The organism is Lysinibacillus sphaericus (genome assembly GCF_015844675.1).
Taxonomy (GTDB): Bacteria; Bacillota; Bacilli; order Bacillales_A; family Planococcaceae; genus Lysinibacillus; species Lysinibacillus sphaericus_E.
In genome coordinates this window covers 1-115,343 of the sequence record NZ_LDGC01000092.1, presented here as the reverse complement: position 1 = coordinate 115,343, position 115,343 = coordinate 1, and the positions used below count along the sequence as shown (strand labels likewise).

The 115,343-nt window shown below is 37.5% G+C and carries 93 protein-coding genes, 1 riboswitch and 2 other annotated features (1 of these 96 running past the window's edge); of the genes, 25 read left to right on the top strand and 68 right to left on the bottom strand.

The genetic code is table 11. From position 1 onward, the window contains the following. The 3 genes in view from pnpS to ABE34_RS22675 are tightly spaced (at most 52 nt apart) and all read right to left on the bottom strand, a layout consistent with a single transcriptional unit that may run on beyond the window. Positions 1-1,080: the 5' portion of a two-component system histidine kinase PnpS gene (pnpS, locus tag ABE34_RS22685; protein WP_197144701.1), read on the bottom strand. The gene continues 456 nt to the left of window position 1, outside the view; the window shows 1,080 of its 1,536 coding nt (coding positions 1-1,080); the start codon lies at positions 1,078-1,080; its stop codon lies off the left edge, out of view. Next, positions 1,077-1,793 (bottom strand): response regulator transcription factor, encoded by a 717-nt coding sequence (locus ABE34_RS22680; protein WP_079561585.1) that lies wholly within the window; start codon positions 1,791-1,793, stop codon positions 1,077-1,079. Before ABE34_RS22680 ends, pnpS begins: the two co-directional genes overlap by 4 nt. A gap of 52 nt (positions 1,794-1,845) precedes the next feature. After that, positions 1,846-2,286: a MaoC/PaaZ C-terminal domain-containing protein gene (locus tag ABE34_RS22675; protein ID WP_197144860.1), complete on the bottom strand. Its 441-nt coding sequence runs from the start codon at positions 2,284-2,286 to the stop codon at positions 1,846-1,848. A 444-nt stretch (positions 2,287-2,730) separates the two neighbouring features. Between ABE34_RS22675 and ABE34_RS22670 the strand changes: the two genes are divergently transcribed. After that, a complete protein-coding gene (locus ABE34_RS22670) occupies positions 2,731-3,555 on the top strand; it encodes an MBL fold metallo-hydrolase (RefSeq protein WP_197144700.1) in 825 nt (274 codons plus the stop codon). Positions 3,556-3,839: 284 nt separating this feature from the next. Here ABE34_RS22670 and ABE34_RS22665 read toward each other — a convergent pair whose 3' ends face one another. From ABE34_RS22665 to citZ, 5 genes are all read right to left on the bottom strand, one after another. Then, entirely contained in the window at positions 3,840-4,841 is a 1,002-nt protein-coding gene (locus ABE34_RS22665; protein WP_197144699.1) for an anti sigma factor C-terminal domain-containing protein, read from the bottom strand. Continuing rightward, entirely contained in the window at positions 4,834-5,337 is a 504-nt protein-coding gene (locus ABE34_RS22660) for an RNA polymerase sigma factor (RefSeq protein WP_197144698.1), read from the bottom strand. The genes ABE34_RS22665 and ABE34_RS22660 overlap by 8 nt, the downstream gene beginning before the upstream one ends. 256 nt (positions 5,338-5,593) lie before the next feature. Beyond that, positions 5,594-6,532: a malate dehydrogenase gene (mdh, locus tag ABE34_RS22655; RefSeq protein WP_197144697.1), complete on the bottom strand. Its 939-nt coding sequence runs from the start codon at positions 6,530-6,532 to the stop codon at positions 5,594-5,596. Between the two features lie 190 nt (positions 6,533-6,722). Further along, positions 6,723-7,985, bottom strand: coding sequence for an NADP-dependent isocitrate dehydrogenase (icd, locus tag ABE34_RS22650; RefSeq protein ID WP_197144696.1), 1,263 nt, complete (start codon positions 7,983-7,985; stop codon positions 6,723-6,725). A 78-nt stretch (positions 7,986-8,063) separates the two neighbouring features. After that, on the bottom strand, positions 8,064-9,179 hold the full coding sequence (gene citZ / locus ABE34_RS22645; protein ID WP_079561591.1) for a citrate synthase: 1,116 nt from the start codon (positions 9,177-9,179) through the stop codon (positions 8,064-8,066). Between the two features lie 253 nt (positions 9,180-9,432). Here citZ and ABE34_RS22640 point away from each other — a divergent pair, with 253 nt between their 5' ends. Further along, a complete protein-coding gene (locus tag ABE34_RS22640) occupies positions 9,433-10,398 on the top strand; it encodes an AI-2E family transporter (protein WP_197144695.1) in 966 nt (321 codons plus the stop codon). Here the strand turns inward: ABE34_RS22640 and ABE34_RS22635 are convergent. The 8 genes from ABE34_RS22635 to ABE34_RS22600 all read right to left on the bottom strand — a co-directional run bounded on the left by ABE34_RS22635 (position 10,382) and on the right by ABE34_RS22600 (position 21,400). Continuing rightward, positions 10,382-10,771, bottom strand: a complete 390-nt coding sequence (locus tag ABE34_RS22635) for an FxsA family protein (RefSeq protein WP_197144694.1) — start codon at positions 10,769-10,771, stop codon at positions 10,382-10,384. The two genes, ABE34_RS22640 and ABE34_RS22635, sit on opposite strands and share 17 nt — an antisense overlap. A 530-nt stretch (positions 10,772-11,301) precedes the next feature. Further along, the gene (gene pyk / locus ABE34_RS22630; protein WP_197144693.1) at positions 11,302-13,062 is read right to left on the bottom strand and encodes a pyruvate kinase; all 1,761 of its coding nucleotides are present in this window, start codon (positions 13,060-13,062) and stop codon (positions 11,302-11,304) included. Between the two features lie 28 nt (positions 13,063-13,090). Then, the gene (pfkA, locus tag ABE34_RS22625; protein WP_197144692.1) at positions 13,091-14,050 is read right to left on the bottom strand and encodes a 6-phosphofructokinase; all 960 of its coding nucleotides are present in this window, start codon (positions 14,048-14,050) and stop codon (positions 13,091-13,093) included. Positions 14,051-14,337: 287 nt separating this feature from the next. Beyond that, complete coding sequence (locus ABE34_RS22620) at positions 14,338-15,294, bottom strand: acetyl-CoA carboxylase carboxyltransferase subunit alpha (RefSeq protein WP_197144691.1); 957 nt, start codon at positions 15,292-15,294, stop codon at positions 14,338-14,340. After that, positions 15,287-16,135: an acetyl-CoA carboxylase, carboxyltransferase subunit beta gene (accD, locus tag ABE34_RS22615; protein WP_079561597.1), complete on the bottom strand. Its 849-nt coding sequence runs from the start codon at positions 16,133-16,135 to the stop codon at positions 15,287-15,289. The genes ABE34_RS22620 and accD overlap by 8 nt, the downstream gene beginning before the upstream one ends. Before the next feature lie 21 nt (positions 16,136-16,156). Next, positions 16,157-16,798, bottom strand: a complete 642-nt coding sequence (locus tag ABE34_RS22610; RefSeq protein ID WP_197144690.1) for a FadR/GntR family transcriptional regulator — start codon at positions 16,796-16,798, stop codon at positions 16,157-16,159. A 176-nt stretch (positions 16,799-16,974) separates the two neighbouring features. Continuing rightward, a complete protein-coding gene (gene dnaE, locus ABE34_RS22605) occupies positions 16,975-20,058 on the bottom strand; it encodes a DNA polymerase III subunit alpha (RefSeq protein ID WP_197144689.1) in 3,084 nt (1,027 codons plus the stop codon). 400 nt (positions 20,059-20,458) lie between these two features. Next, positions 20,459-21,400 carry a DHH family phosphoesterase gene (locus ABE34_RS22600; protein WP_206700779.1) on the bottom strand — a complete coding sequence of 314 codons (942 nt, stop codon included), beginning with the start codon at positions 21,398-21,400 and terminating at the stop codon, positions 20,459-20,461. Positions 21,401-21,490: 90 nt separating this feature from the next. Here ABE34_RS22600 and ABE34_RS22595 point away from each other — a divergent pair, with 90 nt between their 5' ends. Continuing rightward, positions 21,491-21,796 (top strand): YtpI family protein, encoded by a 306-nt coding sequence (locus ABE34_RS22595; protein ID WP_197144687.1) that lies wholly within the window; start codon positions 21,491-21,493, stop codon positions 21,794-21,796. Between the two features lie 53 nt (positions 21,797-21,849). On the opposite strand, the gene ABE34_RS22590 is transcribed toward ABE34_RS22595, so the two are convergent. Both ABE34_RS22590 and ABE34_RS22585 read right to left on the bottom strand, forming a co-directional pair. After that, the gene (locus ABE34_RS22590; protein ID WP_197144686.1) at positions 21,850-23,157 is read right to left on the bottom strand and encodes a DRTGG domain-containing protein; all 1,308 of its coding nucleotides are present in this window, start codon (positions 23,155-23,157) and stop codon (positions 21,850-21,852) included. 152 nt (positions 23,158-23,309) lie between these two features. Then, positions 23,310-23,993, bottom strand: coding sequence for a metal-dependent hydrolase (locus ABE34_RS22585; RefSeq protein WP_197144685.1), 684 nt, complete (start codon positions 23,991-23,993; stop codon positions 23,310-23,312). Positions 23,994-24,267: 274 nt separating this feature from the next. On the opposite strand from ABE34_RS22585, the gene ABE34_RS22580 reads away from it, so the two are divergent. Further along, positions 24,268-25,356, top strand: a complete 1,089-nt coding sequence (locus tag ABE34_RS22580; protein WP_197144684.1) for a M24 family metallopeptidase — start codon at positions 24,268-24,270, stop codon at positions 25,354-25,356. 417 nt (positions 25,357-25,773) lie between these two features. Here the strand turns inward: ABE34_RS22580 and ald are convergent, their stop codons facing one another. Next, positions 25,774-26,889: an alanine dehydrogenase gene (gene ald, locus ABE34_RS22575; protein ID WP_197144683.1), complete on the bottom strand. Its 1,116-nt coding sequence runs from the start codon at positions 26,887-26,889 to the stop codon at positions 25,774-25,776. 437 nt (positions 26,890-27,326) lie between these two features. Between ald and ABE34_RS22570 the strand changes: the two genes are divergently transcribed. Next, positions 27,327-27,776 carry a universal stress protein gene (locus ABE34_RS22570; protein WP_079561606.1) on the top strand — a complete coding sequence of 150 codons (450 nt, stop codon included), beginning with the start codon at positions 27,327-27,329 and terminating at the stop codon, positions 27,774-27,776. A gap of 163 nt (positions 27,777-27,939) precedes the next feature. Here ABE34_RS22570 and ABE34_RS22565 read toward each other — a convergent pair whose 3' ends face one another. The 5 genes from ABE34_RS22565 to mbcS form a co-directional block, all read right to left on the bottom strand. Further along, a complete protein-coding gene (locus ABE34_RS22565; protein ID WP_197144682.1) occupies positions 27,940-28,869 on the bottom strand; it encodes a class I SAM-dependent methyltransferase in 930 nt (309 codons plus the stop codon). Between the two features lie 89 nt (positions 28,870-28,958). Then, entirely contained in the window at positions 28,959-29,462 is a 504-nt protein-coding gene (gene tpx, locus ABE34_RS22560) for a thiol peroxidase (RefSeq protein ID WP_197144681.1), read from the bottom strand. A gap of 238 nt (positions 29,463-29,700) precedes the next feature. Further along, positions 29,701-30,318, bottom strand: a complete 618-nt coding sequence (locus ABE34_RS22555; RefSeq protein WP_197144680.1) for an RDD family protein — start codon at positions 30,316-30,318, stop codon at positions 29,701-29,703. Positions 30,319-30,330: 12 nt separating this feature from the next. Beyond that, positions 30,331-31,344 (bottom strand): signal peptide peptidase SppA, encoded by a 1,014-nt coding sequence (sppA, locus tag ABE34_RS22550; protein WP_197144679.1) that lies wholly within the window; start codon positions 31,342-31,344, stop codon positions 30,331-30,333. Between the two features lie 204 nt (positions 31,345-31,548). Further along, positions 31,549-33,138: an acyl-CoA synthetase MbcS gene (mbcS, locus tag ABE34_RS22545; protein ID WP_197144678.1), complete on the bottom strand. Its 1,590-nt coding sequence runs from the start codon at positions 33,136-33,138 to the stop codon at positions 31,549-31,551. A 244-nt stretch (positions 33,139-33,382) separates the two neighbouring features. After that, a riboswitch (TPP riboswitch) is annotated at positions 33,383-33,481 on the top strand. Positions 33,482-33,567: 86 nt separating this feature from the next. On the opposite strand from mbcS, the gene thiM reads away from it, so the two are divergent. The 3 genes from thiM to thiE are packed head-to-tail and all read left to right on the top strand — an operon-like array spanning position 33,568 to position 35,769. Further along, a complete protein-coding gene (gene thiM / locus ABE34_RS22540; protein WP_197144677.1) occupies positions 33,568-34,323 on the top strand; it encodes a hydroxyethylthiazole kinase in 756 nt (251 codons plus the stop codon). Further along, entirely contained in the window at positions 34,323-35,147 is an 825-nt protein-coding gene (gene thiD / locus ABE34_RS22535; protein WP_197144676.1) for a bifunctional hydroxymethylpyrimidine kinase/phosphomethylpyrimidine kinase, read from the top strand. Before thiM ends, thiD begins: the two co-directional genes overlap by 1 nt. Continuing rightward, on the top strand, positions 35,137-35,769 hold the full coding sequence (gene thiE, locus ABE34_RS22530) for a thiamine phosphate synthase (RefSeq protein ID WP_197144675.1): 633 nt from the start codon (positions 35,137-35,139) through the stop codon (positions 35,767-35,769). The genes thiD and thiE overlap by 11 nt, the downstream gene beginning before the upstream one ends. A 136-nt stretch (positions 35,770-35,905) precedes the next feature. On the opposite strand, the gene ABE34_RS22525 is transcribed toward thiE, so the two are convergent. The 5 genes from ABE34_RS22525 to ezrA form a co-directional block, all read right to left on the bottom strand. After that, complete coding sequence (locus ABE34_RS22525) at positions 35,906-36,121, bottom strand: alpha/beta-type small acid-soluble spore protein (RefSeq protein WP_079561613.1); 216 nt, start codon at positions 36,119-36,121, stop codon at positions 35,906-35,908. Positions 36,122-36,273: 152 nt separating this feature from the next. Next, positions 36,274-37,482 (bottom strand): tRNA uracil 4-sulfurtransferase ThiI, encoded by a 1,209-nt coding sequence (gene thiI / locus ABE34_RS22520; protein WP_197144674.1) that lies wholly within the window; start codon positions 37,480-37,482, stop codon positions 36,274-36,276. A gap of 2 nt (positions 37,483-37,484) precedes the next feature. Next, positions 37,485-38,639 carry a cysteine desulfurase family protein gene (locus ABE34_RS22515; protein WP_197144673.1) on the bottom strand — a complete coding sequence of 385 codons (1,155 nt, stop codon included), beginning with the start codon at positions 38,637-38,639 and terminating at the stop codon, positions 37,485-37,487. 622 nt (positions 38,640-39,261) lie between these two features. Continuing rightward, positions 39,262-39,735: a GNAT family N-acetyltransferase gene (locus tag ABE34_RS22510; RefSeq protein WP_197144672.1), complete on the bottom strand. Its 474-nt coding sequence runs from the start codon at positions 39,733-39,735 to the stop codon at positions 39,262-39,264. A gap of 164 nt (positions 39,736-39,899) precedes the next feature. Further along, positions 39,900-41,600 (bottom strand): septation ring formation regulator EzrA, encoded by a 1,701-nt coding sequence (gene ezrA, locus ABE34_RS22505; protein WP_197144671.1) that lies wholly within the window; start codon positions 41,598-41,600, stop codon positions 39,900-39,902. Positions 41,601-41,788: 188 nt separating this feature from the next. Between ezrA and hisJ the strand changes: the two genes are divergently transcribed. Beyond that, positions 41,789-42,586, top strand: coding sequence for a histidinol-phosphatase HisJ (hisJ, locus tag ABE34_RS22500; protein ID WP_197144670.1), 798 nt, complete (start codon positions 41,789-41,791; stop codon positions 42,584-42,586). Positions 42,587-42,606: 20 nt separating this feature from the next. Next, positions 42,607-43,086 carry a GAF domain-containing protein gene (locus tag ABE34_RS22495; RefSeq protein ID WP_197144669.1) on the top strand — a complete coding sequence of 160 codons (480 nt, stop codon included), beginning with the start codon at positions 42,607-42,609 and terminating at the stop codon, positions 43,084-43,086. Positions 43,087-43,274: 188 nt separating this feature from the next. Here ABE34_RS22495 and ABE34_RS22490 read toward each other — a convergent pair whose 3' ends face one another. After that, complete coding sequence (locus ABE34_RS22490; protein ID WP_197144668.1) at positions 43,275-45,152, bottom strand: sensor domain-containing diguanylate cyclase; 1,878 nt, start codon at positions 45,150-45,152, stop codon at positions 43,275-43,277. A gap of 441 nt (positions 45,153-45,593) precedes the next feature. On the opposite strand from ABE34_RS22490, the gene rpsD reads away from it, so the two are divergent. After that, positions 45,594-46,196 carry a 30S ribosomal protein S4 gene (rpsD, locus tag ABE34_RS22485; RefSeq protein ID WP_197144667.1) on the top strand — a complete coding sequence of 201 codons (603 nt, stop codon included), beginning with the start codon at positions 45,594-45,596 and terminating at the stop codon, positions 46,194-46,196. A gap of 239 nt (positions 46,197-46,435) precedes the next feature. Here rpsD and arr read toward each other — a convergent pair whose 3' ends face one another. The 3 genes from arr to ABE34_RS22470 form a co-directional block, all read right to left on the bottom strand. Beyond that, on the bottom strand, positions 46,436-46,852 hold the full coding sequence (gene arr / locus ABE34_RS22480; protein WP_197144666.1) for an NAD(+)--rifampin ADP-ribosyltransferase: 417 nt from the start codon (positions 46,850-46,852) through the stop codon (positions 46,436-46,438). A gap of 168 nt (positions 46,853-47,020) precedes the next feature. Beyond that, positions 47,021-47,851 carry a CPBP family intramembrane glutamic endopeptidase gene (locus ABE34_RS22475; RefSeq protein ID WP_197144665.1) on the bottom strand — a complete coding sequence of 277 codons (831 nt, stop codon included), beginning with the start codon at positions 47,849-47,851 and terminating at the stop codon, positions 47,021-47,023. 3 nt (positions 47,852-47,854) lie between these two features. Further along, on the bottom strand, positions 47,855-48,442 hold the full coding sequence (locus ABE34_RS22470) for a TetR/AcrR family transcriptional regulator (protein ID WP_197144664.1): 588 nt from the start codon (positions 48,440-48,442) through the stop codon (positions 47,855-47,857). Between the two features lie 208 nt (positions 48,443-48,650). Here ABE34_RS22470 and ABE34_RS22465 point away from each other — a divergent pair, with 208 nt between their 5' ends. The 3 genes from ABE34_RS22465 (at position 48,651) to ABE34_RS22455 (ending at position 51,550) form a co-directional block, all read left to right on the top strand. Further along, complete coding sequence (locus ABE34_RS22465; protein WP_197144663.1) at positions 48,651-49,022, top strand: hypothetical protein; 372 nt, start codon at positions 48,651-48,653, stop codon at positions 49,020-49,022. Between the two features lie 397 nt (positions 49,023-49,419). After that, a complete protein-coding gene (locus tag ABE34_RS22460; RefSeq protein WP_197144662.1) occupies positions 49,420-50,625 on the top strand; it encodes an iron-containing alcohol dehydrogenase in 1,206 nt (401 codons plus the stop codon). 118 nt (positions 50,626-50,743) lie between these two features. After that, positions 50,744-51,550, top strand: coding sequence for a cobalamin-binding protein (locus ABE34_RS22455; RefSeq protein WP_197144661.1), 807 nt, complete (start codon positions 50,744-50,746; stop codon positions 51,548-51,550). A gap of 572 nt (positions 51,551-52,122) precedes the next feature. On the opposite strand, the gene tyrS is transcribed toward ABE34_RS22455, so the two are convergent. Next, positions 52,123-53,391 carry a tyrosine--tRNA ligase gene (tyrS, locus tag ABE34_RS22450; protein ID WP_197144660.1) on the bottom strand — a complete coding sequence of 423 codons (1,269 nt, stop codon included), beginning with the start codon at positions 53,389-53,391 and terminating at the stop codon, positions 52,123-52,125. 73 nt (positions 53,392-53,464) lie between these two features. After that, positions 53,465-53,668 (bottom strand) — a binding site (T-box leader). A 102-nt stretch (positions 53,669-53,770) separates the two neighbouring features. Here tyrS and ABE34_RS22445 point away from each other — a divergent pair. The 3 genes from ABE34_RS22445 (at position 53,771) to ABE34_RS22435 (ending at position 58,970) form a co-directional block, all read left to right on the top strand. Then, a complete protein-coding gene (locus tag ABE34_RS22445; protein ID WP_197144659.1) occupies positions 53,771-56,908 on the top strand; it encodes a transglycosylase domain-containing protein in 3,138 nt (1,045 codons plus the stop codon). Between the two features lie 92 nt (positions 56,909-57,000). Beyond that, on the top strand, positions 57,001-57,882 hold the full coding sequence (locus ABE34_RS22440; RefSeq protein WP_197144658.1) for an NAD-dependent epimerase/dehydratase family protein: 882 nt from the start codon (positions 57,001-57,003) through the stop codon (positions 57,880-57,882). 554 nt (positions 57,883-58,436) lie between these two features. Then, the gene (locus tag ABE34_RS22435; protein WP_132358150.1) at positions 58,437-58,970 is read left to right on the top strand and encodes a hypothetical protein; all 534 of its coding nucleotides are present in this window, start codon (positions 58,437-58,439) and stop codon (positions 58,968-58,970) included. Between the two features lie 260 nt (positions 58,971-59,230). On the opposite strand, the gene ABE34_RS22430 is transcribed toward ABE34_RS22435, so the two are convergent. The 5 genes from ABE34_RS22430 to acsA form a co-directional block, all read right to left on the bottom strand. After that, the gene (locus tag ABE34_RS22430) at positions 59,231-60,361 is read right to left on the bottom strand and encodes an acetylornithine transaminase (protein WP_197144657.1); all 1,131 of its coding nucleotides are present in this window, start codon (positions 60,359-60,361) and stop codon (positions 59,231-59,233) included. Between the two features lie 128 nt (positions 60,362-60,489). Next, positions 60,490-61,263 (bottom strand): acetylglutamate kinase, encoded by a 774-nt coding sequence (gene argB / locus ABE34_RS22425; RefSeq protein WP_197144656.1) that lies wholly within the window; start codon positions 61,261-61,263, stop codon positions 60,490-60,492. Continuing rightward, positions 61,226-62,458: a bifunctional glutamate N-acetyltransferase/amino-acid acetyltransferase ArgJ gene (argJ, locus tag ABE34_RS22420; protein ID WP_197144655.1), complete on the bottom strand. Its 1,233-nt coding sequence runs from the start codon at positions 62,456-62,458 to the stop codon at positions 61,226-61,228. Before argJ ends, argB begins: the two co-directional genes overlap by 38 nt. A gap of 105 nt (positions 62,459-62,563) precedes the next feature. Next, on the bottom strand, positions 62,564-63,598 hold the full coding sequence (gene argC / locus ABE34_RS22415) for an N-acetyl-gamma-glutamyl-phosphate reductase (RefSeq protein ID WP_197144654.1): 1,035 nt from the start codon (positions 63,596-63,598) through the stop codon (positions 62,564-62,566). Between the two features lie 431 nt (positions 63,599-64,029). Further along, entirely contained in the window at positions 64,030-65,757 is a 1,728-nt protein-coding gene (gene acsA, locus ABE34_RS22410) for an acetate--CoA ligase (protein WP_430982179.1), read from the bottom strand. Between the two features lie 532 nt (positions 65,758-66,289). On the opposite strand from acsA, the gene ABE34_RS22405 reads away from it, so the two are divergent. The 3 genes from ABE34_RS22405 to ABE34_RS22395 are packed head-to-tail and all read left to right on the top strand — an operon-like array spanning position 66,290 to position 68,753. After that, entirely contained in the window at positions 66,290-66,922 is a 633-nt protein-coding gene (locus ABE34_RS22405) for a GNAT family N-acetyltransferase (protein ID WP_197144858.1), read from the top strand. Positions 66,923-66,945: 23 nt separating this feature from the next. Continuing rightward, a complete protein-coding gene (locus tag ABE34_RS22400; protein WP_197144653.1) occupies positions 66,946-67,596 on the top strand; it encodes an acetoin utilization AcuB family protein in 651 nt (216 codons plus the stop codon). Then, complete coding sequence (locus ABE34_RS22395; RefSeq protein WP_197144652.1) at positions 67,593-68,753, top strand: acetoin utilization protein AcuC; 1,161 nt, start codon at positions 67,593-67,595, stop codon at positions 68,751-68,753. The genes ABE34_RS22400 and ABE34_RS22395 overlap by 4 nt, the downstream gene beginning before the upstream one ends. Before the next feature lie 97 nt (positions 68,754-68,850). Here ABE34_RS22395 and ccpA read toward each other — a convergent pair whose 3' ends face one another. Together ccpA and ABE34_RS22385 are read right to left on the bottom strand one after the other, a co-directional pair. Further along, a complete protein-coding gene (gene ccpA, locus ABE34_RS22390) occupies positions 68,851-69,855 on the bottom strand; it encodes a catabolite control protein A (RefSeq protein WP_197144651.1) in 1,005 nt (334 codons plus the stop codon). Between the two features lie 377 nt (positions 69,856-70,232). Further along, a complete protein-coding gene (locus ABE34_RS22385; protein ID WP_197144650.1) occupies positions 70,233-71,318 on the bottom strand; it encodes a bifunctional 3-deoxy-7-phosphoheptulonate synthase/chorismate mutase in 1,086 nt (361 codons plus the stop codon). Between the two features lie 181 nt (positions 71,319-71,499). Here ABE34_RS22385 and ABE34_RS22380 point away from each other — a divergent pair, with 181 nt between their 5' ends. Continuing rightward, positions 71,500-73,653, top strand: coding sequence for a cell division FtsA domain-containing protein (locus tag ABE34_RS22380; protein ID WP_197144649.1), 2,154 nt, complete (start codon positions 71,500-71,502; stop codon positions 73,651-73,653). A 52-nt stretch (positions 73,654-73,705) separates the two neighbouring features. Here the strand turns inward: ABE34_RS22380 and ABE34_RS22375 are convergent, their stop codons facing one another. The 9 genes from ABE34_RS22375 to ABE34_RS22335 all read right to left on the bottom strand — a co-directional run bounded on the left by ABE34_RS22375 (position 73,706) and on the right by ABE34_RS22335 (position 84,115). After that, positions 73,706-74,206, bottom strand: a complete 501-nt coding sequence (locus ABE34_RS22375) for a YtxH domain-containing protein (protein ID WP_197144648.1) — start codon at positions 74,204-74,206, stop codon at positions 73,706-73,708. A gap of 133 nt (positions 74,207-74,339) precedes the next feature. Next, positions 74,340-74,846, bottom strand: coding sequence for a DUF948 domain-containing protein (locus ABE34_RS22370; protein ID WP_079561642.1), 507 nt, complete (start codon positions 74,844-74,846; stop codon positions 74,340-74,342). Positions 74,847-74,957: 111 nt separating this feature from the next. Continuing rightward, positions 74,958-76,271 carry a UDP-N-acetylmuramate--L-alanine ligase gene (murC, locus tag ABE34_RS22365; protein WP_197144647.1) on the bottom strand — a complete coding sequence of 438 codons (1,314 nt, stop codon included), beginning with the start codon at positions 76,269-76,271 and terminating at the stop codon, positions 74,958-74,960. Between the two features lie 228 nt (positions 76,272-76,499). Next, positions 76,500-79,679 (bottom strand): DNA translocase FtsK, encoded by a 3,180-nt coding sequence (locus ABE34_RS22360; protein WP_197144646.1) that lies wholly within the window; start codon positions 79,677-79,679, stop codon positions 76,500-76,502. Between the two features lie 542 nt (positions 79,680-80,221). After that, positions 80,222-80,836 carry a YtpR family tRNA-binding protein gene (gene ytpR / locus ABE34_RS22355; protein ID WP_197144645.1) on the bottom strand — a complete coding sequence of 205 codons (615 nt, stop codon included), beginning with the start codon at positions 80,834-80,836 and terminating at the stop codon, positions 80,222-80,224. Then, positions 80,833-81,657, bottom strand: a complete 825-nt coding sequence (locus tag ABE34_RS22350) for a DUF1444 family protein (RefSeq protein WP_197144644.1) — start codon at positions 81,655-81,657, stop codon at positions 80,833-80,835. The genes ytpR and ABE34_RS22350 overlap by 4 nt, the downstream gene beginning before the upstream one ends. A 169-nt stretch (positions 81,658-81,826) precedes the next feature. Continuing rightward, on the bottom strand, positions 81,827-82,345 hold the full coding sequence (locus ABE34_RS22345) for a hypothetical protein (RefSeq protein ID WP_197144643.1): 519 nt from the start codon (positions 82,343-82,345) through the stop codon (positions 81,827-81,829). Positions 82,346-82,439: 94 nt separating this feature from the next. Further along, positions 82,440-82,961: a DUF84 family protein gene (locus ABE34_RS22340; protein WP_197144642.1), complete on the bottom strand. Its 522-nt coding sequence runs from the start codon at positions 82,959-82,961 to the stop codon at positions 82,440-82,442. 77 nt (positions 82,962-83,038) lie between these two features. After that, positions 83,039-84,115, bottom strand: a complete 1,077-nt coding sequence (locus ABE34_RS22335) for a M42 family metallopeptidase (protein ID WP_197144641.1) — start codon at positions 84,113-84,115, stop codon at positions 83,039-83,041. A gap of 314 nt (positions 84,116-84,429) precedes the next feature. On the opposite strand from ABE34_RS22335, the gene ABE34_RS22330 reads away from it, so the two are divergent. Then, positions 84,430-84,744: a hypothetical protein gene (locus ABE34_RS22330; protein WP_197144640.1), complete on the top strand. Its 315-nt coding sequence runs from the start codon at positions 84,430-84,432 to the stop codon at positions 84,742-84,744. A gap of 63 nt (positions 84,745-84,807) precedes the next feature. On the opposite strand, the gene ABE34_RS22325 is transcribed toward ABE34_RS22330, so the two are convergent. The 7 genes from ABE34_RS22325 to pepV form a co-directional block, all read right to left on the bottom strand. Next, positions 84,808-86,034 carry an ATP-grasp domain-containing protein gene (locus tag ABE34_RS22325; RefSeq protein ID WP_197144639.1) on the bottom strand — a complete coding sequence of 409 codons (1,227 nt, stop codon included), beginning with the start codon at positions 86,032-86,034 and terminating at the stop codon, positions 84,808-84,810. Positions 86,035-86,500: 466 nt separating this feature from the next. Further along, a complete protein-coding gene (locus ABE34_RS22320; protein ID WP_197144638.1) occupies positions 86,501-87,364 on the bottom strand; it encodes a YtnP family quorum-quenching lactonase in 864 nt (287 codons plus the stop codon). 11 nt (positions 87,365-87,375) lie between these two features. Further along, complete coding sequence (gene trmB, locus ABE34_RS22315) at positions 87,376-88,023, bottom strand: tRNA (guanosine(46)-N7)-methyltransferase TrmB (protein ID WP_197144637.1); 648 nt, start codon at positions 88,021-88,023, stop codon at positions 87,376-87,378. Positions 88,024-88,320: 297 nt separating this feature from the next. Beyond that, positions 88,321-89,253, bottom strand: a complete 933-nt coding sequence (locus ABE34_RS22310; RefSeq protein ID WP_197144636.1) for a diacylglycerol/lipid kinase family protein — start codon at positions 89,251-89,253, stop codon at positions 88,321-88,323. Between the two features lie 3 nt (positions 89,254-89,256). Continuing rightward, complete coding sequence (locus tag ABE34_RS22305) at positions 89,257-90,261, bottom strand: nuclease-related domain-containing protein (RefSeq protein ID WP_197144635.1); 1,005 nt, start codon at positions 90,259-90,261, stop codon at positions 89,257-89,259. A 332-nt stretch (positions 90,262-90,593) separates the two neighbouring features. Continuing rightward, complete coding sequence (dat, locus tag ABE34_RS22300; RefSeq protein WP_197144634.1) at positions 90,594-91,439, bottom strand: D-amino-acid transaminase; 846 nt, start codon at positions 91,437-91,439, stop codon at positions 90,594-90,596. Between the two features lie 27 nt (positions 91,440-91,466). Continuing rightward, on the bottom strand, positions 91,467-92,873 hold the full coding sequence (gene pepV / locus ABE34_RS22295) for a dipeptidase PepV (protein ID WP_197144633.1): 1,407 nt from the start codon (positions 92,871-92,873) through the stop codon (positions 91,467-91,469). 355 nt (positions 92,874-93,228) lie between these two features. On the opposite strand from pepV, the gene ABE34_RS22290 reads away from it, so the two are divergent. Together ABE34_RS22290 and ABE34_RS22285 are read left to right on the top strand one after the other, a co-directional pair. Beyond that, positions 93,229-93,450 carry a DeoR family transcriptional regulator gene (locus tag ABE34_RS22290; RefSeq protein WP_049667439.1) on the top strand — a complete coding sequence of 74 codons (222 nt, stop codon included), beginning with the start codon at positions 93,229-93,231 and terminating at the stop codon, positions 93,448-93,450. Between the two features lie 872 nt (positions 93,451-94,322). After that, positions 94,323-95,498, top strand: a complete 1,176-nt coding sequence (locus tag ABE34_RS22285; RefSeq protein WP_197144632.1) for an MDR family MFS transporter — start codon at positions 94,323-94,325, stop codon at positions 95,496-95,498. Positions 95,499-95,697: 199 nt separating this feature from the next. On the opposite strand, the gene ABE34_RS22280 is transcribed toward ABE34_RS22285, so the two are convergent. From ABE34_RS22280 to asnB, 4 genes are all read right to left on the bottom strand, one after another. Next, positions 95,698-97,215 carry a GGDEF domain-containing protein gene (locus ABE34_RS22280; protein ID WP_197144631.1) on the bottom strand — a complete coding sequence of 506 codons (1,518 nt, stop codon included), beginning with the start codon at positions 97,213-97,215 and terminating at the stop codon, positions 95,698-95,700. Between the two features lie 170 nt (positions 97,216-97,385). Then, positions 97,386-98,099: a pseudouridine synthase gene (locus ABE34_RS22275; RefSeq protein ID WP_197144630.1), complete on the bottom strand. Its 714-nt coding sequence runs from the start codon at positions 98,097-98,099 to the stop codon at positions 97,386-97,388. 9 nt (positions 98,100-98,108) lie between these two features. Next, complete coding sequence (locus tag ABE34_RS22270) at positions 98,109-99,722, bottom strand: putative polysaccharide biosynthesis protein (RefSeq protein WP_197144629.1); 1,614 nt, start codon at positions 99,720-99,722, stop codon at positions 98,109-98,111. Positions 99,723-100,161: 439 nt separating this feature from the next. Beyond that, positions 100,162-102,009: an asparagine synthase (glutamine-hydrolyzing) gene (gene asnB / locus ABE34_RS22265; RefSeq protein ID WP_197144857.1), complete on the bottom strand. Its 1,848-nt coding sequence runs from the start codon at positions 102,007-102,009 to the stop codon at positions 100,162-100,164. A 677-nt stretch (positions 102,010-102,686) separates the two neighbouring features. On the opposite strand from asnB, the gene ABE34_RS22260 reads away from it, so the two are divergent. After that, entirely contained in the window at positions 102,687-103,937 is a 1,251-nt protein-coding gene (locus ABE34_RS22260) for an NAD(P)/FAD-dependent oxidoreductase (protein WP_197144628.1), read from the top strand. A 245-nt stretch (positions 103,938-104,182) separates the two neighbouring features. Here ABE34_RS22260 and ABE34_RS22255 read toward each other — a convergent pair whose 3' ends face one another. From ABE34_RS22255 to ABE34_RS22225, 7 genes are all read right to left on the bottom strand, one after another. Further along, a complete protein-coding gene (locus ABE34_RS22255) occupies positions 104,183-104,875 on the bottom strand; it encodes an AIM24 family protein (protein ID WP_197144627.1) in 693 nt (230 codons plus the stop codon). Positions 104,876-105,355: 480 nt separating this feature from the next. Next, positions 105,356-106,627 (bottom strand): L-lactate MFS transporter, encoded by a 1,272-nt coding sequence (locus tag ABE34_RS22250; RefSeq protein WP_197144626.1) that lies wholly within the window; start codon positions 106,625-106,627, stop codon positions 105,356-105,358. Between the two features lie 908 nt (positions 106,628-107,535). Beyond that, the gene (locus ABE34_RS22245; protein WP_197144625.1) at positions 107,536-108,471 is read right to left on the bottom strand and encodes a hypothetical protein; all 936 of its coding nucleotides are present in this window, start codon (positions 108,469-108,471) and stop codon (positions 107,536-107,538) included. Then, positions 108,458-108,979, bottom strand: coding sequence for a sigma-70 family RNA polymerase sigma factor (locus ABE34_RS22240; RefSeq protein ID WP_197144624.1), 522 nt, complete (start codon positions 108,977-108,979; stop codon positions 108,458-108,460). The genes ABE34_RS22245 and ABE34_RS22240 overlap by 14 nt, the downstream gene beginning before the upstream one ends. A 95-nt stretch (positions 108,980-109,074) precedes the next feature. Next, entirely contained in the window at positions 109,075-111,492 is a 2,418-nt protein-coding gene (gene leuS / locus ABE34_RS22235; RefSeq protein WP_197144623.1) for a leucine--tRNA ligase, read from the bottom strand. Positions 111,493-111,582: 90 nt separating this feature from the next. After that, positions 111,583-111,794 (bottom strand) — a binding site (T-box leader). 131 nt (positions 111,795-111,925) lie between these two features. Then, complete coding sequence (gene dhaK / locus ABE34_RS22230; protein WP_197144622.1) at positions 111,926-113,677, bottom strand: dihydroxyacetone kinase subunit DhaK; 1,752 nt, start codon at positions 113,675-113,677, stop codon at positions 111,926-111,928. Between the two features lie 457 nt (positions 113,678-114,134). Further along, positions 114,135-115,264, bottom strand: a protein-coding gene (locus tag ABE34_RS22225) for an IS3 family transposase (RefSeq protein ID WP_197139965.1) whose coding sequence is annotated in 2 segments (ribosomal slippage) — positions 114,135-115,018 and positions 115,018-115,264 — 1,131 coding nt in all. Because the reading frame shifts where the segments join, the coding sequence is not laid out codon by codon here. Positions 115,265-115,343 lie beyond the last annotated feature (79 nt).

Genomic DNA, 115,343 nt, shown 5'->3' with positions numbered 1-115,343 from the left:
ATTAACGGTAAAACCATGCTGTTCAATTTTCGATAATTCTAGTAAATCCTGGATAAGCATCTGCAGACGGTTACTTTCTTTATAAATGATCTCTAAAAAAGATAAGAGCATTTTTTCATCTTTATATGCACCATCCAATAATGTTTCAGAAAAGCCTTTAATAGATGTAATAGGTGTACGCAATTCATGGGATACGTTTGCTACAAAGTCCTTACGAATTTGCTCTAAACGCACAAGCTCCGTAATATCATGCATAACGATAACGACACCAAGCCAACGACCATGATCCCCTATAACAGGTGCTCCGTACACTTCCTTATTATACAGATCCTGTTGGACCTCCATTTTAATTTGTTGTCGATAAGGCATTTCCGTTAGAAACACATGGTCAATGAATTGCTCTAGTGATTTTGGTAAACCAATTGTACGAAAAACTTTCCCTTGTACATCGTCAATTTGCATACCGAAACGCTCTAAAAATACACGGTTCACAATAGATATATTGCCCTCACGTCCTATCATCATGAGGGAGCTTCCCATGTTTTCAATTAACGTTTTAAGCCTTTCCTCTTCTACCTCACGAATCGTCGTAATATCCTGTAAATTACGCGCTAAAATATTGATGGAGTGACTAAGCGGCATCATGCGTTCATGCTCATTTTCATGTGCGCGAGCACGGTAATTTCCTTTCGCCAGCTCAAGTGCCGTATCTGTCACGTTATCAATAGGAGCAGTGAAATTTCGAATCATATAGCGACTTACAATCGCCATTAACACCAGTGCTATTATAAAAAGAATCGCTAGCACTGCATAAAGTCTTGCATGAACAGTCGATAATAGATAATCTTTTACCTCAATGTTTTGCGCAGTATATAGTGCCTCTTTATCTTCCTTAGATAGTTCAATCTTTCGTTCATCTAATACTCGGTTAATAGATTCTTGCATATCTACACTAGCCTGTTCGTTGTACTGTTCTATATAAACAGGAAAAAGCTGACCTATTACAACCATTAGGACAGCTAATATCGTTCCAAGCAATAGCATGAATGTCAAGAATAAGCGGTTGCTCATTGATTTCATGTCGTTTTCGGCTCCTCGAATTTATAGCCAAGGCCGCGAATTGTTTTGATGAATATCGGCTTACGGCTATTTTCCTCGATTTTATCGCGAAGGTGGCTTATATGCACATCCACAATTCGAGTATCGCCAGCAAAGTCATACTTCCATACAGCACTTAATAGCTGATCACGCGTTAACACACGGTTTTTATTTTCAAGTAAATAAATGAGTAGTTCAAATTCTTTTGGTGTAAATTCCAGTGCTTCATCCTGTAAAAACACTTCAAAACGCTCTGGAAAAACACGTAATTGTCCAAATTCATACATTTTCTCTTGTGACCCATTCTTATCTTCAGCCACTACATTTTGTGTAAAACGTCTTAAAACAGCCTTTACCCGCGCTAATACTTCGCGTGGACTAAAAGGCTTCGTCATATAATCATCTGCCCCTAGCTCTAGACCAAGTACTTTATCGAACTCGTCATCCTTTGCTGTTAGCATAATAATAGGTGTATTCATACGTTGTTGACGAATTTGCTTACAAACCTCCATACCATCCAGTCTTGGAAGCATCAAATCTAATAAAATTAAATCTGGCTGTAAGTCAATTGCCTTATCAAGACCCTCTTGACCATCTGCAGCTGTTTCGACAACATATCCTGCCTGCTCTAAATTATATTTCAATAATGTCGCAATAGAAAATTCATCTTCTACAACTAAAATCGTTTTTGTCATGTGTAATGCCTCCGTTAGTGATTTGAAACCCCCATTTCAAATCTCAAGACGTTTATAAAGTAAGTGGTGGTGTTACCAGTAAAGTACCTTCAATCACAAGCTCCTTTTGCTCATTATATGAGTGTACAGATACTGTAATCGTATTTTGTAATTTATTTACTTCTGTTACCTCTAAAAGAGTATCAAATAATTCATAATGATAGAGCGGTCCTAAATATTTTATATGTTGCTCAATAATTCGTGCACCTGGTCCAGGAATATACTTTGACACAGCTGAAGTAATAATGCCATTTAACATGATTGTTGGTACGATTGGCTTTTGAAAAGGTGTCATTGCAGCATAATCATGTTGAATATAAAGTGGATTATTATCATTCGTAAGTCCTAAATAAAGCAATAAATCCTTATCTTCTATCTTTTCGGTTATATGAATCTTCTCGCCAACTGTAATTTCATCAATAGTGAGACCAAGCTTACTGTTTTTTTGAAGCAAAAATACGCCAACCCCTTTTCTATCATATATCTTCATAGTATCAATTTTATTCCAAAAGTACAACGAAAAGCAGAGTAACCATTTATTCTTCATTCAGCAATGTTTTCTGTGGCGAAAGCGTAGCGTCAACAACATTGTTTATCAGTCCCTTTATCTTTAATCAAGAATTGTGTTGCCATTCTTTTTAATATTAAGCTGATGAATGTTGAAGGATCAGATTCTCCAAAGCGTAGTTAAAAAAATACAAAGGACATCTCCCCTTCATATTTGCGGATTTCATCAATTCCTTACTTAGAGAATCGCAAAATGAACTAAAAATTAATGAACTACACTTTTAACATAATTATGAAGTTCAGACTAAAGTTGTGAATACTTTTCCGGACAGAATTGGTAATATACGGTGTGTAATGATTTGAGGCCAAGGATTTTAAAGGAGGAGTAATTTTGAATTACTATATTTGTGAAACATGTGGGGCGCAGTATGAAAAATCAATGGAAGAGCCAAAGCAATGTACTATTTGTTCAGAAGAAAGACAATATGTCAGTGTAAATGGGCAAACTTGGACAACTTTGGACAAAATGATTTCTTCTGAAATTTATAAAAATAACTTCAATCTTGAAGAAGATGGATTATTCAGCATAACAACTAGTCCAACATTTGGAATTGGACAAACGACTTATTTAATTCAAGAACAGGGGTTTAATTTGTTATGGGATTGTATTTCATATATTGATCAAGAAACTATTGATAAAATAGAGAGCTTAGGGGGAATTGATGCCATCGCATTATCTCATCCTCATTATTATTCAAGTCAAGTGGAGTGGGCAGAAACTTTTAACGCACCTATTTATATTCATGAGGATGATAAAAAATGGGTTACAAGAACTAGTGACAAGATTATTTTTTGGTCTGGTGAATCTCTTACTTTACAGAATGGGTTAACTCTTTATCGTATGGGTGGTCATTTTAAAGGAGCCACTGTACTAGAATGGAAAAATGGTTATCATCAAAAAGGCATATTACTAGTTGGAGATATCATTCGTGTAGTGGCTGACCGCAATTGGGTAACATTTATGTATAGTTTCCCTAATTTCATTCCACTTCCTGTTAAAACTGTGGAAAGAATCTTAAGTCAAATAGAGGATCTACATTTTGAACGGATATATGATGCTTTTCTACGTATTGTGAAAAAAGATGCAAAACAATCTGTTCATAATTCAGCTGTAAGGTATATAGATGCTATAGAGGGTAAGCTATTCACTACTTAAGTTAATTCTACTTCATCGGTAAGATTTTATTATGTTTTCAAAGATGTTGCCTCCAATTTTTGCGGAAACAAAAAGCGTCCTGCTATCGTATTTCATTACAATGCAAGACGCTCTAGCTACTATTTACGATATTTCGTTTTTCAAGCTAGAAATCATTCATAAATTCTTAAACGATCAATTAATTTTCATTAAAACTAATTATTTTGCCTGTTGAACTATTATGTTAGACAATATATTTTTGGGTAAAATAAGTGTATGAGATGATTTATTGCCTTTCAATTCCCCTATTTTCGATTAGATATTACACCAAATGTAGATGCTTTAATGTATGTTTTCCCTTGTAATGATTCCAATTGCTTTGGTGTGCCAGTTACTACGGCCCCAATAATTTTCACATCACTTCTTTCTAGGGTTCCATTTTCCCCTATTAAAGATTGATAAACTTGGTTTGTTTCCCATTCAAAGTTCTTGCTCTCTCGAAGAAGCTCAAGGTTTTGAATAAAGGTGTCAACCTCGTCACTTTGAGACTGTAGGGGTACTGGTTTTGATTGCTCCGATTGAAATCCGAAAATTAACGGGTAATTAGCTGCAATAGTACTCTGTCCTTGCTTCATGAAATTCATCCATTCCTCTGTAAAGGCATCCACCCACCACCAATCTACTTGCACACTAGAAGGCAACTTGCTTTTAATATCGTCAAAGTTATATGCATTATCAAAAGATATCGCTAGTTCTACTAAAGTATTTTCTTCCAATTGATTGAGTTCACTAATACTATCTTTATAAACATCGTATGAAATCTCAGGGTGATAAAAAAACATTTCTCTATCGCCAGTGTGTTCATTAAATCGTTCAAATTGATTTGTTTCTGCTAGTGATTCTGAACCTTCTATTTGGATCGAGTCCGAAATGTAATTACGTGTAAGAGTTCCGAATAGGTTGTAATCACTTTCGAGAGGCTCCCAAATATAAGGTCTATGATTATCTCCAAGTACCTTAAATGTTTTTGTTTTTATTTTCCCCCCGAACAAATTATCGTCAAATACCTGTTTGCTAATTTGAACATTCGGGGAACTAATCTTGTTATACAGCCAAATATCATCCATTACTTTCTGGGCACTATTTAATGATAAACTCCTAAGACCGTACCATACTGCTACTAGAACAATTGGCGTAACGATGATCGTTATGCCAATAATTTTTATTGTTGACCAAAACTTTGCTTTTCTCATTATTTTTTTCGTCTGTTTTTCATCAAATAAGAAATCATTTTGTCCTTTATTCATAATCAGTGTCCTCCTTAAAGCTTTCAGTAAATTCTTCCCTAGCACGTTTGACGTGAGTTTTTAGCGTGTTTTCATTCTTATTCATTAAAGCTGAAATTTCTTTATACGATAATCCCATCTCATATTTCAGAACTAATAATTCCTGATGCAAGTTGGACAGCGTTTCAAGAGTGCCTCTTATGTCCTCTAATTTTTCTTTTTTTAGAACCTGAATTTCAGGAATATTAGTCAATGCTGTCAAATGGACTTCATCATATTCGGTTGTGGGATGACGCTTTTCTTTTCTCTTGAGATCATAAAACTGATTGGTAGCCACACGGTATAACCAACTCATTACTTTGTCGGATTGAATTCCATTTTTATGTAATAAAAATTTATAACATGTATCTTGAACGATATCTTCTGCATCCTCATGGGCTAATCCACGTTTTCTTAAATATCGGTATAATATGGTGCCTACTTGCTGCAGAAAATCATTCATTGATTGATTTGCCATATCTATCTCCCTTCTGCCTATACAACGCAGAACTCAAAGAAAAGTTTACATATTATAAAAATTCCTTCATAAATTATTCTATTTTCCAGAAAAACACAAAAAAGAGGAGGGTTTTGTGCAACCCATCTCTATTTTTGAGTATCCTGTATTTTGTAAGAACATCTTATTTTGCCACATTACTCGCCCTTCTCTTTGATAGTAAAATACTTAAAAAAATCGAGTAGGAATGAATCCTACTCGATTTCATAAACTTTTATTAAACTAAAACTTTCATAACGTCGCGGACAGCTTCTGCCGATTTATCTAAAGCTGCTTTTTCATTGTCTGTTAATTCAAGTTCAAAGATTTTTTCTATACCATTTGCACCTAATAATGTCGGAACACCTAGGTATAAATCGTTGTAGCCATATTCGCCTTCTAAGTATGCAATAGATGGAAGTATACGTTTTTGGTCTTTAATGATAGCTTCCGCCATTTCAATAAGCGCCGCTGAAGGAGCATAATATGCAGAACCGTTCCCAAGAAGGTTAACGATTTCAGCGCCACCTTTTCGTGTACGGTCAACAATCTCTTCAAGACGATCTGCTGGGATTAATGATTCTAATGGAATACCACCAGCGAATGAGTAGCGAGTTAGTGGCACCATTGTATCACCATGCCCACCTAAAACAAAACCTGTGATGTCTTTTACGGAGATATTAAGTTCTTCAGCTACAAACGCACAGAAACGAGCCGTATCGAGTACACCTGATTGACCTATTACACGATTTTTAGGGAAACCAGTTTCTTTGAATACTGTGTAAGTCATTGCATCAACTGGGTTTGTAAGAACGAGGATTGTTGCATTTGGTGAGTACTTAGCAATTTCTTTGGAAACAGCTTTCATTACATCTTGGTTAATTTGAACAAGATCGTCACGGCTCATACCTGGTTTACGAGCAACACCAGCAGTGATAATTACTACATCAGAATCTGCAGTATCCGCATAATTAGAAGTACCTTTAACATAAGAATCATAGCCTTGCACTGGTGCAGCTTCCCACATATCTAGAGCTTTACCTTTTGTTGGGTTTTCAGCTTGAGGGATATCCACTAACACTACATCACCAAGTTCTTTTTGAGCTGCTAAAAATGCTGCAGTAGCGCCAGTAAAGCCGCTACCGATTACTGAGATTTTTTTTCGTTTCAGAGACATTCGAATACGCTCCTTTTAAAATTAGGTTATATTTTAAAAAAGGGAGGAGAATAAATTCTCCTCCCTCGATTAAACAAGTTCATCGTAAATATTTTATTAAGCTAAGTTCAATAGAAATTTACATTTCACCCTAATTATATCGGCAGAATACACATCCGCTTTAACTATAATTTCTATTTAAAATAGAAAATTAAAGGTTTTTGATTAATTCAGTAGCGAATTCTGAACATTTCACTTCTGTAGCGCCGTCCATTAAACGAGCGAAGTCGTAAGTTACAACTTTAGAAGAGATTGTTTTCTCTACAGATTTAGTAACCATGTCAGCTGCTTCTTGCCATCCTAAGTGCTCAAGCATTAATACGCCTGAAAGTAATACTGAAGATGGGTTTACTTTATCTTGACCAGCATATTTTGGTGCTGTACCGTGAGTAGCTTCGAAGATCGCGTGTCCAGTTACATAGTTAATGTTTGCGCCTGGAGCGATACCGATACCACCAACTTGAGCAGCTAATGCGTCAGAAATATAGTCACCGTTTAAGTTCATTGTAGCAACTACGTCGAACTCATTTGGACGAGTTAAAATTTGTTGTAAGAAGATATCAGCGATAGAATCTTTAACTAAGATTTTACCAGCTGCTAAAGCGTCAGCTTGTGCTTTGTTTGCTGCTTCTTCACCTTGTTCAGCTTTAATAGCATCATATTGGTTCCAAGTGAATGTTTGATCAGCAAATTCTTTTTCAGCTAATTCATAACCCCATTTTTTGAATCCACCTTCAGTGAATTTCATGATGTTACCTTTGTGTACTAAAGTAACAGATGGGCGTTTATGGTTAATAGCATATTCGATAGCAGAACGTACTAAACGCTCAGTACCTTCTTTAGATACAGGTTTTACACCGATACCAGAAGTTTCTGGGAAGCGGATTTTGTTAACACCAAATTCAGATTGTAGGAAGTTGATGATTTTTTGAGCTTGTTCAGAGCCAGATTCGAATTCAATACCAGCATAGATGTCTTCTGTGTTTTCGCGGAAGATAACCATATCAACATCTTCTGGACGTTTAACTGGAGAAGGTACTCCATCAAAGTGACGTACTGGACGTAAGCATACATATAGGTCAAGTTGTTGACGTAATGCTACGTTTAGAGAGCGGATACCACCACCGATTGGAGTAGTAAGAGGACCTTTGATTGCGATTAGGTATTCGTTAATTTTGTCTAAAGTTTCTTGTGGTAACCATTCACCAGTTTGGTTGAATGCTTTTTCACCAGCTAAAACTTCTAACCATTCGATTTTCTTTTCACCGTTGTAAGCTTTTTCTACTGCTGCGTCGATTACGCGAGATGCTGCAGCCCAAATATCAGGACCGATTCCGTCACCTTCGATGAAAGGAATCACTGGATTGTTTGGTACATTAAGTACGCCATTTTCAACTACAATTTTGTTTGACATTGATGTTGCCTCCTAAATTCATAATCATAGGACTGTGTTATGTAACACAGTCCCAAATATTCTAGCATATTTTCCGAATTAGCGCTCGCTGATTGGAACATATTTTTGCATGCCTGGTCCAACATACTCTGCACGTGGACGGATTAGGCGGTTGTTAGCATATTGCTCAAGAATATGAGCTACCCAACCAGAAGTACGTGATACTGCGAAAATTGGTGTGAATAGGTCATGATCAATACCTAAAGAATCATACACTGACGCAGAGAAGAAGTCTACGTTTGCAGGTAATTTCTTTTGTTCTACGATCATGTCATGGATTTTAACTGACATTTCATAAAGCTCTGGTTTACCAGTTAGCTCAGTTAATTTTTGTGACATTACACGTAAGTGTGGTGCACGTGGGTCGCCTTTGCGGTATACGCGGTGACCGAAGCCCATGATTTTTTCTTTGTTATCTAATTTATTTTGAATATAAGATTCAACGTTTTCAAGTGAGCCGATTTCAGTTAACATTTTCATAACTTGCTCGTTTGCACCACCGTGAAGTGGTCCTTTTAATGCTCCGATAGCTGAAGTTACACCAGAATAAACATCTGATAATGTAGCTACACATACACGTGCAGTGAATGTAGATGCATTTAATTCGTGGTCAGCATGTAATACTAACGCTTTGTCGAATGCTTCAACTTCGATTGCTGCTGGTTCTTCACCTTTAAGCATGTATAAGAAGTTTGCAGCATATCCTAATTCTGGTTTTGGAGCAACTGGCTCTAAACCTTTACGAACACGCGCAAATGCAGTAACTACTGTTGCAATTTTAGCTTGTAAACGGATAGCTTTACGATAGTTAGCTTCTGTATCCATAACATCCGCTTCTTCATCGAATACACCAAGTAAAGATACTGCAGTACGTAGTGCAGCCATTGGATGTACAGTTGAAAGTGGGTATGTTTTGAATTGGTCTACAATTGCTTGCGGAATAGACATGTTGTCTGCCAATTGTTGTTTTAATTCAGCTAGCTCGTCTGCTTTTGGTAAACGAGTATGCCATAATAAATAAATTACCTCTTCGAATGACGCGTTCACTGCTAAATCATCAATGTTGTAACCAACATATGTAAGTGTGTCATCGATAATTGAACTGATTTTAGATTCCGCTGCTACGATACCTTCTAAACCTTTAGTTGCTGACATAAATTATCGCTCCCTCATATTTATATTTTTTAGTTGTAAATGCAGTTATTAGGTAGCATTTACGTTTTTTGCTCATATGAACCATTAAGTAAATCGCTTACAATTGCTATTATAATCATTTTTGACAGCTTTGTGAATGAAAAACCTCCGAATAAAGAAAAAGGTGCATGAGCGATTATTTATACGCCTGAAAGAGATTCTTTTTCGTATTTTGACATTAATTTATCAATTGAAACGGGGTGAATTTGTAAAAATGAGGAATATTAAATATTTTTCATACGAAAGAACTATAAGTGTTTTATTTTTTATATTCTACTTAACAATATTATGGTTCGTATTACCTGTATCTCTCGCGATTTTTTTGTCTTTTTCTACGTATCCTATCATAAAATTCCTTCATTCTTATTGTAGGATTGCCTATTGGCTTGCAGCAATTATTGTGGAAGCACTTATTCTAACTTGCATTTTCCTTCTCGTTATCATTTCTATAAACAGTATTATTCTTATCTTCCCTGAAATCCGAGATACACTTCAAAATTTCCCACTTTTCAACGAATATGAATCAATGTTTATCCAAGTGTTAAAGGAAAAATCGCTTTCTATTTTCGATTCAATCTTTTTATATATGGCAAATATTTTCCAACTATTAATGAAACATGTAATTGAAGTATTTATATTCCTTGTCGCTTACTATTTTGCCCTATTGGAAACTCGCAAATCTCGGTATTGGTTTTTTCAATATGTGCCAAAAAAATATCGCAATGAGTGGCAGTCGCATTTTTCTAAAATTATGCAGCTATTTCATTACTTTTTGTATGTGGAGTTTCAGCTGTTTACAATTACACTGCTTATCCTTTGTGCGGGATTCATGATTCTTCAATTTGAACAAGCCATCATCAAAGCTTTTATAGTTGCATTTGCAGATGTACTTCCATTCTTTGGGATTGGTGTATTTCTTGTACCTATGAGCATTTATTTTTACTTAAAAGGCAATACCTTTTTATGTGTAGCTATTTTACTGTTATATCTCTTCGTTCAATTAACAAGGCAGCTAGCTGATTCCATGCTTTGGTCAAACACATTACAATTACGGACTTTCCACACCTTTTTCATCAGTGCTGCCTCTATTTTATTATTTGGTTTTTACGGCATTTTACTTAGCCCAATATTTTTATTTTTGGCCGTTAAACTAAAGGAAAATGCTATTTTTGAACGATGATAAATTGACCTTTTTTCATTTTTTTCCGCATCCAATAATAAAAGATTGGTTGGAACATTTTGCGAGAAAAAGGCAATAACAATAATAAACCAATAAGATCTGTTATAAAGCCTGGGAATACTAGAAGTACACCACCGCTGAAATTTAAAACCGTGTTAACTAACGCTGGCCCTGGAGCCTCTCCTCGTGCTATCGTATTTTTAACCTTTTGCACAGAATTCATACCTTTATTTTTCACTACATAAATACCTATAATACTCGTAGCGACTATAAGCAGTAATGTATTTAAAATACCAATATTTTGACCAACTACTATTAATAACGCCAACTCGGCTAATGCATAGACAATGAAACCAAGAAAAATTTTTCTCATATTTTTCTCCTTTCTAGCTAAAAACGCTATACCTTATATACGTTATTATAGCCCATTAAGTTTCATTAAAAAATTAATGAACCCTATTAAAGAGAAAACGACGTTATTCTTTTTATAGTAAATTCTCATTCCATGAGGTAACGATTAACTAGGCAAAATTAGCTCATCACCATAACGTGTGGTTGATTTCCGTTCCGGCTGGGTGCTTTCCTGGGGGCGTCCGATGAGCCGCTTCGCTTCGCTGCAGGGTCTCGGGCCAACACGATGTTGGTCACGGAGGCGTTATCACAGGATGTGATGCTTTTAGCCTCCGTTCCTCTAATTCGCTGATCCCCGAGGAGTCACCCAGCCTCCACTCCAATCAACTTATACACATGACATATGTTTTAACAAAATGTCATCTCCAATGTCATCTCTATATTTCGATGATAAGCGAAAAATGCTATTTCCTTCATCTTTATAAGAAAAGCTCTAGTACAATTATTTGCACTAGAGCTTTTTGTTATAGATAAAAACATTTACTAAAGAAGTTAAAGAACACTTGCATGCCCTTTGTAAATTACTCCCGTTTCAGCATCCATTGTAATTTCTTGACCGTGGCGAATCAGTGTAGTAGCTTCTTTTACTCCAACGATAACAGGGATGCCAAGGCTTAGTCCTACAACCGCTGCATGACTTGTAAGCCCGCCCTCTTCCGTAATCAGACCAATACAATTTTCAAGCGCTGGCATCATATCACGATCTGAACCAACCGTTACTATAATGCATCCGTCTGTATCATAAGCTAGTGCCTCTGCTGCATTTTTAGCAACAACTGTTTTACCTACTACTGAAGCTTTACCGATACCTTGACCACGCGCCAATAAATCTCCGATGATGTGTACCTTCATTAAGTTAGTAGTACCTGCTTCACCTACTGGTACACCTGCTGTAATAACAACTGCATCACCATGCGTTACAAAGCCATGTTTCAAGCTTTCATCAACAGCTAGCTCTAAAATTTCATCTGTTGTTGTAACACGTTGGCAAACAACTGGGAATACACCCCAAACTAGTGTTAATGCGTGAGCCGTATTGGCAGAACCAGTTACCGCGACAATTTGTACACCTGGGCGATATTTTGCAATCATTCTAGCTGTGTTACCACTTTCTGTTGGTGCAAGTACGGCCTTTACACCTAAGTTAATCGAAGTGTAAGCTACTGCCTGAGAAATCGCTTCCGTCATATTTGCTTCTTTTTCACGACTACGAGTAGAGACGATGGCTTTATAGTCTAATGAATTTTCTGTACGTAGTGCGATTTTATTCATTGTTTGTACAGACTCTACTGGATATAGTCCTGCTGCAGTTTCTCCAGAAAGCATAATTGCATCTGTACCGTCGATAATTGCGTTTGCTACGTCACTAGCCTCTGCTCTTGTCGGACGTGGATTACGTTGCATCGAATCTAGCATTTGTGTAGCTGTAATAACTGGTTTACCTACTTGATTACATTTTAAAATTAATTTCTTTTGTACAAGTGGCACTTCTTCTGCTGGTATTTCTACACCAAGATCACCACGTGCTACCATTAATCCATCTGAAACTAAGATGATCTCATCAATATTATCGACACCCTCTTGATTCTCGATTTTCGGGATAATTTGAATGTGGTTACCGCCATTTTGTTCAAGTAATTCTCGAATTTCAAGTACATCCTTTGCTCGACGAACGAACGAGGCTGCAATAAAATCAACACCCTGCTTAATACCGAATAAAATGTCCTGTGCATCTTTTTCTGTAATTCCAGGAAGTTGTACAGAAACGCCTGGCACGTTAACACCTTTTTTATTTTTTAAAACACCTGCATTTTCAACAATCGTATGAATAAGTCCTTTTTCCATATCTTTTGCTAATACACGTAGTTGAATAAGTCCATCATCTAATAAAATAATGGCGTTTTGCTCAACATCCTCGATTAAACGTTCGTACGTTACAGAGAAGCTAGTTTCTGTTCCTTCAACTTCCGTCATTGAAATATCAATAACTTGCCCTGCTGCTAAATGCAATTCTCCGTTTTTCATATTATGCGTACGAATTTCAGGGCCTTTTGTGTCCAGCAAAATCCCAACTGGTTTCCCTAATTTTTGTGCTACTTCGCGAATTAAATTAATGCGTACTTCGTGCTCCTCATGAGAACCATGCGAAAAGTTTAAGCGGGCTACATTCATACCTGCTTCAATTAGTTTCTCTAAAACTTCTGGTGACTCACTTGCTGGACCAATTGTACATACGATTTTTGTTTTTCTCATTTTCTGCCCACTCCGTTTTTATATCAAATTATATGGATAGTTCTTTCATTAAAGTATATAAGCTTACATCTGCCTCATGATTTTTTTCGAAAGCCTCAGGCATATCATAGTCAATCACTTGATGATTACGGATACCTACCGCCCTGCCAGACTTTCCTTCCATTAGCAATTCCACTGCATGTGCGCCGAATTGACTCGCTAAAACACGATCACGCGCAGTAGGTGAACCACCGCGTTGAATATGTCCAAGAACAGAAACACGCGTCTCTTTTCCTGTTTTTTCATATAATAGCTTTGCCAACTCACTACCAGACATGACACCTTCAGCGACAATAATAATGCTATGCTTTTTCCCACGCGCTGCACCACGGTCTAAGCGTGCCACAATATCATCCAAATTATAATCTTCTTCTGGAATTAAAACTGTTTCGGCACCAGCTGCAAGACCTGCCCATAAAGCAATGTCTCCTGCATCTCGCCCCATTACCTCAACGATAAAGGAATTTTCATGAGAAGTTGCTGTATCGCGGATTTTATCAATGGATTCCACGACCGTATTTAGCGCAGTATCAAATCCTATCGTATACTCGGTTCCTGGTACGTCATTATCAATAGTTCCTGGAACGCCCACAACAGGAAAGCCTTTTTTCACTAAATCCATAGCTCCACGGTATGAACCATCTCCGCCAATCACGACTAGTCCTTCAATGCCAGCTTCACGCATATTGTCTATACCTCGTTGCTGAACAGCGGCTTCTTTAAATTCAGGACATCTTGCTGAATTTAAATGTGTACCACCGCGTTGAATAATACCACCTACTGAACCTAAATCAAGATCTTCCATACTTCCTTTTATTAAGCCATCATAGCCGTGCTTAATTCCGACAACATCAATTCCATGATATGCTGCCTTACGAACGACCGCACGAATAGCTGCATTCATTCCTGGTGCATCTCCACCACTTGTTAATACGGCAATTTTTTTCATTGTCGAACCTCCTGCAGATACTATTATTATTCACATTAACATGAAAAAACAAACTATGTAAGTGTTCTGAGGCTACAAAAACATAACTTTTACATAAAAAATAAAAAGAATGCGCTTTCACACACTCTTTCCATTCAAAAACATCCTAAATTTAACAACTTTTCAAAGTGTTTGGTAGTATTTTTCGCACTACTTATTCTTCCATCATTAGGTTATTTATTTTTTAAAAGAAACAATTTTTAACTCTTTACGAGCAAATTTATATGTCCAAAAACCTAAAAATGGATTTAAGCTTCTGTATATTGTCCAATCTTTCTGAATTTCTCATAACGGTCTTCAATTAATTGGTCGCCATTTAAAGAATTCAATATTTTTAGTGTGTCGCTTATACATTCTTTTAGATAAAGTGCTTGCTTGGCTACATTGCGATGAGCTCCACCTGTTATTTCAGGGATAATTCCATCAATAACGTCAAGCTCTTTTAAGTCAGGTGCTGTTATACGCATTGCTTCTGCCGCTTGCTTTGCAAGGCTACCATCACGCCATAAAATCGACGCTGCCCCTTCTGGCGAGATTACAGAGTACGTTGAGTTTTCTAGCATAAAGACACGATTTGCTACACCTAATGCAAGTGCACCACCGCTTCCGCCTTCCCCAATAACGATTGAAATAACCGGTACTGTTAAGCCCGCCATTTCGACGAGATTTCTGGCAATCGCTTCACTTTGACCACGTTCCTCAGCTGCCTTACCGGGATAAGCACCTTTCGTATCAATAAAACAAATAATTGGTCGTTTAAATTTCTCCGCCTGTTTCATTAAGCGTAATGCCTTACGATATCCTTCAGGGTGTGGCATGCCAAAATTCCGACGAATGTTTTCTTTCGTTGATTTTCCCCGTTGATGTCCAATAATTGTTACTGGCTGACCTTCAAAAAGAGCAATCCCTCCAAGAATAGCCGCATCATCACCAAACGTACGATCTCCATGTAACTCAATAAAGTTTTCACACATAGCCTCTATATATTGTAAAGTTGTTGGTCGTTCTGGATGTCTCGCAACCTGTACACGATCCCACGGCTTCATATTTGCATAAATAGATTGTTCTAGCTGTGTTAGACGTGTTTCAAGCTTTTCAATTTCGCCTGTCATATCTACATCTGCCTCGGTAGCAATCGTTTTTAATTCATCAATTTTTTCACGTAATTGTACTACTGGTTCTTCAAAAGCTAAATTTTTAGACATGTTGCACGCCTCCTTTTGTATGCATTTTTACAAGCACTGCTACTTGATTTCGTAAATCTTTTCGATGGAAGATTGCATCAAGCTGCCCATGTGCTAATAAAAATTCTGCCGTTTGGAAATCATTTGGTAGTTTTTCTCTTACTGTTTCTTCGATTACTCGACGACCAGCAAAGCCAATCAATGCTTGTGGCTCCGCAATATTAATATCTCCAACAGAGGCAAAGCTTGCAGAAACGCCACCTGTTGTAGGATGAGTTAGTATTGAAATAAACAATAGTCCATGATCACTATGACGTTTTAATGCGACACTCGTTTTCGCCATTTGCATTAATGATAATACGCCTTCTTGCATGCGCGCCCCACCACTTGCAGTAAAGATAATAAACGGTACTCGTAATTCCGTAGCTTTTTCTACAGCACTTGTGATTTTTTCTCCGACAACTGAGCCCATTGAACCCATACGGAAATGAGAATCCATAATTGCTACAACAATTTCTTCTCCATCAAGGGTACCTACCCCTGTTAGTACGGCTTCGTTTAATCCTGTTTTTTGTTGGTCCGCTGAAATTTTTTCAACATAAGCAGGGAAATTAAGCGGATTACTTGTTTGTAAATGATCGTCCATTGAAACAAATGAACCTTCATCTAAAAAACATGCTACGCGCTCCTGTGCAGTCATTTTGAAATGATGGTCACATTTTGTACATACTTTGTTATTTTTTTCTAATTCTTTCGTTAATTGAATGTGACGACATTCAGGACATTTCGTCATAAGTCCTTCTGGAAATCCCTTTTCTTGTCCGTCCTCTTTCTTTTTACTAAATATGCTGCGAATTGCCATGTTTGACTCCCCCTTTGTTGTCTAATTACTTCGTAAAGTCTTCATCCACTGCTCGTAAGCTTTTAATGCTTCTTTTTCATAGCCAAGCTGCATCGATTTCAACATAGTTTGAATGATTAGTTTTTCTTCTTCTGTTGAGTTTCGATTTAAACGGTCACCATCATAAGCTGCTAACTGAAACCAGACTTTTAGTGAAAGACGATTTCCCGCCGTGATGATTATCTCTCTTAATACATCTCGACAATTAATCGTATCCTCTATCTCTAGCTTTACAAAAAAACTGTCCCACACCGGTAGTGTTCGCAGAGTCCCTGTACAACTTATTACGCGAATGGCTTCCTTTTCATGAATTTGCCGCGTTAATTCGACATCCTTTTTCGATTTTTCATCTTCTAATATAAACATCGACAGTATTTCTACGAGCTGATGCTTATGCGTGGAAGCTAGGAACGTACCTCCCCCATGTTTCGTTTCAATAAGACCTAACAATTCTAAGCTTCGCAATGCCTCTCTCACAGAGGATCGCCCGACACCTAGACGCTCTGAAAGGACTCGTTCGGAAGGTAGTTTTTCTCCAGCCTGTATTTCTTCCATTTTAATAAGTTGTCGTAATTGTTGGACGATATCCAAAAACACTTTCTTTTGTTCGGTTTTTTTATCCATACGATCAACTCCTCTTATCAATTTCGCTTTGGCGTAATTGTATCTGTCGCTACATAAACATATCGAAAGTGGTCTGGCCACTTTCGAACATTGACTCTAGCTTACAAAATAACTGTTAAAAAGTAAAGAAAAAACTGCATAAAAAATTTATGCAGTTTCTAATATTTTCTTCAATTTCATATTCTTTTCGTCGCTTGCGCATGTTTTACTTTCACTTGAGGTTTACCAAAGCGTCTTTCAAGTGTTCCCTCAATGTAAAGCATTTCATCTTCAAGTAACAGCTCTTGAACAAGATGAAAAACCTGTGGAAATAAAGTTACAGATACTGTTCCAAACTCATCCTGAAGCTGAACAAAGGCCATTTGCTCACCTTTTTTTGTGCGTATTTTTTTTACTTCTTCTATCATGCCAATCATTTTGACATACGTTCCGTCACGCGCTTGTTTTAACTCTCTGCACGTACTATTTACTTCATTCCAAAAAGCTCTTTCCTCTGTAACCGGATGGGCTGATATATAAAAACCAAGACTTTCCTTTTCGTGTAGCAATTTTTCCTTTTGTGGCATCGGTTCCGCTTCCATATACTTTGGCTTACCAAAGCTAAAGGTAGTAGTCGATTCAATATCAATATCCTCAGTTGGTCTTAGCAGTTCTGCATGCTTCAAAGCTGCTTCCAATGTCGCTATCAGTACCGCACGATCTTTATCTAAATAATCGAGAGCCCCTGCAAAAATTAAAGACTCCATAACTTTTGATTTAAAATGCTGTGCGCTTAATGCAACTGCCATGTCAAATATATTATCCAATGCTTCTGGCTTCGCCTGGCGTAAGGCGTATACTTTTTCTATAAATGTATAGGGAACACCCTTTATTCCGGATAAGCTATAGCGAATTCCATCCTTCTCAACAGTAAAGAATTTTGTACTTTGTTTTAATGATGGCGGGTAAAACGAAATACCTTTCTCTTTTGCCTCATTCTCAAGTTGCAGAATTTTTTCCACATTTCCTGTTGCATTTGATAATAACGCAGAATAAAAACTTTGAGGGAAATGTGCCTTTAAATAGGCCATTTGGTAGGAAATAACGCTATATGCGACAGCATGGCTTTTAGGGAAACCGTAGTCTGCAAAGCGTACAATTAATGCATACACTTCTTCCGCCACATGGACGTCAAAGCCTTGCTTCATTGCTCCATCTACAAATGCGGTGCGTTGCTCTTCTAATACTTGACGATTTTTCTTACTTACCGCTCGACGCAATAAATCCGCTTGTCCCATCGTAAATCCGGCCATCACCGAGGCAATTTGCATGATCTGTTCTTGATAAACTATGACACCAAATGTCTCTCGTAAAATGGGCTCTAATGCTGGATGAGGCATAGTAACCGATTCCCTTCCCGCTTTCCGTCTAGCATACATCGGAATAAATTCCATTGGACCAGGGCGATACAACGCATTGACTGCTACTATATCTAAAAAATGGGTTGGTTGAATATCACGTAAAGCTTGCTTCATACCTTCCGATTCTAATTGAAAAATCCCTAATGTATCTCCCATTTGAAGAAGTTGAAATGTTTTTTCATCTTGCATTGGTATAAGCTCAAACTCTATCCAAGGACCACCAGCTTTATAAATTGACCAACGTACTTGCTCTAAAATTGTCAGGTTGCGCAATCCTAAAAAATCCATTTTGACAAGTCCACAGGCTTCTACATCTCCCATCGGCCATTGCGTACAATAAATTCCATCATGCCCTTCTTCAATCGGTATCGTATTAACTAATGGTGAAGGTGACAGCACAATTCCTGCCGCATGAGTGGAAGAATTTCTTGGCACCCCTTCAAGTTTTAACGCTACCTCTAACCAGCGACGATGTTTTTCATCCTCAGCTAACCAGCCTTGTAAGCCTTGTGATTCGGCCACAGCTTTTTGCAATGTTATTCCTGGTTTATTTGGAATCATTTTTGAGATTTTCTCTAACGTTTCAGCGTCAAAACCAAAAACACGCGCGACATCTCTAGCTACTGCCTTCGCAGATAAAGTGCCAAACGTAATAATTTGTGCCACATTTGCCTTGCCATATTTCTGAGCGACATAATGGATTACTTTTTGTCTTTTACTGTCGACAAAGTCGATATCGATATCCGGCAGTGTAACACGTTCCGGGTTTAAAAATCGTTCGAATAATAAGCCATAAACTAATGGATCTACTTGCGTAATAGATAAGCTATAAGCTACAAGAGAACTTGCTGATGAACCACGACCAGGACCTGTTAAAATACGATTTTCTTTAGCAAAGTGCATAAAGTCTGCAACAATTAAAAAATAATCCGCAAAGCCCATTGAACAAATAATCTCAAGCTCGTATTGAAGTCGCTCCTGATAAACTTTAGGAATCTCTGCTTGCTTTAATCGTTCTGCCAATCCTGCAAAAGTCTCTTTTACAAGCAAGCTTTCGGCTGTTTCACCTGTAGGAACAGGAAATTTAGGCATTTGTACGTGCATTTCAGGAATTTCCGCAGTACAGCTCGCTAGCATCGTTGCACTAGACGCAAGCCATTCTGGATGATCAGCAAACCAGCTTCGCCATTCCTCTTCTGTCGGAGCGAAATATCCTTGTAAATGAGCTGATAGCATTGTATCAGTAAGCTTTTCACCTGAATCTATCGCTCTTGCAACCTCAAAGGCGAAATGATCTTCTGGACGTAAAAAATAACAGCTCTGGGAGGCAACTAACGTTATATTCATAGCTTCACACCACGTCACAAACGTTTCTTCTTTTTCGGATTTCATTCCTGCTGGTCTTGTTATCCCCATAAATAAATGCTTGCCAAATACCTTGTTTAAAGCACTTGCTACTTCTGTCCAATCCTCAATCTCTACTAAATCATCCGAAGAAAGTAATGCTACACAGCCCGCCGCATATCCTTCAAGCCATTTCCACGGAAGCGTATTATCCTCTCTTATCGAAACTGCACTACTAATCTTTAAAAGATGCTGGTAGCCTTCTTGCGTCTGAGCATATAGCACAAGTGGAACCTTTCTATCTTGCCACTGTACGTTTATCGAGAGCCCTAATACAGCATGAATATTCACTTGCTGCAATGCTTTACAAAAAGGCAAAAGCCCGTACAATTTTGAATTGACGATTGCACAGGCCTGAGTATTTTGCTCTTGTAAAAAAGGGATCAATTGTTCAAGCCGAATCGTACTTTGCAATAAATCCGCACTCGTATGCATTTTCGTATATACATGTGTCAAATGAATCCCTTCCTTTCTAGGTATTGAAAAATGTTAATTTCAAAGCTTTATGATTATGGCAGAAGTATGTTCTTATTCTCTTAAGTTTACAAATAATCACCAAATATCGGAAAATCACCATGATGAGTCGTTGATCTCCGTTCCAGCTGGGCGCTTTGTTGCTGCCGCTACGCTTTCGCACAGTTAAAACATTTGTTGTTGCTGCCGCTTCGCTTTCGCACAGTTAAAACATTTGCTGTCGCTACGTTAGCACTACGCTTGTGCACAGAGCAAAGCTTCCTTGGGGCGTCCGATGAGCCCCAAGGAGTCGCCCAGCCGTAACGAAGATCAACTTATATATGGCATACGTTTAACAAATGTCATCCACTAATTTTAGCGTAGAGCCCAATATTCATGTTTATTAATATGATTTGCAAATTTCCTGTAATCTCGTTATAACACGGCCTGCTTCTTCCCATGAATAAGCTGTAGCTCCTGAAGCGAGCGGATGTCCACCACCGTTAAATTCCTTCGCCAAAGTGTTAATAACAGGTCCTTTCGAGCGTAAACGCACACGAATTTGATCGACCTCTTCAATGAAGACCACCCATGCACAAATACCTTTCACACTTCCAAGACAGCCAACTAACAGGGACGCCTCTGACGGTACAACATTGAATTCTGCTAGCAATTCCTTTGTCAGCTTGATATGTGCTGCTCCGTACTCATCCATTTTGAAATTTTGATAAATATAGCCCTGTAAATTTAATAGCTTTTGCTCCATTTCATACATTCCATCGAAGATTTGATTTCGATCAAAATCATATGCAATAAGCTCCCCTGCAATTTTAAACGTTTTTGCGGTCGTGCTAGGGAATTGGAAACGTCCTGTATCTCCTACAATACCAGCAAATAATAATCTTGCGGAGGCATCTGGTAGAATCCAGTTGGCTACTTGTTTTCCTTCCTCATAAATCTCATAAATCATTTCACTACAAGAGCTCGCATTCGTATCTACCCATAGTAAATCACCATATGCATCGTCATTTGGATGATGATCTATTTTAATAATCATTTTACCTTTTATATAGCGTTGATCGTCCACACGTTCTGTATTTGCCGTATCTGTCACAATAACTAAAGCATTGTCGTAAATTTCATCTGTAATGTCATCGGGATTTGCTAAAAATGATAATGATTCATCATGCTCACCTACAGCAAAAACCTTCTTTTCCGGATAATTTGCTAAAATAAGCTCTTTTAAGCCTTGCTGAGATCCATAAGCGTCTGGATCTGGTCGCACATGGCGATGAATAATGATTGTTTCATATGAAGCAATTGTGTCGATGATTTGTCTTTTCAAATTAATTTCCCCCAACTTGATAGTAATAACCGTTAGCATTTTTCTTCAATAATCGTTACAATAATGACTAGTTATGCTAGGAGGTTTACTATGCTCAATTTAATATTTGTGTTTACAATAATCATATCATTTGTGTTTTATTTTTATTTTAAAACAAAACAGTTTCGTTCTTCATTACCAATTGCTAAAAATTGGTATAAGAGTAAAGCCAATGTAAGTTTCGGTGCTTTTATTCTTTTGTTTGGTTTAAACCAAGCTTATTTATTCCCAGTGTTATTTACATTTATTATTGTAGCAATTCTTGTCGTTTTAGGCATCTTTGTTATTGTCGAAAATATTAAAAAGGTTCGTCACTACGGTCAATTTGTTGAAGAAGAGTACCGTATTAACAAATAATAATGAAAGGGATGGTCTAGCATGTACCCTAGACCATCCCTTTTTCTGTTTTCTTAACGTTCCAGCAGTTGGAACATCATCATTGCCTTCCCAACAAGCATTTGTTGATTAAACACTTCGAAGTCCATTTTCACAAACTTACGACTCATGTCTAATATTCGAGGCTTTACAGTAAGTGTGCTTTCCATTTGCACAGGCTTGATGAAATAAATCGTCATGTTTTCGGCAACTGCATCACCACGTTTACGACGCTTTAATGAGAATGAACCAACTTCCGCTAACAAAGTTGTAAATGCTCCATAAGAAATTGCCCCGTATTGGTTTGTCATTTGAGGAGTAACTTTAAATTCTACGATTAATTCTTCATCGCCAAGCACCTTCATCTCATTTTTCACTAAATCATCAATCGTTTCACCATGCTGAGGTTGTCTTTGAGCAAGCTGAAGCGCCTTTAGTACATCTTGTCGACTAATTACACCTTGCAAAATATTATCATCATCTACAATTGGTAACAGGTCTATCCCTTCCCAAATCATACGATGTCCTGCAGAAGCAACACTCATTTTCATTGATCCAGCAATCGGATTTTTCGTCATAACCTTTTCAATAAACTCGTTTTCTTCGCGACCGATAACGTCTTTTACTGTAATCATCCCAACAAGCTTATTGTTTGCTGTCACAACAGGAAATGCACCATGAGTTGTTCGTTCATTTAGCTTGTGGAAATGTTGAATTGTTTCATCATTTCGAAGCACAGAAGTATCAGTCATCGGCACAAAAATATCTTCAATAAATAAAATATCTTTTTTAATTAATTGGTCATAAATTGCGCGGTTAATCATTGTTGCCACAGTAAAGGTATCATAGCTTGTTGAAATGATCGGTAAGTCCAAGGAATCTGCAAGTAATTTGTTTTCCTCAGTTGTATCAAAGCCCCCTGTAATTAAAACAGCTGCACCAGCTCGAAGTGCATTTTCATGTGCTTTAATACGGTTACCAACGATAAGCAAGCTTCCTGCATCTGTATAACGCATCATATCTTCTAATTGCATGGCACCAATAACAAATTTCGTTAACGTTTTATGTAGACCTGTTTTTCCACCTAAAACTTGGCCGTCTACAATATTTACGATTTCTGCGAAGGTTAATCGCTCAATATTTTCTTTCTTTTTCTTCTCAATACGAATTGTTCCAACACGTTCAATAGAGCTTACTAAACGACGATTTTCTGCTTCTTTAATAGCACGGTATGCCGTTCCTTCACTCACCTGCATTTCCTTTGCAATTTGACGTACTGAAATTTTATCACCAACAGGTAATGATTCGATGTATTGTAAAATTCTCTCATGTTTTGTAGACAAAATATCACCTATTTCTCAATCATCAATTCTGCTCTTAGTGTACCATATTTTTTATAAAAATATTTAATATAAAGTGATGAATTTGTTATACTTTTCCCATCGTTTCAACTACGCACGTGGTGCCAACTCATATAGTACAGCAGTGTCACTGATTAGGAACAGTTTACTTTTTCACCCGCTTTTAAAATTTGAACCTCTACATTTCGCACTAAATCTGCAAAAATTTGTGGATCCTGCTCGATTGGAGGGAATGTATTGTAATGAACTGGTACGACAATTTTCGGCTTCAAAAATGACACTGCACAAGCCGCATCTTCTGGACCCATCGTAAAATTATCACCAATTGGTAAAAATGCAATGTCAATAGGATGGCGTTCTCCAATTAATTTCATATCACTAAACAAAGCTGTATCCCCTGCATGATAAATTGTTAATCCTTCGATAAATAGTAAAATTCCAGCAGGCATTCCCATATAAATAATCTCGTTATTTTCGGTTATATATGACGAACCGTGGAAAGCTTGCGTAAACTTCACTTTACCAAAATCAAATTCCTTGGCTCCCCCTATATGCATCGGGTGCACTTTCACTCCTTGCCAAGAAATCCAATTGGCTAACTCATTTGGCGCAATGACAAGGGCATCTTTTTTCTTTGCAAGCTCCACTGTATCACCAACATGATCATTATGGCCATGTGTAAGTAAGATTATATCCGGTGCTTCCTCAGCAACCTTTAAATCTGTTTGCCCATTCCCATTAATGAATGGATCTATCAAGATTGTTTTCCCATTTGATTGAATTTTGACAACAGAATGTCCATGATAACTAATTTCCATTTCCGTTTCCTCCCTGCGGTACATATTGTTCTACACCATTTTTATTCGCTATCCATGCGATTTTTCCCTTTTTTTGATATGCTTGTACAGAGAATAATAGATTCTTTCCCAACAAAGCATACCTTGTGGGGAGGCAATTATTCATTCGTACAAAAATGAAGCATCGAATTAGAGTTTTAAATCGCTCAAAAGTCGAAGCCTCATCCCGGTTAGGCTATTAGTTTAGCCAAGCACACATGGAAATTTTTCAGTGCAATAAGAGGAGGAACTGTTTATGTCAAAGGTTAAAGAAATTCAAAGTTATTTACAACAAAACCAAATTGATGCCGCTTTCGTAACGACACCAGACAATGTTTTTTACGTTTCAGACTTTAAAAGTGATCCACATGAGAGATTGCTAGGCGTGATGATTTTTAAAGAGGCAGAACCTTTTTTAATTTGTCCAAAAATGGAGATCCCAGATGCGAAGGATGCAGGTTGGTCTTATGAAGTCATCGGCCACCAAGATACTGAAAATTCAATGGAAGTTCTTGCACAAGCGATAAAAGCTCGTAATGTTATTCCACAAACGTTTGCTATTGAAAAAGGTCAACTTATTGTAGAGCGTTTAGAAGCCCTACAACAATCATTTCCACAGGCAAGCTTTGTCCGCCTTGATGAAAAAATCAATGCTATGCGCGTAATTAAAGAGGAAAATGAATTAGAAAAATTACGTAAAGCCGCTGCACTAGCTGACTATGCTATTGAAATCGGCTGTAAAGAAATCGCAGAAGGCAAAACAGAAATGGAAATCTTAACAGCGATAGAAAGTGCTATTTCGGATAAAGGCTGTAAGATGTCCTTTGAGACAATGGTATTGAGCGGTCCAAAAACAGCCTCTCCACATGGTAAACCAGGTGCTCGAAAAATAGAAAAAGGCGATATGATTTTATTCGACCTTGGCGTAATTTACGATGGTTATTGTTCTGACATTACACGTACAGTTGCCTTTGGTGAACCTAGTGAAGCACAAAAGGAAATTTACAACACAGTACTATCTGCTAACACAAATGCTATTGCAGCAGTGAAGCCAGGTGTTCGTGCAATGGATTTAGATAAGATCGCTCGTGAAACTATTACTGAAGCAGGCTATGGCGAATATTTCACACACCGACTTGGTCATGGACTCGGCATTTCTGTACATGAATTCCCATCTGTTACAGGCGCAAATGAAATGACTATGGAAGAAGGCATGGTCTTCACAATTGAGCCAGGCATCTATAAGTCCGATGTGACAGGTGTCCGTATTGAAGATGATGTAGTAGTTACAAAAGACGGAGTAGAAATCCTAACAAAATTCCCGAAAGATTTGATTGTACTGTAAGTTTATTCAGTCATATAGAAAAAGGAAACAACCAACATGGTGCTTCCTTTTTTACTATAAAGTATAGCTCTTCTGCAAAGGGTTGATTTCCGTTCCACATGACATACGATTTAACAAAATGTCATCCAACTTTTACGTTTTATCGAAACATTTTTATGTTTTATCGAAACTTTTTCACGTTTTATCGAAACACTTTTACGTTTTATCGACATCCACTCGCCAAAGTGCAAAAAAAGGATTCATACACAAAACTGTGCGTGAATCCTTTACTCTTTTTATGTCGCCTAATCGGAACGGAAATCAACCCTCTTTTTGCCGAAGAGCTTACTTTATTTAATGAATTTCATTGCCATAATAGTTTTTCAACAACATAAAAGGAAGCAACCATAAACACGGTGCTTCCTTTTGTTATGTTACTTATTGAATTAATTCATCAACATTTACATATGGTAAACCTTGCGAATCTGCAACAGCCTTGTAAACAAGATGTCCATCAATAGTATTAACACCTAGTTTCAATGCAGCGTTTTCAACACATGCTTGTCTATAACCCTTATTAGCAATTTGAAGTGCATAAGGAATTGTATTATTTGTTAAAGCAATTGTTGATGTACGTGGAACAGCTCCTGGCATATTCGCTACTGCATAATGCACAACTCCATGTTTTACATAAGTTGGATTATCATGTGTCGTCACTCGATCAGATGACTCAAAAATACCACCTTGGTCAATAGCAATATCGACTACTACTGAGCCTGGTTGCATTGACTGAATCATTTCCTCAGAAACTAGCTTTGGTGCTTTCGCTCCAGGGATTAAAACAGCTCCAACTACTAAATCTGAGTTTTTCACTGATTCTGCAATATTATAAGGATTGGACATTAATGTTTGAACATCACGGCCAAATAAATCTTCTAATTGACGTAAACGCTCTGGGCTTAAATCAATAACCGTTACATCAGCACCCATTCCGACAGCTATTTTCGCCGCATTTGTTCCAGCTATACCGCCACCGATCACTGTAACTTTACCACGTGGTACACCTGATACGCCGCCTAGTAAAATACCTTTACCTTCATGGTTTTTCTCTAAGAATTGTGCACCAATTTGCGTTGCCATTTTACCAGCAACTTCACTCATTGGTGTCAAAAGCGGTAAAGAACCATTTGTTAATTGCACAGTTTCATAAGCAATGCCTACAACTTTTTTATTTAAAAGTGCCTGCGTTAATTCAAGCTCTGGCGCTAAATGTAAATAAGTAAATAAGATTTGACCTTCATAGAAGTAATCGTATTCTGACGCTACAGGTTCTTTTACTTTCATAATCATTTCTTGCGCCCATGCTTCTTTTGCCGTATCAACAATATGAGCGCCTGCAGCAACGTAGTCTGCATCTGTAAAGCTTGAGCCTAAACCTGCTCCAGTTTCAATGAACACTTCATGACCTGAATTTGTTAATGTAACAACCCCTGCTGGTGTCATAGCTACACGATTTTCATTGTTTTTAATCTCTTTTGGAATACCAATCTTCATCTTCCCTATCCCCTTCCATTACCTAAAAAATAAGCACATTTTGTTACATACTCTTCGATGTATTGATGCACCCCTTGCATTTCCATATTACCAAACATAAACAAAAAATGCTTTAATTAAAATAATAATAGATAAAATTAATAATATTTTTATAATGCTAAATATTCAAACTAATAAAGTGGTAATTTTCCGACAATTACCTTTCTTCCAGGATGACATTTATTAAAACATATGCCTTTTATTAGTTGATAGGCGTGAAGGTTGTACAGCTCCTTGGAGTTCGCAGCACCTTAGTAGAATGTTAATCCCCTATGTTATGATGATAAACAGAATCACTGTAAACGTCTTCATTTTTTCACATTTTTTCTTCCGGAAAGTATTTCCTTTAGAAAATCATTTGGTATAATCAACATATACAAATCAGGGAGGTAATACAAATGGCTAATAAATATAAAAGCATTGTAGTTGCAGTAGACGGTTCGAAGGAAGCTGAATACGCTTTCCGTAAATCAATTGACGTAGCAAAACGTAACGATGGTGCTGTATTAAATTTAGTAAATGTTATTGATACACGTTCTTTCGCTGCTATTGAAGCATATGACCGTTCGATTGCAGAGCGTGCTCAAGCATTCTCTGAAGAGCTACTAAATGGTTATAAAAAGCAAGCTGAAGAAGAAGGCTTAACAAATATTAACCTTGTAATTGAATATGGCTCACCAAAAAATATCATTACAAAAGAGCTTTCTAAAATTGTAGACGCAGACTTAATCATCTGTGGTGCAACTGGTCTAAATGCAGTAGAACGCTTCCTAATCGGTTCAGTATCTGAAGCGATTGTACGTTCAGCTAAATGTGACGTACTTGTTATCCGCACACCTGAAAATTAATTTTGTATTACATAAAAGGTATCCAATATTGGATACCTTTTTCTTGTTGTATTAAAGTTCTTATTAAATAAGTATGGCTCTCTGGGAAACTCATGGTGAAAATCAACAGTTGTTCATCGATACATTAAACCAAAAGGTATCCAATTTCGGATACCTTTTTTACTTATTTTCCTTCTTGCCACATCTTCACTTTTTCAAAGAACATAGCTAGAGCTTGTTTATTTTGCATATTTGGTACTTTTGCTAATAGCACCTCTTTTGGCGCTTTGAAATCCTTACCTTGCTTTTGTAAAATGACAATGCTCTTTTCTAGTGCTTTATTGGCGAACATTGTATCTGGCAATTGAATAATTGCTTGAATCCAAGCATGCTTTTGAATGTATTTATGCAGTTGTTTCGATTGCTCAGATTCAAAGAGATGCGTTGGTGCAAGGAAAAATAAATAGCCTCCATCCTTCGTATAGTTAATGGATTGCTCAATAAATAAATGATGCGCATAGCTCAATCCTTCTGAAGGGCACAGCTCATAGTCTAATGCGATATCTTCATTCGGATAATATCCCACTGGTAAATCACAAACAATAGCATCTGCAGGACTTACTAATAAATCTTGTAACGCATCTTGACGGTATAAAGAAGCAGGCTGCTCTGTCAAATCAGCTGTAGCAGCAGCTATACGAATAAGTAGTTCATCAACCTCTACACCTGTTGCCTCTATTTTCTCGTCTAATAAGTTCATAACTGTTAAGAGTAAATTCCCTGTACCTACTGCTGGATCTAAAATCGAAATTTTTTCGGTTTTTAGACGATCTGCAAATAGTTGCTCCACAAAATAACCAACTAATAATCCAAGAGTATCTGGTGTCATCTGATGATTCGGCTGAGAGCCTTTTCGCATTCCCTTTAAAACAGCAATTTGAATCGCTTTGCGCACATCTTCCTTTGTAGCACCTTCTTGTGAAAAATCAACTTCCCCATCTAGCCATGCCTCTAAGCCATCTAGAATACCCTCTAGCAATGTAATATTATGTTCTTTTTCTATCTTTTCAGCATGTTCATTTAGCATACCAAATATCTTCTCGATGTTTTCCATACAACAACTTCCTTTCACGCAGAAAAGAGCCGTGACAAAAACTGTCACAGCCCCTTTGTCTAGTAATATCTTAGCCTAAAATCAATAAATTATGCTAGTGCTTTGACAGCTGCAATTGCCGCTTCATAGTTTGGATGGTCTGTTGCTTCTGGAACATACTCCACATATGTCACTTTGTCATTTGCATCCACAACAAATACTGCACGTGTTAGAAGACGTAACTCTTGAATATAGACACCATATGCTTCACCAAATGACAGGTCACGGTGATCTGAAACTGTTTGTACAGCATCAATACCCGCTGCACCACACCAACGTTTTTGAGCGAATGGAAGGTCAACAGATACTGTATAGATTACTACATTATCACCTAAGCCAGCTGCTGCTTCATTAAAACGACGTGTTTGCGCATCGCATACACCAGTATCCAATGATGGTACCACGCTAAATAAACGAATTTTCCCCTCTGAATCTTTTAATGTAACAGGTGACAGGTCATTCGCTAATATAGTGAAATCTGGTGCTTGATCTCCAACCTTTACTTCGTTCCCTACAAGTGTTACTGGACCATTTTTAAATGTTACTTGTGCCATGTAAACGCCTCCTAATCATCATATGTACTTAATATTACTAAATGGAGGGAATTAATTGCAACTGAGACAGCTTATCAAAAATAGTTTTGAAAAATCTTTCACACCTATTCAGCCATGTTTATTTAACGTTGCACCTTTTTCCAAGTTCATCACCATAATGCAGGGGTGATTTCCCAACTAACTAATGATGAATCACCCGAAATAAAGAGCTGTCTCTGCAATGAGACAGCTCTAGCCATTATTCTTCGTTTTTTTCGTCTAGCTTTTCAGGTTCTGTTTTTTCCTCTAGAGATACAGGTTCAGTCTTTTCCTCTTTGATTGGCAAAGGAGGTTCCACAATATTTTTTTCTATATATATTTTTTCATGAACGACTGTTGTATCCGCGAAGTAATCGTGTAACCCTTGATTGTTCGGTAAGATGCCTACAAGAATATAAAGAGGCATAAAAACGGTGTTGATGATGCGCCCGATCCAATCACGGAATAATACGTCTGACCAAGATAGATTCTCATGCTTTAATGAAATAACACGTAATCCAAATATCATTTTCCCTAATGTTTGCCCAAAAAACCTCGTCATTAATACGAAATAACTGTAGTAGAGAATAGCGGATATAATCGACATCGGTGCATACCACACTTTTTCAGATAATGACCAATCCATTAAATAAAAAATTGGGTTAACGAAAATTCCACCTACTGCTGAAATAATTAATCCGTCTATTATAAATGCCCAAAAACGTATCCAAAAGCCTGCCGTTTTTAATGCATAAAGCTTATTCGTAATTGGCTCATCCATTAGGTGAGCATTCTCCATAGAGGGTGACCCTTGCATAACAATTTCATTGTTTGTCATTGTACTCCCTCCTTAGTATTCGCCATATAAGTACATCATTTTAGGTGCTTTATAGTCTGCCATAATTTTCATCAGCATTTTTTCCTCTGCTGATGGACCAAATATGGATCCAACTTTCATCCCAACATATGATTTCCAGCCACCCTCATCATATGAATACTCGAATAATTCTGCGTCCTCTAAACCAAAGTCTTTACGCAATGCAGTAATTGTTGCTTCCTCATCACCAATCTCATCAACTAAGCCTGCTTCAAGGGCCTTCTTACCACTAAGAATTCGACCATCGGCCACTTTTTTCACATCTGGTTCAGACATATTTCGTCCATTTGCAACAATACTAACGAATTCTTGATACGTTTCATTAATCATGTCTTGCATCATAGCACGCTCTTCCGGTGTCACTTCACGCATTGGACTAAGCATATCCTTATGTTCACCAGATTTAAACGTTTCATATTTCACACCAACTTTTTCTGCTAACGCCTGATAATTAATAGATTGCATAATGACACCAATCGAACCTGTAATTGTATCACGTTGCGCAAAAATTTTATCTGCAGGTGCTGAAATATAATAACCACCTGAAGCTGCCATCGAATCCATAGATACATAGATTGGAATTTGTCGCTCTTCTTTAATTTTCAACAGCTTTTTATATATTTCTGCTGATTCCTTGACACCGCCACCTGGTGTATTAACACTTAAGACGATACCTTCCACAGTCTCATCATATAAAATACTATCTAATTGATTTAAGAAAAATTGATGATCATAAGTAATTGTTTCCCATAATGTACTTGATCCAACATCTTGAATAGTACCATCAACCTTTAAATATGCAATACGTTTATCCATATTGCCGCTTTCTTTTACCTCTTCTATTACCGACAAGTCATCTCCAGCAACCAAGCTATCAAAACCGCTAAAGAAATCTGATTTAAATATTGCAAAAATAATGTTCATTCCTAATGAAAACACTAATAGCACACCTGCAATTATTAAAGCAGCCCACCTTTTACCATTCATATTTTTCTGCCTCCTCATGAATATCCTAATTTGTTTCATACTTATTGCAATAATATGGCTTATCTCCATATTACGAAGTTGGTCTCCAACACTTTGCAAAAGCTTTAACTTATTCAACCTATAATACATTACCTAATATTTTAAAAAAAATCAAAGTTCATAAAAAAGCAGGAACTTTGATTTTCGACATTATTTCCTAGGAAATTAATGATGAATGACAGAATGGATTTTTTCTTGCTCTCGTAATTCGACACGTCGAATTTTGCCTGATGAGGTCTTTGGCAGCTCAGTAACAAACTCAATCGCACGAGGATATTTATATGGGGCTGTTAAAGTTTTTACATGGCTTTGTAATTTTTTTATAAGTGTTTCATTACCAACTTCTCCTTCACAGAGCACAACAAACGCCTTCACGAGATTTCCACGAATCTCATCTGGACTTGCAACAACGGCAGTTTCTTTCACTGCAGGATGCTTCAACAACGCATCTTCTACCTCAAATGGGCCAATCGTATACCCAGACGAAATAATGACATCATCCCCACGTCCTTCAAACCAAAAATAACCATCATTATCTTTGTATGCACGATCTCCGGTAATATACCAATCGCCTCTAAATTGTAAATTTGTCCGTTCTGGATCGTTTAAATATTTTTTAAATAACGCGGGCGTTTCACAGTGTACAGCAATATCTCCAATTTCCCCAACCGCAACAGGATTTCCAATATCATTTATAATTTCAACAGTATTACCCGGAGTAGGTTTGCCCATTGATCCCATTCTAGACTCCATCCCTACCATTGTACCAACAAGTAATGTATTCTCTGTTTGTCCATAGCCATCTCGTACTTGTAAATTATAAACTTCGGAAAATACTTTTATCACTTCACTATTTAAAGGTTCACCCGCTGACACAGCCTGACGTATTGTACTTACATTAAAATCTTGTAAATTTTCAAGACTCGCCATAAATCGATATTCGGTTGGTGTGCAACATAAAATATTAATATTGAATTTTTCAATCAGTGTAAAGTAAGTTGCCGCATCAAAATGACCTTTGTAAACAAATGCTGTTGCACCACTTCCTAAAGTAGCGAGGAACGGACTCCAAATCCATTTTTGCCAGCCTGGAGCTGCTGTTGCCCAAACAATGTCACCCTCTTGAACACCTAACCAATTTGGAGCAGTAGTTCGCAAGTGTGCGTAACCCCAGCTATGTGTATGTACCGCTGCCTTTGGATTGCCTGTTGTACCACTTGTATATGCTAAAAATGCAATGTCTGTACTCTTAGTCGGAGTAGAGCTTATATAAGATGTTGGTTGGCTATGCATTTTTTCAAGCAACGGTTGCCAAGGTTCATGTGCATGACCAATGACAAATTGCTTTATTGCTTGTAAATTTTCCACACTATCAAATTGTTCAATATAAGGCTCAAATGCAACAACTCCTTTTGCATCGGCATGATTGATTCGATATTCAATATCTTTAGTTCTCAGCATTTCTGAACTAGGTATAATAGTTAAACCTACCTTCAAAGCTGCAATATACACGATATACGCTTCCACTGATCTCGGTACCATGACTAAAATAACATCGCCTTTTATTAAACCTTGGGAGGTAAATACATGTGCTGCCTGATTCGCCTTTTCAAGTAAAGTTGTATATGTTAAGTACTGAATTCCCTCGTCTTCGCTATAAACTAATAATGCATTTTTGGTAGGATCCTGTGCATACTTTTCAATTTCCTCTGAAATGTTATACCATTCTGGTGCGATTAAATCTTCTCTTTTCATGGCAGTTGCCCCCTTTTGTTACGCCCATTATAAAACTCAATTTTTATCATTTTCAATGGAATTCACTCTAATTCATTAAAGTCGTGACAACTATCATGCTCCGCTATATGGCATCAGTCACGTATTGCTTCTATTCATTTCAAATTGGCGTAATTGTCGCTTTCGCACAAAATTGCTGAATGATAATAAAAAAACTCCCTATTGAACGCGAATGAATAATATGGTACATTTTGGTCAACTAAAAGCATAATTGCAGGGGGACTCATCTAGAGTTGAGAAGGTAAAACCTGACCCTTTGAACCTGTTAGTTAATACTGACGTAGGGAGCAATTCACATCGACTTACTGATGAAAGGCTCTTTTACGTGTTTTTTGCACGAAAAAGGGCCTTTTTTGCACGCTTACGTCCATCCAACGAGGAGGACTTAAATTGATATTCAAAACGATCCGTAAACAAAATCCACTTATTCATTGCATAACGAATTATGTTGTTGCTAATTTCCAAGCAAATGGCTTATTAGCAATAGGCGCTTCTCCAGTCATGGCTGATGACTGTCATGAGGTTGAAGAAATGGTCACAATCGCCTCAGGCTTATTGATCAATATTGGGACCCTTAATGAGCGAATGAAAGAATCCATGTTACTTGCAGGGAAAAAAGCAAATGTTCTTGGCATTCCGGTTGTTTTAGATCCTGTTGCAGCAGGTGCAACGACTTACCGGAAACAAACGGTACAGCAATTATTGGCGGAAATAAAATTTGCGGCAATTCGCTGTAATATCGGAGAGCTTGCAGCAATTGCGAATGTAGACTGGCAACAAAAAGGCGTAGATAGTGGTAATGGTTCTATTTCTTTAGAGCTAGAGGCACAGAAAATAGCTCAACGTTTCAATTGTATTGTTATTGTGACCGGTGAAAAGGATTTTATTACTGACGGCAAACATCAGCAATGGGTTACGGGTGGAAATTCGCAAATGACAGAAGTTACTGGAACAGGTTGCTTATTGAGTGCACTATGTTGTGCCTCCATCACAGCAGGAGATCAACCATTTGACCAATTATTAGAAACATTATCGCTTTATAAAAAACTAGCAGAAAAAGCCGCTTCTTCTACTCGACTCATTGGCGATTTTCAAATTGCTGTATTGAATGAACTACATCGCCTTTCAAAGGAAGGTGAAGAATAATGCATATTGTAACGACAATTGCCGGTTCAGATAGTGGCGGCGGTGCAGGTATACAAGCTGATTTAAAAACATTCCAGGAATTAAAAGTATTTGGAACGTCTGTCATTACAGCTTTAACGGCTCAGAATACTTTGGGTGTATCGGATGTTTTACCAATTGAAGTGAGCTTTGTTGAAAAACAACTGAAAGCGCTAATCGAGGATTTTTCAATTAGTGCTATTAAAACAGGAATGTTGTTTTCCTCCGACATCATCCAATCAATTGCACATATTTTAGCCGAAGTAAATATTCCACTTATTGTAGATCCTGTTATGATTGCAAAAGGTGGCGAGAGCTTATTACAGCAAGAAGCAATTGAGGCATTACGAAATTATTTGCTACCTTTAGCAACAATTGTAACACCAAACATTCCTGAGGCCGAAACCCTTTCTGGAAGAAAAATTAATTCTACAGCAGATATTAAAGAAGTAGCCCAGATCTTATTACAGACAGGTGTTCAATGCGTCGTTATGAAGGGCGGTCATTTAGAGGATAAATGTCATGCTACTGATTATGTATTTTTAAAAGATGGGCGATCATTTTCTATGCAATCTACTCGTATTGCAACAAAAAACACGCATGGTACAGGCTGTACATTTTCTGCTGCATTAACTGCTTTTCTTGGTCTTGGGCTACCTATAGAAAAGGCAATAGAGGAAGCTAAAAATTTTATTCAATTAGCAATAACTCATGATTTATCTATTGGGAATGGCCATGGTCCAACAAATCATTTTGCTTATCAACAGTATAAGGAATCCTGCGAGGTGATTATTCATGAATCGTGACGATTTACAGCTATATTTTATTATGGGTACAGGTAATGTTTTCAATCAGGAGCCAATAATCGTATTAGAAAAAGCTCTCCAATCCGGAATTACTATGTTTCAATACCGTGAAAAAGGGCCAAATACCCTTACTGGACTAGCTTATGAAAATTTTGCTCGTAAATGTCAAAAGCTATGTCAACAGTATCATGTTCCGTTTATTATTAATGATGATGTAGAGCTAGCTATAAAACTTAGAGCAGATGGTGTTCATATTGGCCAAGATGATTTCCCTGTGTCAATGGTACGCGGAAAGATTGGCAACATGATACTAGGTGTTTCTGTTCATTCACAAGCGGAATTAAAAACTGCTTTACAATATGGTGCTGACTATGTAGGAATAGGCCCAATTTTTTCAACTACTTCTAAAAGTGACGCCAAACCGCCTAGTGGAACTGAATTTTTACAGCAAGTTCGCGGACAATATCCAGAGCTACCTATCGTTGCAATTGGAGGTATAAACTGTTCGAATGCACATACGGTATTTAATGCAGGTTCAGACGGAATAGCAGTTATTTCCGCAATTTGCGAAAGTGAGGATATTTCGAATACAGTCTCTACATTTAAAGCATTTGTAGGATAAATTCAAACTTTAATTAGTGTGCGTCTTTCAATTGGTTTTTAAATTACTTGGGATAAAAAATAAACATTTTAAACAAACTAAAACCAGTGCCTTTTACGGTCACTGGTTTTAATTTTAATAATTGCTAATTAAGCAATTATTGGTTGTTCGGCATGCCTTTTAATTGAGATTCTGCCATTTGTACAAGACGTTTAGTGATTTCACCGCCAACGGAACCGTTAGCACGAGCTGAAGCGTCAGCTCCTAATTGAACACCAAATTCTTGTGCAATTTCGTATTTCATTTGATCAAGTGCGCGCTCTACACCAGGTACAGCAAGTTGATTTGAACTGCGGTTGTTGTTGTTTGCCATGTGTTTCTCACCTCCTTGTGAATATAGAATGTGCGATTTTAAATTTTTAATACAAAAATATTTTAGGTAAATTGTACCTCAGAAGGAAATGGACTAAAAAACCGACTCAAAATGTACTTTTGAGTCGGCTCTTATGAATTCGCAAGTTTCTTCTATAGAAGATCCGCAAATTTATCGGCTTCTTGTTCTTTTTTCGGGAAAATGTAAACTTCACGGTTTTTCACTGCTCGTTCGATGAGTTCATCAAAATCCGAGAAGCTTTCGTAATGCTCAACCTTTTCAAGCTTTGGCTTTGTTTTTGGACTTGCAGGAGTAAAAATTGTACAGCAGTCTTCAAATGGCTGAATAGACGTTTCGTATGTGCCAATTTTCTCTGCAATATCGATAATTTCTAATTTATCTGATGAGATTAATGGACGTAAAATCGGTGTGTTCGTTACTGCATTAATAGCTGTTAGGCTTTCAAGAGTTTGACTCGCTACTTGCCCAAGACTTTCACCTGTAACAATAGCTAGTGCGCCAATGTCTTCACGTACTTTGTCAGCAACTTTTAGCATCATACGACGAGTAGTTGTCATCGATACATTAGATGGTACTTTTTCTTTAATAAGAACTTGAATTTCAGTGAAAGGAATAACGTGTAAACGTATACTCGCACCGAATTTCGTTAATTCATTAGCAAGTACCTTTACTTTTTCCAATGAATTTTGGCTTGTGTATGGTGGGCTAAAGAAGTGTATCGCTTCTAAGCGCACTCCTCGTTTCATCATTAAATAACCGGCAACTGGACTATCGATACCACCTGAAAGCATTAATAAAGATTTACCATTCGAGCCTACAGGCATACCACCTGCACCCGGAATAACTTGTGCCATCATATATGTTGCATCATGACGCACCTCTACACGAAGTTCGATATCAGGCTTCTTCACCTTTACTGATAAATTTTGATATTGTGGTAATACATGACCACCAATTTCGCGTTGAATGGCATGTGATTCTAACGGGAATGTTTTATCTGTGCGCTTTACTTCTACTTTAAATGTAAGCTGCTCATTTTTAAATGTATCCATAATTGTTATGGCAAGTTTTTTCATGGCTTCGATATCTTTTTCACATGCAGCCACAGGACTAAATGATTGAATACCAAAAATTTTAGGTAAACCTTTTAATAGTACGTCCATTTGTGCTTCATCTTGAATAGCTATAAACATACGATCACGCTCTGTGCGAATGTGTAAATGTCCTAAATCCGCAAACGCATGACGAATGTTCTCTCGTAAACGACGAATAAAATCCATCTTGTTGCGGCCTTTTGTAGAAAGCTCTCCATATCGAATTAAAATTTCTTTCCAAATCATTTTTAAAATTCTCCTTTAAGTTCCGTCAATACTTCATCTAATACTTGTTTAAACTTTACAATATCTTCATTTGTTACATGCGCGCCAAAACTTATACGAATAACACCATTTTTAAAATGCTCATCGATTTTTAGAGCTTCAACAACATGACTTGTTTTTGTCTGTTTCGATGAACATGCGCTCGATGTCGATACAATTACATTGCGTTTTTGCAATGCATTGATAATGACTTCACCTTTTAAGTCGCGAATACTAAAAGATAAAATATGTGCTGCTCCTTTTGGTGTTGATAAAATATGCACTTCATCTCCATATCCACGTAATTGAGTGCATATTTCTTCATACCATTGACGATACTTTTTGGCACGGTCATTCATCGTCTCTATCGCTATTCGTGCTGCTTTTGACAAGGCTACAGCTTGCGGTACAGCTACTGTTCCGCTACGTAAACCAAATTCCTGCCCTCCTCCAAGTGCATACGGTTGCCATTTCATTTTTTTACGGAATGCAAGTACACCTGAACCTTTAAAGCCATGAATTTTATGACCAGAAATCGAAATACAGTCTGGACCCTTGTCATCGTTAAATGATATCGGCAACTTCCCGAAGCTTTGTATAGCGTCAACGTGAAAAGCTGCACGACTCGATTCATGAATAATTTTTGCAGCTTCAAAAATCGGTTGGATTGCGCCCATTTCATTATTTACATGCATCATACTGACTAAAATGGTATCCTTCCGCACTTTTGTGCGAAGCTCCTCTAAAGAAATAACTCCGTTTTCATCTACTTGTAAGTATTCCACATCAAAACCGTCTTGCTCAAGTTGCTTCACAGATTCTAGGACAGATGGATGTTCAATTTCAGTTGTTAAAATATGGTTTCCTTTATGTGTGTTGCTACGTGCTAAACCAAATATTGCCGTGTTATTGGATTCAGTACCACCTGATGTAAATAGCACATTTTTTGCTTCTGTATGCAAAATATCTGCTACTTGCTCACGTGCACGCATTAATAATTCGTTTGATTCAACACCCATTGCATGAATGGAAGCAGGATTGGCATAATACTGCTCATTCACTACCATAAATGCTTGCATAACCTCTTTTATAGGTTTAGTTGTTGCACTGTTGTCTAAATAAATTGTATTAACTTCCATTATATTCACACACTTTCAAAACGTTGATTTAACGGTATTTATCATAACGCAATCTTCAGCGATTGACTACTAACTTTAACAATTATCCTAATTTTATCACTTAATTGTTTACTTTTAATGTGAAAAACCACCCTTTATAGAGTGGCATCTTAAAGACTTGCTATGAACGTTTCTAACTAAAATTAAGCAAAAAAAAATTGATTTCTGTATTGTTAGGCTCATCACCATAATGTGTAGTGATTTCCGTTACGACTGGGCGCTTTCCTGGGGCGTTCGATGAGCCGCTTCGCTGCAGGGTCTCGGGCCAACAGATGTCTTTTGCGCGAAAGCGTGAGTTAAACGTAGCGGCAGCGGCAACAGCACGATGTTGGTCACGAAGGCGTTATCACAGGATGTGATGGTTTTAGCCTTCGTTCCTCTATCGCTAATCTCCGAGGAGTCGCCCAGTCGTAACTAACGAAGATCAACTTATACACATAGCATACGTTTTTTTAATGTCATCCTCTACTTACAGTAAAAGCTAACGCTGCTATATTTACCTATTTTGTAAGCCAAATTCACACTAGTAGTTCAAGAAAGAAAAACAATCCTAAAAATATTTCTTAATTGACTAGTTGATTCATTAAACTTTCTTCATCGTTATAAATTCAGTTGAAGCAGTGAAATCCATAACTTTATTAAAGCCTAATTTTTCATATAGGTGAATGGCTCTTGTATTAAAGGTAGCTACTGTTAAACGAAGAGGACCATTTTTTTCTTGTTGTAGGTTTTGTAGATGATTTAAAACAAATGAAAAAAACTCTGCACCATAACCTTTTCCTGTTAACTCGGGCTTCATTCCTATTCCAATATCAATGCATTCGTCTATATATGCACCATAGTCATGTCCTTTAGGTACTTGTGCAGATGTTCCTGTACAGAAAAAACCGACTAGCTCTTCTTGTTCATTGACAATAGAATAATACGGACTTTCAAGAAATTCTTTTAGAGATTCGTCGCAAAGTTCATTGTTGTAAAAATCATATGGTTCTTCATATTTCCAATTTAATATATCAGTCGCATGCATTTCATTCATGTCCCGACTATAAAATTGCATGTTGAACACCTCTATTTTTCATCATTCCCGCCTCAATTGATGTTCCATAGCGAGGGCTGATTTTCGTTCCGGCTGGGCGCTTACTTCACATCTTAATAAAAAGCTGTCTAAAAAGTAATAACTATACCTTTTAGACAGCTGCTGTAATTTCTTATTATACTTGACTATTTTGACATTGTTTCTTCTGCCACAAGTTCTTGAATTCGCTTTAAAGCACCTGGCTCCATTTCTTCAACTGCTGTTCCAGCCTCTTCTAATGCTTTGGAATAACGGAATTGATTGAAAGATCCTTCTGCTTCTTTTAAACGAGAATTCAACTTTGGATTTGTTGCACGATGACGATTACCGTATTGAATAATGCGCTCAATCAGCATTACATTTTCAATTAATTCATGCGACTTCGCTTTTACATCTTCTACACAAAGTGTCGCGGCATTTAAATTATTATGAACTGTTCCCATGTTGAGAGGCACCTCTTGCAGGCTTTGCATAACTAAATAAATATGCTCTGCTGCCTCATCTAGACGGGCATCCATCTCTTCAGGGATACCCGGAATATTAGCCTTATTCAATAGACGATCTGTTTCTTGTAATGTTTTCTTTAAGCTTTCTACTTGCATGCGAGCCTTATTTTCATCAATTCGTAGCTTCTTCATCGTATTTGACAAATGACCTTGCTCCTCATGAATCCGTTCTAGCTCATCGCTAATTTCAATCAATTCTTCTTGCAAACTTGAATATGCAGATTTTTCCTCTCTAACACGCATCGCCAATAAGTCATAGCGACGTTGTAAAGCTTCTAATTGCTTTAATGCAGCTTTTGGAATTTCAGCATCTTTTTCATTTAAGCGATAACTTTGCTGCACAAAGGCTGCTTCATCACTTACTAATTTTGTTGAACTAATAACATTGGTGATTGAACTTAATAAACGATCACAATTTTGGTCAACATAATTTTTAGCAATAACCTCTTTTTCAAGAAGATCATAAAAATGATCAATTTCTTCATTTATATCTGTAACACGTGGTTTAACAACATTTAAGTTAAGCTCTGCTAATTCACTTTTTAATGTTACAAATTCTTCTTCATATTTATTAAGCTCTTCCGTTAGCTCTAAATGTTGTAAATAATAGGATTGATCTTCCATTTCACGTTGGCCACTTCGTAATTCCTGTACCGCTCCTGGAAGCTTTACTTGCAATTCAGTCAAAATTGTTGGGACATCATTAATGTATTCAAATGTTTGTTGTGACTCTTGGTTCAAGCCAATAACAATTTCCCTCGCCTGCAAATAATTCCCTTCGCTCGTAAGCACATCGAATTCCTCAAACTTTTGAACAAACGTCTCCAGTTTTTTCTCCAGAGCAGGTAATGCTACCCCAAATGAATGTTGGTGCGCTAACAATGTTTTACGTGCAGAGCGATAGTATTCTTTTAATTGTTCAATTTCAATACGATTTTTTTCTTCGCTGCCAATTAATTCATTTAGTTCTTCTAAGATTTTATCTTTATCTTGCTCACACTTTTTAATGTAATCTTCTATCTCACGTTCAATTAATGTTGCTTTATTAAAACGAAGTCTATTGATTTGATCCTCTGCATCAAATAAAAGTGAATCAATTTTTGTCATATGTACATCGATGACTTCATCCCAACTATTACGCCATCGTTCAAACATTTCTTCCGTTTCACCGTTCATGTTTAAAGATTTAACTTTTGAAATTTCCTCATTTATGGGATTGTTTTGTATTTGTGATTTTTCATTTTCAAGTTTAGCAATGATTGTTGTATGTTTTCGTCGCATCATAAATCCTACTATCGCTAAAATTAATAGTAGGATAACTGGAATGATGATATACTCCATCGTAAGCCTCCTATTCTACAATAAACGAATTGGCTAGTTGTATTTATTATATACTATGTTATCGCCTTTTGTACTAAAATTTGAGTGTTTTTTGTGTAATTACGCCTTTTAAGAATAACAATAACTTAATTTTTGAACAATATGCGCAAATATAAGTGTATTATCCAAAATATAAAGGAGTGGTATTTATGAAATGTGACGGCCATGTTCATAGCCCATATTGTCCACATGGTACCTCTGATTCATTTAAGCAGTATATAGAAAAAGCAATCTCTCATGATTTCACAGATATTAGCTTTACAGAACATGCACCATTACCATCGAATTTTGTAGACCCTACACCACAGCAAGACAGTGGTATGAATCCAGAATTGTTAATGTCTTATTTTGAAGATTTACAACGCCTTCAAAAAGAGTACGCACAAGACATTCGCATACATATAGGTCTAGAGGTCGACTATATCCAAGGCTTTGAACAAGAAACTCGTCAATTTCTTGATACATACGGACACTTTTTAGATGACTCTATTTTATCAGTTCATTTTTTACAATGGGACAATACCTTTGAATGCATAGACTTTTCTCCAGAAAGTTTTATGGCTTTTTCAAAGAAAGTCGGCTCTATTGAACAAGTGTATAATTTATATTACGATACCGTCCTACAATCCATTAAAGCAGATTTAGGACAATACAAGCCTAAGCGCATTGGGCACCCTTCACTTATTCACAAATTCCAATTAGCACATACGGAGAAGATTGACGATTCTGCGCAGATTCGAAAAGTTTTAGATGTAATGAAGGAAGAAGGCTATGAGCTAGATTTAAATAGCGCTGGATTAAGTAAAACATATTGTCAGGAAACTTATCCACCATTTTCCTTCATAGATTATAGTAAATCTATTGGGCTTCCAGTTGTTTTCGGTTCAGATGCTCATACTGTTGCTGATTTGCATCAACACTATAATGTTATATATCCAAAAAAATAACTTTCAAACGAGGTGCTTTTATGTTTACTCAAATCAATTATGAAGGGCCAATCGCCGAGCAATATACTACGTTGGCCAAACAATTAAATGCCCTACTTACAGGAGAAAGTGATCGCATTGCTAATTTAAGTAACGCCTCTGCATTACTAAATCAGTTTCTACCGAACATTAACTGGGTTGGTTTTTATGTATTACAAGGAGAGCAACTTGTATTAGGGCCATTCCAAGGCTTACCTGCATGCGTCAGAATACCAATTGGACGTGGTGTATGTGGAACAGCAGTAAGTAAAGCAGAAACAATGGTCGTAAAAGACGTACACGAATTCCCTGGTCATATTGCTTGCGACGCCGCTTCCCAATCCGAAATCGTGATTCCCTTGAAAAAAGAAGGAGAAGTCATCGGTGTTCTTGATATCGATAGTCCAATCGTTAATCGCTTTTCTAAGGAAGATCAAGAGGGATTGGAGCCATTCGTAGAAACCTTACTTTCCCATTTATAAAAAAAATACCCTGAAATGATTTATTATCATTTCAGGGTATTTCATTGTAAAAAGTTGACTGACATTTTATTTCGTGAAGTCGATTTTTCATTCTGAGCACTTTCCTTGTGGCGTCCGATGAGCCACGATTCTAAAAAGAGTTGTTCACCCTCCACCGAGATGTCATCCCTAAATTTAAGAGCAAGTTATTAATTTATTTGATACGGTCGATCATGCATACAAAATCGATTTTTACCACTATTTTTCGCTTCATATAGCGCTGTATCTGCATGTAGGAAAACAGATTGGAACGCTGGACGATACAATTCATCCCATGTTATGAGACCTGCTGAAATTGTCACTCGAGGATCTGTTGTATTTGGAATTACTGCAACAATTTCTTCAGCCAATTCAATTGCTTCTTTCTCATCAATATTCGGAACATACACAGACATTTCCTCTCCACCCCAACGTGCACAAATACCACGAGCTCCAATCATTTGTTTTAACTGCACCGCAATTTGCATAAGAATCTTATCACCAATTTGATGACCATACGTATCATTCACACGTTTGAAATTATCTATGTCAATGAGTAGGAACATCCCTGATTGATCATTAATAAGTGACTTTTCTACATACTTGTCTAAATAACTTCTTGCATACAGTTTTGTTAAATGGTCTAAATCTACCATTTCTTGGAGTTGATGTCGTAATATTGAGTTTGCAATTGCTAAAGAAGAGTGATGAATTAATGATTGCATTAGCTTAAAGCTATCAAACGAAAAGAAATATGGCTCCTTGTGTAACACAATACTAAAGCCATTAATTTTTTCTTCCATTAAAATCGGGATTGCCATAATTGAACGATATTCAATATGAGTAGGGGTTAAACGGCTGAAATCTGCAATAAATAGTGGATCGTTGGTACTTTTAAAATGTTGTTCAACATGTTTTATAAATGTTTGACCCTTTTCTGTATTAAATAAGGCCGTACTAGCATCCGTCACTTCAAATGTGTCATTATGTTTAAAAGCGAAACAAACTTCCATTGGTTGAAATGATTTCATTAACTGCTTTTGAAGGAAAAGTAACATTTCATTAATGCCTATCCTCATATTTAAACGATGCGATGTTTCATTGATGAGTTGCAAATCACTCACAAGGCGATGTGACTGATGATATAATTTTGCATTTTCGAGCGCATTTCCTGATGTTTGCGCTAGCATTCGTACAAAATCTTTTTCAGTCGTCGAAAAAAGATACGTTGTAGGTGCGCTTACTTGTAAAATGCCATAAATAGCTTGTCTTCCTTTAATAGGGGCGTTTAAAACTCGGCAATTCAAATCGCTAGCAAGCTCCGTCGTCAGCTCTCCTGAGACAAAAGCCTCAATAGTCGCAGGCCTTTCAGATAAGTAATCAAAAAGCTTAATATCGATAGTCGTATGGCGGTCTTGATCATTCGATAGTATAAGCTCCACATTAAATTCGGGGAAATTATCCTTAATATTTTTTAAGACGTTTTCTAAAATTAAATCAATATCCATTGTTGAATGAAATAAATCTGTCATATTATACAATTTTCTATATTGATCTTCATTCACTTTCACTTCATAATTTTCTCTCATCAACTGAAGAACTTTGGTAAGCGTTTCTATACTTTCTTCCCCGTAAGTAGAAGTCATAAAGTCTGTCCAAGCATCTGTTGCCTCTACTAGTAGCACACCTATTGGATTTTTGCCTTCTACTTGGAAAAGAACCATATCTGTCATTTTCGAATAGGCTTCTTTTTCTTTTAATATATAAGGGATTTTTACCATTTTCTGTTGATAAAAACTAGCTTCAATCATTAACCATGACACAGCATTTAGTTTCGTTTCAATTGTCAAAGTAGCCATCTCTTCTACAGGTATTAAAGAATTACCTTCAAAAACGAGGAATGTCACATTCACAATTCCAAAATGCTTCTTTAGACACTGTTCCAATGGGTGAAAATACTCATTTAAACCAGTTTGTTCTTTAGAACTCACCCAAATGCTCAAAACATCTGATTTTATATATTTTAGCGTTTGTAAATGGTCTGTCATGAAATCACCTTTTCTATATAACGTACAAATCAATTACTATTAACTTATTGTATATTATACATAATTTGTGTCATTTTGACTATGTTATTCTACTTTACTTTTACATTTTACATCTCTCACTGTATCATTAACTATTCTAAAATTTCGCACCGTGTACAGAAAGGAAATATTTACTATAGTTCTTTTTTGAAAATAGTTTGTGTTATAATTGACGTCTATGTAATAAGCAGTTACAATGAAGTTTGTGTAAAATAAACGCAGCAGTGGTATGAGCTTATTACTGTATTTTATTCCTCTATTTCTAAACAGGATAGATGGTGTATTGTGTAACCTAACGGCTGCATAGGCGAAAATACATGAAAATAAAATGCGTATAAGAATGGGTACTACTGGTTTTTGTTTTACAACAAAAAAACCAAATTTAAAGGAGGAGACAACAATATGTCTCGTTATACAGGTCCATCTTGGAAATTATCACGTCGTCTTGGTATCTCACTAAGCGGTACAGGTAAAGAAATCGAAAAACGCCCTTACGCACCAGGTCAACACGGTCCAAACCAACGTAAAAAATTATCAGAATACGGTTTACAACTTCAAGAAAAACAAAAACTTCGTCACATGTACGGCATGAACGAACGTCAATTCCGTACTCTATTCGACCGCGCTGGTAAAATGAAAGGTGTACACGGTGAAAACTTCATGATCCTTCTTGAAACTCGCCTTGACAACCTAGTTTACCGTTTAGGTTTAGCTCGTACTCGTCGTGGATCTCGTCAATTAGTAAATCACGGCCACATCTTAGTAGATGGCAAACGCGTTGATATCCCTTCATACAGCGTAAAACCAGGTCAAACGATTTCTCTTCGTGAAAAATCTCAAAACCTTGCTGTAGTAACAGAAGCAATCGAAGTAAACAACTTCGTACCTGACTACTTAACATTTGACGCTGACAAAAAAGAAGGTACATTCACTCGCCTTCCAGAGCGTTCTGAATTATCAGCTGAAATCAACGAAGCATTCATCGTAGAGTACTACTCTCGTTAATATTCTTGGTTAACAGACCGAAAGCAATCAAAAGCCCTCAATCCTGTTTTATCAACGGTTTGAGGGCTTTTTAAATTTTTCAAATCATCAAAAGGCATCATTATTCTTCAAACTTTTGGGGTACTTGTTGGGGGATAACGAAAATCAAGTATTAAAAATGCATTTATGTTTAAAATTTTCACTTGGGTACATGCTCTAATACTTGCTATATCAACGTTGGAGTTGTAGTAATGTGAAAATCAATCGTATATTACATTTTGTCCTTGTTCACTTAACTTTTTTAAAGATGTAAGCATATGATTTATTTCTTCATCGGAATGCCTTTCCCATGAATTTAATTCAGCTACTATTTTCAAAGGAGATTTAGACCTATAAGAACGTGTTGGGTTTCCAGGAAATCGTTTGTCAGTTACATTCGGATCATTTTCAAAATCACCTAATGGCTCTACAATATAAATTCTCTCTTTTGAGTTAGATCTTGCTAATTCTGCACCCCATTTAGCCGCATTTAATGTTGCAGTAAAATATATATGGTTAGATTTTTTATCCTGATAATTGGATAAGTGCAAAGGTTCAAGCAGGTCTCCGATTTTCAGTTCTGCTTTAGTACCATGAAAGAACGGACCGGGATCTAAAATATTTTCTTTGTCATTCATATAAACACACCCCTTATACTTTTTTTGACTTGCGTATAACAGTATAAGGCAAGGAATGGGTGAAAATGAAGTCTATAAATAAATTTCAGATAGGGTTATAATATAAGTAGAGGGTAAGATGTTAACTGTATTCAACCGTTCTTTGATAGCGAGTTTATAGAACTGGAACTATTTCAGTTGCAGTTGATACTTTTTACGTTTAGTTCGCAATATCAGCCCGACCATTAGGTAAAGCATTGTAGTAACGATGCCTGCCGTGGGAGAAACAAGGAATTCTTTTCCTTGAGCAATTTTGATATAGCCATCAAGAATTAGTGGATTCACAAGTGCATCTTCCGTCATATGCATAAGAACAAGTGGCCAAATACTTTTCGTCATTACATAAATTTCTGTATACATTACTGTCCAGCAAATCATCGTCACAATACCTATTAACGCAAATATCCACCTATTCACAGGAAGCACACTGAGGATATCACTTTCTGATAGGAACACTAAAAAGTATGGCATATGCCATGCTCCCCAAACACCTCCAACAATACAATACAACCAAAAATCATTTACTTTTAACGTTAAAAGTTTACTTGTCAAATAACCTCTCCAAACTGATTCCTCAAAAAAGTTTTTAACAAATTGAATCAGTAAACCACCAGCAAAAACTGAAACTAATGTATCTAAATTAAAATCCGAAAAATCCATCCAGCCAAATAGATAGCTTACTAACAAAACTATAGAAGTGATGACAGGATAGACTAAGAGCGAGACAATATACCATTTTATGTTACCTTTCAAATTAGGCAATAAGCCAATATCTCGCCAACCATCTCCCGCAAAGACACGTAACAGTATAGTTGTCAGCAGCGGAAATACTAGCCAAATCCCCATTCCAAGCGTTTCACCTCTAGGCTGTTCAGGGATGAAGCGATCTACAAAAACGCCAAGCCAACCACATAGCACAACAACAATAATAAAGATTATTAAGTTGCGTTTAGTTTTCATTTTTCACTCCGCCTCCCTGTTTTCAAGGATTGAAATAACCCACATCGTATTGGGACAAGGAGTTTCGGGATGTAATGCAATGTATTGAGCTATTCCTTGAATAGAACACCAAAAAGCTACTGCAAGCGCTTCAGCATTGCCCTGTTTAATTTCACCTTGCAATTGCCCCTTCTTTATTAATGGAATACTCTTTTTAATTAATTTATCTGCTTCCATAAGCATTTCTTTTAAATCTTCCGACAAGGAATCAAGATGTTGTGCATTCTCCATTAGGACAAACATTTTTGCTGCAGATGGGTTTGTACGGATCATGTCAAACAAATCCTCAGCAGCAGCTGTAAAAATAGCTAATGGTGATTCATTAGTAAAACAAAAATCCATCTGAAGTCTTTCACATCCTATACGAATTAGCTCTTCATAAAGCTTTTCCTTTGAGTCAAAATAATGAAAAAGCAACCCGCTGCTCATATTAGCAGCTTTAGCAATATCAGCAACTTTCGTTTCACCATACCCTTTGCGAATAAACAAATCTAATGCAGATTGTAAAATCAAGGCCCTTCGTTGTTCTTTTTGTTCATGTCTAATTGACATTTCCCCCACCCCTTTATTGAATATATTTTCATTGAAATCTTATTCAATAAAATTGCAAATATCCCTGAAAGGTGCCTAAAAAATAAAACTTTAATAAGTTTTCATTTCAATTTGTAAATATTAATTCATATATATCAATGAAAAAGGAACCCTTTTATTTTTACGGAAGTCTAAATAGGAAAGATTAGAAAGTCAAAGGAGGGAAATAATGGGGGTTTCTGAATTTACTGTGCTGGTATTAGTTTATAGTGGCATTATGATTTTTTTCTTAGTTCCCTTTAAAAAGCATCAAAACAAGGAAGTAAAGCGCCCAATTACTTATAAAGAAAGTCTGCTGCACATCACTTTTCATAAAAAAGCTTTACTAGCTCTTCTTCTAATCACCTTTTTATTAGTAGCTATTTGGTTCGGTTATAAGCAGGAGATATATCATTTTAATGCTCACAGTGGTTATCCTCCTATCAGTTCTGATTCAAAGGCAATTTTCTATATGTGCGCATTACTCGGATATACGGTCATTCTTTATGTAGCTCTCGCATTATGGATTTCCTTAAACAATTTAAAAAGGAGAGTCGAATAATTTTAAATATTCCTATAAAGTATGACTATTTTATGTACTTTAAAATAGTATTTACGAAATTAAAAAACAACATAATCACTACTAATATATTAAAAACAAAATATCAGTTTTTTACTATTCAACACTTCTATAAAATAGAACCATATTCCAAAAAATATAATTTACTTTCATAGGAAAACAATTTTCAAAACTTCTTCAATTCAACACTCTTAGACAATCCAACCTTTCATCATATCAAAAACCTGTCTATCTTTTTTGTAAAATAATTACATGATTAAAATTAACAATTTTAATAAAAATACGTGTTGAACTTTTACAAGGAATAGAATACTATGAATTTCGAAAGGTGGTTCGCCATCATTCAAGCAATAACAATTATTTTAAAGGGGTTGGAATTATGTCAGACGTTCTAAAGCAATTTGTTATGCCGAAAACAAACTTATTTGGACCTGGAGCAATTCAAGAAGTTGGTAAACGTTTAAATGATTTAGAAGTGAAAAAGACATTAATCGTAACAGATGAGGGCTTACACAAATTAGGTCTCTCTGAACAAATTGCTAACATCATTATAGCTGCTGGAATAGATGTAGCAATTTTCCCGAAAGCAGAACCAAATCCAACAGATCAAAACATTGAAGATGGGATTGCAGTGTATCATGCTGAAAACTGTGATTCAATCGTTTCTCTTGGAGGCGGTAGCGCACACGATGCAGCAAAAGGTATCGGACTTATTGCTTCGAATGGTGGACGCATTCATGATTACGAGGGCGTTGACAAATCACAAAACCCACTGGTTCCATTAATCGCTATTAACACAACTGCTGGTACAGCAAGTGAAATGACTCGCTTCACAATTATTACGGATACAGCTCGTAAAGTGAAGATGGCCATCGTAGACAAACATGTTACTCCACTACTATCGATTAATGACCCTGAGCTAATGATTGGCTTACCTCCTGCTCTAACGGCGGCTACTGGTTTAGATGCATTAACACATGCAATCGAATCATTTGTGTCGACAAACGCAACACCAATTACTGATGCATGTGCAGAAAAGGTACTTCAGCTAGTTCCTGAATATTTACCACGTGCCTATGCAAACGGTGCAGATTTAGAAGCACGCGAGCAAATGGTTTACGCACAATTTTTAGCAGGCATGGCGTTTAATAATGCATCGCTTGGCTATGTGCATGCAATTGCTCATCAATTAGGTGGTTTCTATAATCTACCACATGGCGTATGTAACGCTATTCTATTGCCACATGTTTGCCGCTTCAACTTAACAGCACGTACTGAGCGTTTTGCAAGAATCGCAGAATTGTTAGGCGAGAACGTTGAAGCGTTAAGTAAACGTGATGCTGCTGAGAAAGCAATTATAGCAATCGAAAATCTTTCTAGAGATTTGAACATTCCAAGTGGCTTCCGCGAATTAGGTGCGAAGGATGAGGATATTGAAATCTTAGCGAAAAACGCAATGTTAGATGTATGCGCCGCAACAAACCCACGTAAAGCAACGTTAGAAGACATTAAACAAATTATTACAAATGCGATGGGCCCTGTAGCGAAAAAAGAAGAATCACTCGAAGCTATCGCACTTTCTTAATAAGTAAAAAAAGGCATGTCTCTTGTAGGCATGCTTTTTTTATTGCGGACAACATTCGGGCATTGTATGTGACCCCAACACTCGCTATACTTTTCTTAAAAAGATTGGAGATAAGAAGATGCGTTTAATCTCAATTTGTCCGAGTAATACTGAGCTTGTTGCTTATTTAGGCCTGACCGATCAACTTGTTGGTGTCGATGATTTTTCGGATTGGCCATTAGCAGTAAAAGACTTACCTCAGCTTGGCCCAGATTTATCAATTGATATGGATGCATTAGAGTCATTACAGCCTGATCTTGTACTCGCATCCTTAAGTGTCCCCGGCATGGAAAAAAATATTGAAGCGTTACAAGCTAGAAATATTCCCCACATTATTTTTAATGCTAATTCATTAGAGGAAATCGCACAGGATCTTCATACTTTAGGGAAAGCCTGTGGAGTTGAAGGTCGTGCAAAAGAAATTTCTGAGGAATATTTACAATGTATCGATCGCCTTCGCACAGTTGCTCAAACGATTCCTAAAAAACCTACTCTTTATTGGGAATGGTGGCCAAATCCTATCTTTACTCCAGGTAACATTAATTGGCTAACTGAAATTAGTGCCATTGCTGGTGGGCAAAATCTGTTTCAAGATGTAGAACTTGCAAGTGTGCAAACTGATTGGGCTGATGTAGTAAGGCGCGACCCAGACTATATTATGATGGCTTGGGTAGGAGTTGCCTTTGAGCGTATTCAACCAGCCAATTTATTAAAACGTTCCCATGCTCAGGAGCTTCGAGCCGTTAAAATGAAACAGCTTCACGTAATGGAGGAATGGCTTTATTGTCGCCCATCACCACGCCTTATAGAGGGTGCATTAAAGCTCGCGAATATGCTTCACCCCAAAGATTATGAACACATAAAGCTTCCTAGTTTTTTTAGATAGCTATAAGAAATAATCAAGGAAGACTTTGTAAATATTGTAACACTTTAAATGAAAGTGATTTCCGTTCCAGGCTACTCGCTTTCCAGCGGGCGTGCGTCGAGCCGCTTCCTCAGCTATTGTTGTTGTCGCTTCGCATTTGCACAAAAATATATCTTGCTGAAGTTTTGTTTTATCACTTATAAATTTAAAGTGCTAGAAAATATATTCTATGTGAAGTAGGTGATTGGAGTGGAAGCCGGGCGACTCCTCGGGGATCAGCAATAGAGGAACGAAGGCTAAAACCATCACGTCCTGTGATAACGCCTTCGTGACCAACATCATGTTGGCCCGAGACCCTGCAGCGAGCAACGCGAGTGAAGCGGCTCATCGGACGCCCCCAGGAAGCTTTGCTCTGTGCGAAAGCGAAGCGGCAGCAACAAAGCGCCCTGCCGGAACGGAAATCACCCCCTCGATTTGCCCAAAAGCCATACTTTATTTAAAATGGTAACTTTAATTAATTGACAAATTAGTTTTCCAATAAAAAGAAATATCCCCTCGAATATCGAGGGGATGCCTTATTATATAAGTCTGAATTAAACAAACTTCACCATATGGTATTTTTTCTTACCACGACGAACAATACTGAACGCATCTTCTAAACGATCTTTGCTGTCGATAACATATTCTAATTCAGTGACCTTTTCACCGTTCACGCTAATCGCACCATTCGTTACGTCTTCACGAGCTTGACGTTTTGAAGGAGAAATACCTGCTTCCACAAGTAACTCCACGATATTTTTATCTTCTTTCGCCATTTCAATAGAAGGAACATCTTTAAACGCATCCTTCATTTCATCAGCAGAAAGTGCTTTTAAGTCACCTGAGAATAAAGCAGCTGTAATGCGGATCGCTTGGTCTAATGCTTCTTGACCATGAACTAAACGAGTCATTTCTTCAGCCAGTGCTTTTTGTGCCTTACGTAAATGTGGTTCCTCTTCTACAGATACTGCTAAAGCTTCAATTTCTTCACGAGAAAGGAATGTGAAGATTTTCAAGTATTTTACAACATCAGCATCCGCAGCGTTAATCCAGAATTGATAGAACTCATATGGAGATGTTTTCTTACTATCTAACCATACAGCGCCACCTGCTGTTTTACCAAATTTCGTACCGTCTGCTTTCGTTACTAAAGGAATTGTGATACCAAAAGCTTTTGTCTCTTCCTCATGTGTTTTGCGAATAACTTCTAAACCAGTTGTAATATTCCCCCACTGATCAGAACCACCAACTTGAATGCGACAGTTGTAATGGTTGTATAAATGATTGTAATCAATACCTTGAATTAATGTATACGCAAACTCTGTAAATGAAATCCCTGTATCAAGTCGTGAGGCAATCGTATCCTTTGCTAACATGTAGTTCACGTTAATTAATTTCCCATAATCACGTAAAAACTCAATCGTATTTATATTGCCAATCCAGTCACGGTTATTAACTAACTGAGCACCATTGCCATCTTCCGCAAATTCAAAAATACGCTCTAATTGGCTACGGATACCTTGAACATTTTTATCAATTTGTTCAACAGTTTGTAATTGGCGTTCTTCAGAGCGTCCAGATGGATCTCCAATCATCCCTGTCGCACCACCAACTAATAAAATTGGACGGTGGCCCGCCTTTTGGAATCGACGTAGCGTTAAAAGAGGCACAATATGTCCAATATGCATAGAATCCGCAGTTGGATCAACACCACAGTATAAAGATACTGATTGTTCATCTAATAATTTTGCCATACCTTCAGCATCAGTTTGTTGATATAACAATCCGCGCCATTCTAGGTCTTGTAATAAATCGTTCGTCATTTTTATTCCTCCTAAGTGTTTAATAATTCCGTGCAGGGAGAAACAAAAAAGTCCCTACACGCAAAATATTGCATGCAGGGACGTTATTAACTAACGCGGTACCACCCAGCTTGAAGATGTCATCCATCTTCCTCTTCATTCAATCGCCTTTATCGCAGGCGCGCACGTCTAAGCTCCAAGCACGTAATTCGTCTCTACATTATGACCAGCTTTCACCAACCGCTGGCTCTCTATACAGGGAATATAGACACTACTGCAAGCTCCTCTTCGCTAGAAAACTATAAGCATTATTCTAAACGATTCTTTTTCATTGTCAATAATTATGTTCGACCTAAATCAATATGTGCTATAATAGACAAGATTTTAGGAGGTCGATACATTGAAAGATTGGATTGAGAAAATCAATGCAAAGATCGATGATTTAATTCAACAAAAATGGATGAAGAAATTACGTATTTCAGGAAGTGTTGCCTGGAACTTATTTTTACTATTTTTAGTCTTTGCATTGGTAGGCACTGTATTTGCCGGTTCAGTTGGCGCTGGCTATTTTGCTTCACTTGTAAAAGAAGAGCCACTACGCTCTAAGGAAGAATTACGAAAAGAAATTTTCAACTATGATTCAACAAGTGAGATTTATTTTGCCAACGATATTTATATCGGAAAATTACGTACAGATTTAGACCGTCGAGTAACAACATTAGACGCTGTCTCACCTGATGTTGTTAATGCGGTATTAGCGACAGAGGACGAGTATTTCCGTGAACATAACGGAATAGTTCCGAAAGCCGTCATCCGCGGGTTACTTCAAGACGTAACCAACTCTTCTACACAAACAGGTGGTTCTACACTAACACAGCAACTTATTAAAAACCAAGTATTAACAAACGAAGTATCTTATGAACGAAAAGCAAAAGAACTTTTACTTGCGATGCGTTTAGAGCACTTTATGAAAAAGGAAGAAATTTTAGAGGCCTACTTAAACATAATTCCTTATGGTCGTAACGCTTCCGGTCGAAACATCGCAGGGGTAGAAACAGCTGCTGAAGGTATTTTCAATGTAAAAGCAAAGGATTTATCACTTCCTCAAGCAGCGTATATAGCTGGTATTCCTCAATCACCTTTTGCTTACACACCTTTCACAAATACAGGTGTACTTAAAAGTAAAGAAGCTCTTCAACCAGGTATTGATCGTATGAAAACTGTACTTTATCGTATGAAAGACGCAGGTTATATTAACGAAGCTCAATATAAAGAAGCACTTGCTTACGATATCACTGCTGACTTCCGTTCACCGGAAATGCGCGCAGAAGATCGCTACCCTTGGCTAACGTATGAGCTTGAAAGTCGAGCAAAAGACATTATTGCGGAAAAACTAGCAGAAGCAGATGGTATTGATCCAGAACGCTTAAAAAATGAAACAAAATTAAAAGAAAAGTATATGATTTTAGCAGATCGTGACGTCCGCTCAAAAGGTTATCGTATCTATTCAACTATCAATAAGGATATGTACGATTCGATGCAAAAAGCAGCGGAAAACTTTCAAAATTACGGTCATACTTACACTGTTAAAGACAAAGATCCTGTAACAGGTGAAGAAATTGATGTTCAAATGCCTGTACAGGTTGGCAGTATTTTAATCGAAAATACTACTGGACGTATTTTAAGCTTTGTCGGTGGTCGTGATTTTGAATTAAAAAGTTATAACTACGCTACACAGGCAAAACGCTCAAATGGCTCTACAATGAAACCTTTACTCGTATATGCACCTGCAATAGAATACGGTGTAATCGGTGCAGGTAGCCCATTAGTCGACGTAAAATTCTCTATTCCCGGGTGGAGTCCAAACAACTATAGTACTAATGATGAACGAGGGCTTATCCCGGCACGTGAGGCATTAGCAGATTCACAAAACTTATCAGCTGCACGTCTATATTATAGTATTCTTAACAGACGTCCTGCCGATTATTTAGTAAAGATGGGAATCACAACCCTAAAGCCTAATGATTTCACTAACCCTTCTGCTAGTCTTGGGGCCGTAGAAGATGGGATTACGGTTGAAGAGAACACCAATGCCTTTGCAACTTTTGCAAATAGTGGACAATTTATAGACTCTTATATGATTGATAGAATTGAAGACCAAAATGGAAATATCATTTATAAACACGAAGTTAAACCTGAACAAGTATTTAGTCCTGAAACTTCTTATATCATTACAGATATGTTACGAGATGTGTTAACAAAAGGAACAGGTACACTTGCAAAAAATACGCTTAAATTCTCTGCTGACTTTGCTGCTAAAACAGGTACTTCACAAGGCTACAAAGATGTTTGGCTAGTTGGTTATAACCCGAATGTTTCTCTTGGTGTATGGATGGGTTATGATAAAAATCAAACCCTGGATGCATTTAATAATACGTATCAACGGCCTAGTGTGCGAATTAACAAGCTATGGGGTACATTAATGAATTCTGTGTATGATGTAGACCCACAATTAATCGCCCCTAAAACTAGATTTGTGCAACCGAAGAACGTTGTCACTGCATCATTCTGTGGTATTTCTGGTTTAGCGCCATCTGCAGCATGTGCTAATGCTGGTCTCGTCCGCTCTGATTTGTTTAACGCGAAAGTATTTTTACCTTCACAAGCTGATGATAGCTTAGCTTCTTCAAGCGTTGTTACGATAAAAGGTAAAACTTATAATGCCCTTCCTAGCACACCGCCAGAATTTGTAAAAGCAAGCGGTGCAGGAATTAATCAGGCATTTATTAAACGAATGCTTGGCCCACTTGGCGGTAACCCAGCTAGCCTATTACCAAAAAATTCGACATTAGCGAATTCATCGGTATCAGCTGTTAATTTCCCAGCAGATCAGAGTGCGCCAACAGCAGTATCTGCTTCAATTAATGGGAATACATTATCTTGGACAGGTTCTTCAAATGATGTAGTCGGTTACCGAATATATCAAGTAACAAATGGTGGAAGAACCCTTGTTGGATCAGTACTTGAAGCATCACAAAGTATGACGGTAGCAAGTGGTCAAGCCTATGTTGTTGTCGCTGTAGATATTACAGGTTTAACTTCTGCGCCATCCAATACCGTTTCTACGGGTGGTAGCGCAAGTGAAAAACAACCTGAAAAAGACAAGCAAGAAGAGGTCCCACCAACTACTCCACCGACTGACGGCAATGACCCGGACAAAGATGGAAACGGTACAGAGAATGGCGATGGGTCTGATGGTAGTAACGGGAACAACTCAAATAACGGCAACGGTTCCGGTAACACTGGGAATGGCTCAAATAACGGCAGCGGTTCCGGTAACACTGGGAATGGCTCAAATAATGGCAACGGTTCCGGAAGCACTGGAAATGGCTCAAATGGCAACGGTTCCGGAAGCACTGGGAACGGCTCTAATGGCAACGGTTCCGGAAGCACTGGAAATGGCTCAAATAACGGGAACGGCTCTAATGGAGGAAACAACGGAAATACTACTCCGCCGACCGATCCACCTAAACAATAATAAACAGGCATACTACATTTAAAAAGTAATTGTAGTATGCCTGTTTTTTTGTCATTATAAAGGTGACTATAAATTAGAAGGGGTGGAAATAATTGAACATTTTAGTTTTAGGAGGCACTCGCCTCTTTGGTAAAAAACTTGTTGAGCTTTGTCTTCAAAATGGGCATAACGTAACTATTTTAACACGTGGACAAAGTGGAAATCCTTTTGGTACAAAGGTGAAGCAGCTAATTGTCAATCGAGATGATGCCGATTCATTGTCACAGGCGCTATCAAGTACTACATGGGACATTGTCTATGATAATATTTGCTACTCTCCGAATGAAGCTTTTAAAATATGTGAAATTTTAGAAGGTAAAACGAAAAAGCTCGTTTTTACATCTACTCTATCCACCTACGAAATAGACGGCAATGTCAAAACAGAAGAAGATTTTAATCCATTTAATTATGAAATTCGAATGGGGAATCGCGAAGATTTTTCATATGGTGAAGGAAAGCGTCTAGCTGAAGCAGTACTTTTCAAAGAAGCTACGTTTCCTGTTGTCGCTGTCCGTTTCCCTATTGTTATGGGTGAGAATGACTATACACGCCGTTTACATTTTCATGTTGAACAAATTTTACAGGAACAGCCTATTTCATTGCCAAATATTGAAGCAAAAATGAGCTTTATTACAGATGACGAAGCAGCTGCATTTTTGTATTTTGCTGGCATTACGCCAATTGAAGGCCCTTATAACGCAACAGCGGCAGGTGCAATTTCATTAAAGGATTTGCTAGGTCTTATTGAAAGTGCAACCGGAAAGCATGCAAAAATATCTCTTGTAGGTGGCAACGAAAAATCGCAGTCACCATATGGGGTTCCAGCAGATTGGTATATGTCAACTGCAAAGGCAGAAGCGGCAGGCTTTACATTTAGTCAACTTCATGATCGGCTCCCTACTCTAGTGAAAACATTAGTAAAAGAGCTACAATAAAGTGAAGACTTAATAATCAGTGGAGCGTTCTTTACCCCACTGATTATTAAGTCTTCACCAATCGAGGTTTTACGAGCAGTTACTCTCCCAACTAAATTCGAGGTGAAAGCCTTGTACCAGATGCTTTGCTTTCGGTACAAAATAAAATACTGCCAGTAAATGCGGGATAAGATTTTACTACACTACCAAAAAGTTGCGGATGACATTTTTTTAAAACGTATTCTATGTAAATAAGTTTCTTGGAGTGGAGGCGGGGCGACTCCTTGGGGATTAACAAAAGGGGAACGAAGGCTAAGAGCACCACATCCTGTGATAACGTCTTCTCGACCAACATCCTGTTGGCCAAAGAGCACCATTTATCAGATGCTTTTTAAGCGGATTCAGTGGTTTACTTTTATTCAATTAGCGAAGCAAAAAGAGGTTTTTGCTGAATTAATATGGTAAATTTAATAAAAGGTGGAATTTTTTTATTGTTTCTCCTTATAATATACAATATTTAAGCGTGTGTTTTTATACTACTAGATTTTTTGTAAGTAAAAGTGTGGGGTGATTAATTGAATTTTATTACTTGGTCAATTATTGCAGCAGAAATTGGTTTTTGGATTGTTATAATACTCGGTCTAACTTTACGTTATGTATATAACTTCAAAAAAATGGGATCGTTCTTTTTACTTCTAACACCCGTGATTGATTTGTTTCTGTTAATCGTAACTGCTATAGATCTATTAAAGGGTGGAAATGCAACTACGTCTCACGCAATTGCTGCTATCTATTTAGGTGTGTCGATTGCTTTTGGAAAGAGTATCGTTCGTTGGGCTGATGAAAGGTTCTTATACTACATAAAAAAAGAGGGAACAAAACCTGAAAAAAAGACTGGTTTCGCATATGCTCGTAATTCTTTGAAAGGGTCTTTTCAGCATTTATTTGCATATATCATCGGAGCAGGATTTTTATTAATATTGATATACTTAGTAAATGATGCGGACCGTAGCTCTAAACTTTTTGAAACACTAAAAGTATGGTCTTTAGTACTGGGAATTGATTTTATCATATCTATTTCATATTTCATTTGGCCACGAGGAAAATAATTATTTTACATAGAAGTAAGTAAAATATTTTAAAAATAATGAATGTTTTTTCTTCAACTAACCGAGCCTTCGTTAAATTTTCGATTCACAAAATATCAAACCGAAAAGACAGATTTTTCCTACACATTTTGTAGATTAAATCTGTCTTTAACAGCAACAATCTTTGAGAAAACAGCCTTTGATAAGCATTAAAATCTGCTAAATTTCTTTGGCAAGAAGTCTAGCAGATTTATTTTTAATCGTATTTAATTGTACAGACACTACAGCAGTATCGTTTTCAATATCTCAATTGCTTCATCGATTTCTGCTTTTGACACGGTTAATGGAGGTAATAAACGTATAACATTTGGCCCTGCACCTACTAATAATAAGCCGTTCTCCTCTGCCGCAGTTATATACGAGGCTACCTCAGTGTCACCACAGCCAATGCCAAGAAGTAAGCCTTGACCCTGTACGGTATACGTAGAAGGGAGATTCGCTTTTAACTGCTTCACAAAATATGCGGATAGCTCCTGTACATTTTGTAAAAATGCAGGTTCAAAGACATGATCAAGCACAGTTTCAGCAACACGCATTGCAAGTGGATTTCCACCGAATGTTGTTCCATGTGTGCCAGGACTAAATGTTTCATATAGCTCTGCTGTGCCAAGCATACTACCGACAGGGAAACCTCCACCTAGCCCTTTTGCCAACGTTACAATTTGCGGCTTTAAAATCGTTTGTTCAAAAGCATATTTTGTTCCTGTTCGTCCAATACCCGTTTGAACCTCATCGATTATTAGTAATATTCCTTTGTCGTCACAAGCTTTAGCTATTGCTGCTGCGAACTCGGGTGATACACTGTTAACGCCACCCTCACCTTGAATCATCTCCAACATTATTGCTGCGACAGAATCGTCAATCGTTGCTTCAAGTGCTGCCACATCATTAAAAGGAAGAATTGTAAATTTTTCAACAAGTGGTCCGAAGCCATTATGTACCTTGCCCTGACCTGTTGCGGACATTGCTCCAAAAGTTCGTCCATGAAAGGATTTCTCGAAAGTAATAATATGATTTTTCCCTGTATGCTTACGTGCAAGCTTGATGGCCGCTTCATTTGCTTCCGCACCACTATTACAGAAAAATGCATATGAAAAATGTGTATCAGCTATTAACTTTTGTGCAACCTTCTCCTGACCAGGAATAGCAAATAAATTAGAAATATGCCAAAGCGTTCTGCTTTGATCATGAATAGCCTCCACAATCGCAGGATGTGCATGACCAAGACTCACTACAGCAATCCCACTTGTAAAATCTAAATATTTTTTCCCAGCAGCATCTTCAACAACTGTTCCTTGCCCTTTGACAATTTGGGCGCGGCGTTTGCCATAGTTTTCAAATAAAGCACTCATCTAATCACCCCTACTTAAATTCATAGCTTAAATCTTCAATCTTACTCAACTATATTGCTACCTCTATGCCATTAGAACAGTCATTCCTACTATAACGAGGAATAACTTTCACTGGTGAAGACGAGCATTTAATTCAAATGGGATAAAATCGTCGTACCCACTAAGGATTCCCCAACTATTTGCACGGATGGAATACCTGCATTTAAGCATTCGAGAGCTCCTTGAACCTTAGGTATCATCCCACCGTAAATATGCCCCTCCTCAATCCATTGATTGATGAAAGAAGGTGTTACTTTTGATTGATATTCATCGTTTATTCGAATACCATTTACATCTGTTACAAGTAATAAGCTATCTGCCTCTAAAGCTAGTGCTATTTCACTTGCTACCGTATCCCCATTAATATTCAATGCCTGACCATGTACATCCGCTCCTACGCAAGCAATAACTGGTACTACCCTTGCATTTATTAATGCTTCTAGTAAAGATGTATTGACGGTCTTTACTTCACCAACATAACCGAATACATCTTTGTCTAGGTAATCAGCTACAATCAACTGATCATCAAATCCGTTTAAGCCAATTGCAGATATGCCAGCCGTTGTTAATTCATGAACAAGCGCAGGATTGACCTTTCCTAATAACGTTGACTGTACGATATCCATTACAGCCTCACTCGTTACACGAATACCGTTTATAGCATGTGATTTTATTCCATGGTCCGCAAGTTCACGATTGATAGCTGGGCCACCACCATGGGTAATAATAAGCTCTGCACCGCTCTCTTGAAATTTTTTAAAATTCTCAAAAAATGATTCATTTAAGCCTTCTAGCGTACTACCCCCAAGCTTAATGACCATTCGTTTACGAGCGATACGAGGCATTGATTTGAACGTAGTCATAAGTTAGATCACATCCCCAAGCATGCCCCTTGCCTTCCCCAATACCAAGCGACACATAAATTTTCACTTCATGCATTTTTAAAATTTGAATTAACTCATCCTCTGAGAATGGAACTGGCTCACCGTTTTCAACCATAGTTACACCGCCAATTTGGATCGTAATTTTTTCCGGATCAACCGTTGCGCCACTATAGCCTACAGCAGCAATTATACGTCCCCAGTTTGCATCACAGCCAAATACTGCCGTTTTCACAAGCGGTGAACCAACTACAGTTTTAGCAATTTTGCGTCCTTCTTCATCCGAAATTGCCCCTTCGACTTCTACCTCAATCAGCTTCGTTGCACCTTCACCATCTTTGGCAATCATTTTCGCTAAGTCTTGAGCTACGGTTTTCAATGTAAAGTAGAAGTTTTGCCAATCCGGATGATTAGGAGTTAGAGCTTCATTGTCCGCTAAGCCATTTGCCATCACAACAACTGTGTCATTTGTAGATGTATCTCCATCCACTGTAATTGCATTAAAAGTCAAGTTTGTTAGATCAGATAAAGTGGCCTGTAGAACATCTGATTCAATATTTGCATCTGTCGTAATAAAACCTAGCATTGTCGCCATATTTGGTTCTATCATACCCGAACCTTTTGCAACACCAGCGATAATAACCTCCTTGCCATCAACGATAGTGCTGTAACTTGTGTTTTTCATAACGGTATCTGTTGTTAATATCGCTTGGGCAAAATCAATCGCACTTTCTAAATTATCCTTTGGCTCTAACTGATTAATCCCATTTGCTACTGGCTCCATATTCATAATTTCACCGATGACACCTGTTGAGCAAACTCCTACTAGATTTGCCTCGATGCCCAGCTTTTCCGCTACTAGGAATTGCATTGTTTGTGCATCCTTCGCTCCTTGCTTCCCTGTACATGCATTAGCATTTCCGGAGTTAACAATCATCGCCTGCATTTTTTTCGTTGTGTACACAACTTCTTTCGTTACTTTTAATGGTGCCGCCTGCACAGCATTCGTTGTAAAGACACCTGCTACACTTGCTGGTACTTCACTGACTAATACAGCTAAATCTTTTTTCTTATGCTTTAAACCACAGTGTAAACCCGCAGCTTTAAACCCCTTTGGTGAAACAATATTTTTACTTGATAATTTTTTCATCATACTTGCGGATGCTATTAATGTCATAAAATCTTTCCTCCTTAGTTAATCAATTATCCTCGACATAAAAGTTAAGAAACATTTGAAGCTGACGCTATGCTTTCGCTACATAAAACTTTTTTCTGAAAGAAGTTAAATAAAGAATGGAACGACATCTAATCCTGTAATTTGTGGTAAATCAAATTGAACGTTCATATTTTGAATGGCTTGCCCAGCAGCCCCTTTGACTAAATTATCAATGACGCCAACGATTGTGGCACGATTCGTACGGCTATCTACTTTCACGAAAATATCACAATAGTTTGAACCTTTAACGCGATTTGTTCCCAAACTATTAGCATCTGTAACAATCCGTACAAACGGATGCTTTTCATATGCACTTTGCAAACAAGCTACTAGCTGCTCTTCTGTAACACCAGGCATAACAGGTGCATATGAGGTGGATAAAATCCCTCTAGTCATTGGCACTAAATGCGTATTAAAAGTAATAGTTGTATCGCCCCCTGTAAACATCGAAATGGCCTGCTCAATTTCTGGTATATGCTGATGTGCATTCGTTTTATAGATTGATAAACTTTCATTTGCTTCGCTAAAATGTGTTGTTTGTGATGGTTTATTTCCGGCTCCTGAAATCCCACTTTTTGCATCAATCACTAAAAAACTCGAATCAATCAATCTTTCTTTTAGCAACGGTAACAACGAAAGTAATACCGCTGTTGGGTAACACCCTGGATTTGCGACAAGAGAAGCATGTTGAATATTTTCTGCATTCCATTCAGTTAAGCCATATACACTTTGTTGAATGATTTCCAATGGTGCCGCTTTTTTACCGTACCACGCTTCGTAGCTCGCTGGATCTTGTAAACGAAAGTCACCAGACAAGTCTATTAATTTAGGACCTTTCCCGAACAGAGGTGGTAATAGCTCACTTGTCACCCCTGAAGGCGTACTTGTAAAAACAACATCAAATTTCTCTAAAGCCCCATAATCAATTTTTTGTAAAGGTGTATCGACTATATGAACGAGATGACCAAACTTAGATGAAAAAACGACACCTTCTTCTGAGGATGTGAATAAATCGATCCGCTCCACCGCTTTATGATTATGTAAAAATCGAATAAGCTCTAATCCACCATACCCGGTTGCACCAACAATTCCTATTTTCAATGCACTCACCTCTGAAATAAGTTAAAATTAGTATACGTCTGCATATTTATTAAGTCAACTGAATTTTTATTTATATTTTAATTTTTCTAAATTTTTATTGAGTAATTTATTTTGAGAAAAGTTAGAATAAACAAACGCTACAAGACAAGGAAAATACTTAGAAAAAACAAATAAAATCCCTAAAAGGTTAACCTATTCACTAGTAAGGAATCATTTTTATCTTCTGCATTTTAATGTATTAAGCGATGCTCATCTCCATAACATGGGGTGATTTCCGTTCCGACTGGGCGCTTTGTTGCTGCCGCTTCGCTTTCGCACAGAGCAAAGCTTCCTGGGGGCGTCCGATGAGCCGCTTCGCTTAACTGGCAGTAAAACAAGAAAGCAGGAATTTTTCGTCGACCGAATAAATTCCTGCTTCTTATATTACAAAATTAATCTTCCATCGTAGATAAATCACCTGTTGGTAAATTTAACTCCCACGCCTTCAACACTCGACGCATGATTTTACCACTGCGTGTTTTTGGTAGCTTATCCTTAAATTCGATTTCACGAGGTGCTGCGTGTGCAGATAAGCCCCTCTTAACAAAATTACGAATATCCTCAGTCAATGCATCTGAAGGTTCTACACCCTCACGTAAGGATATAAATGCTTTAATAATTTCACCTCGTACGGGATCTGGTTTTCCAATCACCCCTGCCTCGACGATATCAGGATGCTCTAGTAGCTTACTTTCTACCTCAAAAGGACCTACCCGCTCACCAGCTGTCATAATAACATCATCTACACGCCCTTGGAACCAGAAGTAACCATCATCATCCATATAGGCAGAGTCCCCAGTCACGTACCATTCCCCTTTTAAGAAATAGGATTCATAACGCTCTGGATTCCCCCAAATTTGACGCATCATCGCTGGCCAACCACGTCGGATTGCTAGATTTCCCATTGTAAAAGGCGGTACTTCATTACCAGCGTCATCAACAATCGTCGCATGAATACCTGGTAATGGTTTACCCATTGAACCGGGCTTAATATCCATAGAAGGATAGTTACAAATCATATGCGCACCAGTTTCTGTCATCCACCACGTATCATGAATACGGTGACCTAGCTCCTCAGTCCCCCAACGAATTACCTCTGGATTTAATGGCTCACCAACAGATAAAATGTGACGTATCGAAGATAGATCATAGTTCTCAAGCATACCACTACCAGCACCCATTAACATTCTGAAAGCAGTTGGTGCACTATACCAAACTGTTACACTATAATCCTCAATAGCTTGGTACCAAGCTTGTGGTGAAAATCTCCCACCAACAATTAGCATTGTGACGCCATTTAACCATGGACCAAAAATGCCATATGCTGTGCCTGTCACCCATCCTGGATCAGCCGTACACCAGTAAATATCGTCTTCACGCAAATCTAATACCCATTGTGTTGATTGATATTGTTGAAGCATTGCATTATGAACATGCAATACTCCCTTTGGTGCTCCTGTTGATCCAGACGTATAATGAAGAATCATACCATCCTCTCTGTCCACCCATTCAATGTCAAAATGAGAAGATGCTTCTTTCAAGCGTCTATTAAAATCTAAAATTTGTGTTGTTTCCTCTATATCAGACCCTACTAAAAAGACTTGCTGCAAATGTGGTAGTTTTTCTAATGGTACACGTTCAAGTAACTCTGGTGTTGTCACTAATACTTTAGCTTCACTATCTGCAAGTCTGTCATAAACAGCACCTTCCATAAATGCCTCGAATAATGGACCTACGATAACGCCCATTTTCAAAGCGCCTAATAAAGAAAAATAAAGCTCCGGTGAACGGGGCATAAAAATAAATAATCGATCACCTTTTTTTAAATTTGTTGCTGCCTTAAAAACATTTGCAGCTTTATTTGTCAGCTTCTTCATTTCATTGAAAGAATAAGCCTCTTTACGTTTTCCATCATTAAAATAAAGTGCAACTTTGTTTTTCAGATGCGTTTCCGTATGACGGTCAATTGCCTCGTATGCCATATTCACAAGCCCTGTTTTATACCAACTAAATCCCTTTTCTGTCTCTGCCCAATCATGTGTTGCCGCAGCTTTTTCATAATCAAGCAAATTATATTGCCCCGGTAAAGCATTCAACTTCTCCAACATTTTCATCCCCATGAAACTACCCCTCTCTTTGCTATCGCCTTAGTACATTAGTAAGCAAATTATCAATTATGCCTCGGCATAATTGCGTCCGGAATCGGCTTTGTGCCTGCACAAAGAACTCCTTCCCGATTCCGTGACATCCGCCGGAGGCTTTACCTACTTTCAGCAAGTGTTTGAACACCAGTTGAAAAATAACTTAAACCCGCATTCATCTCCCACCTATAAGTAGGAGACTTCCGCTGAAAGAAGGTAAATCGTAATTTCATTATTTTCCCCCTTCAAAATCCGCCACCATCTCCAAAGACAAATACGTTATGCAGCAATTGTTATACAACAGTTTAGGTAGCATAGAATTAGTGAATGCTTATTCACACTACATTCATCTGTTAAATAACAGTTGCAATATACATATATTTTACACGAATTCATCAAGAATGTCTTAATATTTTTATTTTTCTAAAAACGTAGGTATATTTCACAATAAATAGCGTTTTTCCGCAGGAAATCAGCTATAATGGAATTATTAAACTCAGGTGGTGTAATCATGGAACATAAAAAAACTTTTTTTTCTGTCACAAAGGAAACTAAGCATGGTACTGTGTATGTGGAAGGACCTGTTCCTCCAGAAAAATTAGCTACATATTCATTCCACGAAGGCTTGGTTGCTTTTAGACCTCCAAAGCAACAACAGCAAGCCATTATAGAAATTGCAGGGCTTCCTGAAGGACGAATTATTATTATTCGAAATGAAAACATTATTGTAGGCTACGTCACTTATTTATATCCCGATCCACTTGAACGATGGGCAGAAGATCGAATTGATAACATGATTGAGCTAGGTGCTATTGAAGTCATTCCAGAATATCGTGGTACAGGTGCTGGTAAGGCACTTCTAGCCGTGTCTTTTATGGGAGATGAAATGGAAGATTATCTTGTTATCACGACCGAATATTATTGGCATTGGGACTTAAAAGGGACTGGTTTAAATGTTTGGGATTATCGTAAAATGATGGAGAAAATGATGGGCTCTGCCAACTTCGAATATTTTGCTACAGATGACCCTGAAATTACATCACATCCTGCTAACTGCTTGATGGCACGTGAAGGAAAACGCGTGCCCCCTGAGACAATGGAAAGATTTGATAGACTTCGTTTTAGAAATCGCTTCATGTATTAAAGCCAACACAAGGGGATGAGTATATGATCGTAGAAGAAATTATGAATGATGAGCCTCACACACTGGCTCCGACAAATACAGTCGTAGAGGCACTGAAATTAATGCGGGAGAAAAAAGTACGTCATTTGCCAGTTGTAGATGAGGAACATCACGTTCTTGGGGTTATCACAGAAAGAGATATAAAAGAGGCTTTACCTTCCTCATTACGGGATGAGCCTAACTCTCCAGTTTTTAATGCAAAAGTGGAAGAAATTATGATTAAAAACCCACTTGTCGGTCATCCGCTTGATTTCGTAGAAGAAGTAGCTCTTACTTTTTATGAATCTAAAATAGGATGTTTACCTATTGTCTCTGGGGGGAAATTAGTTGGGATTGTAACTACCACAGATTTACTCTATACATATATAGAGTTAACAGGCGCCACTGAACCTGGCTCAAAAATTGAAATTCGTGTAGCCGATACGCCAGGAATATTATTTGAAGTCACAAAAATTTTTAGCAAACATCATGCAAATGTCCAAAGCGTCTTAGTTTATCCTGACTCTGAAAATACGCAAAATAAAATACTAAGTGTCCGAGTAAAAACCCTGAATCCACTAGCTATGATTGAAGAACTTCGTAAAGAAGGCTTCGATGTCTTATGGCCAAATTTACCAGGTGTTTCATTACAATGAAAAAAGCAGTATTTGTTTACTCGCCAGAGCAACTCGGATATAAATTTTCAGATACGCATCCTTTCAATCATAAACGCTTGACGCTTACAATGGATTTGCTAAAGAATATTGATGCTCTTAATGATTTGGATATCGTTCCAGCTCGTGTCGCTACAGAGGAAGAGCTTTTACTTGCACATGATCAAAAATATATTGATATCGTTAAAAGAGCAGGACATGGCGAGCTTTCAGAGGCACAATGTGAAAGCTATGGCATCGGTACTGAAGATACACCCATTTTTAAAAATATGCATGAAGCAAGTGCACAGCTTGTCGGTGGAACGTTAACAGCTGTCGATTATGTTATGGAGGGAAAGGCCGAGCACGCTCTCAATCTAGGTGGAGGGCTACATCATGGCTTCCGTGGACGTGCATCAGGTTTTTGTATTTATAACGATAGTTCTGTAGCCATTCGCTATTTGCAGGAAAAATACAATGCTCGTGTACTTTATGTAGATACCGATGCCCACCATGGGGATGGGGTGCAATGGAGTTTTTATGAAGATCCAGATGTTTGTACACTATCTATTCATGAAACAGGTCGTTATCTTTTCCCCGGAACTGGTAATATTACGGAACGTGGAAACGGACAGGGTTATGGCACTTCTTTTAATTTTCCAATTGATGCTTTTACGGAAGATGAAAGTTTCCTAGAAATATATGAAAAAGCTATGCGAGAAGTCTTTGAATTTTTCAAGCCGGATGTTGTGCTAACACAAAACGGCGCAGATGCACATTTTTTTGATCCATTAACACATTTATATGGAACAATGAAAATTTATCGAGAAATTCCAAAGCTTGCACATAAATTAGCACATGAATATTGCGGGGGGAAATGGATTGCTGTTGGGGGTGGAGGCTACGATATTTGGCGCGTTGTGCCTCGCGCATGGTCTATGCTTTGGCTTGAAATGACAGATCAGCAATTACCGACAGGACCCCTCCCTCAAGCTTGGTTAGATCGTTGGCAGCCTGAATCACCAGTGCCTTTTATTCCAACTTGGGAGGATCCAAACCCACTATATGAGCCGATCCCTAGAAAGACTGAAATTGAAGAAAAAAACACGCAAATGCTAACCAAAGCGCTACATATTATTCGCAATGAGAACCGCGCTTAACAATATGCCTCACGACAATCGTGGGGCTTTTCGTTTGCTCTTAGTCATCTATATAAAAACACGTAAATCCTTAAACAGATTTACGTGTTAAGTATCGTTATTTACTTTTGACAGATTGTCGATGTTCAATACGATGCGGTAAAATAACCGCTTCGTCCTCAACAGGCTCTTTGTTCATTAATTTTGTCAGCAAGCGCATTGCAACAGCTCCGATATCGTACAGTGGTAACGCGACACTTGTTAACTGTGGACGAACCATGCGAGCTAATTTTGAATTTTCAAAGCTGATTACTTCGATATCCTCAGGTACATCTTGGCCTGCATCCTGTGCACCATGAATCAATCCAATCGCTAATTCATCACTACCTGCAAAATAAGCAGTTGGAGGATTTTCAAGTGAGGATAATGTTTCCCACGCCTCTAAGCCCATATCATAGCTCGATTCATCTGCAGCGATTAGTGATTCATCTATAGGGTAACCTGCATCTTGTAAGGCTTTTTTATAAGCTGCAAGTTTGAATTTTCCATTAATAGTATACGAAAGCGGACCTGTTACGAAAGCGATTCGCTTATGACCATTTTGAATCAATAATGTAACCGCCTCATAAGCTGCTTGGTAATAATCAATATTAACAGTCGCAATTGTTTGTGATTCATCTACTGAACCTGCAAGTACAATTGGCACCGGAGAATGATCCATAGTTTGTTGCATTTTTTCAGTTACTTCGTCACTCATCATAACAATACCGTCAACCTGTTTCCCCAGCATTGTATCCAGTAGCTGAAGCTCTTTATCTTCATGTTGGTCTGAGTTGGCTAAAATAATATTGTAACGATACATTGTTGCAATATCTTCAACACCACGTGCCAGCTCCGCATAAACATTGTTTGCAATATCCGGGATAATCACGCCAACTGTTGTTGTTTTCTTGCTTGCTAATCCTCGCGCTACTGCGTTTGGACGATACTCTAATCGTTCAATTACTTCTAATACTTTTTTTCGTGTTGCCGGTTTTACGTTTTGATTACCATTGACTACACGAGAGACAGTTGCCATAGAAACATTTGCTTCTCTTGCAACATCATAAATTGTAACAGTCATCGTACGTGCCTCCCTTTTTCCTTTAATAGCCTTATCATACGATAATTTTCATATTCTTTTCAAGAAGCAGTATGTATATGAAAAGAAAAACCAAGTACAAGTAGTACTCTTCTAGACATTATTTTGTCACTATATAGTAAACACCGCCTGCCGGTTAAAGCAAGCGGTGTTTATCAACTTATCCATTATGCCCCGGCATAATGCGTCCGGGATCGGCTTTGCGCTTCCACAAAACCGATCCCGTGACATCCCCGAAGGCTTTGGCCAACAGATGTACTTTGTGCGAAAGCACAGATAAATTGCCACAGGACGTGGCGTTCTTAGACTGAGTTCTTCTATTTCAGCGGGTGTTTGGACACCCGCTTTGCTGAAAGAAGTTAAGCATTGATTTCATGGTTCTTCATGAAAGTTTGTAGTGTTTGGTAGAACGCATCAAATGTTGGAATATCCATTTGTTGTTGTGAATCTGAAAGTGCTACAGATGGATCTGGATGCACCTCTGCCATGACGCCATCAGCTCCAATAGCAATTGCCGCCTTAGCACATGGTAATAGTAAATCACGACGACCTGTTGAATGCGTAACGTCTACAAATACTGGTAAATGCGTTTCTTGTTTTAAAATTGGTACAGCAGAAATATCTAATGTGTTACGTGTTGCTTTTTCGTAAGTGCGAATACCACGCTCACAAAGAATGATGTTTTCATTTCCTTTAGACATAATGTATTCTGCTGCGTGAATGAATTCATCAATTGTCGCTGCTAATCCTCGTTTTAAAAGGACAGGTTTATTTGTTGCACCCGCTGCTTTTAATAATTCGAAGTTTTGCATATTACGTGCACCAATTTGGATAACATCGATGTAATCTAATGCTTCCTCTAAATGGCCTGGTGTAACAATTTCCGTAATAACACCTAAACCGTATTCCTCTGACACACGTTTTAAAATTTTAAGTCCTTCTAACCCAAGACCTTGGAAGTCATATGGAGAAGTACGTGGCTTATAAGCACCACCACGAATTAATTTTTCACCTTTTGCTTTAATAGATTCTGCTACCGCTGCTACTTGTTCGTATGACTCTACAGCACAAGGTCCAAATACGAAAGATGGTTTTCCTTGTCCAATTAGCTCACCATTTATATTAATGACAGTATCTTCTGATTTTTTCTTACGTGATACAAGTAATTCTTTTTTCTTGTCTGCTTCAAGTTGTTTTAAAGCTGTTTTAAAGATTTGTTTAAATATATAATCTACCGTCATTTGGTTTAATGGACCTTGATTGTGCTCTTTAATAAGATCAAGCATGTGTCGTTCACGCAATGGATCATAGCGAATCACACCTTGTTTTTCTTTAATCTTACCGATTTCATCAACTACTGCTGCTCGTTCGTTAATTAGACGAAGAATTTCTAAGTTCAAACCGTCAATTTGACTACGTAAGCTTTCTAAATCTTTTTGGCTCATGCTTTCTTGCTCCTCTCCTCATGACAGACACTTTCAGAACTCTGAAATGTATGTTACATTTTTAGATAATAGCAACATTATAATCAATGTTGCGCAGAATGTCACGCATTTTTAATTTAGCGCTTCAACTCGCTAAATTATATAATTATATTAACATATTACGAGAAAGGAAGCGAGTACATTGAGTTCAAAATTATTTGCACTTGATATCGGTACACGTTCTGTAGTAGGCATTATTTTAGCAGAAGATAATGACCACTTTCACGTGGAAGACATTTTAGTAAAAGAACATAAAGAACGCGCCATGGTAGATGGTCAAATACATAATGTCATGTATGTGGCAGATTTAATCAATGAAATTAAACATGAACTTGAAGAGAAGCATGGTCCTTTAACAAAAGTGAGTGTCGCTGCTGCTGGTCGCTCATTGAAAACAGAACAAGCAAGCGTGACAATCAATATTCGTAATCGGCCTATCTTTACAGAAGAAGATATAAGCCGTTTAGAACTACAAGCTGTTCAACAGGCACAGCAACAGCTCCTTCAACACAAAGATGATGCTAAAATAAGCCACTATTATTGTGTTGGTTATTCAGTTCTATACTATCGTTTAGATGGAGAAGAGATTGGTAGCCTACTCGATCAGCAAGGCGATGAAGCACAAATTGAAGTCATTGCTACGTTCTTGCCAAGAGTTGTCGTAGAATCACTTATCGCGGCTCTTAAACGGGCGGATTTAGAGATGGAAGCACTAACATTAGAACCTATTGCAGCTATTAACGTGCTGATCCCCCCAACAATGCGTCGTTTAAATGTGGCGCTAGTTGATATTGGTGCTGGTACATCTGATATTGCCATTACCGATAAAAGTACTGTTGTCGCGTATGGCATGGTACCAACAGCTGGTGATGAAATAACAGAAGCATTAAGTGACCATTATTTACTCGACTTCCCGGTTGCCGAACAAGCGAAACGACAACTGCAAACAGAAGAAGAAATATTAATTCAGGATATTTTAGGCTTTGATCAATACTATCCGAAAGAGGAAGTTCTTCAAGCAATCGATCCTGCTGTCAAACAACTGGCGAAAGCCATTGGAGAAGAGATATTACGTCTTAATAATCAGTCAGCTCCTAAAGCGGTAATGCTTGTTGGTGGAGGTAGCTTAACACCCAAACTTACAACTGAACTTGGACTCATACTAAATTTACCTGCCAATCGCATTGCTGTTCGAGGGATTGACGCTATTCAAAACTTAACAAAAGAAGATCATATTAAAGCATCTCCTGAATTAGTGACTCCAATTGGTATTGCCATTGCTGCAAAAAAAACGCCTATTCAATATATGAGCCTAACTGTCAATGAACAAGTAGTGCGCCTTTTTGAATTAAAAGAAATGACTGTTGCTGATGCATTTTTAGCAGCCAATATTCGAGCAAAGCAGTTATATGGAAAACCAGGGCATGGACTATCAGTGAATGTAAATGGACAAGATATTTTCATTCCTGGTGGTCACGGTCAACCGGCGGAAATTTTAGTGAATGGCCACCAAGCATCCACTAAAACGATGATTAAAACAGGTGATGCCATCCAGCTAATTGAAGGCCAAGACGGTCAGCAAGCTAATGCTACAGTGAGAGATATTGTAGATGATGCTGCCATTAAAACCATTACGATTCAAGAAACAAAATATGTAATTGAACCACAAGTAACTGTTAATGGTTCCCCTGCATCACTCGATAGTGCATTAAATGATCGTGATGTTGTGATGTTTGAAATAGCTGAGACAGTCGAGGATGTATTTAAGCTCACAAATAATTGGGCGTTATTAAAACAATTTGAGTCATTTTATATTCAAGTGGACGGAAAGCCACTTTATTTACCAGAGTTTTCAGCTCATTTAATGATGAATGGTAAACCATCTAAAATGTCATATGCTGTACAAGATGGTGATGTACTTACATTTCAGCAACAAACATACCCTACCGTTCAACGGATTGCTGACCAAATGAGTGTTTTGCTTGAGGATAAAATCATCATACACTTTCAAAATGAGATAGTAGAGCTAAAAAAAATGGCCAACGAAGTTCTCGTTAATCAAGTAGTCGTATCACCTCTTACAACCGTCTCAAATGGAGCTAGTATTTCTTTTAAAGAAAAAGACCGAAGTCGATGGATCTACCAAGATGTGTTCCGCTTCTCCAATTGGCAACTGCCTACGACATTTAAAGGCAATTTCACGATTTTACGAAATGGTCAACCGGCAAGCTTCGATATGGAGATTTTCGGCGGAGATAAACTAGAAATTTTATTAGAAAAAGCACCTATATCTTAAAAAAAGGGATATGATACATCGTTGATAAGATGTATCATATCCCTTTTATCTATTATGCGCGAACTTCTTCACTTTTTTTTTCAGCTTGTTCCTTTTTTTCACTAGCATCCTCTGCCTTAGGCTCTTCACTAGGAATGAAATCCTCCAGTGGCTCTTCACCCTCGAAAGAAACAGTACCATCGTCAAAAACAGTTGGTGCCTTTGCTGATTTTAATGTTTTTACTTTCTCTACTAATTGTGTAGATTGTTCTTGAATTTGTTTAGATAATTGAACGGTTTTATCTTTTGCAGTTGTCGAGAAATCTGCACTCTTATCTTTTAAGTTAACAGCTTGTACTGCTACATCGCTAAGTAAATCTTTTCCTGATTTCGGAGCTAGTAATAATCCAGCTGCTGCACCTACTATACCCCCAACTAATGCACCAATAACGAAATCCTTCATGTTCACTCGCTCCTCTTCATAAATCGAATCTTGCGGATGATAAAGCTGCGGCAATGAACTTTCAAGTTGTTGTTCCTTTACTTCATTAAAATTCGGCTTTTGAGTTGTCATGCAACAATTCCTCCCCATCTTATTATCTAATTTGCCTAGACTGGTTGTCCATCTGCTTTTGCGGATGCATTCTTCAACTTATGCCTAAGACTTTATTTTTATTCGGCTGGCATTAATGCCTACCGAACAATAATTATTTTTTACGGCCCCATTTTCTTTTCGATTTTTCAGTTTGTGCTGATTCAAAAGGATAAACATCATCTTGAATCACCTCATTGGCCTGTTCGATAATTTTACGTTTTTTCCACTTATCAGCAATGCCGATTGCGACATTACTCCACTGAACAACCTGTGCAATTTTTTCTTCATTTTGTTCCACACTTGTAGAAATTGAAGAAGTAATTTGCTGTACAGATTTATTTAAACCATTCACAGAGTCGCCAATTCCTTTGACTGCATGAACAACAGAATTTAACTGTTCAGATTTTTCTTGAATATCTTCTGCCAAGCTATTTGTTTTAGCTAGTAAGGAAGTCGTTTCACGTGTAATACCTTCCATTTGACCTTCTATACCCGATAATGTTCCTGCTAAACTGTTAAGGATTGGTTTGAGCGAAAATAATGTCATTCCTACGCTCACACAAAAAATTAAAAAACCGATTGCTGCGATGATTGCTGCAATATACAAAATAACTTCCATAACTAGACCTCCTGCAAGTACAAATTCTCTTTACTATTCATTTCCTTATTTTCGACAAAAAAAACGGAATTCCTTCTCATTTTTGAGAAAAAACAGCTTATTCCTTGCGGACTAAGCTGTTTCGTTGTTCTTTAGCACGTCTTCAAAAGCATCTTGGAATTTGTGAACATCGCCAGCGCCCATAAATAAAAACACTGCGCCTTTATGCTTTGTCAACACATCGATTCCTTCAGTGGTAATCACTGCACTGCCTTCAATTAAAGACGCTAAATCTTGGATTGAAAGTGCGCCTTGCGTTTCCCTTGCAGAGCCAAAAATATCACATAAATATGCTGTATCTGCAAGACTTAGACTATCTGCGAAATCCTGTAAAAAAGCTTGTGTACGTGTAAATGTATGTGGTTGGAAAATAGCTACTAGCTCACGACCCGGAAATTTTTGTCGTGCCGATTGAACCGTCGCACGGATTTCAGTTGGATGGTGTGCATAGTCATCTATTAAAACATTATTCCCAATTTCCGTTTCTGTAAAACGTCTTTTCACACCTTTATATGTGTTTAAACGTTCTTGAACGATGTCTGGTGAAATACCTTCATATTGGCAAAGTGTAATAACAGCTAAAGTATTTAATACCGCATGATCGCCAAACAACGGGATAAAGAATGTACTATAAAATTCATTGCGGACAAATACATCAAATTTTGTACCCTTTGTTGTTTTTTCAACATTACGAGCCTCAAAATCATTTTCAGCCCCAAATCCGTAATAAACAACTGGTACTTTCGCTTGAATACGTTGTAAATGTTCATCATCACCGCAAGCAATAATGGCTTTTTTAACTTGTAATGCTAATGCTTGAAAGGCTGAATATACATCCTCTATGTTTGCAAAATAGTCAGGATGGTCAAAATCAATATTAGTCATTACTGCGTAATCGGGATTGTAAGCTAAAAAGTGTCGACGGTATTCACATGCTTCCATCACAAAGAAGTCAGCATTTTCATGCCCAGCTCCTGTTCCATCACCGATTAAATAAGAAGTCGGCTTATAGCCACCTACAACATGAGACATTAAGCCTGTAGTAGATGTTTTGCCATGTGCACCTGTAATAGCAATCGACGTATAATTACCGATATATTCACCTAAAAATTTATGGTAACGAATAACTTCTACACCGATTTCACGTGCACGCTCTAATTCGGGATGATCATCAGGAAATGCGTTCCCTGCAATAACTGTCATACCTTCTTTAATATTATCTGCATTAAATGAAAAAATTGAAATATTACGCTCACGTAACGGCTGTTCCGTGAAAAAATATTTATCAATATCTGAGCCCTGTACTTGTTCACCAGCATCAAATAAGATTTGTGCAAGTGAACTCATGCCAGAACCTTTAATGCCTGTGAAATGAAAAACTGTCATTAATTAAACCCCCCGGGAATTCAATATCCCTTCTATCATCTATTAGGTGTAACGTATTTTTTCACTAATTATTAGGTATTAATACCTTTGGAAGTACTAAAAAATACGTACTAATCAACACATCTCGTCTATTATAGCACTATTTATGCATAAGGATAAATGTGTAACTTTTCTAAAAAAACTAATTTCGACGTAATTAAGATAATCTATACGAAAACAATACAATTCTTATTCAAACATAGCAATTAAATCTTCTTCTGTAATATAACTTTCTCTTGGTTTACTGCCTCTTGCCTCGGACACAAAACCATGTGATTCCAACATATCGATTAAACGAGCAGCACGATTATAACCAATATGGTATTTGCGCTGAATCAAGGAAGTAGAAGCACCTCCCTGCTCATAAACAAATCGACATACATCCTCAAACAGATCATCTTGCTCAGCCGAAACTTCCGTCTTCTTTAAAAGTTCCTCTTGATCGAATATATAATCTGGCTCTCCTTGTTCACGAACATGATCAATAATCGCTTCAATTTCATCATCTGTCACAAATGTACCCTGCAAACGCACTGGAGCAGACATACCATTGCCTAAATATAACATATCGCCCCGTCCAAGTAATCTTTCTGCACCTTGCCCATCTAAAATAGTACGCGAATCGATTTGTGAAGATACCGCGAAAGCAATACGTGTAGGAATATTTGATTTAATAAGTCCTGTTATAACGTCAACAGAAGGTCTTTGAGTTGCAACAATTAAATGGATACCACATGCACGTGCCTTTTGCGCAATACGACAAATTGCCTCCTCTACATCTGCAGGAGACATCATCATTAAATCTGCTAATTCATCAATGACAATTAGAATATACGGTAATTTTAAGCTATGTTCATTATTTTTATCCGCAATTGCATTATAACGTGTAATATCACGTGCACCCGCATGAGCAAATAACTGATAACGACGCTCCATTTCCTCTACTGCCCATTTCAGTGCAGCTGTAGCGGCTTTAACATCTGTGATGACTGGACTAACAAGATGTGGAATATGATTAAACGGTGCTAGTTCTACCATTTTAGGATCGATTAGCATCAGTTTTAATTCATGTGGTGCAGCTTTATATAATAAACTAACCAAAATTGAATTAATACAAACTGATTTACCAGAACCTGTAGCCCCGGCTATTAAACCATGTGGCATTTTTCGTAAATCAATGGTTACAGGCTTCCCTGTTAAATCCAGACCCAATGCTGCTTCTAACGGTGAATCTGACTCAAGGAAAGAAGCACTATTTGTCACTTCCGATAATCGAACAGCGCGAGATACACGGTTCGGTATCTCAATGCCAATTGAGCTCTTCCCAGGAATCGGCGCTTGGATGCGGATATCTTTCGCTGCCAATGCAAGCTTCAAATCATCTGATAGATTGCGGATTTTACTAACCTTCGTACCATGACTCATTGTTATTTCAAATTGCGTCACGGCAGGTCCTTGCATAATGGATTCTATTTGAGCTGAGACTTGGAAATAAGACAAAGCTTCTACCAACGTATCTCCCTGTTGCTCCATCCACTCAGTATCCTGTGTTTTTTCCTCAGGTGGTTCTAAAAACTCATCATCTGGCTTTTGATACACATGCACAGGTTTTCGAGGCATTTCCATTACTTGATTTTCCACGAATGTTTCAGCTGATTTAGAAGGTTGTTCTGGATACTCTTCTAGATCATTATAGTTCTCCTCGGGAATCACTACATTTTCAGTAGTCGCTTCTATTTCCGTTTCAGTAGTTACTCCTACTTCCTTTTCAGTAGTCTCTTCCATTTCCGTTTCAGTAGTTACTCCCATTTTCATTTCGGGTACTTCTACGTCCTTTTCGGTAGTCGCTGAAATTTCGTCGGAGCTTCCAACATCAATCACAGTCTTTTCTAACGTCGAAACGTTCGACATTGAAGTTACTGGCGCCATTGAAATGACTGACACACTATCTGTTGCAGCATTGAATGGAGCAGTATTTGGAATAGAAACCTCGTCTTCCTTCGACGATTGTGGTGCTGCTGTATCATCCATCTTTAGCTCACTAATTTCTAAATGTATAGATTGTTGAATCTGATCCTCATTGGATGGTGCTAATCGATGTTCTTCCTCTAAATGAAACGGCTCAGAAGAAGGCTCCTGTTCCTCTTGATCCTTTTCAACAATTGTAGGGGTCGGCTTCGTATTTTTTAATTGCTGTCGAATTCTCCATTTCTCTTTATCTGTTTTTAACATTAAAACATTGAATGGAACGCCACCACTTTTTTCTTTCTTTTCTACCGGTTGCTCTTCTACAGATTGTTCTTGCAATATATCTTGCTCATTATCTTCATTCATGGATGGCTGAACTACTGTAACTTCACCAATGTGGATGGTAGAATTTTCAATTTGTAATTGTTCTACAACTACTTCTTTTACATGAATTTCTGATTGATCAACCGGAAGTTGTTCAATATTCAGCTCATGCTGAACAGCTTCTTTCACTTGTTCTTCAAATTCTACGGCAAAAGAAGTTGTTAGCGGCACAGGTAATTCCGCTGTCGTTTTATCATTAGAATGAATGGTCTCGTCTGATAATTTATCATCAAAAGTAATCGGTTGCTTTGTAAGTGCTTCAATTGTTTCAGGAATTTCTAACTGTTCAGGTTCATCTTTTTGCTCTGCGCTAATAGGCTCTTTTACTGCTAGTATATTTTCAATGGCCTCATTTGTTGTCGCTTCTTTTATAGACTCAGTTGCTGTAGGTATTTCTAACTCTTTTTTGTCGTGCTCTTCCTTCCGTTTCTCTAATAGTTGCTCAATTGGGCTCGGCTTAGTAAAACCATAGACTGGTGAAGGAACATCAGTTGGTACAAAACGTTTGCGATTAGCGAGTAAATCACTTTCATCTGTCTTTTCTAATGGATACTTCGTTTCCTTTGGCGAAGTAGGTAATTCATTTTGTGCATCTCGAAAAACAATACTTGCCCTCGAACGATTCGCTGGTTCAGGCTGACTGCGCGTAATCGTCGTTCTACCTGTTCTTTTCGTTCGATTGGCTAATAGATCTCGAATACCTGAAACCTCAATATCATATACACTTGAATCCACAATATGATTATTTAAATGCCTCGGTAGCGATAAATCTTCAATTTGTTGAAAGGATGCATCGTCCATTTGATTGAATGCTTCTTTTGATGATGGCGGAGTTGAAAATTCCTCATCCTCAATTAACGGAAAACGAAAAGTTTTTTGCTTTGCTGCTGTTGTTTCTTTAAATGAGTTTTGTTGCTCAGATTGTTCTTCTTCATAGTCTTCATAAAACTCTTCATATTCGTAATCATTGTCATTTTTATTTAAAAATTTATCCATTTGTTTTTTTAACCAATTCACATTGTTTCACTCATTTCTCTTACACTTCATTTATAGCATTAACTAAATCAAATATGCCTCGGCATATTTGCGTTCGGAATCGGCTTTGTCTTAAGGACTGCACGAGGGCCTACACGATTTCGGTCATTTCAGAAATGCCACAGGACGTGGCGTTTTTACCGATGCAGGTCAGTTAGCCGATATCGCATGGATGCGATGTTAGGCTAGCATCCTATAATTAGTGACATCCGCCGGAGGCTTTAGGCTAACACGACGTTGGTCACTCAGTCGTGTGTTTTGTTGCCGCTTCGCTTTCACAGTTAAAACCTTGTCGCTTTCGCTACAGGAAATAATTGCTGAAAGAAGTTAAATGTCTATAACAAAAAGCATACCATAAAAATGTAATAGAAACTTGTATTTAGAGGCTCATTCTAGACAAAAAAATCGTTATGTTACTAGCATATTAGTAGCATAACGATTTTAAGTACATATAATCAATTTGACCTTGGTATAAATTGGGTTATCGCTCACTTTCGCAAAGCTAAACCGTGTTTCCCGAGACTTTATTTAGTTTGGGCTTCGAACGCACTACCAGTTATCGCATCTTCCGGCAATACTAAAATCCCTTTTTCAGAAGGTGCATTTGGTATTGCTAATTCACGTGCTGAACATAGCATACCGTATGATTCTACACCTCGTAAATTACCTTCTTTTATAAGCATTCCAGAAGGCATAACTGCACCGATTTTTGCTACGACAACCTTTTGGCCCGCCTCCACATTTGGTGCGCCACATACGATTTGTAATGTTTCGTCACCTACGTTTACAGCACAAATGCTTAGTTTATCAGCATTCGGATGCTTGTCCTTTGTTTCTACATAGCCCACAACAAATTTTGGAGAAAAATCTACATCTAAGCTTATTTCAGCTCCGTTTTTTGCAATAGCTGCCTCTAGCTGTGCGACTAATTCTGGAGTAACTTCAACTAAACCTTGTGCTTCAGTTTGAATATAGTTACTAGCATTAAATAAATTAAATGCTTTAATTTCTCCTGTTTGCGCTTCCTTTAGAATAGCGATATCACCCGCACGCTCTACTTCTGTTTTTACGATTGATTCTGTCGCTAATTGTACTAGCAATACATCGCCTACATGCTCTTTGTTGTAAAATACATTCATTGTTTTTCTTGCTCCTTTTTAACTCTGTTTTTTGCTAATATAAAGATTGGTTCTAGTTCCCCATCTTCATAAATAAAAGATAATGACGTAATCGGTACGGTACCGACAGCAAAGAAATGCATTGTCATCTGTGCTAATACATCATACCCTGTTTCATTACGAATATCACCTACTATTAATACATCCTGATGTGGCACAGATAACGTCATGTCACCCTCAATTTTAGTCTGCATTTCTTTCAAAAAGCTTTCATTTAAAATCCGACTTGCATCATAGCCATCATTAGCATTAACAAAATAGAAAATATTCCCTGCAACTTCATCTTTCTTATAAACTGTTGGTAGTTGCTTTACAGCGAATCGTGCCATTTCACGAACTTGCTCTACTGTTAATTGTAGTACCTCTAACATGGATTCATCAATAAAACGATAAGTTTTCCCTAAATCAAGCGCATAAAAAATACGTGTTTCAGCTGTATGTTCAGTCGTGAGAAATGCATGCCCCTCCTTCGAGGCTTGAGGGTAGGATGTCGCACGAATAACTGGATAAATTTTTGTAGTCGTCTGGAATCCTTGTTCCATCTCTTGCTCCATCGCATTAAAAGTTTGCTCGATTGTATAAACGACTTCATCGATTGCAGCCTGTTGCTTGTCATTATATTTGGCTAAAATGCCTGGCAGGGAAAGCTCCATCCCTTTACCGATTTTTTTATGGTTTAGACGTAATTTATCGTGCTTTTTGTCAAATTCAAAATCAAACTTTTCCTCATTCAATTGTTGTTTTAATAGGGACACAAGTTGTTCTGATTTAATTTGTTTCACCTAGCTCACATCCTTTCTTCAAAATCAATTTAGGTTCAGCACGGTTGCGCAGATAATGTCACTGGAAGTGACGTTTATAAACTGAGTTCCTTTATTGTAGCTTAAAATATGCCGAATGAAGAGAAAACGGCTCACATGTTTGTGAACCGCTCTGTTCAAAACTATCCAATTATTTAATCTTAACCGAATGAACGATTTTCGTCATCTCGTGTAGATTATCTTTAATATGTTTTGCGTAAGAAATGGTCGTCATTTTTACACCACCATTACTAACAATAAGCTCAAATTCGTTCTCATTATCATTTTTTAAAACAGCAGCAAAGCCGAAAATGCCATTCTTTTCATAAGTAATTTCTTCGATTATGCTTTTTGAACTATCAGCTTTTAATAGATTGTAATATAGTTTACTATCTGCATCTTCACGATCATTAATGAAAAGAATATAACTCTCTTTTCCTTTCGTTACTAAAATATTATATGCATCTGAACTGTCGTCAACTTTAAAGTTTGAAGGTAAGTATAATTCTATATCCCCAATACGATTTGTTTGCTCCTCTGGTTGTTCTGCAAAAACGGTCTTCGTATTTTGAAGTCCATCTTGAATTTGTTCATCAACCGATTGATTACAACCAGTAAGCCCCAAAAGTAGAAGTAGTAAGCCAACAACTCTCACCGATGTAAAAGACATGTTCTTCTTCCTTTCATCGCTGACCTTTTTCTATTTTAAAAAAGCTTTATCAATTATGCAACTTCACTATTCCATTTTTACTAATTAACAAACACTACTCATGTGCTAAGGAGAATAAATATTGACCAATAAGAAGTGAAACTATATGTTCGAACATCATCTGACGACTTACTAAACCTTGTGTAAAAATACCTACAGCTCCCGCACCTTGTCGGATATCCCGACGTTGTGTATATTGCTCCATTACAGGTCCAAGTTCTTTCCCTGCTCTTATTTCCTGGGCAATTTCTTCTGGTAATATAATTTGTGCGCCCGAAGCTGTATAAGTTGTGCCATTTGATACTGTAAGAGCTCCCCAGTTGCAAACATACATCATACCATCAATTTCAGTCACTCCACCCTCTAATCCAAACGATAATTGGGCACCCGTCTCATGGATTGCGTTTTTTGAACGGTTTATTGCGCCTAAGCGTGTTTCTTCATGAGTCATCGGTTGATCAGATACTTGTGATGTAGCCTTAACGCAGGTGAAAATTGGTTTATCAAAATACTTTCTAGCTATAACTTCAACAGCCTCTGTTTTTGCTTTGTTTGTTGTACCAATAGCTATGTTCATTTTCTAATCCCTCTTTCTTTGCATAGAAAAAGATGCCCTAAAGGCATCTTCTAACTTGTTTCAGTGGATGTCTTACTTTACACATTAGCGCGGATCGTTGCTAATGTCGAACGATCTGCATTTTTCACTAATTCCACAATTAAAGCTTTTGCAGCTGCATAGTCATCAATATGAATAATCGACGCAGACGTATGAATATAGCGTGAGCAAATTCCAATCACTGCACTAGGAACACCATCATTCGCTGTGTGCACACGTCCTGCATCCGTACCACCTTGCGATACAAAATATTGATAAGGAATATGATTCGTTTCAGCAGTATCTAAGATGAACTCACGCATGCCTCTATGAGTAACCATCGTACGGTCAAGAATACGTAATAATGTCCCTTTTCCAAGCTGACCAAATTGATTTTTTTCCCCTGACATATCATTTGCAGGTGAAGCATCTAGAGCAAAAAACAAATCTGGTTTAATCATATTTGCGGACACTTGAGCACCGCGCAAACCAACTTCTTCCATCACATTCGCACCTGAATATAAATGTGAAGCTAGCTTTTCATCCTTAACTTCCTTCATCAATTCAATTGCCAGTCCACAGCCATAGCGGTTATCCCAAGCTTTGGCCATAATTTTTTTCGGATTGGCCATCGGTGTAAATGGGCAGACAGGGATAATTGATTGACCTGGACGAATGCCAAGTGCAATAGCATCTTCTTTATTGTCTGCACCAACATCTATAAGCATATTTTTAATATCCATCGGTTTAGAACGTTCAGCATCTGTTAATAAATGTGGTGGTATTGATGAAATCACACCTGGAATCGCTCCATTTTTAGTAAATACCTCAACGCGTTGCGCTAGCATTACCTGGTTCCACCAACCACCTAATGTTTGAAAGCGTATCATCCCGTTATCGGTAATAGAAGTAACCATGAATGCCACTTCATCCATATGACCAGCAACTAATACTTTTGGTGCATCAGCAACTTCACTATGCTTTACACCGAAAATACCCCCTAAATTATCCTGAACGATCTCATCCGAGTACTTTTCCAACTCAGAACGCATGAATGCACGTACCGCATTTTCATTACCCGGCGCGCCTGGTAATTCCGTTAATGTTTTGAATAATTGTAATGTTCCCTCATTCATGTTGACTCTCTCCCCACGAAGTAGAATATTCTTCCTTGTCCATTGTAACATATTTATCTAAATTCAGCGGAAGACTACCATTTTCCAATGAGTAGCTGAATAAGTTCACATGTAGTTCATCTTCCAGCGTATCCAAAATTTTCTGAAATATTTATCTGTGCGAAAGCGAAGCGTCAGCAACAATTATACCAAGGCGAAATTGAATGCCATATTCGCAAATATGATACATTTCAAAAAAAAGTGCTAACGTGTGAACGTGCATTCACTCTGTATGCTATGTTAAAATGAACCTATAGAAAAAGGAGGAAAAGAGCATGAAATTACGTGATTTTTTAATTGGTGTTGCTACTGGCCTTGCTGCCGCAGTCATTGTTAAAGAAGCAAGTGAAAAGGTTTCTCCGTATGTACCTGCAGGACAAGTACTCGAAAACATAAAAAAGGAATTTAAAAAAGATTCACCGATTGACGGTTCTTGGATTTTTATGAAAACAGACAATTTCTCAAACGGCATTATGAATATTCCTGTATACCGTGGAGGTATCTCTCGTTTACACGAGGGTGAAATGCAAACATTTGAATTTGCCGCTGACGCTCGCTCAGGTGTTGTAGTAGAGCTACAAGAAGTATAACCTTACACAGTAATAAGCGATATAAAAGAAACCATCTCAGTTATTTGAGATGGTTTCTTTGTTTTATTCAGTCAATCCTTTATTGTTAAAGTACTTTTTATACTTTCGATAATAATTTAAATTATTTAACGTTAGCTTCACCCAACGTTTCGCATTCATATCTTGATTATAGTAAAGGGAGTTTGTATATTTCCCTTCACGAATTAATTTTTTAGCTTCTAGTTTAAGCTTTTCATTAGATGCATATTTAAATAATACACCTTTAGGAATAATCATCCATAAATGCTTATCCTGAACATAAGTTACTTCCTGCTCAATATTTAACATATGGTCATCAGCTACATATTTCATTAAATTATGACCACTTGCTGTAACATAGTAGCTTGAGCGACCATTACGCAAATTGATTTCAAACAGCTTATACTGTTTGTCCCGCATATCGTATTTCATATCGAAGTTAGCGAAGCCAGTATAACCGATATCCTCTAAGAAGAATCGTACTTGATCCATTAATTCTTTATCGTATGTTGTAACGATTGCTGCATAACTACCAATTCCTTCAGGTGAATGCTCTTCTAAGATTGGATTTCCTAGACACATTAGCTTTACTTTACCGTCTTTCCCTACATATGCATTTAATACACGCATATAAGAATCGTCACCTGGGATGAATTCTTGAATAATCATTGTATCCTGATAAGTTGAGCTATAGATTGCTTTTAAGATAGCTGTTTTTTCCGCTTCATCATGTGCAACAAACACTTTTTTCTTACCTGGGAATGAACATGCCCAGTATTCTACCGAGTTCGATGCCTTTAAAATAATTGGATATTCAAAAGGTGGTGTAAAGTTTTCGTAATTGTCAGCTGTCACAGTCGTCGTACCTGGATACTTAAAATCGTACTTATCACACATTTTATAGAAATTTTCTTTTAATAAAATTTCATCCATTAATGATTCGTCAATATATGGTACTGTAAAATGTTCCTGTAATGCTGGCTTATTTTTGATAATAAGCTTAGCATAATCATCTCCACACGCTAACAACAATAGTTTTTTATCAGAATATTTTTTTGCGACCTTTGCAAGTGCAGGTGCAAATACATCCTGTTCATTTAAGCGATCAATTTCTTGGAAATTTATGATATGGCTGTCTTGCGTTGCCGTTAAATGTGAACGTCCTAATACAAGTGGTTTAATTCCATATGCCTCATAAAATGCACGTGCCATACCATATGCATTCATATCTGATCCTAGTAATACTGGTAAAAATGGTTGCTCCGTTGCCATGTATTTTCAACTCTCTTTTGTGTTTTAGTATAGTTTTTAGTGTATCATATTTTCCAAAATGTTCACGAAAAAAGTGTCAAAAAAATGAGGTAAAAACAATTAGGCTCATCACCACAACGTGAGGTTGATTTCCGTTCCGGCTGGGCGCTTTCCTTGGGGCGTCCGATGAGCCGCTTCACTCGCGGTGCTCGCTCCAGGGTCTCATCTGTGACGCTAATCCCCGAGGAGTCGCCAGCCTCCACTCCAATCAACTTAAATACATCGCATACGTTTTTAATAAATTTAACCGCCAATTTATCGGGTAAAGTCTAAAAATACCTACTCATAATACAGGAAGATCCCTATATATGTACCATTTCAGAGTTGAAAGTTTTCTGTAACCGCTGTTGCTCTTTCGTTTCAAAGAACATTTGTTGAATGAAGATAAAAAAACGTGCAAACACATAAGGTTCACACGTTCTATTAATTAGAATGTAATAACAGCTTGTCTACTACGTTCTAGCTTATCAACAATTTCTTTACCCGTTTCGTCCCATTTAATCATGCGGTAATACGCGTCATGGTAGAAGATAAAGCCGTAGCCATTCGCCAACGCTTCTTTCATTATACGTTCCTTCGCAAAGACACTCGTCATTGGATAATCGTCATACGCTAAAACCCATAATGGATTTTGATGTGCATGTGTTGGCATAATATCTGCCATATGCAATAATACTTCGCCATTTTGAGTTAATTTTATAATGGCATGACCATCACTATGTCCACCAGTATGAATCATTTCAATACCTGGAGCTACCTCTAACGTACCTTCATACGTTTCGATTAAGTGCTGAACTGGCTCCCAGTTTTCTTTCCAATACGTATTTTTCGAGCGGATATTTGGCTCACGCATTTCATCCCACTCAATTTTCGTTACAAAGATTTTTGCATTCGGGAATGTTGGCACAAGTACATCATCTTCCCATTGCGTTAAACCTCCAGCATGGTCAAAATGTAAATGTGTCATTAATACTACATCAATATCAGCAGTTGTTAATCCTAGCTCCTGTAAGCTAGCCGCTAATGTTGACTCCTCAGTTACCCCAAAGTTTCGTAGCTGCTTTTCATTTAATTTGTTAAAACCAACGCCTGTATCAACAATATAATTTTTGCCTTCATATTGAATTAATATTGGCTCAGTTGGTAACTCGATTTGATTTTTTTCGTTGACTGGATATTTGCGTGCCCAAAGTGGCTTTGGCACAACTCCAAACATAGCACCGCCATCAAGGCAAGTGACACCCCCGTTTAGCCATGATAATGACATATTGTGAAACTTTAACTGATCCATCCATTCTCCCCCTAGTTAGTTAAGAATTGCGATTCTAGACGATAAATTGGCTGTCCTTTAGCAGAGAATTTCTCCTCATATTCAGTCATAACATTATCCTCAGGCATATTCGCATGTAGGTCGAGTGATACATACTTTAGTAACATACCATATTCAGACATACTCATTAACGAATACTCAAACAAACCACGGTTGTCCGTTTTAAAATGGATTTCCCCATTATCCACCAAAATCGACTCATATAATTTCAAAAAACCCTCGTGCGTTAAACGTCGCTTAGCATGGCGCGTTTTTGGCCAAGGATCTGAGAAATTCAGATACACACGATCTACATCATTTTTCCCAAAATATTTATATAAATCTGCGCCATTTACTTTTAATAGTCGTAAATTCGCTGGAGATTTAGCCTCTAAAATTTTTTCCAATGCACAAACAATTACACTATCATAAAGCTCAATGCCAATATAATTTATATCTGGATTTTGTAAGGCCATACCTGTGACAAATTGTCCTTTCCCAGTACCTACTTCAATATGTAGTGGGTTGTCATTTCCGAAAACAGCCTGCCAATTTCCTTTAAAGTCTTCAGGATTTGGAACAATCACCTCTGGATGATCTGTAATCATTTCCTCCGCCCAAGGCTTATTTCTTAATCTCAATTTTCTTCCTCATTTCTTTTTCATGAAATTATTAATTTTTTATAGTATAACGTATTACTATAAAATTCGCATGAAATTATTGCGAAATGGTTTTTTTCAGACTGATCACTATAACATGTGGTTGATTTCCGTTCCGACTAGGCGCTTTGTAGCTGCCGCTTCGCTTTCGCTACAGATAAAACATTTGTTGACGCTTCGCTTTCGGGCAGAGCAGAGCTTCCTGTAACGAAGATCAACTTTTATGCTTAGCATAGTTTAACAATTATCATCCCCAGCTTTTAGTGAAGATCAATTTTTTCAATGTTCCTCAGACTGTACCTGCCAAGCATCGCGTTTCACTGTACTATGAATCCTCGTTCCCTCTCTTATTTCTCCAATATAGTTACCATCAGTATGACAATCAACATCATTTCCGTGCACGATAATGTTAAATTGATGGCCTTGCAAAAAAGTAATCTCTTTAAATTTTGTATGTTTTTCAAAAAACACAGTGACAAATACTAGTAACAATTTAAGTCGGGAAATACCGTGAACGATTGTTATTTCGATTTGACCATCATCAGGTTTAGAAGCAGGTGAAATTTTCATTCCCCCTCCGAAAAAAGGTTGATTGCACATCGCAACAAACCACGCCTGTTGAAAGTGCCATTCTTGATTGTCCGCTTGTATTTTTACATCAAAGCGTCTAAAACTAAAAAGTCCTCTTACAACAGCCACAGCATAGGAAAGCTTACCGAGCCCTATTTTATTGAGGTAAATCTTCAAACGGGATGTATTAATACGTTTAGTGACGAATGCGTCAAAGCCCACACCCGCATTATTGACAAATATCTCGTGCTGATGATCTCCAAGCTGAACGGCACCAACATCCATTGGGAGGTAAACCACTTTATTTTGTATATAGCTTTCAATTTGAAAGGCATCTTGAAATGTAGAAAAGTATCGTGCAAAATCATTTCCAGAACCAGCACGAACTACACCAATAACTATTAATTTATTATGTACAACGCCACTAACAACCTCATGTATTGTGCCGTCACCGCCAACAATAACAATTAATTTTTTTGTTTGAGCATCTTGCGCCCAATTTTTTGCAAGCTCCTGCCCATGTCCCTCATATTCTGTAAAGGCGACTTCATAGTTAATTGTTAAATGCTGTTGAAGACGATGCCAAACCTTTTTACCTTTACCGTGCCCTGCTGCTTCATTCACAATAAATAATACTTGCATTACCTAATCCCCGGCTGGTTGAGAAGATTGCTGCCAAATATCTCGATTAAATGAAGTTGTTTGTACATTGCTTAAAATCGTTTGAGAAGCACGAATTTGCATATGCTTCATAGGAGAGGAAACTTTCCTTAAATGCTCCATCCATTCTCCATAATTTCGACGATCAACAAATTGAATTCCGTAAGGTGAACCTGGATAATCGAAATAGCCATTCTGTGATAAAATAACCTTGCGAATCGGCATATTTATATTTTCCTGCTTAAATAATTGAGTTAATACGGACTCCATACGATTTAAACTTATCATTGGATTAAGTACTTTTGAATCCTTCGTCCCTACTTTTTTTATCCAGAATCGCTCACTGCCTCCTACATAAACTGCTTGATTTTCAGCTTCTAGTACTGTTATACAAATACATTCTGTCGGTGACATTAGCACGACATCAAGCTCTATAGGTGCTTTTCTTATTTGTAAAATAGGATAATAAAAAAGCAAATAGTTATCCGGTAATTTTTGTAACAAATTTCGCAACAAGGGATCACGCATAAAACGAGGATCCACATACGACTTTTCACGTAGTGTTGAACTTGCCCATTTCATTTGGAAATGGAAAAATTGATCGATAAACATTCGTTTCAATTCATGAATAGATTGTGGTGCGTAAACTATTTTTGGTTCAAATGTTAAAGTTGTTTCTTCTTCTGGTATGCTATCTTCATCACTCACTAGTTCATTCGTTATTTCGACCTCTTCAATATCCTCAATTTCTTCCCTCTGACGACCAGCAAATATTTTTTTGAATAAAGAGAACCTTTCTTTTCCCTCAAAAGAATTATTTTCTGAATCGCCGTCGTTATGTTGCCACTCGCTAATTTCTTCTCCTAACTCCCACTGTCGCTTAACACGCTCCCATTGACTTTGCTTTAAGCGTACAAATTGTGTTGGATATCTTGCTAAATCAATTTGATAGCGTGAAATATAATCTTGTAATTTCACCAATTGTGCCATGTGTTTTGGTCACTCCAATCTTACTCGCCCTATATCTAATTTGCTAATTTCTCCACTCTTGCTTAGAAAGCAAAACAATCGCAATAACAATTTCGTCTTGAAGTAATTGCGTTGTCGCAAACATTGCTAAATGAAGAGAAATAGACAATTGCATACATTACATCGACATTTGCTCATTGAAATTAAATCCCGATGGCAATCATTCTACAACTGTAGTCATCTTTTTTATTTTACATGACGTTCCAGGAGAAAACATCCATAATTTGTTCTATAGAAAAAGAGAGCTACCTAAAGTTTAGAGTAGCTCTCTTACAAGATTCATTTATTTTCCATTAAATAGAAAGTGGTAATTTCGCCTCGAATGCTTGTTGTAATTTACGAGTCCATTCACCTGGAACTCCAGCACCAATTTTGTTACCATCAACATCGATAACAGGTGTTACTTCAGAAGATACAGATGACACAATGATCTCACTCATTGTTAATAAATCAGCCTTTGTCATTGGTTCTTCAATAACAGGTAAATTAATTTCCTCAGCACATTTTAAAATAACTTGGCGTGTAATACCGTTTAAAATGAAGTTATTTGCAGGGTGTGTATAAAGCTTACCATCTTTAATGCCGTAAACATTTGCTGATGAACATTCTGTTACGATGTCACCGCGATGTAAAATAGCTTCATAGCAACCTTTTTCAGATGCTTCTTGTTTTGCCATTACAGCACCTAATAAGTTTAATGATTTGATATCACAACGTAACCAGCGAACATCCTCTACAAAAGTAGCTTTAACACCTTTTTCAAAGTTTTCATATGAACGCTCGCCTGCTTTAACATTCCCTGTTAATACAGCTGGGACACTCGAATCTGGGAAAATATGATTGCGAGAAGTCGTACCACGTGTGATTTGGAAGTAAACATGGCCTGTTTCCAAATTATTTTTTTCAATAAGTTCATGTAATAATTTGTGTAATACGTCTTTAGTATAAGGAATGACAAGACGAATTTTTTCGGCACTCGCATAGAAACGATCAATGTGTTCCTGTGCTGTGAACATATTTCCGTTATATACTTTTATTACTTCATAAATGCCGTCACCAAATTGGTAACCTCTGTCTTCTGGAGAGACTGTAATAGATCCTTCTTCAACGATTTGATCATTCCATAATGAATATGCCATGTTTCGTTCATCCTTTTCATATCTAATTTATTTATTTCCTGCAAGTTCAACAATTGCTTCAGCATAAATAGCTGTTGCTTTTATAAGATTTTCAATGACAACAAACTCATCCGCACGATGTGCTACGTCAGGTTCACCTGGGAATAGCATGCCAAATGCTACACCTTTTTTCATGACACGAGCATACGTACCACCACCAGTAGACAGTAAAGGCGTTTCATAATCTCCTGTTTGACGTCTATAGATATTTGCTAAAGTTTGGATAAATGCATCATCCTCGCTTACATAATGTGGTTTAGAGTCATCTTGAATATCCAATGAAAATCCTTTTGCCACAGCTAAACGTTGTGCTTCCGTGATTTTTTCATCAAACGGATATGTGACAGAATAGCGCATGCTAATGACCATGCTACCACCTTTAGTTACATCGTAAGTTACAATACCGGGATTTAATGTAGTTTTACCAGACATTTCATCCTCGAATTGTAAAGCAAGCTTGTTGCCATAATGGTCTTGATAAAAAACATCTGCGGTAAAGTCGACAAATTGCTTACTTGCCGCTGTCGTCAACTCTTGTTGTAAAAATGCTGTAAGATAAACAGCTGCATTGATACCTTTTTCCGGTTCCATTGCGTGGGCTGCTTTACCTTTGATAGTTATTATATAGTGAGAACCCTCGATTAATAAAGAGCCTTCTAGCTGATTTTCGCTTAAAAATGTGTGAAAATTCTGTTCGAATTGCTCGGAAACAAATTGAACTGTTGCTTTTGCAAAATCTGGTACCATATTTGGTCGCTTTCCAGCATTAAATAGTAATAGCTGTTCTTTCGAAGCATCGCCTGTTCTATTTTGAGAGAACACTAGCTCTGCAATGCCTTTTTCAGCATTGATGAGCGGGAAATCCGCATCTGGTGCAAAGCCAATCGTCGGCATTTCCTCATGTTTAAAATAGTGGTCGACACAGCGGAAGCCAGTTTCTTCATCCGTACCGATTATCATACGTACTCTTTTATTAAGCTCAATGCCTGCATCCTTGACAAGTTTCATGGCCATCCATGCTGCAATTGTTGGGCCTTTATCATCTATTGCACCACGGGCAAATAGCTTACCATCTGCTACAGTGCCGCTAAAGGGTGGGTATGTCCAATCTGTTTCATCACCAACTGGTACCACGTCAACATGACATAAAATACCTAATAAATCGTCACCTTCGCCCATCTGTATGTGACCAGCATAATTATCAATATTTTTAGTTTGTAATCCTTCAGCTTCGCCCTTAGTTAATAACCATTCAAGAGCCTTTAATGGACCATCACCAAAAGGTACTTCAGTAGTGATCGTATTCTCATCGAGAACACTATTAATTTGCACAAGCTCCTGTAAATCTTGTATCAATTCATCTTGTCTTTCCTTTGCAGCTTGTAACCAATCCATATGATGTACCTCCTCTAAAGTAATAACATTATTCTACTCTTTACAACATAATTTACAATCATCTTTCTGGCAAGTTTTCAAAAACTTACTTCAATCACTACCACATATAGCACGTTTTTCACTTATTCCCACAAAATACTGTGAAAATTTTATGTCTGATTTGTAAATTCCTCTTGCATTCACTAGAAAACTGACTTGTTTTTCTATATAATGAACTTATCAGAACTATTTTTCTGAATATAAAATTAGAAAAGGGGATGTCTAAGGCAGCTACTTATTAGCCTAAGTGCACTCCGCACATATTGTCGTCCGCTAGTCTTTGCCAAGAGAATTAAGATGAAGGAGTGGTTCATTTATGAAACCAACTACTGATCGAATGCTTAATCGTATTAAAGATGTGTACATGTTTATTTTAGACAAAGGAACCGTGTCTACACAGGATTTAGTCGAAGAGTTTAGTATCACTCCTCGCACCGTTCAAAGAGATTTGAACGTGTTAGCCTTTAACGATTTGGTGATGAGTCCAAGTCGAGGCAAATGGACAACGACGAAGAAAAAAGTAAAATTGACGTCTTAGTTTTTACGTGTAACACGTAAAACATTTTGTATCGGAAAAGAATGACCTTTCGTCGTGGTCATTCTTTTTTTGTTTTCTACTTTTTTGATTCCCCACAATTTATTAAACTACCAAGCAAATACTCCAAAAAAACGCGATTACTTTTAGTGAAATTTCCCTCTAATGATAAATATTCATTAGCTCATCATTAAAGTTGAGGATGACATCTGTTGGCTTGAGCGGCTCATCGATGCCCCCGGGAAGCTATGACCTGTGCGAAAGTGTAGCGTCAGAAACTAATGTTTTATCTGTGCGAAAGCGTAGCGTCAGCAACAAATGTTTTATCTGTGCGAAAGCGTAGCGTCAGCAACAAATGTTTTATCTGTGCGAAAGCGTAGCGTCAGCAACAACTGTTTTATCTGTGCGAAAGCGTAGCGTCAGCAACAAATGTTTTATCTGTGCGAAAGCGTAGCGTCAGCAACAACTGTTTTATCTGTGCGAAAGCGTAGCGTCAGCAACAACTGTTTTATCTGTGCGAAAGCGTAGCGTCAGCAACAAATGTTTTATCTGTGCGAAAGCGTAGCGTCAGCAACAAATGTTTTATCTGTGCGAAAGCGTAGCGACAGCAACAAATGTTTTATCTGTGCGAAAGCGTAGCGACAGCAACAACAAATATTTTCTGTAGCGGCAGCTACAAAGTCCCCAGTCGGAACGGAAATCAACCACACATTAAGGTATGAAGCTTATATATACAAAGCCTATATTCGCTAAGAATTCATTTTTTTACAACATTTGCTTCCTCGGCGTTATATCAAACTATTTTTCTGACTATTTACAATTGCTTAACAATCCGTTAAAATCGAAACATTCTACATTTTGAAAGGAGGATTTTTATGAAGCTTTCTAAACTGTTTCATCCTCTAGTTTGGATCATTTTAGGTGGAACTATTTTTACACGCATAGCAAGTTTTATGGCCATGCCCTTTTTAGCCATTTACTTACATAACGAAATCGAAGCATCTCCTTTACAAATAGGTTTGACAATTGGTATTGCACCGTTAATCTCCACTGTAGGAGGATTCTTTGGTGGTTATCTTACTGACCGGTTTGGCAGGAAAAGCATCATTTTACTTACTATTGTTGTTTGGAGCATTGTATTCTTTGGCTTTGCAACAGCTCATACGGTTTGGCTCTTCGTCGCATTGAATGCCTTAAATGGCTTATGTCGCTCCTTCTTTGAGCCCTCGACACAAGCATTAATGATTGATTTTACGCCTGTGGAAAAACGGAAAAGATTGTTCTCGCTTCGCTATACAGCGATTAACATAGCAGCTGTCATCGGTCCTGTTATTGGTGTTTATATTTCTCAATTGTCTAGCCCAAGTATTCCGTTTATGCTGACAGGAATTATGTATATTATTTATGCTGTATTTTTATTTTTAGTTTTAAATCACTATGAAATGCAGCAACCAAAAGCTCCAACACCTACAAAAATACTGCAAACCTTCACGATACTTTTGACGAATCGTGTACTACTAAGCTTTATTTTCGGGGCAATTTTAATAAATATCGGTTACTCTCAATTTGATTCAACACTGCCACAAATCATTGAACTTAAAATCGAAGAAGGTACCAAACTCTATTCCGTACTAATTTCACTAAATGCAGCGGTTGTATTATTACTTCAATTGCCAATTAGTATACTTTCAGAACGTTTTTCATCTTCGGCTACTCTATTAGTAGGAATTCTGTTCTTTGCATGTGGCCTTTTATTATTCGGCTTCTCGAATAACTATCCACTCTATATGATCGCTATGGTTATATTCACGATTGGTGAAATTTTTGCCTTTCCGACTATGAGCATCATGATTGATGAAATTGCGCCTGATACTCAAAAGGGAGTCTATTTAGGAGCAGCCCAATTTAAAAATTTAGGCGGCTTTATTGGACCAATTATCGGCGGGTGGCTTTTAACACATTACATGGATGCAATGTATGCAGTTATCGCTGTTCTTGTTTTATGTAGTTGTATATTTTACAGATCAAAACTTAAGCCACAACAGGGATAAATTTTCTCCGTGAGCTCTTCCTCGACTGATTACTAGTCTTCACCAATCGGTTTATTAAGGAGTTAACATTTAGACAAAAAAATCGCTCCATGTCTATCAGCGAATTTCAAGCATTTGATATACATGCTTGAACTTACTAATAGGATTGGAGCGAGCTAACGATTGGTTTTACAATTATATTCAAAATTTCAAAGTGGCTTTAACTTTCCTCCTCAACTGTAACTTCTTCATAAATGGTGTATTGGTCTTTACCAGCATTTTTCGATTGATATAATGCCTTATCTGCACGCTCAAATAAGCTTCTTTCTGACTCATCTGGATGACTGCAAATGGCACCGCCCAAACTGACTGAAAGTACAGACCATTTATCAACAGAAATTTTATCCGCAAACTTATAGTGATGAATTTTCTCCAAAATAGAATGCGCTAATTTTCCCATATATTCATCTTTCGTATCATATAAAACAATTGCAAATTCATCTCCACCAAATCTAACAACAAAGCCATTTTTCCCTACTTCTTGTTTTAAAGTTCTGGCTGTTTCAATCAGGATCTTATCACCTTCAACATGTCCAAATCGATCATTTACTTGTTTAAAATTATCTAAATCTAACAACAATAAACCTGGTTGATTCGTCTTCCTTTTACTTAATAAATCGCCCATTTTTCTAATATAGGTAGCACGATTATAAACATTTGTTAATGGATCATATGTTGCGAGATGGATCGTTTTGGAAAGAAGTTTATTGATGACTAATAGCATGATGAAAGAAGTTACTAAGGCAATAAACAGTAATATTCGAAACTGCTTTGTATTTTTTGTAAGCGCTCTAATTTCTGTGAAATTACCGTATTTTACATATACAACTCTTTTAGAGGATTCTCCCCGAACCTTTTCTGCTTCTGCTTCATACGGTAAAAAACGATGCTTTTCGATATAACCATTTTCAAACTCCTTTTGATATTCCGTTGGCTTCATCGTTTCTTTGGCTAGCTTATAATGCTCTTGAAACATTTTCGATTGATCATTTACAGTTTTACGAGATTTAGCATCAGAAAAGAAAACCCCTCCCGCAGTTATCGTTTGTACTTCTAATAAATCAGCATATTTATCTATTAAATAGTCAGCTGTCTTTTCGAAGTTAAAAGTTTGGAATACAGGATCTTTAAGTAAGTCTATACCGACCTCGAATAAATATTTCTTGTCTGGTGTCGCTAAATAACCAAATTTTCGATATCCCCCAGTAGTTGTTGAAATATCTATACCATCAACATAGTATTTCCCGCTTATTCGACGTTCGTCTAGTAAAGCAGAAAAACGTGTGCAGCATTGAGAAAAATTAAAACCTTTATCTTTTTCAAAAGTTGTATAAATTACAGTATTTGATTGATCGAGTATGTACACATCCATTCCATGCTCGTTTTTTATTTTCTCCAAATCCCACTTTGCTATATGAGGGTTTTCTTCATAATATGTAATTAGGTTTCGTAGTACCGCTTCCATTTTCTCAGAGAGAGTTTTATCAAAATAGTAATGTGCATTATCTACCGTTTGCATATCTGTCAGAATATGATTTTCAATTAATGTTCTATTCATAACTTCTTGTTTTTCAATATCATCTGTAAGTATTTGCCTATTGAAATAAAAAATTACAGCAACAAGTATTAACGCAAAGCCAATTAGAGATATAAATAATTTAATTCTTAGGTTTCTCATTAACGTGTCCTCTACTTATTTTCACCATCATTTTTTCGAAACTTTAGTGATTTTTAGTACCATAGACTAAATAGCTTTTCACATAGGTTACATTAATTATACAGTTACCGGTATAAGTATGTATATAAAAAATACCCCGATACTAATCATCGTTAGCATCGAGGAATTCTCTAATCCCTATTTTGTAAGCAGGCTAGCTCTTCAGCCGTTAATTCTCTATATTCACCTAAATTCAAACTGTCGTCTAGTTTTAAGTTGCCCATTGATAGACGCTTTAAATAGACTACACGTTTTCCAACAGCCTCAAACATTCGCTTCACCTGATGAAACTTACCTTCTTGGATCGTTAACTCAATTTCAGATTGTTGAGCAGATTTTAATATGATGAGCTCTCCTGGTTTAGTTACATAACCATCATCTAGCTCAACACCTTGAGCAAATTTCTCACAATCTTCCTCAGTCACAATTCCTTCTATTTGTGCATAATAAACCTTCGGCACATGTTTTTTAGGAGACAATAAATTATGTGCTAAAGAACCATCATTTGTTATTAGCAATAATCCCTCTGTATCTTTATCAAGTCGCCCAACAGGGAAAGGCTGGAAATGCTGATGTAAAGGCTCTAACAAATCGATGACGGTTTCATCTCGCAAATCCTCCGTTGCAGAAATAACGCCTGGAGGCTTATTCATCATAAAATATACAAATTCTGTATAGTTCACACGCTCTCCAAATACAGAAACCTCCTGCTTGTCAGGATCAACATGTAATGCTGCATCCTTCGCATATGCGCCATCTACTGTCACTGCTTTCTGCTTTAAAAGCAACTTAACTTCCTTGCGTGACCCGTAACCCATATTCGACAGTAATTTATCTAATCGCATTAGTACCTCCTATTTAAATCCCAGTTTGTTCGTTATTCTTGTCAATCGTTCACCGAGAAGCTTTTGTGCTAAGCCTAGGCGTAAAGACAAGAAGCCATATACTGCTACACCTACTCCAGCACAAATAACAGAATAAACTAAAGCTGAGAATTTACCACCTACTGGTCCCATTAATAACTCTAAAAGCGTATGAACGATGAATACACTTACCGCCATTATCGCTGTCAAAAGAGAAATGAGCATGACACGACGAATAACCATTTCTGATTTGTAGTTCAATGTTTGTCGTAGCACAAGTATATTAATGATAATTGAAACACTATAGCCAATAGCTGTGGCAAGAAGTGCACCATCTGCCTCCATCAAACGAATTAACGGAATATTAATCGCTAGTTTGACTAAAATCCCTGATAATAAGCTGAGGACAATCCACTTTTGGAAATCAATACCCTGTAAAAGTGCTGCAGTCACTTGGAATAATGCAAATAAAATAGCAACAGGTGCATAATGGGCTAAAATCATAGCCCCCATCTCGCTTTCAGAATAGAGCATAAAATATATTTCATTCGATAACAACGAAATTCCAACTACTGCTGGTAATGTAATGAAAATTAATATTTGATATGTCTTATCCATTGCATTTCGTAACGATAAATATTCACCTTGCGTAAAATATTTTGTAATCGTCGGTACTAGCGCCATTGAAAAACCTGTAGCTAGCATTACTGGAATAATGACAACCTTATGTGTTGTAAAGTTAATCATTGATAAGTACTTATCCGTTACTTCCGCTAAGCCTATAGATGCCATAGCTCCATTAAACGTAAGCATATCCACTAATTGGAATAATGGGTTAGCAACACCTACAAACACCATCGGAATCGAATACGTAATTACTTCTTTATATATGTTGGACATTGGTAGCTGTGTAGATGTAACACTTTGACTGCGCAATAAATCAAATTCAGGTTGATATTTTTTCCAATAATAATAGAGTACTAGCAACCCGCCAATTGCTCCAATAAAGGCAGCAAACACAGCAAAGGAAACAGCCGTCTCTGGTTTCCCATTAAAAACTACTACAACTAAGAATGAACCACCTAATAACACTACAATACGAACAATTTGCTCTACTAGTTGAGAAACTGCGGTAGGCTCCATTTTGTCATAGCCTTGGAAAAATCCACGCCAAAGACTCATAAATGGCACAACAATTAACGCAAAGCTAACCCAGCGAATAACTGAGGCAATTTGCTCTACCGAAAATGCCTGTTCATCACTTTTAATAACAAGGCCCGCTATTGGTGTAGCTAATATAAAGAGAACAATAAACGCCGCTAACCCAGTACACATCATAATAAGTATGCCGGATTTCATAAGCTTGCGGCCTGATTGATAATCACCCATTGCATTGTATTTAGAAACAAACTTGGATACAGCAATTGGCGCACCCGAGATGGCTACTGCTAGCATAATCGAGTAGGGAATATATGCATATTGATAGAGGGCTACATTCTCCTCACCCACAATCGCATAAAAAGGAAAAATATAAATTAATCCGAGCACCTTCGATAAAAACATCCCCATCGTTAATATCGCAGTACCTTTCATTAAATTGGACATTGTAACCATCCATTCATTTTAAAGTCAATATTTTCATTATCTTAACACTTAGAAAAAACTTATAAACTATTTGCCAATCAATTATGCCTAGGCATAATTTCAACACACTCAAGGTTTAAGTTACTTCTTGAGCAGATCTGCAAACAAAGCACTTGTTTCACAATAACTTGTAAACGCTGCCATATAAAAAGCTTACTCTCACTGTAAAAACTACAGAACTACATTAACAAAATTCAGAAAACAACAACCCTAGAAAATATTAAAAAAGTAAACCAACTGTAATCTTAACATATTTACTAGGTAAACAGACGCATAAATATATTAAAAAGTTCTAGCACTCAAAAAAAAAATAGCATTAATGTCCTCTTAAAGGAAAATAGAAGTGTCAAAATAATCGGTGGAGATTACGAAAACCCCCACCGATTAAAGCTACTTCTTATTACATATCTACGAAAAATTGTTTATACCATACTAAGAATACATAGGCTGTCCAAATATAACGCCCACGATTTGCTTTTCCTTCATAGTGCTCATCTAGATAGCCTACTAATTGTTTTGTATCAAAGAATTCATTGGCAAAGTCAGTTGTAAACATTTCTTTTACCAATTTATAATACTTTTCTTCACGTAACCAGTGACGGATTGGCACTGGGAAGCCAAGTTTTGGACGTTTTGCCCATTCTTCAGGTAATTCCTGATGCGCAGCTTGACGAAGTACATATTTCGTATCAATATCATTTACGCGATATTTCGAAGGAATGTTTTTCGCTAATTCCATTACTTCTTTATCTAAAAATGGTACACGTAATTCAATTGAATGGGCCATACTCATTTTATCTGCTTTTAATAAAATATCGCCTGGCATCCAAAGATTTAAGTCAAGATACTGCATTTTAGTAACATCATCATCGCCTGGAACTTCATCGTAAATACGTTTTGTAATCGATTTTACAGATGGACCATTTTTATAGTCTGGTTTCAAAACATTTAATGCATCTTCTTCATCCCATACTACCGCTTCCCCGATGAAGCGCTCTTCTACTGTTTGGCCACCTTTAACAAGGAAGTGCGTATATTGATTTTTAGGCAATGCCTCTGCTATGCCTCGTAACGCTTTACGGATACCAAATGGAACTTTTTCATATTTTTGCATTTTGCCAGAGTTTTGATACCATGAATAGCCACCAAAGATTTCATCCGCACCTTCACCTGAAAGTACTACTGTTACATCCTTTGATGCTAACTCAGAAAGGAAGTATAGCGGTACAGAAGATGGGTTCGATTGTGGCTCGTCCATGTGCCACTGAATTTTCGGTAATGCTTCAAAACACTCATCTGCCGAAATATATTTACGCTCATTTTGAATTTCTAATGTATCCGATAATTCTTTTGCTAAATTTGTTTCATTGAACATATCCTCGTAGTCAGAGAAACCAACAGAGAAGGATTTATCAGGGCGTAATAATGAAGTAATATAGCTTGAATCAATACCACCTGATAAGAAAGAACCGACCTTCACATCACTAATTTGATGCGCATCTACAGATTCTCTCACTGTCGTACGAATGTCTTCAACATACTTTTCGATTGGCGCTTCTTTCGCATGGAATTTTTTATCCCAATACTGAACAATTTTCTTTTGGCCATTTTGAATAAGCATATAGTGTGCTGGTTGTAATTTGTACACACCTTTAAAGAATGTTTCATCCATTGAAGAATATTGGAACGTCAAATAAGGGCGTAGCGCATCTTTATTTAACTCTTTAATAAATGATGGGTGTGGTAAAAATGATTTAATTTCTGAACCGAAAATAAACGTACCATCTGTTGTGTTTTCTGTATAATACAGTGGCTTAATACCAAAGCCATCACGAGCGATGAATTGTAAATCATTCTTTTTATCCCAAATACAGAATGCGAACATTCCGCGAAGCTTTTTGACAAATTCTACTCCGTATTCAACATAACCATAAATAATAACTTCACTATCAGAGTGTGTTTTAAAGTTGTGACCTTTTTCAATCAAATCAGCACGTAGCTCTTGGAAGTTAAAGATTTCTCCATTAAATACGAGAACGATGTTACCATCCGCACTGTACAACGGCTGATTTGCCACGTCTGATAAGTCGATAATACTTAATCGACGGAATCCTAACGTTACTGTATCATCACTGTGAATCCCGCCGCTGTCCGGTCCACGGTGAATAATTGTATTCATCATATTTTCAATCGTTTGATGATGATCAATCACATTTGTTCCATTAATATAGCCTATAAATCCGCACATTCTATTTTTCACCTCATAATTTAGTGCATAACCTTTACCATAATAGCATGAAAAGACATTCATTTCATACCGACAATACATATAAAGCAAAACTTTCATCAGTTAATTTATTCTACACCGATTATTCGTTCAACCAACGAGCACTTTATCTCATTTAAAAACACTTCAACTTTACATCTTCTGCCCTAAATCCACACATTAAAATTTAACATCGATAGTTTTGGATAACATTGTGTTAAAAAATATTTCATGTATATAAGTTGATTGTAGTGTAGACTGAGCGACTTCTTGGGGATTAGCTATAAAGGAACGGAGGCTAAAAGCATCACATCCTGTGATAACGCCTCCGTGACCAACATCGTGCCGCTGCCGCTACGTTGCACTCACGCTTTCGCGCAAAAGATATCTGTTGGCCCGAGACCCTGCAGCGAAGCGAAGCGGCTCATCGGACGCCCCCAGGAAGCTTTGCTCTGTGCGAAAGCGAAGCGGCAGCTACAAAGCGCCCAGTCGGAACGGAAATCAACCACACGTTATGGCGAAGAACCACGTGAAAGTAGAAGATAAGAAATTATAAAATACTTTTGTCGTATTTTCAATGTGAAAGAAGCCTCTCTATATAGACTTCATGTATAATAGGAAAGATTCCTAATTTGAAAAGAAAGTGAGTTTTTAAATATATGTACGATGTTATCGTTATCGGTGGTGGCCCATCCGGTTTAATGGCTGCTATCGCCGCTGGAGAACGTAAAAAGAAAGTATTATTACTAGAAAAAGGAACAAAGCTCGGCAAAAAATTGGCCATTTCAGGCGGTGGTCGCTGTAATGTCACTAATCGTTTGCCCGTTGAAGAAATAGTCAAACACATACCTGGAAATGGCCGTTTTCTTTACAGCCCATTCACTGTTTATAATAACGAAGATATTATTGCATTTTTCGAAGGACTTGGTGTGGCATTAAAAGAAGAGGATCACGGACGTATGTTTCCTGTATCTAACCGCGCGCAAGATGTTGTAGATGCACTTATTCGTCAGCTTCAGAGGCTACATATTGAAGTGCGCTTAAACACACCCGTTAATAAGCTTTTAATGGATGAAGAAAAAATTCTCGGGGTACGCCTTACAGATGGCACAGAAATTCGTAGTGAGGCAGTAGTCGTTGCCGTTGGTGGGAAAGCTGTTCCACAAACTGGCTCAACAGGCGATGGTTATCCATGGGCAGAGCGTGCCGGCCATAAAATTACTACACTTTTCCCTACAGAGGTTCCTGTTCTATCAAAAGAGGATTTCATTCAAGCTCGTGAGCTACAAGGACTTGCATTACGCGATGTCGCTGTCTCTGTTTTAAACCAAAAGGGCAAGGTCCTAGTAACGCATCAAATGGACATGCTCTTTACTCATTTCGGGTTAAGCGGTCCTGCTGTTTTACGCTGTAGTCAATTTATCGTGAAAGAATTAATGAAAACAGGTTACGAGCCTGTAACAATGCGTATTCAGACACTTGTTGATTATAATGAAGAAACGTGCCTGCAATATTTAAACAGACTCGTTAAAGAAGATCCCAAAAAAGCCGTGAAAAATGTATGGAAGGGTATTGCTCCTGAACGCTGGCTACTATTTTTATGTGAGCGTGCAAATATCGATGTGCAAATGACAGGCGCTGAATTATCACAGGAAAAAGTCCGCAATTTAGCTAGATTACTCGTCAATTTCACAATGACAGTTAGTGGGACACAATCTCTTGAAAAAGCATTTGTCACTGGTGGTGGCGTCTCTGTTAAAGAGATAGAACCAAAGACAATGGCTTCAAAGAAAAAAGATGGTTTATTTTTCTGTGGAGAAATCCTTGATATTCATGGCTACACAGGTGGCTATAATATTACGTCTGCACTCGTTACAGGACGTATTGCTGGGATGAACGCAGGAATGTAATATACTCTGTTTCAGCCTTATATTAGCGGTTTTTATCACATAAAAACTATTGGGTAATGAAGCTCTTCGGCAAAGCGAGGGGGTAATTTTCGTTCCGACTGAGCGCTTTCATGAGGGCGGCAATAGCAAACAGATGTACAATCAAATCACTGTTGTATATCTCTTTTGCTCGATTACGGTGAGTAGTCTGGGATGGAAATCAACTCATTAATAAAAGCGTGTCCTGAAAACGTGGACACGCTTTTTTAGCCTTCTTTTGACATATATACTTCTTCATATGGTTGAATGATGACAAACCCTTCACCTGAAAATGCCATTTGAATGGATTCACCACTTCCTCGACCGATAAATGTTCGGAAGCTAATATCTGTTTTAAACTCTGGGGACAAAGTACCTGACCACGCTACAGTAGCATGTGGATCAGTATAAACAGTTTCACCAGGCTTTACTAACAATGTTAACGGTTCGAAATGAGTTGTAATGGCAACCTTCCCTCTTCCTTGTAAAGTTACATTAAACAACCCACCTGACATAACTCCTGCCATTTTACGCATTAAATGAATATCCCAATCAATACTAGGCTCAAATGCGAGTAAATCATTACCGTTTACACAAATTGCTTCATCCTTGAGATCGAAGACCGTTACTTTTTTCCCTTGATCGGCTAAATAAAGTCGCCCCTTACCCATCGCTTTCATAAGTTGTGTACCTTCGCCAGTTAATGCCTTTTTAAACATTTTACCTAAGCCGTGCTCCAACACACGCTCACGCTCAAACTTAATATCTCCTACATAAGAAATCATCGCACCCATTTTCGACCAAACCTCGCCATTTAGGTTGACTTCTAATACACGCTCAGTTTCTAACTCGAAATATTCATTTTCGCTATCGTCCTGCTGTGTTTTATTAATAAACTCATTTAAAGAAAATTTCCCCATATCACAATGCCTCCTTATTTATTTTATATACGTTTTAAGTTCCGGAAAGATTCAATCAAATTATCGGTGGGGTAAAAACGAACGATTGAATGATCCCGTTGAATCTTTTCAGAAACCGCAAAAAAATGAAATGGTGTCTAATTTATGCTTTTATATTTTATCGTTTCGTTCATGGGGAAAAAAAGCTTCATAATTAATTAAAAACAAAAGATGTTGAACTAAAAACATTAGTTTGTGGCCACCTACTAGCAAATTAGTTCATACACCTCGTATTTGCTTTCCGTTACAAAATTTCTCTTTTAGTAGCGAAATCACTTTATTTCCCATAATGATATTGACAGCAGAAACCAACTGTTATACATTAAACAGAGATTAATCGAGTGTTATATAACAATAGCTACAAAAAAAGACCATACAAGCGTCATGTGCGAAATGACACTTATATGGCCATTACCTTCAAGTGCGAATTGAAAGTAAACTTTATTGTGTAGCGGAGACGTCTCCAACCTTTTGTGAAGCTTCTTTTAATGCTGTTCGTTTACGTACATCTGCACGTAATGTTAAAGCAATAATTAATGAAGCTGCAATTAACCCTGTAAATACATAGAATACAGGAATATAGCTACCATAAGCATTTTTAATAGTGCTTACTAAAAGTGGACCAAAAATACCACCTAAAGACCAAGTCGTTAATAAATAACCATGAATAACTCCAAGTTGTTTCGTACCGAATAAATCACTTGCAAATGCAGGTAGATTAGAGAAACCTCCACCGTAGCAACTAACAACTAAGAAAATAAGTGCTTGGAAAATAATCGCGTTTGTAGTATGCGGTAAGACGATAAATGTAACTAGCTGTGCGATAAAGAAAATTACAAAGACATTCGAACGACCAATATAGTCAGACACAGCAGCCCATATTAAACGACCACCACCATTAAATAATCCCATTATACCTACCATTGCTGCGGCTCCCGCAACTGATAAACCTACAATTTCTTGAGCCATTGGAGATGCAACAGAAATCATCATAATACCTGCTGTTACGTTCACTAAATGCATTGACCAAAGCATCCAGAAATGCTTAGTTTTTACAGCTTCACGTGCTGACATGACAGCTAAATCTTTCTTCACTACTTCTTTACCATTATCTGCAGCCGCCTTCATATTCGCTGGCATATAACCAGGTTTAGGCGGTGCTATATATGAAGCCCCTAAAATCATTAACGTGAAATAACTTGCCCCTAAAATAAAGTACGTTGTAGAAATTCCCACAGCCTCCATTAAGTTAGCTGCGACTGGCGCTGTAATAAGTGCTCCTGAACCAAATCCAAGTACAGCCATACCTGTTGCTAATCCGCGACGATCCGGGAACCATTTTACTAATGTCGATACAGGCGCAATGTAACCAATACCCATACCCAATCCACTTAGTAAACCATATGTTAACCAGTACAATGTTACGGAATCCATTGAAATCGCTACACCTGCACCAGCTTGTCCTGCCCCAAATAGAACAGCTGCTATCATCGCAGATTTACGTGGTCCCATTTTTTCTACTAAGTTACCAAATAATGCTGCCGAAAAACCAGCAAGCCCCATCATTATTGTGAAGGCAACCGTTACGTTTGTTTCACTCCATCCCATTTCTTTAACAATCGGTATCTTGTATACACTGTATGCATATGCTCCACCGATTGAAAGGTGAATAGCGATTGCAGATAATGCAATTAACCATCTATTTTTATTCATAATTTCTCTTTTCTCCCCTCTTTTGCTACCTGTGAAAATTTTATGAACGTCTCTGTAAAACAATTTACCACTTAGAATTATTCAAATGCAAGATGTTTTTTTAAAAATATTATTTCTGCAAAAAGTATTTTATTTTTTACCCCAATAATTTTATAACGAAAACCCTACAGTCTCTAAGCAAATAGATGTTTTTTAAACAAAAACCATAACATTTTTTAGCTATTATTATTTTTCTACTCTATTATCCAACTCCACATTAATTATATTTATATAATTAATTTTGTGCATATTTTCACATGCAACCTATGTATATGCCGCTTTTTCTAACACTTATTAATTCTTCGTGTTAATATAAAGGATCATAAATAAATATCCACTAAGTAGAAATAACGCGCGCGAAAGAGAATTAATAAGCTAAAATAGACAAATTTCATTCGTACAAAAGGGAATTTGAAAATCATGTTAACTGATTTAATTAACTTTTAATGGATATTCAATTAAATAAATACAATACGGATTATGCATACTTCAAAACGAATAATCATTACTCATTGATTTTTATTATTCAAATATATATTTTTTCTTTTAGTAAGAATCCTACACATTCTTTTTAGCTATGGATAGTTATACTTTTCAAACTAAAAAACAACTAAACCAATCAGTTATAACAGAAATATTTGCTATAGTGCACAAGTAAAAACAGTACTTTTCAACCAAATACTGTTAATGCCCATAAATCCCAATTCTAGATTTGTTTATGTAAATACTAGCTTTTACAGAGATATGTATTCTATTAGAAACAATCAATTTAAGACAACCTTCAATACATATTTCAAAATAAAGTTCTCCCATAATCTGGTTATATATCAAAAAAGATGCTCGAAGAATTTCAGAGCATCTCTTTCTTTTTATGAAAAATAAGTGATAAATACAATTATTAGTACCAGTGACATAATAAATAATCCAATTGATATAAAATGTCTTTTTTCCTCTCGCCCATAATAATAGTCAATCGCAATAGAACTTATCATGGCGACAACTAAAAATCCGGATATTGCAGCTATATAGATAAACCACCCATATAGATTCATTAAAATTAAAATTGCCCCTTCTATAAACTTAACAATATACGTTGTACGTTGATGGCCTGTATTTAAATATTTTGGCTCCTTTGGGATGCTAAATTTTTTTCTAACAGCTATCTCGATAAACAACCCTAGAAAGAGAGCAACTATTAAAAAAATAAACATCTTACCGAAACTAATATCTTTTTCATCTTTTTCCATAAGGGCAATAAATGATGAGGCTGTATCGCCATCTTGCACTTTGTAAAAGATATTTGTTTGTCGATCGCTAAAAGCTAACTGTTCATCGTTTAAGAACATTTTTAGCTGTACAACCTGCCCATTGCCGAACTCTACCCATACATCACGATATGCGTAGTAATCATCATCCTTCTTCGAAATAACTGCCTTTTGAAGCGTATTGGCAATGAGCTTTGTTTCCGAATCATTTTTATAAGACCGTTGCCCTAAAATCCAGCCAGTTCTTCCGGCCTTAAAAGTATCCTCCTCCCAATTATACGCAATCGTAAACTGTTTAACCTCATGTTGGGCTAGTTCAATAATTGTAGCCTGCTTAGATGAATCTCCTTGCTTCCATGGACCAATTACAATCAAGAAAAGGATCGTCATGACTGCTCCTATGAAAATCATTGGATATTGCCATCTACGAGGTTGTTTATTTTGCTGAACTACATTGTGCAAAATACGCTCCTGCAATTGTTGTGAGAAACGTGGGGCTTCTCCAAGCTCTTTATCCAGTTTATCCTTAAAAGATGTCATCTTCTAGCACCTCCCAATGGCTTTTGTCCAGTTTTTCCTGCAAAATTTGTCTAGCTCTACGAAGTCTTGTCTTCACTGTGTTTTCGGTACATGTAAGTACCTCCGCTATCTCACGAACCTTTAATTCTTGGTAATAATAAAGAATAATTACTTCTCGGTAGTTGATTGGAAGCTTAAACAATGCTGCTGTTACAATTCTTCGTTCATCCTTTTCAATCAAATTCGTTTCTGGCGATCGTTTGCTGACGCCAATGTGCAGCTTTTCAAATAAAATATGCCGCTTATTTTTCCAGCTTCGTAAATAGTCATGACTTTTATGTACTGTTATTTTTACTAAATATGTTTTTAGCGAGGATCGTTGTTCAAAGCGCTCCCGTTGCCGATAATAAGCAAAAAAGACATCTTGAACGATTTCTTCTGCAATAGCCCAGTCTTTAACATATAGATAAGCTACACGAAGGCAATACTCACCATGCTCTTCCATAATATTTGCTAAATGTTCACTCAAACAAACACCTCCTATTCACACTATAGTCGTATCAAAATCTTATATGGTTTCAGCAAAAAAGAAAAAAGTGCCCAATTAGGACACTTTTCGCATTATTATTTCACGACGATATTAACAAGCTTACCTGGAATGACAATTATTTTTACTAAGTCTTTGCCTGCCATATACTCTTGTACTTTGTCATCTGCAAGAGCTACTTTTTCGATTTCTTCTTTTGAAGCATCTTTCGCTACGACGATTTTTGCACGTACTTTGCCTAGGACTTGTACGGCGATTTCCACTTCATCATCAACAAGTTTAGACTCATCATATGTTGGCCATTCCTTATATGAAAGTGTTTCATCATGACCTAATATCTGCCATAGTTCTTCAGCAACGTGTGGCACCATTGGAGCTAGCATTTTCACAAAGCCTTCAGCGTATTCTGTTGGAATTACATCCGCTTTGTAGCAATCATTGATGAATACCATCATTTGTGAAATAGCTGTATTGAAGCGAATACCTTCATAATCCTCTGTCACTTTTTTCACAGTTTGATGATATGATTTTTCTAGTGTTTTGTCATCAGAAGCTTGAATTTTCGCAGCGATTGTACCATCTTCTTCATTGACAAATAGACGCCAAATACGATCTAAGAAGCGACGCGCCCCGTCCAAGCCATTTGTTGACCATGCAACAGATGCTTCAAGTGGGCCCATGAACATTTCATATAGACGTAAAGTATCAGCACCGTGTGAAGAAATGATTTCATCCGGGTTAACGACATTACCTTTTGATTTAGACATTTTCTCATTACCTTCACCAAGAATCATCCCTTGGTTAAATAATTTGTGGAATGGCTCTTTCGTGTGTACAACACCTAAATCGTATAATACTTTGTGCCAGAAGCGAGCGTATAGTAAGTGTAATACCGCATGCTCTGCCCCACCGATATAAATATCAACTGGTAACCAACGTTTCAGTAATTCAGGGTCCGCAATTGCTTCTTTATTTGTTGGGTCAATATAACGTATGAAGTACCAGCTAGAACCTGCCCACTGTGGCATCGTATTCGTTTCACGACGGCCTTTTTTGCCAGTTTCAGGATCAACAACATTTACCCATTCAGAAATGTTCGCTAACGGAGATTCACCCGTACCTGAAGGACGAATATTATCTGTTTTTGGTAGCACTAATGGTAATTCTGATTCCGGTACTGGCGTCGTTGTACCATCTTCCCAATGTATCATAGGAATTGGCTCACCCCAGTAACGTTGACGAGAGAATAACCAGTCGCGAAGACGGTAAGAGATTTTCTTCTCTCCTACACCTTTTTCTTCAAGCCATTGAATTGCTTTAGCAATACCTTCCTCTTTGTTTAAGCCATCAAGGAAATCAGAGTTAATATGTTTACCATCACCCGTGAAGGCTTCTTTGCTAATGTCTCCGCCTTCAAGGACAGGAATAATTTCTAAACCAAATTCTGTTGCGAATTCATAGTCACGCTCATCATGTGCTGGAACTGCCATAATTGCACCAGTACCGTATGATACTAATACGTAGTCTGCAACCCAAATCGGCATTTTTTTACCGTTAATCGGATTAATTGCATAGGCACCTGTGAATACGCCTGTTTTTTCTTTCGCTAAATCTGTGCGTTCTAAATCAGATTTCAATTTTACTTTATCTAAATAAGCTTCAACAGTTTGTTGTTGTTCAGCCGTTGTAATTTGTTCCACTAATTTATGCTCAGGTGCAATAACACAGTATGTAGCACCAAATAATGTATCAGGACGTGTTGTAAACACTGTGAAGTTTTCATCTGTTCCATCTATATTAAATGTTACTTCAGCACCCTCTGAACGACCAATCCAGTTACGTTGCATATCCTTAATAGACTCTGGCCAATCAACTTCCTCTAAGTCATCGATTAAACGATCAGCATAGGCAGTAATTTTAAGCATCCATTGCTTCATTGGACGACGTTCTACAGGGTGACCACCACGCTCTGACTTTCCATCAATAACTTCTTCGTTTGCAAGTACTGTTCCAAGTGCTGGACACCAGTTTACAGCTACTTCATCTACATAGGCTAAGCCTTTTTTATAAAGCTGGATAAAGATCCATTGTGTCCATTTATAATATTCTGGATCTGTTGTGTTAATTTCACGATCCCAGTCATAGCTAAAGCCTAACTCTTGGATTTGACGCTTAAATGTTGCAATATTTTTCGCTGTAAATTCTGCCGGGTCATTTCCTGTATCAAGTGCATATTGCTCTGCAGGTAAACCAAATGCATCCCATCCCATAGGATGAAGGACGTTATATCCTTGCATACGCTTGAAGCGTGAAAGGATGTCTGTCGCTGTGTAGCCCTCTGGATGTCCTACATGAAGACCAGCACCAGATGGGTATGGGAACATGTCTAACGCATAAAATTTTGGTTTTTCTGTTTCGTTTTCAGTTTTAAACGTTTTATTATCAGCCCAATATTGCTGCCACTTTTTTTCGATTTGTTGATGATTAAAACTCATTATTTTTCCTCCTTTGAATGTGTCATGCTCTTCAACTTAAGAATTGACAAAATATTTAAAAAATAAAAAAACTCGCCCCTTTCTTCAATAGAAAGGGACGAGAGAATTCGTATCTCCCGCGGTACCACCCACATTAGTGATCACACTCGGCTTTAGCTTCCTTAACGCGGAAGGAACGGCACGAGCTGTTTCACTCGGGCAGACTCAGAAGGCGAGTTCAATTTGCTTTCCTACTAGCTCCCACCAACCGCTAGCTCTCTAAAAAGAAACACAAATTTACTATTCCTCATCATTGTCTTACATGTATTGCATTTATTCTAATGGAAAGTACTGAAAAGCACAAGACTTTGTTTACATACTAACCATTTTTGAACAAATTAAATCCCTATGAAGGTAACAATATCCAAAATAAGTTGTGTCCATAGAGCTCGCATTATTTTAAACTACAAGAAAGCTCTGTAAAAATAACCCCCAGCGCATAAGCACCAGCATCCGGATATCCTAGGCTTCTTTCACCAACTGTTCCAGCGCGACCCATTCGAGCAACAATTTCTTTTGTATATTCCGCTCCTTTAACAGCAGCCTCTGCCCCTTTCTCAAAGGCTGTTTTAAAGTCCGCACCAATTGCAGCGCTTTCTGACCAGGCATTTACACAAGGTACAAGCGCATCTACAAGCGTTTTATCTCCTACTTCTGCCCCTCTTCCGAAAGAACGCTCACCGACAGATTGTATACCTTTCAGCGTCGCTTTTAACATTTCAGCAAACTCTCCTACAGTTAATTCCATTTTTCCCTCTACTACTTTACTAGCAGCTCGGAATGCCCCGCCCCAAATTGGACCAGAAGCTCCTCCGCAATGTTCCATAATGATCATGGAACAACCATCAAGGAAAGTCCCAATACTTAAATGTTCATGATTTAGAATCGAGCTCCATCCTCGTTTTAATTCCTTAAATCCTTTTGCGACACTCATACCGAAATCGCCGTCACCTGCATGGGTATCCAATTCGCAAAAAGGCACTTCGTTCTTTATAATAATCTCGCTCATTTTATCTACAAGATAAATCATATTATTTAATGTGATTACCTCATTTTTGATGATAGCGTGTTCTTCCTCTGTTTCCGTCTCAAAGAAAACTTGTTTCTCCTCTACGTTATCCTTAATATCTACATATTCTACACGTTCAACTGGTCCATCTACCTTAAATGCAGGTGTATTACATTCTTTCGATAATAGTGTATTCAGTTCATCATCTAGTTTCATTACTGTAAGAGAGATCCCAGCCATATCAATACTTGTCATGTAATTGCCGACAAACGTTCTACTGATTCGTATATTTCTTTTACTCAGCTCTCTAGCAACCGCATTATTAAACAGATAAAGTTCTTGAAGTGGTGTACCGCCAAATCCATTTACTAGAACAGCAATTTCAGCATCTTTATCTACTCCTAAATCTTTCATAAGGTCATTTGTCATACGTAAAGCTAATTCATCTGCAGCCATCATTTTTTCTCTTTTTCTTCCTGGCTCTCCATGAATACCGACACCATATTCCATCTCGTCCTCACCCAATTTGAAAGTAGGTGATCCACTAGCTGGAACCGTACAGGAAGTTAGTGCCAGACCAATTGTTCGAACATTTGCCGCTGCTTTTTCCGCTACAGCTTTAACCTGCATCAAATCCATACCTTCTTCTGCGGCTGCACCAGCAATTTTATGTACTAACACAACTCCTGCAACACCGCGGCGTCCTACTGTATAAAGGCTATCTTCTACTGCAATATCATCTTCTACGCGAACGTACTCTACTTGAATGCCATCCTCCATGGCTAAGTGGGCGCCATTTTTAAAATTCATTATATCTCCACTGTAATTTTTAATAATGAGCAGCGTACCTTTTTGGCTAGCTGTTGCTTTAATTGCTTGATATACCTGTATTTGTGAAGGAGAGGCAAACACGTCACCGCATACCGCAGCATCGAGCATTCCTTTTCCTACTAACCCTGCATGTGCTGGTTCATGCCCACTACCGCCACCGCTAATTAAAGTTACCTTATTTGCATTCATTGCTTTTTTCTTAATTACTTTATATTTTTTTAACAGCTCAAGTTCCGGGTGAGCCATAACTATCCCATTACACATTTCCATAACAAGTGATTCAGGTTGATTCATAATTTTTTTCATCTTTAATCCTCCCCTATAAGTTTTGTCACATTCTACGAAGCCTATTCGTAGGCATACTTCTATAATTATTCAAAGAAGATTCTTGCTATGATACATACCCCTCGAAATATATTTGATAACGAATTCTAGTTTACTATGTAAAATGAAAGCTTTGTCTAAAGATACTCATTCTCGGCATAATTGCGTTCCTTTATTGCGAGATAAAGTGAAACTTTATCAGTGGGGTGTTTTCTGTACCCCACTGATCATTAGTCTTCACCAATCGGGCAATTAGGGGCAGTTCATCTATTTTTACTGCCCCTTATTGCGGGATAAAGTGAAACTTTATCAGTGGGGTGTTTTCTGTACCCCACTGATCATTAGTCTTCACCAATCGGGCAATTAGGGGCAGTTCATCTGTTTTTACTGCCCCTTATTGCGGGATAAAGTGGTATGTCAACACTAAACTGGACAAAAATTATAAGGGCTGTTGCTTGAATTCTACTGGTGTTAAATAGCCTAGTGTTCCGTGAATTCGAATGTTATTGAACCAATGAACATAATCATCAAGTTCAAGGGCGAGCTGTTCAAGAGAAGAGAAATGAGCTCCGTTAGCGAATTCTGTTTTAAATACCTTAAACATCGCTTCGGCCACAGCGTTGTCATAAGGGCAACCTTTCATGCTTAGTGACCGTTGGATACCGAATGTTTCAAGACTCTCTGAAATTAGTTTATTATCAAACTCTTTTCCTCGGTCAGTATGAAACATTTTGACATCATTCAAATTGGCATGTATGCTCGCAATCGCTTGATACACAAGTTCTGCAGTTTTATTCGCGCCAGCACTATGACCAATAATCTCACGATTAAAAAGGTCGACAAATAAGCATACATAGTGCCACTTTTTTCCGACACGAACGTATGTTAAATCGCTGACGATGACAGCCAATGGCTCTTCTTGCTCAAACTGACGCTGTAATTCATTTTTTACTGACGCTTCATTACATGTTGATTTATGCGGCTTATACTGTGCTACTGTATAGTTTGATACGAGTCCAAGATCTTTCATTAAACGACCAATTCGACGACGTGATACGTGTTTTGGCTCTGGTAATTTACTCAGTTCTTTCTTGATTTTACGCGTACCATAATTATTACGGCTTTCTTTGAAAATACGGGCAATCTCTTTGGAAATCTCTTTATCTTCAGTTTTTAGCGTACGTTTACTACACAAATCGGCATGATAGTAATACGTACTTTTTGGAATATTGAGGACGTCACACATTGCTGATACCGAATATTTGTGAGCATTATTTCGAATCACATCTATTTTCGTCCCATGATCAGCGCCGCCTGCTTTAAAATATCATTTTCCATCATTAATCTTTGGTTTTCCTTGCGTAATCGAGCCAGTTCATTTTCTTCTTCTGATCGATTATCTTTGGCATCAAAAGAACCTGTTTCTTTATGATTTTTTATCCAACGATCTAACGCAGAAGGTGTAATATCATATTCTCTAGTAATGTCTGCACGAGATTTACCATTTTCATAAAGTTTCACTAATTGCAGTTTAAATTCGGGTGTAAAAGTTCGACGTTGACGTGTCATAGCAGCACGCTCCCTTGTTTTATTAGTCTAAGTTTACAACCCCTTATTTTATCTGTCCAACTTAGTGTAGCCTATCCAA

Excerpts from the sequence above, each read along its gene's own strand:
- sppA (WP_197144679.1), bottom strand. The coding sequence starts at position 31,344 with ATGAATGGTAAAAGGTGGGCTGCTTTAATAATTGCAGGTGTGCTATTA.
- dat (WP_197144634.1), bottom strand. The coding sequence starts at position 91,439 with ATGGCATATTCATTATGGAATGATCAAATCGTTGAAGAAGGATCTATT.
- mbcS (WP_197144678.1), bottom strand. The coding sequence starts at position 33,138 with ATGAAAAGAGAAGATTTAATCGCACCAGAATGGTATAACATTTCAGAG.
- ABE34_RS22345 (WP_197144643.1), bottom strand. The coding sequence starts at position 82,345 with ATGTCTTTTACATCGGTGAGAGTTGTTGGCTTACTACTTCTACTTTTG.
- ABE34_RS22375 (WP_197144648.1), bottom strand. The coding sequence starts at position 74,206 with ATGACAACTCAAAAGCCGAATTTTAATGAAGTAAAGGAACAACAACTT.
- ABE34_RS22245 (WP_197144625.1), bottom strand. The coding sequence starts at position 108,471 with ATGACATCTTTTAAGGATAAACTGGATAAAGAGCTTGGAGAAGCCCCA.
- ABE34_RS22490 (WP_197144668.1), bottom strand. The coding sequence starts at position 45,152 with ATGACAGACCATTTACAAACGCTAAAATATATAAAATCAGATGTTTTG.
- ABE34_RS22340 (WP_197144642.1), bottom strand. The coding sequence starts at position 82,961 with ATGAACATAGCTATTGGTACAACAAACAAAGCAAAAACAGAGGCTGTT.
- argB (WP_197144656.1), bottom strand. The coding sequence starts at position 61,263 with ATGACTACGTTCAAATCAATGCCTCGTATCGCTCGTAAACGAATGGTC.
- argJ (WP_197144655.1), bottom strand. The coding sequence starts at position 62,458 with ATGACATTAATAGCATCCGCAAGTATGATGAAAAAATTATCAAGTAAA.
- ABE34_RS22495 (WP_197144669.1), top strand. The coding sequence starts at position 42,607 with ATGTTTACTCAAATCAATTATGAAGGGCCAATCGCCGAGCAATATACT.
- ABE34_RS22620 (WP_197144691.1), bottom strand. The coding sequence starts at position 15,294 with ATGTCTAAAAATTTAGCTTTTGAAGAACCAGTAGTACAATTACGTGAA.
- ABE34_RS22255 (WP_197144627.1), bottom strand. The coding sequence starts at position 104,875 with ATGGGGAAATTTTCTTTAAATGAGTTTATTAATAAAACACAGCAGGAC.
- pfkA (WP_197144692.1), bottom strand. The coding sequence starts at position 14,050 with ATGAAAAAAATTGCCGTATTAACAAGTGGTGGAGATGCACCAGGAATG.
- ABE34_RS22580 (WP_197144684.1), top strand. The coding sequence starts at position 24,268 with ATGTCAAAGGTTAAAGAAATTCAAAGTTATTTACAACAAAACCAAATT.
- ABE34_RS22555 (WP_197144680.1), bottom strand. The coding sequence starts at position 30,318 with ATGACAAACAATGAAATTGTTATGCAAGGGTCACCCTCTATGGAGAAT.
- ABE34_RS22565 (WP_197144682.1), bottom strand. The coding sequence starts at position 28,869 with ATGGAAAACATCGAGAAGATATTTGGTATGCTAAATGAACATGCTGAA.
- ABE34_RS22430 (WP_197144657.1), bottom strand. The coding sequence starts at position 60,361 with ATGAGTGCTTTATTTGAAAACTATGGCAAACGCCGCGCCCAAATTGTC.
- ABE34_RS22640 (WP_197144695.1), top strand. The coding sequence starts at position 9,433 with ATGAGGAATATTAAATATTTTTCATACGAAAGAACTATAAGTGTTTTA.
- ABE34_RS22335 (WP_197144641.1), bottom strand. The coding sequence starts at position 84,115 with ATGAATGAGGGAACATTACAATTATTCAAAACATTAACGGAATTACCA.
- ABE34_RS22470 (WP_197144664.1), bottom strand. The coding sequence starts at position 48,442 with ATGTCAATTAGACATGAACAAAAAGAACAACGAAGGGCCTTGATTTTA.
- ABE34_RS22585 (WP_197144685.1), bottom strand. The coding sequence starts at position 23,993 with ATGGAAATTAGTTATCATGGACATTCTGTTGTCAAAATTCAATCAAAT.
- ABE34_RS22370 (WP_079561642.1), bottom strand. The coding sequence starts at position 74,846 with ATGGAAGTTATTTTGTATATTGCAGCAATCATCGCAGCAATCGGTTTT.
- ABE34_RS22330 (WP_197144640.1), top strand. The coding sequence starts at position 84,430 with ATGAAATTACGTGATTTTTTAATTGGTGTTGCTACTGGCCTTGCTGCC.
- ABE34_RS22305 (WP_197144635.1), bottom strand. The coding sequence starts at position 90,261 with ATGGCACAATTGGTGAAATTACAAGATTATATTTCACGCTATCAAATT.
- thiI (WP_197144674.1), bottom strand. The coding sequence starts at position 37,482 with ATGATTTGGAAAGAAATTTTAATTCGATATGGAGAGCTTTCTACAAAA.
- ABE34_RS22250 (WP_197144626.1), bottom strand. The coding sequence starts at position 106,627 with ATGAATAAAAATAGATGGTTAATTGCATTATCTGCAATCGCTATTCAC.
- ABE34_RS22395 (WP_197144652.1), top strand. The coding sequence starts at position 67,593 with ATGAAAAAAGCAGTATTTGTTTACTCGCCAGAGCAACTCGGATATAAA.
- ABE34_RS22285 (WP_197144632.1), top strand. The coding sequence starts at position 94,323 with ATGAAGCTTTCTAAACTGTTTCATCCTCTAGTTTGGATCATTTTAGGT.
- ABE34_RS22400 (WP_197144653.1), top strand. The coding sequence starts at position 66,946 with ATGATCGTAGAAGAAATTATGAATGATGAGCCTCACACACTGGCTCCG.
- ABE34_RS22465 (WP_197144663.1), top strand. The coding sequence starts at position 48,651 with ATGGGGGTTTCTGAATTTACTGTGCTGGTATTAGTTTATAGTGGCATT.
- murC (WP_197144647.1), bottom strand. The coding sequence starts at position 76,271 with ATGACAGTTTTTCATTTCACAGGCATTAAAGGTTCTGGCATGAGTTCA.
- ald (WP_197144683.1), bottom strand. The coding sequence starts at position 26,889 with ATGAAGATTGGTATTCCAAAAGAGATTAAAAACAATGAAAATCGTGTA.
- ABE34_RS22275 (WP_197144630.1), bottom strand. The coding sequence starts at position 98,099 with ATGCGATTAGATAAATTACTGTCGAATATGGGTTACGGGTCACGCAAG.
- leuS (WP_197144623.1), bottom strand. The coding sequence starts at position 111,492 with ATGAGTTTTAATCATCAACAAATCGAAAAAAAGTGGCAGCAATATTGG.
- ABE34_RS22405 (WP_197144858.1), top strand. The coding sequence starts at position 66,290 with ATGGAACATAAAAAAACTTTTTTTTCTGTCACAAAGGAAACTAAGCAT.
- ccpA (WP_197144651.1), bottom strand. The coding sequence starts at position 69,855 with ATGACTGTTACAATTTATGATGTTGCAAGAGAAGCAAATGTTTCTATG.
- tpx (WP_197144681.1), bottom strand. The coding sequence starts at position 29,462 with ATGGCACAAGTAACATTTAAAAATGGTCCAGTAACACTTGTAGGGAAC.
- pyk (WP_197144693.1), bottom strand. The coding sequence starts at position 13,062 with ATGAGAAAAACAAAAATCGTATGTACAATTGGTCCAGCAAGTGAGTCA.
- tyrS (WP_197144660.1), bottom strand. The coding sequence starts at position 53,391 with ATGACGAACGATTTATTACAAGACCTAGAATGGCGCGGATTGTTATAT.
- ABE34_RS22610 (WP_197144690.1), bottom strand. The coding sequence starts at position 16,798 with ATGGATAAAAAAACCGAACAAAAGAAAGTGTTTTTGGATATCGTCCAA.
- rpsD (WP_197144667.1), top strand. The coding sequence starts at position 45,594 with ATGTCTCGTTATACAGGTCCATCTTGGAAATTATCACGTCGTCTTGGT.
- ABE34_RS22310 (WP_197144636.1), bottom strand. The coding sequence starts at position 89,253 with ATGCAAGTATTATTTATTGTGAATGAAGCAGCAGGGCACGGTAAAGGT.
- pepV (WP_197144633.1), bottom strand. The coding sequence starts at position 92,873 with ATGGATTGGTTACAAGCTGCAAAGGAAAGACAAGATGAATTGATACAA.
- ABE34_RS22280 (WP_197144631.1), bottom strand. The coding sequence starts at position 97,215 with ATGAGAAACCTAAGAATTAAATTATTTATATCTCTAATTGGCTTTGCG.
- thiE (WP_197144675.1), top strand. The coding sequence starts at position 35,137 with ATGAATCGTGACGATTTACAGCTATATTTTATTATGGGTACAGGTAAT.
- citZ (WP_079561591.1), bottom strand. The coding sequence starts at position 9,179 with ATGTCAGCAACTAAAGGTTTAGAAGGTATCGTAGCAGCGGAATCTAAA.
- ABE34_RS22525 (WP_079561613.1), bottom strand. The coding sequence starts at position 36,121 with ATGGCAAACAACAACAACCGCAGTTCAAATCAACTTGCTGTACCTGGT.
- ABE34_RS22320 (WP_197144638.1), bottom strand. The coding sequence starts at position 87,364 with ATGGATCAGTTAAAGTTTCACAATATGTCATTATCATGGCTAAACGGG.
- thiD (WP_197144676.1), top strand. The coding sequence starts at position 34,323 with ATGCATATTGTAACGACAATTGCCGGTTCAGATAGTGGCGGCGGTGCA.
- ABE34_RS22570 (WP_079561606.1), top strand. The coding sequence starts at position 27,327 with ATGGCTAATAAATATAAAAGCATTGTAGTTGCAGTAGACGGTTCGAAG.
- hisJ (WP_197144670.1), top strand. The coding sequence starts at position 41,789 with ATGAAATGTGACGGCCATGTTCATAGCCCATATTGTCCACATGGTACC.
- ABE34_RS22595 (WP_197144687.1), top strand. The coding sequence starts at position 21,491 with ATGCTCAATTTAATATTTGTGTTTACAATAATCATATCATTTGTGTTT.
- ABE34_RS22460 (WP_197144662.1), top strand. The coding sequence starts at position 49,420 with ATGTCAGACGTTCTAAAGCAATTTGTTATGCCGAAAACAAACTTATTT.
- ABE34_RS22260 (WP_197144628.1), top strand. The coding sequence starts at position 102,687 with ATGTACGATGTTATCGTTATCGGTGGTGGCCCATCCGGTTTAATGGCT.
- ABE34_RS22455 (WP_197144661.1), top strand. The coding sequence starts at position 50,744 with ATGCGTTTAATCTCAATTTGTCCGAGTAATACTGAGCTTGTTGCTTAT.
- icd (WP_197144696.1), bottom strand. The coding sequence starts at position 7,985 with ATGTCAAACAAAATTGTAGTTGAAAATGGCGTACTTAATGTACCAAAC.
- ezrA (WP_197144671.1), bottom strand. The coding sequence starts at position 41,600 with ATGGAGTATATCATCATTCCAGTTATCCTACTATTAATTTTAGCGATA.
- dhaK (WP_197144622.1), bottom strand. The coding sequence starts at position 113,677 with ATGAAAAAAATTATGAATCAACCTGAATCACTTGTTATGGAAATGTGT.
- ABE34_RS22270 (WP_197144629.1), bottom strand. The coding sequence starts at position 99,722 with ATGTCCAATTTAATGAAAGGTACTGCGATATTAACGATGGGGATGTTT.
- ABE34_RS22325 (WP_197144639.1), bottom strand. The coding sequence starts at position 86,034 with ATGGCAACGGAGCAACCATTTTTACCAGTATTACTAGGATCAGATATG.
- asnB (WP_197144857.1), bottom strand. The coding sequence starts at position 102,009 with ATGTGCGGATTTATAGGCTATATTAATGGAACAAATGTGATTGATCAT.
- ABE34_RS22515 (WP_197144673.1), bottom strand. The coding sequence starts at position 38,639 with ATGGAAGTTAATACAATTTATTTAGACAACAGTGCAACAACTAAACCT.
- arr (WP_197144666.1), bottom strand. The coding sequence starts at position 46,852 with ATGAATGACAAAGAAAATATTTTAGATCCCGGTCCGTTCTTTCATGGT.
- ABE34_RS22475 (WP_197144665.1), bottom strand. The coding sequence starts at position 47,851 with ATGAAAACTAAACGCAACTTAATAATCTTTATTATTGTTGTTGTGCTA.
- ABE34_RS22680 (WP_079561585.1), bottom strand. The coding sequence starts at position 1,793 with ATGACAAAAACGATTTTAGTTGTAGAAGATGAATTTTCTATTGCGACA.
- ABE34_RS22510 (WP_197144672.1), bottom strand. The coding sequence starts at position 39,735 with ATGCAATTTTATAGTCGGGACATGAATGAAATGCATGCGACTGATATA.
- ytpR (WP_197144645.1), bottom strand. The coding sequence starts at position 80,836 with ATGAATGTATTTTACAACAAAGAGCATGTAGGCGATGTATTGCTAGTA.
- mdh (WP_197144697.1), bottom strand. The coding sequence starts at position 6,532 with ATGTCTCTGAAACGAAAAAAAATCTCAGTAATCGGTAGCGGCTTTACT.
- ABE34_RS22290 (WP_049667439.1), top strand. The coding sequence starts at position 93,229 with ATGAAACCAACTACTGATCGAATGCTTAATCGTATTAAAGATGTGTAC.
- acsA (WP_430982179.1), bottom strand. The coding sequence starts at position 65,757 with ATGGGGATGAAAATGTTGGAGAAGTTGAATGCTTTACCGGGGCAATAT.
- ABE34_RS22660 (WP_197144698.1), bottom strand. The coding sequence starts at position 5,337 with ATGGCAAATCAATCAATGAATGATTTTCTGCAGCAAGTAGGCACCATA.
- ABE34_RS22665 (WP_197144699.1), bottom strand. The coding sequence starts at position 4,841 with ATGAATAAAGGACAAAATGATTTCTTATTTGATGAAAAACAGACGAAA.
- accD (WP_079561597.1), bottom strand. The coding sequence starts at position 16,135 with ATGGCAATTCGCAGCATATTTAGTAAAAAGAAAGAGGACGGACAAGAA.
- ABE34_RS22385 (WP_197144650.1), bottom strand. The coding sequence starts at position 71,318 with ATGAGCCAAAAAGATTTAGAAAGCTTACGTAGTCAAATTGACGGTTTG.
- ABE34_RS22635 (WP_197144694.1), bottom strand. The coding sequence starts at position 10,771 with ATGAGAAAAATTTTTCTTGGTTTCATTGTCTATGCATTAGCCGAGTTG.